Source organism: Curtobacterium sp. LFS079, from assembly GCF_047977865.1.
Classification (GTDB): Bacteria; Actinomycetota; Actinomycetes; order Actinomycetales; family Micrococcaceae; genus Arthrobacter.
In genome coordinates, this window is record NZ_JBFPFO010000014.1 from 1 (window position 1) to 108,290 (window position 108,290).

Annotated in this window: 97 protein-coding genes, 8 tRNA genes, 1 pseudogene and 1 riboswitch; of the genes and pseudogenes, 39 read left to right on the top strand and 67 right to left on the bottom strand. The window is 67.2% G+C overall.

Annotation, left to right across the window (positions count from 1 at the left end):
* The first annotated feature begins 175 nt into the window (after positions 1 to 175).
* Entirely contained in the window at positions 176 to 1,099 is a 924-nt protein-coding gene (locus ACNQPB_RS17535; protein ID WP_498753707.1) for a restriction endonuclease, read from the top strand.
* A gap of 440 nt (positions 1,100 to 1,539) precedes the next feature.
* Here ACNQPB_RS17535 and ACNQPB_RS17540 read toward each other — a convergent pair whose 3' ends face one another.
* Positions 1,540 to 2,334 carry a MerR family transcriptional regulator gene (locus tag ACNQPB_RS17540; RefSeq protein WP_498753708.1) on the bottom strand — a complete coding sequence of 265 codons (795 nt, stop codon included), beginning with the start codon at positions 2,332 to 2,334 and terminating at the stop codon, positions 1,540 to 1,542.
* A gap of 766 nt (positions 2,335 to 3,100) precedes the next feature.
* Positions 3,101 to 3,182, bottom strand: a tRNA-Leu gene (locus ACNQPB_RS17545).
* Positions 3,183 to 3,359: 177 nt separating this feature from the next.
* Between ACNQPB_RS17545 and ACNQPB_RS17550 the strand changes: the two genes are divergently transcribed.
* Positions 3,360 to 3,965: an ANTAR domain-containing response regulator gene (locus ACNQPB_RS17550; protein WP_498753709.1), complete on the top strand. Its 606-nt coding sequence runs from the start codon at positions 3,360 to 3,362 to the stop codon at positions 3,963 to 3,965.
* Between the two features lie 151 nt (positions 3,966 to 4,116).
* On the opposite strand, the gene pyk is transcribed toward ACNQPB_RS17550, so the two are convergent.
* From pyk to hisI, 11 genes are all read right to left on the bottom strand, one after another.
* Complete coding sequence (gene pyk, locus ACNQPB_RS17555; protein WP_498753710.1) at positions 4,117 to 5,613, bottom strand: pyruvate kinase; 1,497 nt, start codon at positions 5,611 to 5,613, stop codon at positions 4,117 to 4,119.
* Between the two features lie 52 nt (positions 5,614 to 5,665).
* Positions 5,666 to 7,123, bottom strand: a complete 1,458-nt coding sequence (locus ACNQPB_RS17560; RefSeq protein WP_498753711.1) for a glutamate synthase subunit beta — start codon at positions 7,121 to 7,123, stop codon at positions 5,666 to 5,668.
* Positions 7,116 to 11,729, bottom strand: coding sequence for a glutamate synthase large subunit (gene gltB, locus ACNQPB_RS17565; protein WP_498753712.1), 4,614 nt, complete (start codon positions 11,727 to 11,729; stop codon positions 7,116 to 7,118). The genes ACNQPB_RS17560 and gltB overlap by 8 nt, the downstream gene beginning before the upstream one ends.
* A 260-nt stretch (positions 11,730 to 11,989) precedes the next feature.
* Positions 11,990 to 13,123, bottom strand: a complete 1,134-nt coding sequence (gene lgt / locus ACNQPB_RS17570) for a prolipoprotein diacylglyceryl transferase (RefSeq protein ID WP_498753713.1) — start codon at positions 13,121 to 13,123, stop codon at positions 11,990 to 11,992.
* 80 nt (positions 13,124 to 13,203) lie between these two features.
* Positions 13,204 to 14,016: a tryptophan synthase subunit alpha gene (gene trpA / locus ACNQPB_RS17575; RefSeq protein ID WP_498753714.1), complete on the bottom strand. Its 813-nt coding sequence runs from the start codon at positions 14,014 to 14,016 to the stop codon at positions 13,204 to 13,206.
* On the bottom strand, positions 14,016 to 15,389 hold the full coding sequence (trpB, locus tag ACNQPB_RS17580; RefSeq protein WP_498753715.1) for a tryptophan synthase subunit beta: 1,374 nt from the start codon (positions 15,387 to 15,389) through the stop codon (positions 14,016 to 14,018). The genes trpA and trpB overlap by 1 nt, the downstream gene beginning before the upstream one ends.
* 72 nt (positions 15,390 to 15,461) lie before the next feature.
* Positions 15,462 to 16,280 carry an indole-3-glycerol phosphate synthase TrpC gene (gene trpC / locus ACNQPB_RS17585; RefSeq protein ID WP_498753716.1) on the bottom strand — a complete coding sequence of 273 codons (819 nt, stop codon included), beginning with the start codon at positions 16,278 to 16,280 and terminating at the stop codon, positions 15,462 to 15,464.
* A gap of 2 nt (positions 16,281 to 16,282) precedes the next feature.
* Entirely contained in the window at positions 16,283 to 16,555 is a 273-nt protein-coding gene (locus tag ACNQPB_RS17590; protein ID WP_498753717.1) for an HGxxPAAW family protein, read from the bottom strand.
* Positions 16,556 to 16,644: 89 nt separating this feature from the next.
* Positions 16,645 to 17,220, bottom strand: a complete 576-nt coding sequence (locus tag ACNQPB_RS17595; protein WP_498753718.1) for a Trp biosynthesis-associated membrane protein — start codon at positions 17,218 to 17,220, stop codon at positions 16,645 to 16,647.
* A 38-nt stretch (positions 17,221 to 17,258) separates the two neighbouring features.
* Positions 17,259 to 18,854 carry an anthranilate synthase component I gene (locus ACNQPB_RS17600; RefSeq protein ID WP_498753719.1) on the bottom strand — a complete coding sequence of 532 codons (1,596 nt, stop codon included), beginning with the start codon at positions 18,852 to 18,854 and terminating at the stop codon, positions 17,259 to 17,261.
* 47 nt (positions 18,855 to 18,901) lie between these two features.
* Positions 18,902 to 19,297, bottom strand: coding sequence for a phosphoribosyl-AMP cyclohydrolase (gene hisI / locus ACNQPB_RS17605; protein WP_498753720.1), 396 nt, complete (start codon positions 19,295 to 19,297; stop codon positions 18,902 to 18,904).
* An 89-nt stretch (positions 19,298 to 19,386) separates the two neighbouring features.
* Between hisI and ACNQPB_RS17610 the strand changes: the two genes are divergently transcribed.
* On the top strand, positions 19,387 to 20,031 hold the full coding sequence (locus ACNQPB_RS17610) for a TIGR03085 family metal-binding protein (RefSeq protein WP_498753721.1): 645 nt from the start codon (positions 19,387 to 19,389) through the stop codon (positions 20,029 to 20,031).
* Positions 20,032 to 20,106: 75 nt separating this feature from the next.
* On the opposite strand, the gene hisF is transcribed toward ACNQPB_RS17610, so the two are convergent.
* From hisF to ACNQPB_RS17685, 15 genes are all read right to left on the bottom strand, one after another.
* The gene (gene hisF / locus ACNQPB_RS17615; RefSeq protein ID WP_498753722.1) at positions 20,107 to 20,883 is read right to left on the bottom strand and encodes an imidazole glycerol phosphate synthase subunit HisF; all 777 of its coding nucleotides are present in this window, start codon (positions 20,881 to 20,883) and stop codon (positions 20,107 to 20,109) included.
* A gap of 56 nt (positions 20,884 to 20,939) precedes the next feature.
* A complete protein-coding gene (gene hisG / locus ACNQPB_RS17620; RefSeq protein WP_426303118.1) occupies positions 20,940 to 21,800 on the bottom strand; it encodes an ATP phosphoribosyltransferase in 861 nt (286 codons plus the stop codon).
* A 64-nt stretch (positions 21,801 to 21,864) separates the two neighbouring features.
* The gene (locus ACNQPB_RS17625; RefSeq protein ID WP_074587631.1) at positions 21,865 to 22,128 is read right to left on the bottom strand and encodes a phosphoribosyl-ATP diphosphatase; all 264 of its coding nucleotides are present in this window, start codon (positions 22,126 to 22,128) and stop codon (positions 21,865 to 21,867) included.
* Between the two features lie 111 nt (positions 22,129 to 22,239).
* Positions 22,240 to 22,725, bottom strand: a complete 486-nt coding sequence (ribH, locus tag ACNQPB_RS17630; RefSeq protein ID WP_498753723.1) for a 6,7-dimethyl-8-ribityllumazine synthase — start codon at positions 22,723 to 22,725, stop codon at positions 22,240 to 22,242.
* A 34-nt stretch (positions 22,726 to 22,759) separates the two neighbouring features.
* Positions 22,760 to 23,467, bottom strand: a complete 708-nt coding sequence (gene ribA / locus ACNQPB_RS17635; protein WP_498753724.1) for a GTP cyclohydrolase II — start codon at positions 23,465 to 23,467, stop codon at positions 22,760 to 22,762.
* Positions 23,464 to 24,069, bottom strand: a complete 606-nt coding sequence (ribB, locus tag ACNQPB_RS17640) for a 3,4-dihydroxy-2-butanone-4-phosphate synthase (protein WP_498753799.1) — start codon at positions 24,067 to 24,069, stop codon at positions 23,464 to 23,466. Before ribB ends, ribA begins: the two co-directional genes overlap by 4 nt.
* Before the next feature lie 71 nt (positions 24,070 to 24,140).
* Positions 24,141 to 24,824, bottom strand: a complete 684-nt coding sequence (locus ACNQPB_RS17645) for a riboflavin synthase (protein WP_498753725.1) — start codon at positions 24,822 to 24,824, stop codon at positions 24,141 to 24,143.
* The gene (gene ribD, locus ACNQPB_RS17650) at positions 24,825 to 25,961 is read right to left on the bottom strand and encodes a bifunctional diaminohydroxyphosphoribosylaminopyrimidine deaminase/5-amino-6-(5-phosphoribosylamino)uracil reductase RibD (protein ID WP_498753726.1); all 1,137 of its coding nucleotides are present in this window, start codon (positions 25,959 to 25,961) and stop codon (positions 24,825 to 24,827) included.
* Positions 25,958 to 26,650 (bottom strand): nicotinamide riboside transporter PnuC, encoded by a 693-nt coding sequence (gene pnuC / locus ACNQPB_RS17655; RefSeq protein ID WP_498753727.1) that lies wholly within the window; start codon positions 26,648 to 26,650, stop codon positions 25,958 to 25,960. Before pnuC ends, ribD begins: the two co-directional genes overlap by 4 nt.
* A 90-nt stretch (positions 26,651 to 26,740) precedes the next feature.
* A riboswitch (FMN riboswitch) is annotated at positions 26,741 to 26,890 on the bottom strand.
* Positions 26,891 to 27,001: 111 nt separating this feature from the next.
* Complete coding sequence (rpe, locus tag ACNQPB_RS17660; protein ID WP_498753728.1) at positions 27,002 to 27,673, bottom strand: ribulose-phosphate 3-epimerase; 672 nt, start codon at positions 27,671 to 27,673, stop codon at positions 27,002 to 27,004.
* Between the two features lie 44 nt (positions 27,674 to 27,717).
* A complete protein-coding gene (locus ACNQPB_RS17665; protein WP_498753729.1) occupies positions 27,718 to 29,295 on the bottom strand; it encodes an RsmB/NOP family class I SAM-dependent RNA methyltransferase in 1,578 nt (525 codons plus the stop codon).
* A complete protein-coding gene (fmt, locus tag ACNQPB_RS17670; RefSeq protein ID WP_498753730.1) occupies positions 29,292 to 30,209 on the bottom strand; it encodes a methionyl-tRNA formyltransferase in 918 nt (305 codons plus the stop codon). The genes ACNQPB_RS17665 and fmt overlap by 4 nt, the downstream gene beginning before the upstream one ends.
* A complete protein-coding gene (gene def / locus ACNQPB_RS17675; RefSeq protein WP_498753731.1) occupies positions 30,206 to 30,772 on the bottom strand; it encodes a peptide deformylase in 567 nt (188 codons plus the stop codon). Before def ends, fmt begins: the two co-directional genes overlap by 4 nt.
* 50 nt (positions 30,773 to 30,822) lie before the next feature.
* Entirely contained in the window at positions 30,823 to 31,704 is an 882-nt protein-coding gene (locus tag ACNQPB_RS17680) for a cytochrome (protein WP_498753732.1), read from the bottom strand.
* Positions 31,705 to 31,815: 111 nt separating this feature from the next.
* Positions 31,816 to 31,887: transfer RNA gene (locus tag ACNQPB_RS17685), tRNA-Val, on the bottom strand.
* Between the two features lie 295 nt (positions 31,888 to 32,182).
* Here ACNQPB_RS17685 and ACNQPB_RS17690 point away from each other — a divergent pair.
* From ACNQPB_RS17690 to ACNQPB_RS17730, 9 genes are all read left to right on the top strand, one after another.
* Positions 32,183 to 32,255 (top strand) — tRNA-Gly (locus tag ACNQPB_RS17690).
* A 54-nt stretch (positions 32,256 to 32,309) separates the two neighbouring features.
* Positions 32,310 to 32,380 (top strand) — tRNA-Cys (locus ACNQPB_RS17695).
* A 40-nt stretch (positions 32,381 to 32,420) separates the two neighbouring features.
* Positions 32,421 to 32,492 (top strand) — tRNA-Val (locus ACNQPB_RS17700).
* Between the two features lie 60 nt (positions 32,493 to 32,552).
* Positions 32,553 to 32,625, top strand: a tRNA-Gly gene (locus ACNQPB_RS17705).
* A gap of 53 nt (positions 32,626 to 32,678) precedes the next feature.
* Positions 32,679 to 32,753: transfer RNA gene (locus tag ACNQPB_RS17710), tRNA-Val, on the top strand.
* Between the two features lie 43 nt (positions 32,754 to 32,796).
* Positions 32,797 to 32,869 (top strand) — tRNA-Gly (locus ACNQPB_RS17715).
* A 213-nt stretch (positions 32,870 to 33,082) separates the two neighbouring features.
* Positions 33,083 to 34,543, top strand: coding sequence for an amino acid permease (locus ACNQPB_RS17720; RefSeq protein WP_498753733.1), 1,461 nt, complete (start codon positions 33,083 to 33,085; stop codon positions 34,541 to 34,543).
* Between the two features lie 89 nt (positions 34,544 to 34,632).
* Positions 34,633 to 34,851, top strand: coding sequence for an antitoxin (locus ACNQPB_RS17725; RefSeq protein ID WP_498753734.1), 219 nt, complete (start codon positions 34,633 to 34,635; stop codon positions 34,849 to 34,851).
* A 147-nt stretch (positions 34,852 to 34,998) separates the two neighbouring features.
* The gene (locus ACNQPB_RS17730; RefSeq protein ID WP_498753735.1) at positions 34,999 to 36,237 is read left to right on the top strand and encodes a benzoate/H(+) symporter BenE family transporter; all 1,239 of its coding nucleotides are present in this window, start codon (positions 34,999 to 35,001) and stop codon (positions 36,235 to 36,237) included.
* Between the two features lie 9 nt (positions 36,238 to 36,246).
* Here ACNQPB_RS17730 and ACNQPB_RS17735 read toward each other — a convergent pair whose 3' ends face one another.
* From ACNQPB_RS17735 to ACNQPB_RS17780, 10 genes are read right to left on the bottom strand one after another with little or no spacing between them, the layout of a single operon-like run.
* Complete coding sequence (locus tag ACNQPB_RS17735) at positions 36,247 to 37,488, bottom strand: M24 family metallopeptidase (RefSeq protein ID WP_498753736.1); 1,242 nt, start codon at positions 37,486 to 37,488, stop codon at positions 36,247 to 36,249.
* The gene (locus tag ACNQPB_RS17740) at positions 37,481 to 38,557 is read right to left on the bottom strand and encodes a sugar phosphate isomerase/epimerase family protein (RefSeq protein WP_498753737.1); all 1,077 of its coding nucleotides are present in this window, start codon (positions 38,555 to 38,557) and stop codon (positions 37,481 to 37,483) included. The genes ACNQPB_RS17735 and ACNQPB_RS17740 overlap by 8 nt, the downstream gene beginning before the upstream one ends.
* A gap of 5 nt (positions 38,558 to 38,562) precedes the next feature.
* Positions 38,563 to 40,005: an FAD-binding oxidoreductase gene (locus ACNQPB_RS17745; RefSeq protein WP_498753738.1), complete on the bottom strand. Its 1,443-nt coding sequence runs from the start codon at positions 40,003 to 40,005 to the stop codon at positions 38,563 to 38,565.
* Positions 40,006 to 40,019: 14 nt separating this feature from the next.
* Complete coding sequence (locus ACNQPB_RS17750; protein ID WP_498753739.1) at positions 40,020 to 41,087, bottom strand: sugar phosphate isomerase/epimerase family protein; 1,068 nt, start codon at positions 41,085 to 41,087, stop codon at positions 40,020 to 40,022.
* Positions 41,084 to 41,914, bottom strand: a complete 831-nt coding sequence (locus ACNQPB_RS17755; RefSeq protein ID WP_498753740.1) for an ATP-binding cassette domain-containing protein — start codon at positions 41,912 to 41,914, stop codon at positions 41,084 to 41,086. The genes ACNQPB_RS17750 and ACNQPB_RS17755 overlap by 4 nt, the downstream gene beginning before the upstream one ends.
* Positions 41,907 to 42,779: an ABC transporter ATP-binding protein gene (locus tag ACNQPB_RS17760; protein ID WP_498753741.1), complete on the bottom strand. Its 873-nt coding sequence runs from the start codon at positions 42,777 to 42,779 to the stop codon at positions 41,907 to 41,909. Before ACNQPB_RS17760 ends, ACNQPB_RS17755 begins: the two co-directional genes overlap by 8 nt.
* Entirely contained in the window at positions 42,779 to 43,681 is a 903-nt protein-coding gene (locus ACNQPB_RS17765; protein WP_498753742.1) for an ABC transporter permease, read from the bottom strand. Before ACNQPB_RS17765 ends, ACNQPB_RS17760 begins: the two co-directional genes overlap by 1 nt.
* Positions 43,678 to 44,697, bottom strand: coding sequence for an ABC transporter permease (locus ACNQPB_RS17770; RefSeq protein WP_498753743.1), 1,020 nt, complete (start codon positions 44,695 to 44,697; stop codon positions 43,678 to 43,680). The genes ACNQPB_RS17765 and ACNQPB_RS17770 overlap by 4 nt, the downstream gene beginning before the upstream one ends.
* 49 nt (positions 44,698 to 44,746) lie before the next feature.
* A complete protein-coding gene (locus tag ACNQPB_RS17775; protein ID WP_498753744.1) occupies positions 44,747 to 46,315 on the bottom strand; it encodes an ABC transporter substrate-binding protein in 1,569 nt (522 codons plus the stop codon).
* Positions 46,312 to 46,662, bottom strand: a complete 351-nt coding sequence (locus ACNQPB_RS17780; RefSeq protein ID WP_498753745.1) for a hypothetical protein — start codon at positions 46,660 to 46,662, stop codon at positions 46,312 to 46,314. The genes ACNQPB_RS17775 and ACNQPB_RS17780 overlap by 4 nt, the downstream gene beginning before the upstream one ends.
* Positions 46,663 to 46,669: 7 nt before the next feature.
* Between ACNQPB_RS17780 and ACNQPB_RS17785 the strand changes: the two are divergent.
* The 4 genes and pseudogenes from ACNQPB_RS17785 to ACNQPB_RS17800 all read left to right on the top strand — a co-directional run.
* Positions 46,670 to 47,629, top strand: a pseudogene (locus ACNQPB_RS17785) (MFS transporter); the annotation flags it as partial.
* 3 nt (positions 47,630 to 47,632) lie between these two features.
* The gene (lasR, locus tag ACNQPB_RS17790; RefSeq protein ID WP_347032980.1) at positions 47,633 to 48,352 is read left to right on the top strand and encodes a transcriptional regulator LasR; all 720 of its coding nucleotides are present in this window, start codon (positions 47,633 to 47,635) and stop codon (positions 48,350 to 48,352) included.
* Entirely contained in the window at positions 48,353 to 48,700 is a 348-nt protein-coding gene (locus ACNQPB_RS17795; protein ID WP_498753746.1) for a hypothetical protein, read from the top strand.
* Positions 48,697 to 49,380 (top strand): GntR family transcriptional regulator, encoded by a 684-nt coding sequence (locus ACNQPB_RS17800; protein WP_498753747.1) that lies wholly within the window; start codon positions 48,697 to 48,699, stop codon positions 49,378 to 49,380. Before ACNQPB_RS17795 ends, ACNQPB_RS17800 begins: the two co-directional genes overlap by 4 nt.
* Before the next feature lie 18 nt (positions 49,381 to 49,398).
* Here the strand turns inward: ACNQPB_RS17800 and zapE are convergent, their stop codons facing one another.
* Entirely contained in the window at positions 49,399 to 50,436 is a 1,038-nt protein-coding gene (gene zapE / locus ACNQPB_RS17805) for a cell division protein ZapE (protein WP_498753748.1), read from the bottom strand.
* A 216-nt stretch (positions 50,437 to 50,652) separates the two neighbouring features.
* Here zapE and ACNQPB_RS17810 point away from each other — a divergent pair, with 216 nt between their 5' ends.
* From ACNQPB_RS17810 to ybaK, 3 genes are all read left to right on the top strand, one after another.
* A complete protein-coding gene (locus tag ACNQPB_RS17810; RefSeq protein ID WP_498753749.1) occupies positions 50,653 to 51,573 on the top strand; it encodes a sulfurtransferase in 921 nt (306 codons plus the stop codon).
* 69 nt (positions 51,574 to 51,642) lie between these two features.
* Entirely contained in the window at positions 51,643 to 52,104 is a 462-nt protein-coding gene (locus ACNQPB_RS17815; protein ID WP_498753750.1) for a SufE family protein, read from the top strand.
* A 7-nt stretch (positions 52,105 to 52,111) separates the two neighbouring features.
* Positions 52,112 to 52,603: a Cys-tRNA(Pro) deacylase gene (ybaK, locus tag ACNQPB_RS17820; RefSeq protein ID WP_498753751.1), complete on the top strand. Its 492-nt coding sequence runs from the start codon at positions 52,112 to 52,114 to the stop codon at positions 52,601 to 52,603.
* An 18-nt stretch (positions 52,604 to 52,621) separates the two neighbouring features.
* Here ybaK and ACNQPB_RS17825 read toward each other — a convergent pair whose 3' ends face one another.
* Positions 52,622 to 53,911: an alpha/beta hydrolase family protein gene (locus ACNQPB_RS17825; RefSeq protein WP_498753752.1), complete on the bottom strand. Its 1,290-nt coding sequence runs from the start codon at positions 53,909 to 53,911 to the stop codon at positions 52,622 to 52,624.
* Positions 53,912 to 54,020: 109 nt separating this feature from the next.
* On the opposite strand from ACNQPB_RS17825, the gene ACNQPB_RS17830 reads away from it, so the two are divergent.
* From ACNQPB_RS17830 to ACNQPB_RS17875, 10 genes are all read left to right on the top strand, one after another.
* Entirely contained in the window at positions 54,021 to 54,512 is a 492-nt protein-coding gene (locus ACNQPB_RS17830; RefSeq protein ID WP_498753753.1) for a hypothetical protein, read from the top strand.
* A 14-nt stretch (positions 54,513 to 54,526) separates the two neighbouring features.
* On the top strand, positions 54,527 to 55,018 hold the full coding sequence (gene msrB, locus ACNQPB_RS17835; protein ID WP_498753754.1) for a peptide-methionine (R)-S-oxide reductase MsrB: 492 nt from the start codon (positions 54,527 to 54,529) through the stop codon (positions 55,016 to 55,018).
* Positions 55,019 to 55,187: 169 nt separating this feature from the next.
* A complete protein-coding gene (locus tag ACNQPB_RS17840; RefSeq protein WP_498753755.1) occupies positions 55,188 to 56,555 on the top strand; it encodes a DUF6421 family protein in 1,368 nt (455 codons plus the stop codon).
* Positions 56,555 to 57,280 (top strand): SDR family oxidoreductase, encoded by a 726-nt coding sequence (locus ACNQPB_RS17845; protein ID WP_498753756.1) that lies wholly within the window; start codon positions 56,555 to 56,557, stop codon positions 57,278 to 57,280. Before ACNQPB_RS17840 ends, ACNQPB_RS17845 begins: the two co-directional genes overlap by 1 nt.
* A gap of 132 nt (positions 57,281 to 57,412) precedes the next feature.
* Entirely contained in the window at positions 57,413 to 58,501 is a 1,089-nt protein-coding gene (locus ACNQPB_RS17850; RefSeq protein WP_498753800.1) for a threonine aldolase family protein, read from the top strand.
* A gap of 77 nt (positions 58,502 to 58,578) precedes the next feature.
* Complete coding sequence (locus tag ACNQPB_RS17855; RefSeq protein WP_498753757.1) at positions 58,579 to 59,235, top strand: DUF3000 domain-containing protein; 657 nt, start codon at positions 58,579 to 58,581, stop codon at positions 59,233 to 59,235.
* Positions 59,236 to 59,262: 27 nt separating this feature from the next.
* The gene (locus ACNQPB_RS17860; RefSeq protein WP_498753758.1) at positions 59,263 to 60,588 is read left to right on the top strand and encodes an HRDC domain-containing protein; all 1,326 of its coding nucleotides are present in this window, start codon (positions 59,263 to 59,265) and stop codon (positions 60,586 to 60,588) included.
* Between the two features lie 148 nt (positions 60,589 to 60,736).
* Positions 60,737 to 62,017, top strand: a complete 1,281-nt coding sequence (locus tag ACNQPB_RS17865; protein WP_498753759.1) for a thiolase family protein — start codon at positions 60,737 to 60,739, stop codon at positions 62,015 to 62,017.
* Positions 62,014 to 64,152: a 3-hydroxyacyl-CoA dehydrogenase NAD-binding domain-containing protein gene (locus tag ACNQPB_RS17870; protein ID WP_498753760.1), complete on the top strand. Its 2,139-nt coding sequence runs from the start codon at positions 62,014 to 62,016 to the stop codon at positions 64,150 to 64,152. The genes ACNQPB_RS17865 and ACNQPB_RS17870 overlap by 4 nt, the downstream gene beginning before the upstream one ends.
* 88 nt (positions 64,153 to 64,240) lie before the next feature.
* Positions 64,241 to 64,753, top strand: a complete 513-nt coding sequence (locus ACNQPB_RS17875) for a DUF2127 domain-containing protein (RefSeq protein WP_498753761.1) — start codon at positions 64,241 to 64,243, stop codon at positions 64,751 to 64,753.
* 8 nt (positions 64,754 to 64,761) lie between these two features.
* On the opposite strand, the gene ACNQPB_RS17880 is transcribed toward ACNQPB_RS17875, so the two are convergent.
* From ACNQPB_RS17880 to ACNQPB_RS17935, 12 genes are all read right to left on the bottom strand, one after another.
* Positions 64,762 to 66,315: an ABC transporter ATP-binding protein gene (locus ACNQPB_RS17880; RefSeq protein ID WP_498753762.1), complete on the bottom strand. Its 1,554-nt coding sequence runs from the start codon at positions 66,313 to 66,315 to the stop codon at positions 64,762 to 64,764.
* Positions 66,312 to 67,085 carry an energy-coupling factor transporter transmembrane component T gene (locus ACNQPB_RS17885; protein WP_498753763.1) on the bottom strand — a complete coding sequence of 258 codons (774 nt, stop codon included), beginning with the start codon at positions 67,083 to 67,085 and terminating at the stop codon, positions 66,312 to 66,314. Before ACNQPB_RS17885 ends, ACNQPB_RS17880 begins: the two co-directional genes overlap by 4 nt.
* Positions 67,082 to 67,918 (bottom strand): ECF transporter S component, encoded by an 837-nt coding sequence (locus tag ACNQPB_RS17890; RefSeq protein ID WP_498753764.1) that lies wholly within the window; start codon positions 67,916 to 67,918, stop codon positions 67,082 to 67,084. Before ACNQPB_RS17890 ends, ACNQPB_RS17885 begins: the two co-directional genes overlap by 4 nt.
* A gap of 74 nt (positions 67,919 to 67,992) precedes the next feature.
* On the bottom strand, positions 67,993 to 69,054 hold the full coding sequence (locus tag ACNQPB_RS17895) for a nucleoside hydrolase (RefSeq protein ID WP_498753765.1): 1,062 nt from the start codon (positions 69,052 to 69,054) through the stop codon (positions 67,993 to 67,995).
* Positions 69,054 to 70,031: an aldo/keto reductase gene (locus ACNQPB_RS17900; protein WP_498753766.1), complete on the bottom strand. Its 978-nt coding sequence runs from the start codon at positions 70,029 to 70,031 to the stop codon at positions 69,054 to 69,056. The genes ACNQPB_RS17895 and ACNQPB_RS17900 overlap by 1 nt, the downstream gene beginning before the upstream one ends.
* 19 nt (positions 70,032 to 70,050) lie before the next feature.
* A complete protein-coding gene (locus tag ACNQPB_RS17905) occupies positions 70,051 to 70,266 on the bottom strand; it encodes a helix-hairpin-helix domain-containing protein (RefSeq protein ID WP_498753767.1) in 216 nt (71 codons plus the stop codon).
* A gap of 33 nt (positions 70,267 to 70,299) precedes the next feature.
* Positions 70,300 to 70,860 carry a hypothetical protein gene (locus tag ACNQPB_RS17910; RefSeq protein ID WP_498753768.1) on the bottom strand — a complete coding sequence of 187 codons (561 nt, stop codon included), beginning with the start codon at positions 70,858 to 70,860 and terminating at the stop codon, positions 70,300 to 70,302.
* Complete coding sequence (locus tag ACNQPB_RS17915; RefSeq protein WP_498753769.1) at positions 70,857 to 71,420, bottom strand: DUF402 domain-containing protein; 564 nt, start codon at positions 71,418 to 71,420, stop codon at positions 70,857 to 70,859. The genes ACNQPB_RS17910 and ACNQPB_RS17915 overlap by 4 nt, the downstream gene beginning before the upstream one ends.
* Positions 71,420 to 73,393 carry a 1-deoxy-D-xylulose-5-phosphate synthase gene (gene dxs, locus ACNQPB_RS17920; protein ID WP_498753770.1) on the bottom strand — a complete coding sequence of 658 codons (1,974 nt, stop codon included), beginning with the start codon at positions 73,391 to 73,393 and terminating at the stop codon, positions 71,420 to 71,422. Before dxs ends, ACNQPB_RS17915 begins: the two co-directional genes overlap by 1 nt.
* 170 nt (positions 73,394 to 73,563) lie before the next feature.
* Positions 73,564 to 76,374, bottom strand: coding sequence for an aconitate hydratase AcnA (gene acnA / locus ACNQPB_RS17925; RefSeq protein ID WP_498753771.1), 2,811 nt, complete (start codon positions 76,372 to 76,374; stop codon positions 73,564 to 73,566).
* A gap of 147 nt (positions 76,375 to 76,521) precedes the next feature.
* Positions 76,522 to 77,898, bottom strand: coding sequence for a class I SAM-dependent RNA methyltransferase (locus ACNQPB_RS17930; protein ID WP_498753772.1), 1,377 nt, complete (start codon positions 77,896 to 77,898; stop codon positions 76,522 to 76,524).
* Positions 77,895 to 79,871 carry an APC family permease gene (locus tag ACNQPB_RS17935; RefSeq protein ID WP_498753773.1) on the bottom strand — a complete coding sequence of 659 codons (1,977 nt, stop codon included), beginning with the start codon at positions 79,869 to 79,871 and terminating at the stop codon, positions 77,895 to 77,897. The genes ACNQPB_RS17930 and ACNQPB_RS17935 overlap by 4 nt, the downstream gene beginning before the upstream one ends.
* A gap of 99 nt (positions 79,872 to 79,970) precedes the next feature.
* Here ACNQPB_RS17935 and ACNQPB_RS17940 point away from each other — a divergent pair, with 99 nt between their 5' ends.
* Both ACNQPB_RS17940 and ACNQPB_RS17945 read left to right on the top strand, forming a co-directional pair.
* Positions 79,971 to 80,645 (top strand): potassium channel family protein, encoded by a 675-nt coding sequence (locus tag ACNQPB_RS17940; protein WP_498753774.1) that lies wholly within the window; start codon positions 79,971 to 79,973, stop codon positions 80,643 to 80,645.
* Complete coding sequence (locus ACNQPB_RS17945; RefSeq protein ID WP_498753775.1) at positions 80,642 to 81,364, top strand: potassium channel family protein; 723 nt, start codon at positions 80,642 to 80,644, stop codon at positions 81,362 to 81,364. The genes ACNQPB_RS17940 and ACNQPB_RS17945 overlap by 4 nt, the downstream gene beginning before the upstream one ends.
* Positions 81,365 to 81,374: 10 nt before the next feature.
* Here the strand turns inward: ACNQPB_RS17945 and ACNQPB_RS17950 are convergent, their stop codons facing one another.
* The 4 genes from ACNQPB_RS17950 to dut all read right to left on the bottom strand — a co-directional run bounded on the left by ACNQPB_RS17950 (position 81,375) and on the right by dut (position 83,870).
* Positions 81,375 to 82,145: a DUF3159 domain-containing protein gene (locus tag ACNQPB_RS17950; protein WP_498753776.1), complete on the bottom strand. Its 771-nt coding sequence runs from the start codon at positions 82,143 to 82,145 to the stop codon at positions 81,375 to 81,377.
* The gene (locus ACNQPB_RS17955; RefSeq protein WP_498753777.1) at positions 82,145 to 82,486 is read right to left on the bottom strand and encodes a hypothetical protein; all 342 of its coding nucleotides are present in this window, start codon (positions 82,484 to 82,486) and stop codon (positions 82,145 to 82,147) included. The genes ACNQPB_RS17950 and ACNQPB_RS17955 overlap by 1 nt, the downstream gene beginning before the upstream one ends.
* A complete protein-coding gene (locus ACNQPB_RS17960) occupies positions 82,479 to 83,231 on the bottom strand; it encodes a DUF3710 domain-containing protein (RefSeq protein ID WP_498753778.1) in 753 nt (250 codons plus the stop codon). The genes ACNQPB_RS17955 and ACNQPB_RS17960 overlap by 8 nt, the downstream gene beginning before the upstream one ends.
* Before the next feature lie 126 nt (positions 83,232 to 83,357).
* Positions 83,358 to 83,870 (bottom strand): dUTP diphosphatase, encoded by a 513-nt coding sequence (gene dut / locus ACNQPB_RS17965; RefSeq protein WP_498753779.1) that lies wholly within the window; start codon positions 83,868 to 83,870, stop codon positions 83,358 to 83,360.
* An 80-nt stretch (positions 83,871 to 83,950) separates the two neighbouring features.
* On the opposite strand from dut, the gene ACNQPB_RS17970 reads away from it, so the two are divergent.
* Positions 83,951 to 84,436 (top strand): DUF3093 domain-containing protein, encoded by a 486-nt coding sequence (locus ACNQPB_RS17970; RefSeq protein WP_498753780.1) that lies wholly within the window; start codon positions 83,951 to 83,953, stop codon positions 84,434 to 84,436.
* 10 nt (positions 84,437 to 84,446) lie between these two features.
* Here the strand turns inward: ACNQPB_RS17970 and ACNQPB_RS17975 are convergent, their stop codons facing one another.
* Entirely contained in the window at positions 84,447 to 84,746 is a 300-nt protein-coding gene (locus ACNQPB_RS17975) for a DUF4193 domain-containing protein (protein WP_498753781.1), read from the bottom strand.
* Positions 84,747 to 84,938: 192 nt separating this feature from the next.
* Between ACNQPB_RS17975 and sepH the strand changes: the two genes are divergently transcribed.
* Positions 84,939 to 86,381, top strand: coding sequence for a septation protein SepH (sepH, locus tag ACNQPB_RS17980; protein WP_498753782.1), 1,443 nt, complete (start codon positions 84,939 to 84,941; stop codon positions 86,379 to 86,381).
* Position 86,382: 1 nt separating this feature from the next.
* Here sepH and ACNQPB_RS17985 read toward each other — a convergent pair whose 3' ends face one another.
* From ACNQPB_RS17985 to ACNQPB_RS18000, 4 genes are all read right to left on the bottom strand, one after another.
* The gene (locus tag ACNQPB_RS17985) at positions 86,383 to 87,162 is read right to left on the bottom strand and encodes a thymidine kinase (protein WP_498753783.1); all 780 of its coding nucleotides are present in this window, start codon (positions 87,160 to 87,162) and stop codon (positions 86,383 to 86,385) included.
* Positions 87,155 to 88,384, bottom strand: coding sequence for an alkaline phosphatase family protein (locus tag ACNQPB_RS17990; RefSeq protein ID WP_498753784.1), 1,230 nt, complete (start codon positions 88,382 to 88,384; stop codon positions 87,155 to 87,157). Before ACNQPB_RS17990 ends, ACNQPB_RS17985 begins: the two co-directional genes overlap by 8 nt.
* Positions 88,385 to 88,410: 26 nt before the next feature.
* Positions 88,411 to 89,136, bottom strand: coding sequence for a DUF5998 family protein (locus ACNQPB_RS17995; protein WP_498753785.1), 726 nt, complete (start codon positions 89,134 to 89,136; stop codon positions 88,411 to 88,413).
* A 104-nt stretch (positions 89,137 to 89,240) separates the two neighbouring features.
* Positions 89,241 to 91,946, bottom strand: coding sequence for a bifunctional acetate--CoA ligase family protein/GNAT family N-acetyltransferase (locus ACNQPB_RS18000; protein ID WP_498753786.1), 2,706 nt, complete (start codon positions 91,944 to 91,946; stop codon positions 89,241 to 89,243).
* Positions 91,947 to 92,000: 54 nt separating this feature from the next.
* On the opposite strand from ACNQPB_RS18000, the gene ACNQPB_RS18005 reads away from it, so the two are divergent.
* Positions 92,001 to 94,535 (top strand): DNA gyrase/topoisomerase IV subunit A, encoded by a 2,535-nt coding sequence (locus tag ACNQPB_RS18005; protein ID WP_498753787.1) that lies wholly within the window; start codon positions 92,001 to 92,003, stop codon positions 94,533 to 94,535.
* 23 nt (positions 94,536 to 94,558) lie between these two features.
* On the opposite strand, the gene ACNQPB_RS18010 is transcribed toward ACNQPB_RS18005, so the two are convergent.
* Positions 94,559 to 94,939, bottom strand: coding sequence for a VOC family protein (locus ACNQPB_RS18010; RefSeq protein ID WP_498753788.1), 381 nt, complete (start codon positions 94,937 to 94,939; stop codon positions 94,559 to 94,561).
* 148 nt (positions 94,940 to 95,087) lie between these two features.
* On the opposite strand from ACNQPB_RS18010, the gene ACNQPB_RS18015 reads away from it, so the two are divergent.
* Together ACNQPB_RS18015 and ACNQPB_RS18020 are read left to right on the top strand one after the other, a co-directional pair.
* Positions 95,088 to 95,606, top strand: a complete 519-nt coding sequence (locus ACNQPB_RS18015) for a DinB family protein (RefSeq protein ID WP_498753789.1) — start codon at positions 95,088 to 95,090, stop codon at positions 95,604 to 95,606.
* A 5-nt stretch (positions 95,607 to 95,611) separates the two neighbouring features.
* A complete protein-coding gene (locus tag ACNQPB_RS18020) occupies positions 95,612 to 96,718 on the top strand; it encodes an NAD(P)H-dependent flavin oxidoreductase (RefSeq protein WP_498753790.1) in 1,107 nt (368 codons plus the stop codon).
* A gap of 3 nt (positions 96,719 to 96,721) precedes the next feature.
* On the opposite strand, the gene ACNQPB_RS18025 is transcribed toward ACNQPB_RS18020, so the two are convergent.
* The 4 genes from ACNQPB_RS18025 to ACNQPB_RS18040 are packed head-to-tail and all read right to left on the bottom strand — an operon-like array spanning position 96,722 to position 103,835.
* The gene (locus tag ACNQPB_RS18025; RefSeq protein WP_498753791.1) at positions 96,722 to 97,726 is read right to left on the bottom strand and encodes a GNAT family N-acetyltransferase; all 1,005 of its coding nucleotides are present in this window, start codon (positions 97,724 to 97,726) and stop codon (positions 96,722 to 96,724) included.
* Positions 97,727 to 97,735: 9 nt separating this feature from the next.
* On the bottom strand, positions 97,736 to 101,119 hold the full coding sequence (gene cydD, locus ACNQPB_RS18030; RefSeq protein WP_498753792.1) for a thiol reductant ABC exporter subunit CydD: 3,384 nt from the start codon (positions 101,117 to 101,119) through the stop codon (positions 97,736 to 97,738).
* Positions 101,120 to 101,122: 3 nt separating this feature from the next.
* Positions 101,123 to 102,208 carry a cytochrome d ubiquinol oxidase subunit II gene (gene cydB, locus ACNQPB_RS18035; protein WP_498753793.1) on the bottom strand — a complete coding sequence of 362 codons (1,086 nt, stop codon included), beginning with the start codon at positions 102,206 to 102,208 and terminating at the stop codon, positions 101,123 to 101,125.
* A 22-nt stretch (positions 102,209 to 102,230) separates the two neighbouring features.
* Entirely contained in the window at positions 102,231 to 103,835 is a 1,605-nt protein-coding gene (locus tag ACNQPB_RS18040) for a cytochrome ubiquinol oxidase subunit I (protein ID WP_498753794.1), read from the bottom strand.
* Positions 103,836 to 104,106: 271 nt separating this feature from the next.
* On the opposite strand from ACNQPB_RS18040, the gene ACNQPB_RS18045 reads away from it, so the two are divergent.
* Positions 104,107 to 104,493 carry a BlaI/MecI/CopY family transcriptional regulator gene (locus ACNQPB_RS18045; protein WP_498753795.1) on the top strand — a complete coding sequence of 129 codons (387 nt, stop codon included), beginning with the start codon at positions 104,107 to 104,109 and terminating at the stop codon, positions 104,491 to 104,493.
* Between the two features lie 5 nt (positions 104,494 to 104,498).
* Complete coding sequence (locus tag ACNQPB_RS18050; RefSeq protein WP_498753796.1) at positions 104,499 to 105,521, top strand: M56 family metallopeptidase; 1,023 nt, start codon at positions 104,499 to 104,501, stop codon at positions 105,519 to 105,521.
* A 40-nt stretch (positions 105,522 to 105,561) separates the two neighbouring features.
* Here ACNQPB_RS18050 and ACNQPB_RS18055 read toward each other — a convergent pair whose 3' ends face one another.
* Entirely contained in the window at positions 105,562 to 107,670 is a 2,109-nt protein-coding gene (locus ACNQPB_RS18055; protein ID WP_498753797.1) for a DNA gyrase/topoisomerase IV subunit B, read from the bottom strand.
* A gap of 220 nt (positions 107,671 to 107,890) precedes the next feature.
* On the opposite strand from ACNQPB_RS18055, the gene ACNQPB_RS18060 reads away from it, so the two are divergent.
* On the top strand, positions 107,891 to 108,112 hold the full coding sequence (locus ACNQPB_RS18060; RefSeq protein WP_498753798.1) for a DUF7455 domain-containing protein: 222 nt from the start codon (positions 107,891 to 107,893) through the stop codon (positions 108,110 to 108,112).
* Positions 108,113 to 108,290 lie beyond the last annotated feature (178 nt).

A 108,290-nucleotide genomic window follows, 5' to 3' on the forward strand; every position in this document is an offset into this window, starting at 1 on the left:
TCAATAACATCCTGGCGGAACTCCGCCCCATAAGCCGTGGGCATGGTCAACATCCTTCCACGAGCACCAGCTCGCTAGGTTAAGGAGTCAACAAAACCGGGGGCAGTCCCCGTCCTGACTCAGTACAGCTAGGTCACGACCGCCACCAGCAACCACTGGTCGATAAGATCGATCCATGACCGTGAAGCAAGTCGCCCCATCCATCATCAAGCCGCTCGTCGACGCGCTTTCCGCGGTCTATTGGTACAAGAAAGATCTGCGTGAATTCCTTCTTAGCGCCCTCCCGAACAACGCAGAAGTACGGTCTCGGTCTCTCGATCAAAGCCTGACCAAGAGAGACATGGTGTCCGGGCTCGTCAACGCTCTCTTTCGAAATCAAGGAAGGCACTTCGACGATCTAGTTCAGCTCATTCTTGCGGTCGACGACATCAAGGATCCCGGCTGGCTCAGGCAGTTGACCGATGGTCCGGAGCGTTACTTCGCGGCAAAGGCAGCCCTCAAGACATTCCACTCACACGTTGCGCCGTATCGGGAGCTACGGAGTGAAGTTGACCAAGTTCGTGATCGTCAAGCTCAAGCAAAAGCGCGGGAGAAAAGGCGGCGAACACACGTGGAGGGCCTAAGCGAGCTTCAGCAGCAGTTCAAGATCGTCACAAATCTGGCACCCCAGACCCGCGGCTATGAACTTGAGAAGCTACTCACATCCACCTTCCGGTTCTTCGAAATCGACGCACGCGGATCATTCCGCATCTTGGGCGAGCAGATCGACGGAGCCTTTACGTTTGATGGAACCGAGTTTCTTCTCGAAGCCAAGTGGCAGGGCGAACTGATTGGGCTGGCTGACGTCAATGCATTCGTCGGCAAGGTGGACGGCAAACTCGACAACACGCTCGGACTCTTCGTCTCCATCAATGGGTTCCAGCCGACCGCGATCGAACGCCTCAATGGCGCCGGACGTTCTCGAGTAATTCTCATGGACGGCGCCGATCTAGCAGCCGTGCTCGACGACCGCATCGGTCTCCATACGCTGCTGGCACGCAAGAAACAGCATGCCGCCCAAACGGGTGAAGTAATGCTCGCCGCTTGGTCGATCGGCTAGGTACCTCCACTCCCCCGAAAACATCCCCAATCCGGTCCAGTCCGACCGATGTACGGCCCGGTCCGTCGGGCAAGGTGTGCACATTGTGCACAGGCCGTTTTCGAGGGGTTCAGATCAGGCTAGCGGGGCACCAGATGTTTCGAAATCAGGGCGGCCGAATCCCGCAGTTCAATGTTGCCCGCAGCGACACCAACCACCAGGTCGAAACCCTCATCAGTGGTGAAGTCATGACGGTAGCCATGACGGTTGTCGCGGGCCGAGCCAAAGCCGAGGCCAGCAAACCAGTCGGAGACGCCCGCCCGCCTCGACGACTGCTGGAATGGCCCGATGGAGGTACCGGTGGTCGGCCAATCCCAAGAGCTCGTCGACGGGCCCCTAATCAGGCTCGCACCAAGGTGTTGCGTCCACCTTTCTCACACGAAACAACGTCCACCGGCCGTTCAATTCCTCGCATGAGCGAGGTCTTTTTGTCCTTCGGCGAGACGCCTCCGCACGTCACCAATTACAGGTTTCAGGGGGAAATACGCACTAGGAATTGCAGAATCAAATCCAACCAGGGAGTTGGAGAGCGTTGTAAACAGAGCCTCTCCGTCCGGCTCGAAGACCACGACCGTTTCTTCCAACTCGGACAATGAAAGCCCGGCGAACTTCGCGATCGCAACACGGATGTTCTGCAAACTTAGCCCCACATCCAGCAGCCGCTTCGTGGCCGCCAGCGAAATGACCTCTCGCAAAGTAAACCCTTGCTGTCCTCCGCTTGGATTTACGAGGCCAGTCCTAACCCAGTAATCGAGTTGTCGATAGGTTGTCGCCGAAAGCTTGCACGCCGAGGGCCCCGGGAATAAAGTCTTCTCCCAATCCCTGAGATCAACCTCTTCCAGCGCATCGTTTTCGTCATCGGAGGCTTCCTCTTCCTCTTCATTCCCAGCTGGAATATCCAAGGCCGACTCGCGACCAGCCTGGAACACTGAATCTGAATAGAAAGTTGCATCGAACCGTGTGTTTCCGACTTCAACGGCCAAAGGAAGCCTGCCGCTTATACCAAGAAAAAGAAGCACTCCTCCAAAAGCGATAAGAGCTGTTGTACCCGCTTGATTGTCGCTGACAAAGGTGGCCAGGCCACCAACAGCGATCGACGCCCCACCCAGAATCCAACAGCCGATCAAGCCAGCTTTCGGCAGGGAGATAGACGTAATGCGACGCTTTGTATTTGCGGCCTCTGTTTGCTCGTTCATTGTGAGCACTATATCCGCGAATGGCTCAGGGTTGCCCCGGCCATCCAGCGTGTCAGCACGCTCAAGAGCCGGCCACTCCACACTGTCATCTGCTTGCGGCAGCCACTACGACGCTCATGAGATGGTGATTAGCCGGCTGGACTAAATGTCACTGTCGCTGATTGCGTGGGGTCCGCCCCGCTGGGTTGAAAGCCACGCTGGGACAATTCGCATCGCGGCCAGCAAAGGAAACCCGTGTGTCCCTCACGCATGGCGTAGCGCCAATGGCCCATCTCCTCCGGTCATGGAAGCGTTCTGCCTTATCCCCAACAACTGCTAGTGATCCAAGTAAGCGAGGACTTCTACGCCTCGTCGCGTCCAGACCTGTGCTCTTGATGGGCTGTCCAGCTCAAGGTGAGGCTCGTCCTCCCGAACGAGCCTAGGCACCATGTGGGCAAGAATATGAGTCATGATCACGGAGGCCGCGCTGAATCCAACAAACGCCCCCACGGTCGGTGCACGACACAGGAGCGGCTCTGGACGAATATCGCGAGAACGCCAACGAACGGTGCGGCCACCGAGGCATACTCATTGACTGCGAGGCAGGGATTGTTTGAAATCATGTCGTTCGACCACCGCCCCACCATGGATAAGCAAGATCACAGAACCTGCATCCCCGAGGAAGGCGAGGCCACCCGCCAACAAAAAAGGGCCCCCGAAGGGGGCCCTTCCGTGAACACTCTGTCCACACTCAGCAGCCAACCGGCCCCTGAACAGGGAAACACTGTGCCCGAGGTGGGACTCGAACCCACACACCTTTCGATACCGCATTTTGAGTGCGGCGCGTCTGCCAATTCCGCCACTCGGGCGCGGAACACCCAACAAACAACGACTGGAACGTCATCGCCCTGTTGGAGTGCGCGAAACCACTCTACATGCAGATAGTCTGATTCTCAGAACCGACCCGGTCGAGCAATAAATCATACGCAAGAACCGGGGCCAACTAAGATGGTGGTGAACCCGCCGTACCCCTCCAAGGAGATCCTGTGTCAGAACAGCTGGAATCCAACCCCGCTTCCCAGCCGGCCCGCCGTGTTGTTGTCGCAGAAGATGAAACCCTCATCCGCCTCGACATCATCGAAATCCTGAAGGGCGAAGGCTACGACGTCGTCGGGGAAGCGGACAACGGCGAGAAGGCCGTGCAACTGGCCGAGGAACTCACTCCCGACCTCGTTCTCATGGACGTCAAGATGCCCGTCATGGACGGCATTTCCGCAGCCGAGAAGATCGTCAAGGCCCGCATTGCCCCTGTAGTGCTGCTGACCGCCTTCAGCCAGAAGGAACTGGTCGAGCGCGCCCGCGACGCCGGCGCCATGGCCTACGTGGTCAAGCCCTTCACCCCGGCGGACCTCATCCCCGCGATCGAGATCGCCCTCTCCCGCCACGAGGAAATCAAGGCACTGGAAAGCGAAGTCTCCGACCTCCAGGAACAGTTCGCCACCCGCAAGCTGGTGGAGCGCGCCAAGAGCCTGCTGACCACCAAGATGGGCCTCACCGAGCCGGAAGCTTTCCGCTGGATCCAGAAGACCTCCATGGACCGCCGCCTGAGCATGCGCGAGGTAGCGGAAACCATCATCAACCAGGTCAACTAAGCACCACCCCGCAAAGGGGCGTCCGGACTGCCCGACGGCGGCCGGGCGCCCTTTCGTGTACCCGCACCGGCCAGCCGGAAGTGCTGACACGGAGACAGCAAAGGAGGCTCCCGCCAATGGCGGGAGCCTCCTTTGCTGTCGAATGGGAAGATCAGGCCTTGGCCGGCTTCTTCTTCTTCTTTTCCGGCCACGGACCGAGCTTTTCCTTGCGCTCTGCACTTGCCTTGGAGGTATCGGCAAGGTCGCCGACCTTGTGCACCTTCAGGGAGTTGGTGGAGCCGGCCTGTCCGGGAGGCGAACCGGCAGCGATGACCACGAGGTCGCCGTTCTCGACGAGCTTCATGTCCAGCAGGCTGCGGTCAACCTGGGCAGTCATGGCGTCCGTGTGGTCCACGCTTGAGACGAGTACCGGCTGGATGCCCCAGGTGAGGGCCAGCTGGTTCCAGACGTGCTCCACCGGGGTGAAGGCGAAGACCGGTTTGATCGGGCGCAGGCGGGACAGGCGGCGGGCGGAGTCACCGGACTGGGTGAAGGTACAGATGTACTTCGCTTCCAGCTGGTCGGCGATTTCGACGGCGGCCCGGGTGATCGCGCCACCACGGGTCTTGGGCTTGGTGCCCAGCGGAGGAACGCGCTCCAGGCCGTGCTCCTCGGTGGACTCGATGATGCGCGCCATGGTCTTGACGGTCTCGATCGGGTACTTGCCCACGCTGGTCTCACCGGAAAGCATGACGGCGTCGGCACCGTCGAGCACAGCGTTGGCGCAGTCGGAAGCCTCGGCGCGGGTGGGGCGCGGGTTGTCGATCATGGATTCGAGGACCTGGGTGGCCACGATGACCGGCTTGGCCCAGCGGCGGGCCAGTTCGATCGCGCGCTTCTGGACGATCGGCACCTCTTCGAGCGGCAGCTCGACGCCGAGGTCGCCACGGGCCACCATGATCGCGTCGAACGCGTCAATGATCTCGTGCAGCTGCTCCACGGCCTGCGGCTTTTCGATCTTGGCGATCACCGGGACGCGGCGGCCTTCTTCGTCCATGATCTCGTGCACGCGCTTGATGTCGCCGGCGTCGCGGACGAAGGACAGCGCCACGAGGTCGACGCCGCGCTTGATGGCCCAGCGCAGGTCGTCCTCGTCCTTTTCGCTCAGTGCGGGGACGTTGACGGCGACGCCGGGCAGGTTGATGCCCTTGTTGTTGGACACCATGCCGCCCACGGTGACGGTGGCAACGACCTTGACGTCGTCAACCGCGGTCGCACGCAGGGAGACCTTGCCGTCGTCGATCAGGAGGGTGTCTCCGACGTTGACGTCTTCGGTGAGGCTCTTCAGCGTGGTGGAGCAGATGTCCTTGGTGCCGGGGACGTCCTCGGTGGTGATGGTGAAGGTGTCACCCACCTCAAGGGCGTACGGGCCGTCAACAAAACGGCCCAGGCGGATCTTCGGTCCCTGCAGGTCGGCCATGATGGCAACCGGCTTGTGCAACTGGGCGGAGGCCTTGCGGACGTTCTCGTAAGTGTTGTCGTGAACGGAGTAGTCGCCGTGGCTCATGTTCATGCGGGCGACATCGACGCCGGCTTCGAGCACCGCGAGGGTGTTGTCGAAGCTGGAGATGGCCGGGCCGAAGGTTGCCACGATTTTCGCGCGTCTCATATACCTACCCTAGTAATTGTGCTGCTGGATGTGGATGGGGAACTTGCGTTGCCTACAGGACGGAGATTGCCCGGTCAGTAGGAGCGACAGGTGCCGGGAGGATGGTGCTTCCCATAAGGTGCTTGTCGACGGCGGCCGCACAGGCGCGTCCCTCGGCGATGGCCCAGACGATGAGGGACTGTCCCCGACCGGCGTCGCCGGCAACGAAGACACCGTCGGTGTTCGTCATGTAATAGCCGTCCCGGGCCACGTTTCCGCGGCCGTCGAACTCGGCGTGCACCTGCTCGGTGATCCCGGCCGGCTCTGCTCCGGTGAAGCCCAGGCTGAGGAAGACCAGGTCCGCCGGGATGACGCGCTCGGTGCCGGCCTTGGGCAGGCGCTTGCCGTCCACGAACTCGGTCTCAGCGACCTTGACGCCGGTGAGCCTGCCGTTCTCGCCGACAAAACCGACCGTGGAGGCCAGGTACGTGCGTTCGCCGCCTTCTTCGTGGGCGCTGGCCACTTCGAAGAGCGTCGGGAAGGTCGGCCAGGGCTGGTGCGCGGCGCGTTCCAGCGGCGGCTGCTTGCCGATCGCCAGCGTGGTCACCGAAGCGGCGCCGTGGCGGTGCGCGGTGCCGAGGCAGTCGGCACCGGTGTCGCCACCGCCCAGGATCACCACGTGCTTGCCGCGGGCGTTGATCTGGTGTTCCACGGTTTCGCCGGCAACGGCGCGGTTGGCCGGAACCAGGTAGTCCATGGCGAAGTGGATGCCTTCGAGCTCGCGGCCCGGGATGGGCAGGTCGCGCGGCACGGTGGCCCCGGTGGCAATGACGACGGCGTCGTAGCGGCGGCGCAGCTGCTCCCAGGTGACGTCGGTGCCGACGTTCACCCCGGTGCGGAAGCGCGTGCCCTCGGCCTTCATCTGCTCGATGCGGCGGTCGACCTGTTCCTTCTCCATCTTGAAGTCGGGAATGCCGTAGCGCAGCAGGCCGCCGATCTTGTCGTCGCGCTCATAGACGGCGACGGTGTGGCCCACCCGGGTCAGCTGCTGGGCAGCGGCGAGGCCGGCGGGGCCGGACCCGACGACGGCAACGGTCTTGCCGGAAAGGCGGGTGGGTGGCAGCGGCTGGACCCAGCCGTTTTCGAAGGCCTCGTCGATGATCGAAACTTCCACCTGCTTGATGGTGACCGCGGGCTGGTTGATGCCCAGCACGCAGGACGCTTCGCAGGGGGCCGGGCACAGGCGGCCGGTCCACTCCGGGAAGTTGTTCGTGGCGTGCAGGCGCTCGATGGCTTCCTCGCCCTTGCCGCGCCACGTGAGGTCGTTCCATTCGGGGATCAGGTTCCCGAGCGGACAGCCCTGATGGCAGAACGGCACGCCGCAGTCCATGCAGCGGCCGGCCTGGCTCTTCAGCACGCCCTTGTCCTGGGCTTCGTACACTTCCTTCCAGTCCATGATGCGGACCGGAACGGGGCGGCGTGGCTGCGTTTCGCGCTGCCGGACTTTCAAGAATCCGCGTGGATCAGCCACCGGTTACCTCCAGAATTCGGGACCAGACTTCTTCGCCGTCGGGGTCGAGGCCCTCTTCGATGGCGGAGAGACGGGTCTGCAGGACTGCTGCGTAGTCGCGCGGCAGCACCTTGGTGATGCGGGCGGCCGTGTCGTCGAAGTTTTCGAGCAGGCGGCCGGCCAGGACAGATTCGGTTTCCTCGAGGTGCTTGACCAGCAGGCCGTGCACGATGTCACGGTCCTCGGCGTCGAGTTCAAGGAGCTGGAGCTCGCCGGCGTCCAGCGCTTCCTTGTTGACGCGTGCGGGCTGCAGGTCCAGCACGTAGGCGGTGCCGCCGGACATGCCGGCGCCGAAGTTGCGGCCGGTGCGGCCGATGATCAGGGTCTGGCCACCGGTCATGTACTCACAGCCGTGGTCGCCGATGCCTTCGACGACGGCGGTGGCACCGGAGTTGCGGACCAGGAAGCGTTCGCCCACCTGGCCGCGCAGGAACATTTCACCGCTCGTGGCGCCGTAGCCGATCACGTTGCCGGCGATGACGTTGCGCTCGGCCTGGAACACGTTGTTGCGGTCCGGACGGACGATGATGCGGCCGCCGGAGAGGCCCTTGCCGACGTAGTCGTTGGAGTCGCCGAACATACGCAGGGTGATGCCTGCGGGCAGGAAGGCGCCCAGGGACTGGCCGGCGGTGCCGTTCAGCGTGATGTCGATGGTGTCCGTGGCCAGCACATCGGTGCTGAAGGTCTTGGTCACCACGTGTCCGAGCATCGTGCCGACGGAGCGGTCCGTGTTGATGACATCGAGGGAGATCTTCACCGGCGAACGGTCGCTGAGCGCCTCGGCGGCCATCGTGATAAGCCGCTGGTCGAAGTGCTTGTCCAGCTCGTGGTTCTGGCCGGTGAGGTTCCGCAGCGGAACGTCGTCGTCGAACTCGAGGCCGTGCAGGATCGGGTCGAGATCCAGCCCGTCGGCCTTCCAGTGGTCGATCGCCTCGCGGGAGTCGAGCACCTCGGCGTGGCCGATGGCCTCCTCCAGGCTGCGGAAACCCAGTTCGGCCAGCAGTTCGCGCACTTCCTCGGCAAGGAACTCGAAGAAGTTGACCACGAATTCGGGCTTGCCGGTGAAGCGGGACCGCAGCTCGGGGTTCTGCGTGGCGACGCCCACGGGGCAGGTGTCCAAGTGGCAGACGCGCATCATGATGCAGCCGGAAACAACCAGCGGGGCGGTGGCGAAACCGTACTCTTCGGCACCCAGCAGGGCGGCGATGACGACGTCGCGGCCGGTCTTCAGCTGGCCGTCCACCTGCACCACCACGCGGTCGCGCAGGCCGTTGAGCATCAGCGTCTGCTGGGTCTCGGCGAGGCCGAGCTCCCACGGGATGCCTGCGTGCTTGAGCGAGTTCAGCGGTGAGGCGCCGGTTCCGCCGTCGTGCCCGGAAACCAGCACGACGTCGGCCTTCGCCTTGGTCACGCCGGAAGCCACCGTGCCGATGCCGACCTCGGACACCAGCTTGACGTGCACCCTCGCCGAGGGATTCGCGCGCTTGGCATCATAGATGAGCTGCGCGAGGTCCTCGATCGAGTAGATGTCGTGGTGCGGGGGCGGGGAAATGAGCCCGACGCCGGGGGTCGAGTGGCGGGTGCGGGCAACCCAGGGGTACACCTTCTGGGCCATGAGCTGGCCGCCTTCGCCGGGCTTGGCACCCTGGGCCATCTTGATCTGGATGTCCTCGGCGTTGCTCAGGTACAGGCTGGTCACACCGAAGCGGCCGGAGGCGATCTGCTTGATGGCGGAGCGGCGCTCCGGGTCCAGCAGGCGGTCCACGTCCTCGCCGCCTTCACCGGTGTTGGACTTGGCGCCCAGTCGGTTCATGGCAATGGCAAGGGTTTCGTGGGCTTCCTTGGAGATGGAGCCATAACTCATCGCACCGGTGGAGAAGCGCTTGACGATGCTGGAGACCGGCTCGACTTCCTCAAGCGGCACCGGCTGGCGCAGGCCGTCCTTGAACTTGAGCAGGCCGCGCAGGGTCATCAGGTTCTTGGACTGGTCGTCGATGCCCTGGGTGTAGGACTTGAAGATGTCGTAGCGGCGCTCACGGGTGGCGTGCTGCAGGCGGAACACCGTCTCCGGGTTGAAGAGGTGCGGCTCGCCGTCGCGGCGCCACTGGTACTCGCCGCCGCCAAGCAGGGGGCGGTGCGGCTGCTCGATGCCACCCTCCGGGTACGCCATCTGGTGGCGTGCCGACACCTCGGCGGCGATGACGTCCAGACCCACGCCGCCCAGCTGGGAGTGCGTGCCGGAGAAGAATTCGTCCACGAGTTCCTGGGACAGCCCCAAGGCCTCGAAGGTCTGGGCACCCGTGTAGGAGGCCACGGTGGAGATGCCCATCTTGGACATGATCTTCAGGACGCCCTTGCCGAGGCCCTTGATCAGGTTGTAGACACCGTCTTCGGGAGTAACTCCCACGACCTCGCCGGTGCTGATCAACTGCTCCACCGACTCCATGGCCAGGTACGGGTTCACCGCGGCGGCACCGTAGCCGACCAGGACGGCGACATGGTGCGTTTCGCGGACATCGCCGGCCTCGACCACGAGGGCGGTCTTGGTGCGGTTGGCGCTGCGCAGCAGGTGGTGGTGGACCGCGCTGACCAGCAGCAGGGACGGGATCGGGGCCCACTGTGCGTTGGAGTCACGGTCCGAGAGCACGATGTACTGCACGCCGCGGTTGATCGCGCCGGAAACCTGTTCGCAGATTTCGGTGAGGCGGGCACGCAGGGCCGATTCGCCGCCTTCGGGGCGGTAAAGGCCGCGGACCTTCATGGCAATCTTGTCGCCGTCGGCGTTCTCGATGTTCGCGATCTTGGCGAGCTGGTCGTTGTTGATCACGGGGAACGACAGGGACACCTGCGGCTGGCGGACCTGTCCGACGTCGAGCAGGTTGCCGTTCGGGCCGATGGCGCATTTGAGGGAGGTGACGAGTTCCTCGCGGATGGCGTCCAGCGGCGGGTTGGTGACCTGCGCGAAGGACTGCACGAAGTAGTCGAACAGCAGCCGCGGGCGCTTGGACAGCACGGCCACGGGGGTGTCCGAGCCCATGGCACCGAGCGGTTCGGCGCCGGTGCGGGCCATCGGGCCGAGCAGGATCTTCAGCTCTTCGGTGGTGTAGCCGAAGGTGCGCTGGCGGATGTTCACGGACGCCGCGGTGTGCAGCACGTGCTCGCGCTCGGGGAGGTCATTGAGGTCGATCAGGTTGTCCTTGAGCCACTCGGCCCACGGGTTGGCGGCGGCCACCTCGGCCTTGACCTCGGCGTCGTCGATGATCCGCCCGGCCTCGGTGTCCACGAGGAACATCTTGCCCGGGGAGACGCGGCCCTTCTTGACCACATTGGACGGTTCGACGTCGATCACGCCGACCTCGGAGGCGAAGACGATCAGGCCGTCCTCGGTGATCCAGTAGCGTCCCGGGCGCAGGCCGTTGCGGTCCAGGGTGGCGCCCACGAGGTTGCCGTCGGTGAAGGACACGGCGGCGGGGCCGTCCCACGGCTCCATGAGGAGCGAGTGGTACTCGTAGAAGGCACGGCGGGCCGGATCCATGGTGGCGTGGTTCTCCCAGGCCTCCGGGATCATCATCATGATCGAGTGCGTGATGGGGCGGCCGGAGAGCCACAGGAGCTCGGCCACCTCGTCGAAGGACGCGGAGTCGGAAGCACCCGGAGTGCAGATGGGGTACAACTCTTCCGGGGAGTCGCCGAGCAGCGGGCTGGCCAGCTGCGACTGGCGGGCACGCATCCAGTTCCGGTTGCCCTTGACGGTGTTGATCTCACCGTTGTGCGCGATGGTGCGGAAGGGCTGGGCCAAGGGCCAGGACGGGAAGGTGTTGGTGGAGAAGCGCGAGTGGACGATCGCCAGCTTCGTCTTGAAGCGCTTGTCGGACAGGTCCGGGTAGAAGGGCTCCAACTGGGCGGTGGTCAGCATGCCCTTGTACACGATGGTGCGGGAGGACAGGGACGGGAAGTACACGCCGAACTTGTTCTGGGCGCGCTTGCGGATACGCCAGGCGCGGGAGTCCAGCTCGTTGCGGTCAAGGGTTTCGCCGGAGGCAGAGGCGAAGAACGGCTGGGCGAAGTACGGCATGCAGGCCCGGGCCATGGCGCCGACGAGGTCGGCCACGACGGGCACCTCACGCCAGCCGAGGACAACCAGACCCTCGTCGGCGGCGAGTCCTTCGATGCCGGCCTTGGCGGTCTCAGCCTCGCGGCCTTCGGCCGGCAGGAAGGCGGTGCCCACCACGTACTGGCCGGGGGCGGGCAGCTCGAATTCGGTGACGGCGCGGAAGAATTCGTCCGGAATCTGCATCAGCAGGCCGGCGCCGTCGCCGGTCCCTTCGTCAGCGCCGACGGCGCCGCGGTGTTCGAGGGCACGCAGTGCGGTCAGGGCCGCATCCACGATGTCGTAGCCGGGTTCTCCACGCAGCGTGGCGATGATTGCCAGGCCGCAGGCGTCCTTCTCCTGCTCCGGGTTGTACAGCCCGCGGGCCTCCGGGAGCGCAGCGAAACGCTTGAAGGGAGAAATGGCTCCCTGCGGCTCAACCGTTCCGGTCTGGCTTGGGCGATGAAGACGGGTCATGAAGACGTCCTTCCTCGAGATCGTGCGAATGGAAGGGACAACGCTGGCCCCACCTTGTTGTCCCTGTGACGGGCACAACAAAGCGCTGAATTACTGAAATTGTAGGCCAGCCACCAACGCGCAGCGAAGAGTTACGCATGGGCTCCAGCCCGTCTTGACCCTGGCGGCGATCGTATGCTGCCCGGTTGTCACGAGGGTGCCACGACGCTGTGGCGGGGGTTCTTGGCGGTAGCCCGATGCCCCGGCGGCCGGGACGGCGGCTAGGTGGCCCTGCCTGCGTCCGGCCCGGATTCGGACCCATCCTCCCCCGCGCCTCCGGCGGCCTGCGGTGCAGCTTCCGGGGCGGTGTCCGCGGGGGTATTCCCTTCTGCGTCCGAAGGCGCTGCGGGGTGGGTCAGATCACTGTTCTTCTCCGCGAGATTACCACGCGAACCACTATCTGAGACAGAACTGTCCGGATCATGACCGGTGAGAGCGGTCATGTCACGGTCCGGTCCATGGCCTTCCAGGTACACCGAATCCTGGGTCCTGGCGGCCCTGATTCCGAGGAGGACGAAGACGATGAGCGCTGCGAGGAAAACGAAAATGCTGGTCCATACGTTCAGGCGGGTGCTGATGCCGAACAGTGCGATCTGCTCGGCGTCGTCAATCCGCAACGCCTCGATCCAGACCCGGCCGAGCGTGTAGTACATCGCGTACAGCCAGAACAGCCGGCTGCGGCGGAAGTGGAAACGGCGGTCCAGGAGCAGCAGGATCCCGACGCCGGCCAGGTTCCAGAGCGATTCGTACAGGAACGTCGGGTGGAACAGTGTGTCTGCGGGCATGCCAGCCGGGAAATTCGGACTGGCGGGATCGATCTGCAGCCCCCAGGGCAGAGTGGTGGGACCCCCGAAGAGCTCCTGGTTGAACCAGTTGCCCCAACGCCCGATGGCCTGGGCCAGCAGCAGCCCCGGGGCCGCCGCGTCCAGGAAGGCGGTCAGCCTGAGGCCGAGCCGGCGGCAGCCGATCCAGGCACCGACGGCGCCCAGCACCACCGCGCCCCAGATGCCCAGGCCGCCGCGCCACACCTGAGGGATCAGGCTGAGGTCACCCGTGCCGTCGAAGCCGGGGCCGAAGTACGCATCAGGGGAGGAAAACACGTGGTAGAGCCGGCCGCCGATGATCCCGAAGGGGATGGCCCAGATGGCGATGTCCCACAGGCTGCCCGCGGGTGCGCCGCGGCGCTTCCAACGGACTGAGGTCAGCCAGAGGCCCACGACGATGCCGAGCAGGATGCACAGCGCGTAGGCGTGGATGCGCAAAGTCCCCCACGGCAGCGGGATGTCGAATCCGGACCAGCCCGGACTGGGAATGCTCAGTGGGGCCGCTGCTGCTGCGTGGAGGAGACTCTGCATGTGCTTAAGTTGTTCCTTTTCCTGTGGCTGCGCTGAGTTTCCAGCGGAATAGGTACTGGCGGGCCTGGGTACCCGGAGGGCTAGGCCTGCGCGGTTTCCCGGCGGAGGCCGGCGCTGAGGTCTTTGGTCAGCTTCCCGACGGCGTCCACGCCGCGGTCGCGCACGGCCGCAACCAGTGCGCTGCCGACGATCACCCCGTCGGCATAGGCTGCGATCTCGCGGACGTGCTCCGGGGTGGAGACGCCCAGGCCGACGCAGACGCGCTCCGCGCCCGCGGCGTGGGTGTCGGCCACGAGCTTCTCGGCGCTGCCGCTGACTGCCTGCCGGGTGCCGGTGATGCCCATGATGGACACCGCGTAGACGAAGCCGCGGCTTGCCTTGACGGTCATTTCCAGGCGCTCGGGAGTGGAAGACGGCGCCACGAGGAAGACACGGTCCAAGCCGTACTTGTCCGAGGCATCGAACCATTCGGCGGCCTCGTCCGGGATCAGGTCAGGCGTGATGAGGCCCGCTCCCCCCGCTTCGGCAAGGCGCCGGGAGAATTCGTCGACGCCCATGCGCATGACCGGGTTCCAGTAGGTCATGACCAGCACGGCGGCATCGGTGGCGGCGGTGATGCCGGCAACGACGTCGAAGACGCTGGCCACGCGGAAGCCGTGGGCGATCGCCTCGGTGGTGGCTGCCTGGATGACGGGGCCGTCCATGACGGGGTCGGAGTACGGGATGCCGATCTCAATGAGATCGGCGCCGTTGCGGGCCAGGGCGATGCCGGCGTCGATGCTGGCCTGCACGTCCGGGTAGCCGGCGGGAAGATACCCGATGAGGGCGGCGCGGCCCTCTGCCTTGGCCCGGTCGATCGCAGCCGCGGACTTACTGGTGGTGTTCCCGTTCATCAGTTCTGTTCCTCCGTGCTGCGCTGTTCTTCCGTGCCCCGTTCCGCGGGGCCCTTGTGTGCGCGGGTGGAAAGCGTGGTGCCCTTGACGTTGCCGTCTTCGTCAAGCATGTCGAACCAGGCGGCGGCCGTCTCGACGTCCTTGTCGCCGCGCCCGGAGAGGTTCACGATGATCGAGACTTCGGACGGATCTGCCTTGCCTTCGGTGAGCCGCTGGCCCACCTTGATGGCGCCGGCCAGCGCGTGGGCGGACTCGATCGCGGGCAGGATGCCTTCGGTGCGGCACAGGAGCCGGAAGGCGTCCATGGCTTCGGTGTCCGTGATGGGTTCGTAGCTGACGCGCCCGATGTCGGCAAGGTACGAGTGCTCCGGGCCGACGCTCGGGTAGTCCAGGCCGGCCGAGATCGAGTGCGATTCGACGGTCTGGCCGTCCTCGTCCTGCATGAGGTAGGAGCGGGCGCCGTGCAGCACGCCGGGGCGGCCCAGGGTGATGGCCGCCGCGTGCCGGCCGGTCTCGACGCCGTCGCCGCCGGCCTCGAAGCCGTAGATCTTCACGGAGGAGTCGTCCAGGAAGGCGTGGAAGAGGCCGATCGCGTTGGATCCGCCGCCGATGCAGGCGCAGACGGCGTCGGGCAGTCTGCCGGTCTGCTCCAGGATCTGGGCGCGGGCTTCCTCGCCGATGACCTCATGGAAGAAGCGCACCATGGCCGGGAAGGGGTGGGCGCCGGCTGCGGTGCCCAGCAGGTAGTGGGTGTTGTCGACGTTGCTGACCCAGTCGCGCAGTGCGTCGTTGATGGCGTCCTTGAGGGTCTGGGAGCCGTTGGTCACGGGCACCACCGTGGCGCCGAGCAGCTGCATGCGGGCCACGTTCAGGGACTGCCGGCGGCAGTCCTCAGCGCCCATGTACACCACGCACTCAAGGCCGAGCAGGGCTGCTGCGGTAGCACTGGCAACACCGTGCTGGCCGGCGCCGGTTTCGGCGATCACGCGGGTCTTGCCCATGCGCTTGGCCAGCAGGGCCTGGCCCAGGACGTTGTTGATCTTGTGCGAACCGGTGTGGTTGAGGTCCTCGCGCTTGAGGAAGATCCGTGCGCCACCGGCGTGCTCGGAGAAGCGCTTGGCCTCGGTGAGCAGGGAAGGACGGCCCGAGTAGTTCTTGTTCAGGTCCTTGAGCCGGGCAATGAACTCGGGATCGGCTTTGGCCTTCTCGAAGGTGTCCTGCACCTCGTCCAAGGCCGCGATGAGCGACTCCGGCATCCAGCGTCCGCCGTAGGAACCGAAGTACGGCCCGCTCGCATTGCGCAGCGAAGCTCCGCCCTGCAGGAATGCGTCGGCTGCATTCTGCTCCGGCTTGGATGTTGGTGCGTCCACCAAAGGTCTCACCGTCCTGTTCAGTTGATGGTTCGGGTTCCTCCCGGGCGGCGCAGCGCCGCCCGGGAGCTGGCGTCAGCGGCTGACAGCCATGGCGGCCGCGCCGGCCGCCTTGAATTCGGCAATGCGTTCCCGTGGCGTCGAGTCGCTGACCAGCGCCTCCCCCACGAGGATCGCGTGGGCGCCGTTGCCCGCGTAATGGGCGACGTCGTCGGCGTTCCGTACGCCCGACTCCGCCACAACGACGGCACCCGCCGGAATGTTCCCGGCAAGTGAGCCGAAAAGGGAACGGTCGACGTCGAGCGTCTTGAGGTTGCGCACGTTCACGCCGATGATGCGCGCCTGGGCCGCGGCGGCGCGCTCGATTTCCTCGGGCGTGTGGGTTTCCACCAGCACGCTCATGCCCAGTTCATGGCTCAGGGCGCTGAACTCCTGCAGCTGGGCGTCGGACAGGGCCGCGACGATCAGCAGGATCAGGTCCGCGCCGTGGGCACGGGCTTCCCAGATCTGGTACTCGTCCACCGTGAAGTCCTTGCGCAGCAGCGGGATGTCGACGGCGGCCCGTACGGTGTCCAGGTCGGCGAGCGAACCGTTGAAGCGGCGTTCTTCGGTGAGGACGCTGATCACGGAGGCACCGCCGTCGGCGTACTGCATTGCGAGGGCCGCGGGGTCGGTGATCGAGGCGAGGTCGCCCTTGGAGGGGCTGCGTCGCTTAATCTCGGCGATGACCTTCAGTTCCTCGCGCCGCGCCGCGGGGCCGCCGAGGGCGGTCCAGGCGTCAAGGGCCGGAGCGGCGGCCGCGGCGCGTTCCTTGACTTCGGCGAGGCTGCTCAGGCGCTGGCGCGCAGCCATGTCCTCCCTGACACCGGCGATGATGTCATCAAGAACGGTCACAGTCAGTGGCCGGCGTTCTTCAGCTTGCTGCCGCCGACGCCGTAACCGGCCTTGCGCATGGCCCAGCCGGCGACCAGGCCGAGGAGCATGACGACAATTCCGGCGACGAACACGGGGGTGTTGGCGATGACGAAAGCGATGGAGGACACGAGCGCCCCGACGAGCATGACAATCACACAGGTCCACGCAGCCGGGCTGTTGCCGTGGCCGATGGCGTCGCTGTGGCTGGCGGCGGTTTCGGGGGCTTTGCTGGCGGACACGGTGGTTTTGCTCATGGTGAAATCTCCTCAGGATGGATACTGCTTATCATTCTGCCATTTATTGGCAGGCCCCGGGACACGGCGGCGGCCGTGGCCCGCACACGTTACGTCGGGTCTTCTCCGCGGGACAGGCTGTCCCAGCTGTCGATCTCGTCGACAGGGCCGCTGCCCCCGCGGGCGGCCTGGCCGCCACGGTCATACTTGGTCCGCGCCTTCCAGTGCCGGCCGGCCGCCGGCAGCACGACGGCGCACAAGGCCAGGAGCGCGGCGGCCACGACGGCGAGGACCGGAAACGGCGTGGCGAAGACGGCGGCGTCGCCGCCGGAAATGCCCGTGCTGGCGGCAATGGTGCCTTGCGCAGCGCCGAGCGGATCGGCCAGGACGGTTGCCGCCGCGACGATGATTCCGGCCGAAGCCAGGAGGACCAGCAGGGCGATGATCCAGCGCGCGACCCGGCCCGCGATCGAGGCCGCCAGTCCCCCGGCGAGGGCAACCAGGGCCAGCGCGGTCACCGCGGTGGCTGCCTTGCTGCCCTGGACGTGGAGGTCCGCGTTGGCAGCGGCCGTGGGGTCGAGCCGGACATCGATCCAGCTCTGGGTCGTGGTGCCGAACACCGCCAGGGCGAACACGGCCGTGGCCAGGACAAGGTTGGCCTTGCGTGCCCAGAACGGTGGCTTCACGGGCCGCTCCGTTCCGGCGCCGCGGGCATCTGCGGGCTTCACAGGGCGTTTGCCCCGCTGCTGCCGGTTCCAGCGGTGCCGCTGCCGCCGTCGACGGATTCGGCCGAGATGTTGCGCAAGGAACCGGCGATGTGCGCGGCCCGCAGCGGCGCTGCCGCCTTGTTCACGGACTCCAGGGCCTCAGTCGGCTTGTGCGAATCGGCGACGATGCCGCCGCCGGCCTGGACGTAGGCCCGGCCTTCGCGCAGCAGGGCCGAGCGGATCGCGATGGCCATGTCCATGTCTCCGGCGAAGTCCAGGTACCCGACCACGCCGCCGTAGATCCCGCGGCGGTGCGGCTCGAGTTCGTCCAGCAGGCGCAGGGCGCGCGGCTTGGGGGCACCGGAGAGCGTGCCGGCGGGGAAGGTCGCCTTGAGGACGTCGTACGCGGTGGCGCCGGGTGCGAGGTCGCCGACAACGGTGGAGACCAGGTGCATGATGTGGCTGAAGCGCTCGACCTCCATGAACTGGGTGACATCCACGGTGCCTGCGACGCAGACCTTGGAGAGGTCGTTGCGGGACAGGTCCACCAGCATGAGGTGTTCGGCACGCTCCTTCTGGTCCGCGAGAAGCTCGGTGGCCAGCGCCTTGTCAGCCTCCACCGTCTTGCCCCGGGGGCGTGAACCGGCGATCGGGTGGGTGATGACCTCCCCGTCCTTGACGGTGACGAGGGCTTCCGGGGAGGATCCGACGATCGTGTACGCCCGGCCGTCGGCGTCCTCGAGGCTGAAGAGGTACATGTAGGGGCTCGGATTGGTGTTGCGCAGCACCCGGTACACGTCCAGCGGGTCCGCCGCGCACTCCAGCTCGAAGCGGCGCGAAATGACCACCTGGAAAACCTCGCCGTCCACGATCGCTTCCTTGCCGCGGTCGATGGCGTTCAGGTATTCCTGTTCGTCCCAGCGTTCCTGCACGCTGGAAGCGAAGTCGAGGGCTTCGGTGGCGAGCACCGAGACAGGCTGCGCCACGGGTGTGCTGATCCGTTCGAGCAGGGCCTTCACCCGGGCGACGGCGTCATGCCAGGCTTCGTCCACCCGCTCCGAGCTGTTGTCGAAGTTGATGGCGTTGGCGATCAGCAGGACGGTGCCGTCCATGTTGTCGTGCACGGCCATGTCCGTGACGAGGTTCAGCGCCATTTCCGGCAGCTGGAGGTCGTCTTCGGGCGGGCTCGTCAGTTTTTCCCAGTGGCGCACGGTCTCCCAGCCGAGGAAGCCCACCAGCCCCGAGGTGAACGGCGGCAGTCCCGGGAAGCGTTCGGTCTGGAGCGCGGCCACGGTGTCGCGGACGGCGTCGACGGGGCTGCCGTCAACGGGCACGCCAACGGGCGGTTCGCCGATCCAGTGCGCCTGGCCGTCCTTGCTGGTCAGGGTGGCGCGGGAACGGGCGCCGATGAAGGAGTAGCGGGACCAGGCGCCGCCCACGGCGGCCGATTCCATCAGGAACGTGCCCGGCTGGCCCTGCGCCAGCTTGCGGTAGAGGCCGATCGGGGTTTCGGCGTCCGCCAGCACTTTCAGGCGGACCGGAATGACCCTGCTGTGTGCGGCGAGTTCGCGGAACTCCTCCAGGCCCGGGCTGATGATTCCAAGGTCCTGCATGGCTATTGTTCTCCGCCTCTTCTTGTGTGGGGTGGGTGGTGGGTAGCTCAGTCCCGGGCGCCGGTCACAGCGCCGAGGTCCCGGCCGTCAAAGCAGGTCCGGGTTCCGGTGTGGCATGCTGCGCCCACTTGGTCGACGCGGACCAGCAGGGCGTCGCCGTCGCAGTCCAGGGCGACGGACTTCACGAACTGGAGGTGCCCTGAGGTGTCTCCCTTGCGCCAGTACTCCTGGCGGGAACGGGAGTAGAACGTCACGCGACCACTCGTCAGGGTGCGGTGCAGGGCTTCGTCATCCATCCAGCCGAGCATCAGGACTTCTCCGCTGTCATGCTGCTGGACGATGGCGGCCACCAGGCCGGCAGGATCGCGTTTCAGGGCAGCGGCAATTTCCTCCGGGAGGGGGCCTGCGGCAGGGGCGGTGCTGGGTACTGGCTGATCAGACATCGGATCAAGTCTAGTGCCTCCGTGACACCCGGAATCCAACGGCGGTTCCGCTGCGCATCCGGGCTGCTCTCGTGCTAATTTCACAAGTGATGCATTTCGTCGATCCCTCCCGTGAAGTACTGGCCGAAACTCTCCTGGCGGCCGGTCCTGACTCGCCCACGCTCTGCGAAGGGTGGCAGACCCGGGACCTGGCCGCACACCTGTATTTGCGCGAGCGGAAGGCCGCCGTGGGAATCGGCCTGTTGGTGAAAGGCTTGGCGAAGGCGTCGGACAAGGCCACCGCCAAGCTTGCGGCCAAACTGGATTCGCCGGCGGCGTACGCCGATCTCGTCAACATCTTCCGGGCCGGCCCCCCGCCGCTCTCACCACTGAAGATCAAGGCCCTGGACGAGTCCTCAAACCTGATCGAATATTTCGTGCACACCGAGGACATCCGCCGCGCCGGCGACCGCTGGGCGCCGCGGGCCCTGGATGAAGCCTATTCGGACGCCCTCTGGGACGAGCTGATCAAGCGGGCCGCCATCCTCTACCGCGGCGTCGACCTCGGCATCGTGCTGGTCCGGCCCACCGGTCCGCGCCATGTGGCCAAGCGGGCGCCCGTTTCGGTTGCGATCGTCGGCGAACCGGGCGAACTGCTCATGCACGCCCACGGCCGGACCCGGCACGCGCTGGTCACCTTCGAAGGCCAGCCGGACGCCGTCGCGCTCCTGCAGTCAGCCGAAGTCGGTCTCTGACCGCATCCCACGCTTAACGACGACGGCGGGCCACCGGAAATCCGGTGGCCCGCCGTTCGCTTGAGCGGGTGGGGACTAGCGGACTTCGAAGCCCGCCTCGCGGATCGCCGTCTTGACCTGCGCGATCATGTCGTCGGGGCCGAAGTGGAAGACGGAGGCGGCCAGGACGGCGTCGGCCCCGGCTTCCACGGCCGGCGGAAAGTGCGCGGGCTCCCCGGCGCCGCCCGAGGCGATGATCGGGATGTTCACGGCCGCACGGACCAGCCGGATGAGCTCGAGGTCGAAGCCGTCCTTGGTGCCGTCGGCGTCGATCGAATTCAGCAGGATCTCCCCCACGCCGCGGTCCGCGGCTTCCTTGGCCCAGGCGATGGCGTCGATCCCGGTGCCCTGACGTCCGCCGTGCGTGGTCACCTCGAAGCCGGAGGCCGTGGGCCCGGAACCCGGGCGGGTGCGGCGCGCATCCACCGAGAGGACCAGTACCTGGGAGCCGAAGTGCCGGGTGATCTCGTCAATCACGTCCGGGCGGGCCACAGCGGCCGTGTTGATGGAGGCCTTGTCCGCGCCGTAGCGCAGCAGCTTGTCCACCTCGGCGACGCCGCGCACGCCGCCGCCGACCGTCAGCGGGATGAAGACCTCTTCGGCCGTGCGGCGCACGACGTCGAAGGTGGTTTCGCGGTTGCCGGAGGAGGCGGTGACATCGAGGAAGGTCAGTTCGTCGGCCCCGGCGTTGTCGTAGCGGTGGGCAAGCTCCACCGGGTCGCCGGCGTCGCGGAGGCCCTCAAAGTTGACCCCCTTGACCACCCGCCCGGCGTCAACGTCCAGACACGGGATGACACGTACGGCTACAGCCATGGTTGCTCCTGGATTACTACTGTGGGGTTCGTGCGGGCCTGGTCAGCTGAAGCAGCTCAGATGCGGCAGGCGTGGATGCTGCTGACCAGGATGGCGCGGGCGCCGAGGTCGTACAGCTCGTCCATGATCCGGTTGGTCTCCTTCTTCGGAACCATGGAGCGCACGGCCACCCAGTCGGAGTCGCGCAACGGGGAGACCGTGGGCGATTCCAGGCCCGGGGTGAGCGCGGCCGCGTCCTCCACCAGGTCCTTGCGGATGTCGTAGTCCATGAGCACGTACTGGCGTGCGACCAGCACGCCCTGCAGGCGGCGGATCAGCACCTCGATTTCCTTGACGGTGCCGTTGGCAGCGCCGCCCTCGCCGGTGCGGCGGATCAGGACCGCTTCGGACTTCAGGATCGGCTCGCCGAAGATTTCCATGCCGGCGGCCTTGAGCGTGTTGCCGGTCTCCACGACGTCGGCAATGGCGTCCGCGACGCCGAGCCGCACCGAGGACTCCACGGCGCCGTCGAGGCGGACCACCTTGGCGTTGACCCCGCGCTCGGCGAGGTAGTCCCGCAGGAGGCCGTCGTAGCTGGTGGCGAGGCGCTTTCCTTCAAGCTGCTCGACGCCGGAGAAGTTGCCTACCGGGCCGGCGAACCGGAAGGTCGAGGCGGCGAAGCCCAGCGGCAGCAGTTCCTCGGCCTCCACCTGCGCGTCCAGGAGCAGGTCGCGGCCGGTGATTCCGACGTCGAGGGTTCCCTGGCCGACGTAGACGGCGATGTCGCGGGGGCGCAGGAAGAAGAACTCGATCTCGTTGTCGGGATCGACCATGACCAGTTCGCGGGAGTCGCGGCGCTGGCGGTATCCCGCCTCGCTGAGCATCGCGGAGGCGGCTTCAGACAGGGATCCCTTGTTGGGGACGGCTACTCGCAGCATGGGGAGTCTTTCTGGGGGATTTTGCGGAAGGGTTTGTTTTCAAGCATGGGCCACGCGTGCGCGGCTACAGATGCTTGTAAACGTCCTCCAGGTTCAGTCCCTTTGCCAGCATGAGGACCTGCAGGTGGTACAGCAGCTGGGAGATTTCCTCGGCCGCGGCCTCGTCGGATTCGTATTCTGCAGCCATCCAGACTTCGGCGGCTTCTTCGACGACCTTCTTGCCGATGCCGTGGATTCCGGAGTCCAGTTCGGCGACGGTACGGGACCCTGCCGGGCGGCTCGCTGCCTTTTCGCTCAGTTCGGCGAACAGCGTCTCGAAATTCTTCACGCCCTACAGCCTACTTGTTCGGCGGCCGGAGCCGCTTCCCGGGGCCTTGCATGACGAAGGGGATGTGAGCGAACACACAGCAGGGTAGCGCCCCATCCCCTTCGTCGCTGCTCAGCTGTACTGCTTGAGGGTCAGGGCAGTGGCCAGGGCGGCCGTGACGGCCTCGTGGCCCTTGTCTTCGGAGGAACCGGGAAGCCCGGCCCGGTCCAGGCCCTGCTGCTCGGTGTCGCAGGTGAGCACGCCGAAGCCGACCGGCACGCCGGTGCGGACGCTGACGTCGGTGAGTCCCGACGTCGCGGCCTGGCAGACGTAGTCGAAGTGCGGCGTTCCGCCGCGGATGACCACTCCGAGGGCAACCACGGCATCGAAATGCGGTGCCAGGCGGGCGGCAGCGACGGGCAGTTCGAAGGAGCCCGGCACGCGCAGCACGGCGGGTTCGGCGATGCCGGCTTCCTTGGCCGCGCGGAGGGCACCGTCAAGGAGCCCGTCCATGATCTGGGTGTGCCAGCTGGCCGCCACGATGGCGAGCTTCAACTGGGAGCTTTCCTCGGGGTTGAGGGTGGTGAGGTCGATGGTGGGGGCGCCGTGTCCGCTCATGGGTGTGGTGTTTTCCGTTCAGTCTTGTTCGTGGTCAGTCTTGTTCGTGGTCAAAGGAGCCGGCACCCGCAGCAGCAGGGTCGGCGAGTGTCAGCCGGTGGTCCATGCGGTCCTTCTTGGTCTGCAGGTAGCGCAGGTTTTCTTCCCGCGAGGGGACTTCCGTCGGGACCATTTCGACAACCTTCACGCCGGCCTGGGCCAGGCGGTTCTGCTTGTCCGGGTTGTTGCTGAGCAGCCGGATCTCGTGCAGGCCCATCTCCGCGAGGATCTGGGCGGCGGCCTTGTAGCAGCGGGCATCCACCGGCAGGCCAAGCTGTTCGTTGGCTTCCACGGTGTCGAAGCCCGCTTCCTGGAGGGCGTACGCCTTGATCTTGTTGGCCAGGCCGATCCCCCGGCCTTCCTGGCCGCGCAGGTAGAGCAGGGTGCCGCCCTCGTCGCGGATCAGTTCCAGGGCGTAGGCCAGCTGTTCGCCGCAATCGCAGCGGTAGGAGCCGAAGACGTCGCCGGTGAGGCATTCGGAGTGCAGGCGGACCAAGGGCAGGGTGCCGTTGCGGGGCGGGTTCGGGGAGCTCACCGCCAGGTGCTCCGCCCCGGTGGCCTCGTCGATCCATGCCTGGGCAATGAATTCGCCGAAGGCGGTGGGCAACTGGACCACCGGGCCGCCGCTGACCGGGTGCTTCCTGTGTGCCGTGCCGCCGTTGCCGTTGCCGTTGCCGCCGTCGCCATGACGCTGTGCGGTCATCGTGTCTCCTCTTCTCCTGCCTGGTCGCCGGCTTCCGCCGCGATGTATGCCACAAGATCCTCGATCGAGATCAGCGGGCACCCATGTTCCGCGGCGAAGTCCCGGAGACTGTCCAGGCGCATCATCTCACCATCGTCGTGAACCACTTCGGCGATCACTCCGACCGGGGCGAGCCCGGCCAGGCGGCACAGGTCCACCGCGGCCTCGGTGTGCCCGGGGCGTTCACGCACTCCACCGTTAACGGCGCGGAGCGGGAAAATATGCCCCGGGCGGGTGATCGACGACGGCGTGCTGGCCGGGTCCGCGAGGATCCGTGCGGTCAGCGCCCTGTCGCCGGCCGAGATTCCGGTGCTCACGCCAATGGCCGCATCGCAGGACACGGTGTACGCCGTCCCCTTGGAGTCCTCGTTGATTTCGACCATCGGCGGCAGCTGGAGGGCGTCAGCACGGGAGCCTTCCAGGGGAACGCAGATCACTCCGGAGCTGTAGCGGATGGTCCAGCCCATGAGCGCCGGGGTTGCGTGTTCGGCGGCGAAGATGATGTCGCCTTCGTTTTCGCGGTCTTCGTTGTCGACCACCACGACGGCACGGCCGGCGGCCATGGCTGCGATGGCGTCCTCCACGGGGTCCAGCCCGTGGCGCACGGCGGTGCTGCTTTTCTCGGGAACGGTGCTCACTGGGCGTCCCCTCCGTCCGCGGCCTGTCCGGCGTGGTCCTGTCCGGCGGCGTGGTTGCCGGCCCCGGGGCGGGCTGCGAAGGACAGCAGCCGTTCGGTGTACTTCGCCAGCACGTCCACTTCGAGGTTGACGCGTCCGCCTATCGCTTTGGCGCCGAGGCCGGTTTCCTCCAAGGTGGTGGGGATCAGTCCGACTTCGAACCAGGGCTCGCTTTCCTGGGCGGGGCTCACGGCAGTCACGGTGAGGGAGACGCCGTCGACGGCGATGGAGCCCTTTTCGGCGATGTACCGGGCCAGCGGCACCGGCACGCCGAAACGCAGCCGGTCCCAGTTGCCCTGCGGCTCGCGCTCCAGAAGCTGCCCGACGCCGTCGACGTGGCCCTGGACTACATGGCCGTCGAGGCGGCCGCCCGCAGGAACGCAGCGTTCGAGGTTCACCGGATCACCCGCGGCGAGCTCGCCGATCGTCGTGCGGACGAGGGTCTCCCCCATGACGTCCACGCTGAATTCCTGTCCGTTGATCTCAGTTGCCGTGAGGCATACACCGTTGACGGCGATCGAGCCGCCCAGTTCGAGTCCGCCGGTGGTGCTGGGTGCGGACAGGCGCAGCGTGGCGCTCTCCGTGCCCTGGTGGTCGATCGCCAGGACCTTGCCCTGTTCGGCAACGATTCCGGTAAACATTCAGTATTCTCCTTCGATGGCTTCCACGGCGTCCTTGCCGGGTGTGTGGACTTCGGTGGCTTCGGCCAGTGGTAACAGGCGCAGGGGTTTGAGGTGCAAGCGCAGGTCGCGTCCGAGCATTTGGACCGCACCTCCGCCGGCGTCGTCCCAGGTCCATTGCTGGGCGTCGGCGAGCGTGCTGATCCCCAGTTCCCGCAAGGCAGGCGTGCCGCTGCCGAGCAGGGTGGGCGCCAGGTACACGATCAGTTCGTCCACCAGTCCGGCTGCCAGGAAGGCACTGAGGATCCGGGAGCCGCCTTCGACCATGACGTGGCGGATGTCGCGGTCGTAAAGCATGGCCAGGGCTTCAGCGGGATCCCGGGTGGGCAGGTGGACGAAGTTGCCGTCGGCCCCCCGGATGGCGGCGTCCTCCGGGATGCCCCGCAGGCCCATGGCGGCCCGCAGCGGCTGCTTGCCGGATTCTTCACCTGCGGCGTTGCGTGCCGTGAGGCGCGGGTTGTCCACCAGCACGGTCTCGGTTCCCACCAGGATCGCGTCGATCAGGCCGCGCAGGCTGTGGTTGTCCTGCAGCGATTCGGGGCTGGAGATCCACTGGCTGGTGCCGTCGCTGGCCGCGATCCGGCTGTCCAGGGTCTGGGCGATGTGCAGGGTCACGAAGGGACGGCGGTGCCGGACGGTGTCGAACCATTCGCGGTTCAGCGCGGTGGCCTGTTCCCCGCCGAGCCCGGACGCGACGTCCACCCCGGCCCTGCGCATCGTCAAGGCGCCGCCTGCCGCGTGGTGGTGCGGGTCGTCCACGGCGTACACCACCCGGGAGATGCCGGCCTCGATGATCGCCTGCGCACAGGGGCCGGTGCGGCCGGAATGGTTGCACGGTTCCAGGGTGACCACCATGGTGGTGCCTTTGAGGTCGATGCCGGCAGCCCGGGCCCCGGCGATGGCGTCGGCCTCCGCGTGGGCGGTCCCTGCTCCCCGGTGATAGCCGGTGACGAGCTCGGCACCGTCCGGGCCCAGAACCACGGCCCCGACCAGCGGATTCGCTCCGCGCGGGCCGCCGAGGGCCGCCGCAAGCGCGGTGTCCATGGCAGCTTTCTCAGCTTCCGTGAAGACTGTTTCTGTGTTCAGGACCGTGCTCATGTTGCCGCTCCGGCCGGGACGGCATCTGGCCGTGCCTCCAAGGTCTCCTGCCGCCCGGCACGCCACCAGACGAAGAAGCCGGCCAGGGTGAAGAAGCCATAGAACAGGTACATGAAGGCACTGGCAAAGTAGCCCGCGCTGAACAGCAGCGGCACACCGACGATGTCAACGGCCACCCAGATCAGCCAGAACTCGGTCCAGCCACGCGCCATGCCGTACGTGGCAAGCAGCGAGCCGGTGAAGGTCCACGCGTCAGCCCAGACCGGCGGGTAGGAGCCGAGCGAATCGAACAGCGGGGTGAGTGCGGCGGTGCCGGCGAACAGCGCGGCGACCAGCGCGATGCGGACCTTCGCCGATGCCCAGGACGGCACCACGGCACGGCCCTGGGTGGCTGAGTTGCGGCGTTCGCGCCAGCGGTACCAGCCGTAGGCGGCGACGACGATGAACATCGCCTGCCGTCCGGCCTGGCCCCAAAGAGTCGCCGGAGTCGCGGCACCGAAGACGTTGCCGAGGAAGACCGTGAGGAGGAGCAGATTGCCCGCGATACCCACAGGCCATGCCCAGACTTTGCGGCGCATTCCGCCGAGGGCACTGGCCAGCCCGAAAATGTTTCCCAGCACTTCGCGTAGAACAAGCGCAGACCCGCCGATCGGGATCTGTGCTTCGAAGAGCCATCGCAGAAAATCCATGCCGTTCCTTCCCTGAAAGCCGCGATGACTCCGGGGGTGTACGACAGCGCAATGCCGGGGCGTCCCCAAAAGGGACGCCACAGCATGACTGTACGTGCTTCTCCCATCCAGACTTTGACTGTCGGTACTGGAATTCCACCAGTTCAACCGTTCGCCGCCGCTTCCTTGCTGGAAACGATGGCTCACGGGTCGCGGACTATGACCGCCGGTTCGGAATTACACCGACCCCGGAGCACGTAATGTGTGTTGCTATTCTGACACAACTTCGACGGCGGCCCGGCTATTCCCCGGGCCGCGCGGTCAACAGTTCGTCACGGTTGGTGCCCGGCGCCGTCAACTGGCGCCGTCAGCCTAGCGCCGTGCGGCGGCTCCAATGCCCGCCTCGCGGAGTCGCTCGATGGCCGCGGCGGGGTCGTCCTGGCCGTACACGGCAGAACCGGCCACGAACACATTGGCCCCGGCTTCGGCGGCGCGCAGGATGGTTTCCTCCGTGATGCCGCCGTCCACCTGGAGGGCCACTCCGATCCCGGAACCGTCGATGGCGGCGCGCGCCCGGCGGATCTTGGGCAGGGTCACATCAAGGAAGGACTGACCCCCGAAACCGGGTTCCACTGTCATGATCAGAAGCATGTCGAGTTCGCTGAGCATGTCCAGGTACGGCTCCACCGGCGTTACCGGGCGGAGAGCCATGCCGGCCTTGGCGCCGCGGGCACGCAGCTCGCGCGCGAGTTTGACCGGCGCGGTGGCGGCCTCGGCGTGGAAAGTCACCGAAGCGACGCCGGCGTCAGCGTAGGCGGGGGCCCAGCGGTCGGCGTCGGCGATCATCAGGTGGACGTCCAGCGGGACCGGGCTGACCGCCTGGATGCGCTGCACTACCGGCAGCCCGAGGGTCAGGTTCGGCACGAAGTGGTTGTCCATGACGTCGACGTGCACGGCGTCGGCATTGCTGATCCGCTTCAGCTCCGCCTCCAGGTTCACGAAATCGGCGGACAGGATGCTCGGGTTGATGCAGCACGTGGACAAGTTCGTTCCCCTTGGCGTTGGCGGTGTTCGGGTGCGGGTGGAGCTTAGGACTTCTTCCGGATGAGGGCCATGAACATGGCGTCCGTCCGGTGCAAGTGCGGCCAGAGCTGCGCGGTGAGTTCGTTTCCGGCGCCGAGGTTCCCTTCGAGGCTGACGGCATCCAGCGCGGCGCCGGCGTCGAGCAGTTCCAGGTCCTCCCGCTTGGCCAGCGCGTCGCTGACGACGGCGGTGGTCTCGGCAGGGTGCGGGGAACAGGTTACGTACGCCACGACTCCGCCAGGCCTGACGGCGTCGATGGCGGATTCGAGCAGCTCGCGTTGCAGCGGGCCGAGTTCGGCCAGGTCTTTGGGGGTGCGGCGCCAGCGGGATTCGGGGCGACGGCGCAGGGCGCCGAGGCCGGTGCAGGGCACATCGACGAGGACCCGGTCGAAGGCCCCGGGCTGTTCCCTGCCGAGGTCCCGGCCATCGCCGGTGCGCACCGACCAGGAGGAGCCGGGCACAGCGGCCAATGCCTGGCCGACCAGTTTCGCCCGGTGCGGAGCAGGTTCATTGGCGAGCAGGCTGGCGCCGGACTGGTTGGCGAGGGCGGCGAGCAGCGCCGCTTTTCCGCCGGGTCCCGCACAGAGGTCCAGCCACTTTTCGCCGGTTTTGGTTCCGGTGCCGCTGCTTTCGCCCAGGTCGACGGCGGCGACGGCGCGGGCTACCAGCTGCGAACCGACATCCTGGACGCGGGTGGTGCCGGCCCGGACCGAGGACAGCCGTCCGAGGTCGCCGCCGCTGGACAGCGCCGAACCGGCGACGAGCGGGCCCGGGGTTGCGCCGTTCTCCAAGGCCTCGTCAAGGCTGCCGAGGCCGGGCAGCGCTACGAGGTTCACCACGGGGGCCTCGTTGTCGGCCTCGAGGAGCGCGGTGATTTCCCCGGCCGGGCGCCCGTGGGCCACGAGGGACTGGCGGAGGGCGCGCACGATCCATTCGGGATGGGCGTGGCGCACGGCGTCGATCCTGATGGAGTCAGTCTCTTCGGCCAGGAGGTGGTCGAGCCACTCGGGAAGCGAGCGGGCAGCGACCTTCCGGAGGACCGCATTGATGAGGGATGAGGGACCTGCACCGATGACGGCGCGGGCCAGTCCGACGGTCTGGTCCAATGCGGCATGCGCCGGGACACGCATGGCCAGGAGCTGGTGCACGCCGAGCCGCAGCGCGTCCAGCACCGCCGGGTCCAGCTGCGCGAGCGGCCGGTCCACGCAGGCAGCGAGGATGGCGTCATACGTGCCCTGGCCGCGCAGCGCTCCGTAGCTCAGTTCGGTGGCGAACCCGGCGTCGCGCTTGTCGAGGTGATGGTGGCGGATCCTTGCCGGCAGGACGAGGTTGGCGTAGGCGTCCTCGGAGGCCACGGCCCGGAGCACCTCGAAGGCCACCAGGCGCGCGGGATCCGCACGGCGGGTGCGCTGCGAGGGTGCGCTGGCCGTAGAGCCACGCTGCGGCCCGCGGTTGCGTTCACGGCCCTTGGCATCGCGCCGCACTGCGCCGTTTCCGCCGCCCTGGCCCCGCTCGCCCCGGCCGCGGTTGCCGCCGTCACGCCCGCCATGGTTTGCCGGGTTCCGTCGTCCGGACTCGCTCATTCGAATTCCACGCTTTCTACTGCTACGCCGCGGGCCCAGTCGGCCGCCGCCATCATCTTCTTACCGGCGGGCTGGATCCGGCCAAGCCGCACTGCGTGTGAAGCGGTGCCAACCAGCACGCTCTTGCCGTCGAAACGAAGGCGCCCCGGCTCCAGGTCACGGACATCGGGCCGCAACTGCAGCGGTTCAAGCTTGACCCGCAGGCCGTCCAGCATGGTCCAGGCGCCGGGCTCCGGGGTGACGCCGCGGGCCCTGCGGTTGATTGCCAGGGCAGGCTGCCGCCAGTCGATCCGGCCGTCCTCGAGGGTGAGCTTGGGAGCGAGCGAAACCTCACCGCTCTGCGGCTCCGGGGCCGCCCTGCCGGCGTCGACGGCGGACAGGGTCTGGCTGAGCAGGACCGCGCCGCTGCGCGAAAGCCGTTCCAACAGGTCGCCGGCCGTGTCTTCCGGCCGGACGGTTTCGGTGACTGTTCCGAAGACCGGTCCGGTGTCGAGTCCTTCCTCCAACTGGAAGGTGGCGGCGCCCGTGATGTCGTCGCCGGCGATCACGGCCCGCTGCACCGGCGCGGCGCCGCGCCAGGCGGGAAGGAGGGAGAAGTGCAGGTTGATCCAGCCGTGCCGCGGGATGGCCAGCGCGGCCTTGGGGACGATCCCGCCGTAGGCGACGATCGCTGCGACATCGGGCTCGAAGGAGGCGATCCGGGCGGTGGTTTCAGCGTCCACCTTGCTGGCATGGATGAGCTCAATGCCGAGCTCCGCCGCGCGGGAGGCAACCGGCGACGGCGTCAGGATCCTCTTGCGCCCGGTGGGCGCATCCGGGCGGGTCAACACGGCGACAACGTCGAATCCGGCGTCGACCAGCCCGTCGAGTGAAGGAACTGCGACCGCCGGAGTGCCGGCGAAAAGGACCCTCATTCAGCAGTACCGAAGCTGCCGAAGCTGGAGCCGACCGACGTGGCCCGCTTGCTGGTGGTTTGTTCAGTCACAGCGTGGTAGTTCGCGGCGCGGATGGCCCGGAGGGCGGACTTCCGGTCTTCGCCTTCGAGCCGGTCGGTGAAGAGGATGCCGTCGAGGTGGTCGGTTTCGTGCTGGAAGCAGCGCGCGAGCATGCCCTCGGCCTCTACGCTGACCTGGTTTCCATCGAGGTCGACGCCGGTGGCACGGGTGGTGCGGCGGCGGCGGACCGGGTAGGCAAGTCCGGGGATGGAGAGGCAGCCTTCGATCTGGTCATCCTGGAAGTCCTCGCTGTTTTCCAGCACGGGGTTGATGATGTGCCCCTCGACCCCGTCGATCCGGTAGGTGAAGACGCGCTGGCTCACGCCGACCTGCGGAGCCGCGAGGCCGGCGCCGTCCACGTCTTCCATGGTCTCGGTCATATCGGCAACCAGTTTGGCAAGCTCGGGACCGAAATCCGTGACGGGATCGGCCACCGTGCGCAGCACGGGGTCCCCGATAATCCGGATGCTCAAAATGGCCATGCGCTGTCAGTCCTCACGATCGCGTTTGTTGGCTTCCCATATAAAGGGAGCTAAGCCAGTTTAGTGGAGCCTGCCACGGCCGGGGCGGCCGGGTACGCCGGAGGCGCCACAGGAAGCAGCGCGGTGCCGGCCACAGCGACGTCCGCGGTCATGTCCCAGACCCGTTTCAGGGCGCAGAATTTCCACCAGTGGTGTTTCAGGACGTCCGGGTTGGCGCGCTGCGGGCGGACTTCGGTCTCGCCGATGGCCACGGCCAGGAGCACCGGGTCTTCACCGTACTTCCAGGGCTCCCATTCCCCCGCTACCGGATCCACCAGGCTTTCCTCCGCCTTCATGCCCGCCACCAGCTGCATCACGACCTTGTCATCCAACGCCTTGACTGTGCCGTCGCGGTTGGTGCCCTTGGTCTTGTAGTCGATCAGGCAGACCCGGCCGTTGATCCGCGCCACCAGGTCAAGGGTTCCGGCGTAGCCTACGCTCGTATTCCAGACGGTGATCTCCGGGGCGAGCGGCTCCACGCGGTACAGTTCCCACCATTCATCGAAGCGTGCAGCAAAGGCTTCTTCGCCGTGCGAGGCAAGCAGCGCCCTGGATTCCTCCACCCGGTGCGGCCTGCCGAGCGCGCGAAGGGCCACCTGTTCGCAGTAGCCGTGCACCCGGTCCCCGCGCTGTGCGGCGTCGTCCCTGTATACCTCGGCAGCCTTGGCCGCCTTGTTGACCGCCTGCCGGAGCCCGGCGGGGCTGCCCAGGAGCCGCGGCAGTTCGGGATCGTTCGCCAGGCTGTTCGCCCCCATGTATCCGAACCAGCCATCCAGCGAGTGCGCCTGCTGGCCGATGACCGTGGTGATGGACGGCACGGAAAAGGCTTCCGTCGTGGAACGGGCGTACATCCGGCCGTATTCAGTGGCGTGGGCAAGCAGTGGATCTGTCATAGGAAAACTCTTTCACAGACCACCGACAGGATCCGAGCCCGGGACTCATCCACAAGACGAAAAAGGCCCCTGCCGCTCCTTGCGGAGCAACAGGGGCCTTCAACCCACGGGTGGGCGATACTGGGTTCGAACCAGTGACCTCTTCGGTGTGAACGAAGCGCGCTACCACTGCGCCAATCGCCCGTGCACCAAAAACACTAACCGACTCCGGCCGGAAATCAAAAACCATCCGAACGGGCGCCGAATTCACCCTTTGGATGGCCGCCGGCGCCACCGCCGCGTGCACGCCGGCACGCGCGGGAACCGCTGCTAATCACAAGCGTGTAACTCGAAAGTTCCGCGCCAATTCAAGGAAGCGGCGGCGTAGGCGGGCCTGGCGGGCGCAACGATTTGGAGTTTCCCCGAACCTCCTATAGAGTTCTTACTCGTCGGAAAGCGACGGTCTGCCCACCAGGACAGGCCGCGGAAATCCGGCAATGCGGACGTAGCTCAGCTGGTAGAGCACCACCTTGCCAAGGTGGATGTCGCGAGTTCGAATCTCGTCGTCCGCTCGCAGGACACTGTCACGGCAAAGAGTCCCGGGAAACCGGAATCCTTGCTTACACGGTGGGTTGGCCGAGAGGCGAGGCAGCGGCCTGCAAAGCCGTATACACGGGTTCGAATCCCGTACCCACCTCGGTGAAAACCCTGGATCCCGGTTCCGGCCGGATCAGTAAGGGCGATTGGCGCAGCGGTAGCGCGCTTCCCTGACACGGAAGAGGTCACTGGTTCGATCCCAGTATCGCCCACGGGAGCAAGGAAACTTGCTTGACGTTGAGCGGATGGCTCCGGCCATCCGCTCAACATTTGCGGACGTAGCTCAGCTGGTAGAGCACCACCTTGCCAAGGTGGATGTCGCGAGTTCGAATCTCGTCGTCCGCTCTCCTGTTTTTAAGGATCCGGCAACGGACAACCCCTCGGCATGTGCCGGAAACGGGCGATTGGCGCAGCGGTAGCGCGCTTCCCTGACACGGAAGAGGTCACTGGTTCGATCCCAGTATCGCCCACCAGAGCAAGGAAACTTGCTCGTTGTTGAACCTTGGTTCAGCATGCGCGGACGTAGCTCAGCTGGTAGAGCACCACCTTGCCAAGGTGGATGTCGCGAGTTCGAATCTCGTCGTCCGCTCTCCGGGCCCGCGCCCACATGAAGCAGCTCTGCGGAGCTGCTTTTTTTGTGCCTCGAACCGTGCAGATCCGGGAGACCGGAATTCAAAACATCGGAATATCCCATGAATAAAGCTAAGGAAAAATCGCTTTATCTGATGTGATTCGACTCGCATACTATTCCTCGGACCTTTTTGGCTTTCAGCCACTACGCCTACAGGCAGGAGCACCACCGGTGAACCAACAAACGCTCACGAGTTCGATCCTGAGGAAAAAACCCATCGACACCATCGAGGAGGAGAACAAGCACAGCGGGCTCTTCAAGAGCCTCGGCCTCTGGCAGCTGACCGCCATCGGCGTGGGCGGCATCATCGGCGTCGGCATCTTTTCCCTTGCCGGCCTGGTGGCCCATGGCAACGGCAGCAACCCCGGAGTCGGCCCCGCGGTGCTGATCTCCTTCCTCGTGGCCGGCCTCGCCTCGGCGGCGGCGGCGCTTTCCTACGCCGAGTTCGCCGGCATGATCCCCCGCGCCGGCTCGGCTTACACCTACGGCTACGTCGCCCTGGGCGAGATCATCGGCTGGTTCATCGGCTGGGACCTGCTGCTTGAGTACATCGCGATCGTCGCCGTCGTCGCGATCGGCATCTCCGGATACTTCGACGCCTTCCTCTCCGGAATCGGCATCCACATGCCGGCCTGGATGACGTCCACCGCGGACGAAGGCAAGGGCGGCCTCATCAACCTTCCCGCCATCCTGATCTGCCTGCTCGTGACCTGGATCCTGAGCCGGGGCACCAAAACCTTCGGCCGCTTCGAACTGATCGCCGTCGGGATCAAGGTGGTGCTGATCGTGTTCATCATCGGGCTGGGCATCTTCTACATCAACACCGAGAACTACAACCCGTTCATGCCCAGCGGCTTCGGCCCGGTGCTGGCCGGATCCGCCACGGTGTTCTTCGCAGTGTTCGGCTATGACGCCATGAGCACCGCGGCCGAAGAAGCCAAGGACGGCAAGAAGCACATGCCCAAGGCAATCGTGCTGTCACTTGTGATCGCCATGCTCCTGTACGTGGCCGCGACCCTGGTGCTGACCGGCATGCAGAACTACAAGGACATCAACCCCACCGCAGGATTCGCCTCGGCGTTCACCGGCGTCGGGCTTCCGGTCATCGCGACGATCATCTCGGTCTTCGCCGTGCTCTCCATCCTGACCGTCATGCTCACCTTTCTGCTGGGTGTCACCCGCGTCTGGTTCACCATGAGCCGCGACGGGCTCCTGCCGTCCTGGTTCGCCAAGACGGACCGGAACGGCACCCCGCAGCGCGTCACCTGGATCGCAGGCATCACGTCGGCATTCCTTGCTGGAATCTTCCCCATCAAGGCAGTGGCCGACCTGACCAACATCGGCATCCTTGCCGCCTTCGTGGTGGTATGCGTGGCCGTGATCGTCTTCCGCTACACGAAGCCCGGCGCCCCGCGCACCTTCCGACTGCCGCTCATGCCGTTGGTGCCCGCCTTCGGCGTCCTGGCCTCGGGCTTCCTGATGACGCAGCTGCCCTGGGACACCTGGGTCCGGTTTGTCGTCTGGCTGGTCATCGGCCTGGCGATCTACTTCGGCTACGGCCGCAGGCATTCGCTGATGAACCCGGAGAGCCCCAGGCACCAACAGCGCGTCAGCCTGGACAGCAATCCCTGAGGGGCCGGCCAAATTCATGCTTGGCAGGGCCGGGATGCCGGGTTAAGCTCGGGAACGGAGGAGCGAACTGGCTCCGCGACGGAAGGGAGGTGCCCGTGGGACTAATTGACGATCTGAAGGGCAAAGCTCAAGAGCTCATTGGTGGCAACGAGGAAGCCATCAAGGACGGCATCGAGAAGGCCGGTGATTTCATCGACGACAAGACCGGTGGAAAGTTCGCCGAGCAGGTTGATGCAGTCCAGGACGCCGCTTCCGGATTCGTGGAGAACGCCGGCGGCGGGGCTCCCGCCACGGATGAGGCTCAGTAAAGAGCTGCCATAACAGTTACGTCAACGGGGCATCGGTCCCGCCGGGAGGCGGCACCGATGCCCTTGGCGTTTAACGGGCGCCCGCGGAGTGAATAGGCCGGCCGGCCGGCGCAGACCCGCCACCCACCTCGGGTACCGTTGAAGATCATGCCCTCCCCCGATTCCAGCGCCGCGCCTGCCGAAGCCCCCGCCCCTCCGCTCCCCTCCCGGCAGTTGTCCATGCCCGTGACCGCCGGCGTCGTGACGGCCCTCGTCGGCTTCACCTCCTCTTTCGCAGTGGTCCTCGCCGGGCTGCGTGCCGTCGGGGCCAGCGATGCGCAGGCTGCCAGCGGCCTGCTGGCGCTCACCCTGTGCTTCGGCGTCGGGGTCCTCTGGCTCTCCTGGCGGTCGAGGGTGCCGGTGACGCTCGCCTGGTCCACCCCGGGGGCGGCACTTCTCGCGGGAGCCGGAACGCCCGACGGCGGCTGGCCGGCCGCCGTCGGTGCCTTCCTGATCGCAGGGGTGCTTATCGCACTGACCGGACTGCTTCCACCCCTGGGGCGCCTGATGACGCGGATACCCACGGCGCTTGCCCAAGCGATGCTCGCCGGGGTCCTCCTGCCGCTGTGTGTGGCACCGTTCAAGGCCGTGGGCTCCGCGCCCCTGCTGGTGGCGCCGGTCATTCTGTGCTGGCTGCTCATGATGAAGCTGGCGCCGCGCTGGTCGGTTCCGGCATCCCTCGGGGTCGCCTTGGCCGTCATCGGCATCCACATCGCATTCAATGGTGGAACCGTCCCGGCGGACCGCCTGCTGCCCGAACTGCATTGGACCACTCCGGCGTTCAGCCTGCAGGCCGTGGCCGGCCTGGCCCTGCCGCTGTTCATCGTGACCATGGCGTCCCAAAACATTCCAGGCGTGGCAGTGCTGAAGTCCTTCGGCTACAGCACGCCGTGGCGGCCGTCGATGCTGGTGACCGGCGCGGGGACGGTGCTCGGCGCCCCGTTCGGCGGTCACGCCATCAACCTGGCCGCCCTCAGCGCAGCGCTGGCAGCCGGAGAGGAAGCAGGCACGGACCGCGGCCGGCGGTGGATAGCCGCCTTCACCTCGGGCCTTGCCTATCTTGTGCTCGCCGCCTCCTCGGCGGCCTTGGTGACGGTGGTGGCCGCGGCGCCGCAGGGCCTGCTCGAGGCCGTGGCGGGCCTGGCCCTGCTGGGCACCATGGCGTCGGCGATCGCCTCGGCACTGGCGGTGGCGGAAGAACGGATCGGAGCCTCGGTGACGTTCCTGCTGGCCGCTTCCGGGTTGAGCGTTGCCGGAATCGGAGCGGCGTTCTGGGCCCTGCTGGCGGGGGTGGTGGTCCGCTGGGTCCTCATGGACCACAACCCCCGGCCGCGCATTTCCCCGTAGGCTCTCCCGTCAGATGACGTTCAGCCGGTTCGGGATCGAGTTGAGCTCCTCCGGGCCGTTTTCGCCCAGCAGGATGGTGCCGCCGATGCACACCCGTTGCCCGTCGCGCAAAGCGTTCGGCTCGAAGGCGAAGGCGTGGCCTTCCTGGATCACGAAGTCACCGTCGATCCCGACCCCGGACGGCAGCTTCGGGAGGTGCGCGAGGGCCCCGTCGACGTCCGGGTGGAGGCGGGTGGCGCTGTTGTAGATGGGCGAGACCGTCTGGACCATCGGGCCGGTGTTCCAGGTACGCGAGCGGTGCAAAGGTTCCTCCATGATGCGCGCCAGTTCGGAGAACAGCATCCCCGGTTTCAAGGCAGCCAGGCCCGCCTGGTAGGAATCGATGCACACCGCTTCCAGGTCACGGAGCAGCGGGCTGGGCTCCCCGACCGAGACGTCGATCTGCTGCTGTGACTCGATTCCCCCGTAGAAGGCGAAAATCTCAGCCGCGATCGTGTCGCCCGGAGCGAGTACGCGCGGCGCTCCGCCGCTTTCGAACCACTCCGGAACCGACCAGGCGAACATGCTCGCGCCCGCACGTTCCAGCATGAAGGGCCAGCGGACCCACCCGCCGCCGGCAATGATCGCCTGGAACGACGCGGCGGCGATCTCGTGTTCGTTGCCCCCTGCCCGGGCCGTCTCCACAAAGGCCCGGCAGGCATCCTCGCCGAGCTCTGCCGCCTTGCGCAGGAGCACCCGCTCCTCCGCGCTTTTGATGATCGCAATCGACTCGTACGCGTCGGCGATGTCGACCCATTGGACCTTCGGAAGGGCTCCCAGGACCCTGGTCCAGGTGGTGTGGGAGATTGTTCCCGCCCACTCCCCGACCATCCTGCTCGTCAGGCCCACCACGCCGAGCCGGGCGTGGTCGAGCCCGCGTTCCCGGATTCCACTGAAGAGCTCCTCGAGGGGGTCCCCGCTGACCCAGTTGTCCACCCAGCGCTCCCAGCGGTGCGCCTGGGCATCGAAGCGGTTGAGCGGAACATCCCCGACATACAGCACCGGGTCCTCTTCGGGCGTCAGGAGGACGAGTGCACCCTTTGCCTCATTCGTCAGGTAGGCGTCCGCGTTGTCCCGACCGCTTCCGAAGACAACAACGCCGTCCAGTCCTTCCTTGGCCAGCAGCGCCCGGATGGCGGCCCAGCGGCGGTCCCGCTCCTTCAGGCTCAGGGTGGGGTAGTCGCGGACGGTGCTTGCTCGTGTTTCAGTCATCGTTGCTTCCTGTCTTGTCCATGTTTCGTGTGTGCGCAAGGCGCGCGATGGTGCTGCGGAGATGCGCGGCGCTGCGCTGGATGAATTCGAGTGATTCGTCTTCTCCCAGGGGCTCATGCATGTCGTTCCAGCCGGGCAGCTTGCCCAGGGCCGCACGTGCCTCGTACTCGTTCGTGAGCCGGACCACTTCGAAGGCTTCTGCGAGGGACAGATCGGGGTGGCCCTGCTGCCAGCGTTCGTCATGGATCTGCAGGGTCATTTCGCCGCGCGTGCTTTCCACGATCCCTTCGATGGAGAGCATCAAATCGTGGTCCAGCAGCGGGGCGAGGAAGAGGTCCCAGTCGATGACGCCTTCGCCCACCGGGCTCAGGAGACGCGCGATCCCCTCCGGCCGGAAGAAGAGCGCTACGTCCCTGATGTGGCTCGATCGGATGTAGGGAGCCGCCCTGTTGACGGCCGCCACCGGGTCTTCACAGCGAACCAGGACGTTGGCCGAGTCGAAGGTGATGCCCAGGACGTCCGGTCCTACCTCCTCCACGAGCCGGACAACCTCGAAGGTGGTGATTTCCTCGTGGGTTTCCAGGTTGAGGTGGGCTCCCGCGTCGCGGAGCACCGGCGCCAGTTTGTGCAGGAATTTTCCGGTGGCGGCGAGCTGAGCGCCCCAGTCCACATCGGTCCGGAAACGGTCGCAGGAGTACAGCCCGGAGATCCTGAACTGGTAGTTGGCGGTCGCCGTCCAGAGTTCACGGATACCCTCGGACGCCGCGGCTTCGATCATTTTCCGCATTCCGAGCAGGTAGTCGCCGTCACCCAGGGCCCGCACCCCGGGCGCTTCCGGCGTAGCGAAGGGATTCACCTTCCCCACCCCGGCTTCGATCCGCTGGCCCAGGTCATGGGCTGCCTGCATCGTCCCGCGGATCTCGCCGCGGTCCAGCGTCGGGCTAAGCTCCAGGATCGAGCGGAAGAAGACGCCGTCGAGGCCGAGCTCCGCGGAACGTTCAACGATCCGGACCGCCGAGCCGGCATGCGAATCGGCGAACTTGGTGCTGTCCACTCCGATGTGAAGCATGCCCGCTACTCCCCTGCCCAGTCCCCGCCGGCCGCGGCGGGCTGCAGGTCGACCAGGCCGTGGTCGAACACGTTCGTGGGATCGTAGCTGGCCTTGATTGCCGCAAGCCGTTCGTACTTCTCCCCGTAAATCTCCCGGGCGCTTTGGGCGTCACCGTGTTCGGACGTGAAGTTGATGTAGCTGCCGTGTTCCCATTCGCTGACCGCGGCCGTGAATTTCCTGACCCAGGCCACGAGCTCTTCCCGCTCGTCCGCAAACTCCCAGTCGGCCCCGATGTTTCCTGCCCAGCGCGAGTGGATGTCGGTGGTGGAGTCGTTGCTGTGGTCACGGGGAACAAGCTTTCCGGCGATGAGTTCGAAGGGGCACATCACCTGATGGCTGATGAAGGAACTTGAGTTCAGTGAGCGTCCCGGGTACGCGTCGGCGTGCTCGATGGCGATGTCGATCAGCTCGTCGGGCAGCTCCCGGAACGCCACGTGGCGCCAGTAGTGGGAAATGCCGTAGCGGAACTCGTCGTCGGTGGCGTGCTGCAGGGTCAGGTGCGGAATGGTGCGCACGCTCCGGTAGACGGGCGTGCCGCCCTGAAACATCGCTGCGCTCAGCTCATGTTCCAGCGAGGGATCCCCGTAGGTCACCGTCGCCACGGAAATGATGGGCTTGCCGCGGTATTCCCTGGGCACCTGAGACCAATACTCCGGGCAGCGGTAGAGCCGCACATAGCTGCCGACATTGTCCGGCATGCCCGGTCCCAGGTCCCTGAAGCGCTGGAGGATTTCCTTGCGGTCCGCTGCCGGGTAAAGGGCCAGGCGCACCGTGGCGAGGCCAGGGAGGTCGACGTAGTCGAAAACGAACTCGGTGGCGATGCCAAAGTTGTGCCCGGCCCCCTTGAGTGCCCAGAAAAGCTCCGGTTCATTCTCCGCGTTCACGCGCCGGATAACGCCGTCGGCCGTGACGATTTCCACTTCGCGGAGGAAATCGACCGTGGAGCCGAACATGCGCGAAAGGTAGCCCATGCCCCCGCCGAGGGTGAGGCCGGCGACGCCGGTGTGGGAAACGACTCCGGCGGGGAGGGCGATGTCGTAGGGCTCGGCGGCACGGTCCACGTCACCCCACCGGCACCCGGCGCCGATGGTGAGGGTGCGGTTTGATGTGTCCACGGTGACGCTCCGCATGAGCCCCGTGTCGATGAGCACGCTTCCGTCGGCGACGGAAGTGCCGGCCAGGTTGTGCCCCCCGCCCCGGACCGTCAGCGGGGCATGGTTCTCCACGCACCAACGGAGGGCGCGCGCTGCGTCGTCCGCACCGGTGCAGCGGACGATCGCCGCGGGGTGTTGGTCGATGTCCGCGTTCCAGACATGCCGGAGCGTCTCATACGAGGGGGCACCGGGGAAAACGACGTCGCAGTCGACGGCGGTCGCAAGCCCGGTGAGGTCGTTTGGCTGCTGCATTCTTGCTTTTCTCCTTAGTCGGCAAAGGCGGGCGTGGCCCGGCGTTTGAGGCCCGCGAGCAGTGCTTCGCGGGACTTTGTGAGGAAGTTCCGGTAATCGGTTTGTTCGGGTCGGGAAGCACGCAGCTCCTCCACCCCCGGTGCGTTCCCGGCGGCGGACCGGGCCGCAAACCGGGCGGCAAGTTCCCGGAGCGCTTCGGCGTCGGCGTCTGCCATGTCGGGATGCAGGCTCCGCCAGAGGGGATCATCGGGCTGCATCTCCATCTCCGCGCGGGAGCCGCCGATCCCCTCGATGACGAGGTCGAGGTCGGGGTGCGCGCCGAGCACCTCATCGAGTAGCTGGGCCCAGTCGATGACTCCTTCGCCGATCGGCATGAGGAACCGGGAAAGGCCGTTCGCCGCCGGGACGATGACCGCGTCCCGGAGATGGGTCAGGCGGGTATGCGGTGCCACCCGGCGCACGGCGTCGCCGACGGGTTCTCCGCGGACCATGAGGTTCGCCGGGTCAAGGCAGACACCCAGCACGTCGCTGCCGGTCTCTTCGATCAGCCGGAGGAGCTCGAAGCTCGTGATTTCCTCGTGGGTCTCCAGGTTCAGGCGCACACCGTGTTCCCGGAGCGTTGGGGCGAGCTTCCGCAGGAAATCCGCCGTCGCCGCCAGTTGATCGGACCAGTCCACGTCGGTGCGGAAACGGTCGAAGCAGTACGGTGCGGGGAGGCCGTGTTTGTAGCCGCCCGTGGCTGTCCAGGCTTCGGTCCACCCGAATTCGGCGCAGATCCGGATCATCCGCTCCATGCCGGCGAGGTAGCTTCCCTGGCCAAGGTCGCGCACCCGTGGAAGTTCGGACACCATGTAGGGGTTGACCTTGCCGAGCCCGAGCTGGACGAACATCTCCCGGGCGTTCGCCTCTACCGCGAATTCGGCGATTGCCCGGTGTTCGAGGGTTGGAAAGGCCTCATCCAGGGTCCGGACCAGGATGCCCTCGAAGCCAAGCTCCTGGGCGGCCGCGAGCGTCCCGAGCGGGCTGGGTCCCAGCAAAGAAGCACCGTTGTCGAACTTGACGTCGACGCCGATGCGGTTCACCGCGCCACCGCCAAGGTCCGGCGGCGCTGTGTACGCCGCTCGCGCTCCAGTGCCGGGTCCGGCACCGGTACCGCCTCCAGCAGGGATTTGGTGTAGCTGTCCTGCGGGTTGCCGTAGATCTGCGCAATACTCCCCGTCTCGGCGACCTTGCCGCGGTTCAGGACCACGAGGCTCGAGCAGAGGTACTTCACCACTGCAAGGTCATGCGAGACAAAGAGCACCGTCAGCTTGAGCTGCTTTTGCATGTCCTTGAGCAGATTCAGGACCTGCGCCTGGACAGACACGTCGAGCGCCGAGACGGGTTCGTCGCACAGCAGGACCTTGGGGTCCACGGCGAGCGCCCGGACGATGGCGATCCGCTGGCGCTGGCCGCCCGAGAAATGCTTCGGGTAGCGGTCAAGGTGCTCGGCCCGGAGGCCCACGAGGTGCATGAGCTCCTCGATCCGGCTCCGCCGCTGCCGTTCGGAGAAACCCCCGATCACCAGCATTGGCTCCTCGACAATCCGCCGGACCGTCATGCGCGGATCAAGGCTCGAATACGGGTCCTGGAAGACCATCTGGATTTCCCGGCGGTAGCGGAGCAGTCCGCCCCTTCCGGGCGCCGCCGGGTTGATCCCGTCGTAGGTGATGGTGCCGCCGTCTTCCTTCTCCAAACCCACGATGCAGCGGATGATGGTGGATTTCCCCGAACCGGATTCTCCGACCAGGCCCAGGATCTCCCCTTCCCGGACCTCGAACGAGACATTCTCCAGTGCCTGGTGCGCCCGGCTCCCGGAGCCGAATCGCTTCGATAAACCGTCAACCCGGAGCAGAACATCGTCATGCATGCGGTACACCTCCTTCGAGGACGAGATAGTCCTCCACGGTCCTAAGCCGGACGTCAGGGTCGGCATCGAGCCTGGGCACCGACGCGATCAGTCCACAGGTATAGGGATGTTCGGGATCCGCAAAAAGATCGTCGACGGACTTTTCTTCCACCAGCCGGCCCGAGTACATCACTGCGACCCGGTGAGCCAGACCGGCGACGATGGCCAGGTCATGGGTGATGAACAAGACGGCCAGGTTCATCTCCCGCGATTGTTCTTCCAGGAGGTCCAGGACCTGTTCCTGGACCCGGACATCCAGCGCCGTCGTCGGCTCATCGGCAATGACGAGCCGGGGCTCGGCAACAAGGGCCGCGGCCATGACCACCCGCTGCCGCATGCCGCCCGAAAACTGCCCGGGGTATGCGCCCAGCCGTTCCTTCGCCTTCGGCACTCCGAGCCGGTCGAGCATCGCCGCCGCGCGCCGGTACGCCTCCCGTTTGCGCACACCGCGGACGAGCAGCGGTTCTGCGACCTGCTCACCGATCGTCAGCACCGGGTTGAGTGCCGTCATCGGGTCCTGGAAGATCATGGAAATCTCCCCGCCGCGGATGTTCCGCAGCACCCGGCGGTTGGTACCGAGCAGTTCGCTGCCCTTCCATTGGATCGATCCGGTGAGGTCGAACTGCCGGTCGAGTTGCAGGACGGCCCGGGCGGTCAGGGACTTTCCCGAACCTGACTCGCCCACCAAGGCCAGCCGTTCGCCCGCGCGGATGCTGAGTGACAGCCCGTCGACGAGCGTGAGGCTGCCGGTGCCGCCGCCGATCCGTTCCTTCTCGGGAACAGACACCCGGAGGTTTTCAATCTTCAGCAGGGCGTCGTCATCCATCAGGACCTCCTTCCAGTCGGGTCGGCAAAGCTGCGGACGGCGTCTCCGACCAGGCCGAAGGCGATCGCACCAACTGTGATGGCCAGGCCGGGAAACAAGGAGATCCACCATGCACTGGTGATGTACTGCTGCCCCGCGGCGATCATCGACCCCCAGTCCGGGCTGGGCGGTGGCGCGCCGACACCCAGGAATGCGAGGCCGGAAATCATCACGATGGTTCCGGAGATCTCCATGCTGGCTTGCACGTAAATGGCATCCAGAGAGTTCGGGAGCGCGTGGCCAAGCATGAGGCGCAAGCGGGACATGCCCAGGATCTGTGCGGATTCGACGTACGAGGCCGACATTGTTTCCCGGAGGATGCCGCGGGTGAGCCGGGCCGTGCTGGGCCAGGATGCAGCCACCATGGCGACAATGATCGAAGCCATCGAAGGGCCAAGGGCAGCCGCGAGGCCCAGTGCCAGCACCAGGGACGGGATGGACATGAAGATGTCGCATGCCCGCATGACGAGCTCGTCCGCGCGCCTGGGCAGGAGCGCCGAAACGCTCGCGACGAGGACCCCGACGACCGCGGAGAGCGCCACGATCGCAACGGCGGAGAGCAGGGTGAGTCCCGCACCCGCCAGCAATCGGGAAAATACGTCCCTGCCGACGTCGTCCGTTCCGAGCAGGTGTTTGCCGCCCGGAGCGAGCAAGGCAGAAGGCGTGTCCACCGCGAACGGATCGTACGGGCTGAACAAGGGAGCCGCGACCGCACCGAGAATGAGGAGTGCGGCGAGGCCGAAGGCCACCCGGTCGACGACGGCGGTGCGGCGGCCGAAGACCCTGCGGCCGAACCGGCCGGCCGCGCCCCCGATTGCTGCGGCCGACAAAGCGGTGGAGACTCCTGCGGTATCGGATTTCATGCTGCTCCCAACTGGGCATGCCGTACCCGTGGGTCGATCACCATCTGGACGAGATCCACGATGAAAGACGTGGCAATGAAGACGAAGCCGATGACGAGGACCGACGCGAGGACGGAGAAGGTGTCCTGGTTGATGATCGCGCGGTACAGGTAGCTGCCAATGCCGGGTAACCCGAAGACCGCCTCGACCAGCACTGCGGCACTGATCATCCAACCGAACTGCATGCCGAACACCGTGAGTACCGAACCGAGCGCCGGGCGGAAGGCGTGCCTCAGGACCACCCTGTGCTCCGGAACCCCCTTGGACACCGCGAAGGTGATGTAGTCCGTCTTCAGCGCCGTCATCATGTTCGACCGGATGATGCGGGCCAGGGTTGACACGAACGGGGCGCTGAGCGCCAGCGCCGGCAGGAACAAATGGCCCAGCGAGTCGGCGAAGTTCGCAGCGTCGCCGAAGAGCAGGGAGTCCAGCAGGGTGAAGCCCGTGATATCCGGCGGGGCAGAACCCACGCTGTTCGTCCCCGAAATCGGGAACCAGCCAAGCAGGGAACCGAGTACCCAGCGCATCATGATCGCGAGCCAGAACACCGGGACACCGCCGCTGAGGACCAGGAAGAGCCTGGTTGCGATGTCGGTCCCTTTCCCTTCCCGCACGGCGGCAAGGATGCCCAGCGGGGCGGCTACGAGGACCGTGATGAGCATTCCGAGCAGGACGAGCTGGATAGTGGTCGGCAGGACCGTGCCCAGATCACCCGCGACGCTCTGCCGCGTGATGGTTGACGTGCCCAGGTTCCCTTGGAGGAGCCGCCGGATGTAGTCGGCGTACTGCAGGAACACCGGCTGGTTCAAACCGAGCACCTCCCGCATGTGGTCCACCTGCTCAGGGGTCGCGAGACGGCCGGCGGCAACCCTCGCGACGTCGCCCGGGATCAGCTTCGACATCACGAACACGATCGTGGCCACGCCTCCCAGGGAAAGGACAGCCAGTCCGATGCGGCGGAGGACGAACCTGATCATGGCTGCCCCGGTTCATGCTGCGGACGGGAGCAATGATTGAGCCGCATCCCTATTTCGCCATCCGGAGCGTACCGACGTTGAAGTCCTGCTGGGTGGGCGAGAACGGAATCGGGCCCACCTTCCTGTCCGAAAGCATGGTCACTGCCGGGTACGCGATGTACAGCAGGGCGTGGTCCGCGAGGACCTGCTTCTGGACGTCCTGGAACGCATCGCATGCCTCCTTCTGGTCCGCTGCCGTCAGGCCTTTCTTCAGAAGTTCGTCGACCTTCGGGTCGGAGTAGCGGGTGAAGTTGGTCTGTCCTGCGAAGGCGGAATTCCATTCGCGGTTGAGCATCGGCCCGGCGGCCGGGAATGCGGCGAAGTCCCAGGCGAGCGCGACGTCGGGCATCGTCTCGGGCTTCGAAACGAGCGCCGAGTACTGGGGAAACGTGACTGCCTTCAGTTCCGCATTGAGGCCGATCTTCTTCAGGGAATCCTGGAGGATGGTCCCCGCCGCGTTGAATTCCCGCACTGTGGGCTGGTAGGCGACGGTGACCGTGGTTCCTGCGACCCCGGCTTCGTTGATCAGCTGCTTGGCCCGGGCCAGGTCCTGCCGGGGCTTACCGGCGTCCACCCGGCAGGAGATGCCCTCGGGGAGGATCGAATTGGCGATGCTGCCCTGTCCGCCCAAGGCGCTTGTCAGGTGACCGTCATAGTCGTAGGCGAGCTGGATCGCTTCCCGTACCCGGGCGTCGCCAGTGATCTTGCCCTTGGTGTTGAGCCAGGCGTACGTCTGCCGCGGGGCCGGAATGTTGACGACCTCGTACTTGCTGTCTTTCGAGATGTTCTGGACGTCGACGGCGGCCAGGCCCATCGTGATGTCCAGGTTCCCTGCGAGGAACTCGTCACGGTTGGCGCTGGAGTCGTTGATCATGCGCAGGATGATGGTGGCCGGCCGCTTCTCGTCAAACTCCCAGTAGTCCTTGTACCGCGCAAGGTTGAGCTCCTGGTTCGGCTTGTAGCTGCCCATCGCGAAAGGCCCTGAACCGGCCTCGTGGGTGCCCAGCCATGCCTGGGCATTGTCGGACCCCTCGTTGGGCTTCACAAGCTTCGAATCAAGGATGTAGATCTGGCTCAGCGCTCCGACAAAGTCGAGGTCCGTCTTGGCGAGGGTGATTTCCACGTGGAGCTCATCCACGGACCTGGCTGAGACGTAGTTCGAGAGGAACGACGCGGCCCCGGACCCGATCTTCCTGGCCCGGTCCAGGCTGTACACGACGTCGTCCGCTGTCAACGCGTTGCCCGAATGGAACGTGACGCCCTGGCGGAGGGCCAGGGTTACCTTCGTCGCGTCTGCGTTGAACTTCCATTCGGCGGCAAGCTTCGGGACCTTCTCGCCTTTTGCGTCGAAGTCCAGGAGGCGGTCGTACATCGGCGCCAGGTTGAAGTCATTGTGGGCGTCCGAAGACTGCAGGGGGTCGAGGGTCTCCGCCGTGTTTGAACTGCCTACCACGATGGTGCTCTGCTTGGCCCCGTTGCCGCCTGATGCGTTCCCTGACGGCAATTGGCAGGAAGACAGCCCCATTGCTGCCACCGCTGCAAGCGTCGTAAACACGAGTTCCCGCTTGTGTCGAATCATTTCTGTTCCTTCCAGGAGCCGAATCGTTCAAATGACGTTCTTCCGGGAGCAAGAGTTGATTTCGCACAGGGCTGGCCGGCAGCTGCATTCGCCTGTAGCCCCGGGCTTCTCAACGAGCCACGGAAAACTGACGAACGAAGTTGATCGAGCGAGTAAAGATTGCGGACGCGGAAAGAAGAAGGGAACCCACCTGGGCCGTAATCCTGCCCTGTCTGATATCCCGGAGATCGCGTCCACCCAAGCATCTCTTCGTTGTTGGTATGCAGAATCACACAAATGCCCGGATATGTCACCCCTTTGACAGAAATCATCAGCATGTGGCATACCAGATGAATCAGAGTGTCCATCCAGGAAATGAGGCTTGCGGTGCCGCCACCGGAATCGACGGACGTCGCCGGGCCCCCGGGAAAGGCCGCGCCCCGGGGTCAGAGGCGCATCCGTGCCGCCGGCCCGTTCCAGGCAAATCCCGGCTTCCGGCTGCTCTGGATCTCGAATCTCTTCTTTTTCGGTGGAATCTGGACCCAGACCCTGATCCTCGGATGGATGGTCTTCGACAGCACCCGCTCGGAGTTCCTCCTGGCTGTGTTCACGGCCCTTCGCCTTGCGCCCCTGCTTCTTGGCCCCCTGGCCGGTGCCCTCTCGGACCGCTTCGACCGCAAGCTCGTGCTGGTGGTCGCCTCCACCTGGGCTTTCCTTGCGGTCGCTGCGGTGGCAGTCCTCGCATTCCTAGGCCTGGCCCACTTCTGGGTGCTCGCCGCCGGCGGCTTCGTCATAGGGCTTGCGCAATCCCCGTCACAGCCGGCCCGGAGCTCCTATGTCCTGGACCTCGTGGGGCACAGGCAGCTTGGTAACGCGAACGCCCTGAACGCGGTGGCAACGAACGTAACCCAAATGATCGGTCCGGCCGTCGGCGGAGCATCGATCGCCCTTTTCGGTGCCCCGGCCGCGCTGGCCGCCTCGGCTCTCTGGTATGTCGTGTCCCTGCTGGCGCTGCTGCCCCTCAAGCGCACCCGATCAGGCATTACGGCTGGCCACGGCTCCGTGTGGCGGATGCTTGCCGACGGCTCCAGGGCGGTTTGCGGCAACCGCCTCAGCCTCGCGGTACTCCTCATCACGCTCTCGGCCAACGTCTTCGTCTGGCCGATCCATCAGTCGTTCATGCCGGTCTTCGCCGATGAAAACCTGGGCTTGGACGCCGCCGGGCTGGGAGCCCTCCTCGGATCGTGCGGCGCGGGCAGCGTCCTTGGTTCCCTGGTCATCGCGCTGCTCGGCGACTTCAGGCGCAAAGGTGCCGCCTTCCTGATCGGCACAGGCATCATGGCCTTGGTTGACGGTTTTCTTGAGCTGGAACGCTCAAGTGGAAAATTGGAGTGGAGCGCCATCCTGCAGAAGATGGCGAGCGACCTTGGATTCTCGAAGATCCTGTTCGGCCTGTTGCCTAAGGACAGCCAGGACTACGAGAACGCCTTCATCGTCGGCAACTACCCGGCCGCCTGGCGCGAGCATTACGACCGGGCTGGCTACGCGCGGGTCGACCCGACGGTCAGTCACTGTACCCAGAGCGTACTGCCGATTTTCTGGGAACCGTCCATCTACCAGACGCGAAAGCAGCACGAGTTCTTCGAGGAAGCCTCGGCCGCCGGCCTGGTGTATGGGCTGACCATGCCGCTGCATGGTGCTCGCGGCGAACTCGGCGCGCTGAGCCTCAGCGTGGAAGCGGAAAACCGGGCCGAGGCCAACCGTTTCATAGAGTCGGTCCTGCCGACCCTGTGGATGCTCAAGGACTACGCACTGCAGAGCGGTGCCGGACTGGCCTTCGAACATCCGGTCAGCAAACCGGTGGTTCTGACCAGCCGGGAGAAGGAAGTGTTGCAGTGGTGCGCCATCGGCAAGACCAGTTGGGAGATATCGGTTATCTGCAACTGCTCGGAAGCCAATGTGAACTTCCATATGGGAAATATTCGGCGGAAGTTCGGTGTGACCTCCCGCCGCGTAGCGGCCATTATGGCCGTTAATTTGGGTCTTATTACTCTCTGAATGGGGCTCCTTTGGGCCCTTTTCACCATCAGCCATGCCAGGCCCGCGGCGTTCACGCTCATGGTCCTGATCGGACTCGTCGCAGCCTTGTTCTCGGTGCTCCAGACAACGCTTCTCCAATTGACCACCGCACCCGAGCACCAGGGAACCGCCCTCGGCCTGCAGGAGTTCGCCATCGGGGCAATTCCCGTTGCGTCGATCGGGCTCGGCGCAGCAGCGCAACTCGTGGGCATGAGCAATGCCGCGTTTGTGAGTTCCTTCCTGCTGACGGCGTGCATGGCCGTGCTCGGAATCTGTTTCCCCGGGCTCCTCAGATATCACGGAACCCCTTGGAAGGACCAGCCTTGATCGAACTCCTTGACGAATCGACTGCGGGGTCGCGCCTGCTCGCCACCACGGTCTACGAGTGGCTGCGCGAACGCATCATCGACGGAACCCTTCAGCCCGGAGAGCGGATCCGCGAACGGGAGGTCGCCGAGAGGCTGCAGGTTTCCCGGGTCCCGGTCCGCGAGGCACTCCCGCAGCTGGAAAGCGAAGGCTACATAGAAACCCTGCCCCGCCGGGGCGCGGTGATCACCCACATGACGGCACAACGGGCCGAGGAGCTCTTCGATGTGCGGGCGAGCCTGGAGGTCCTTGCCGCGCGGCTCGCGGCAGCCGCCTGCGCCCGGGGCAGTTCCCCGTCCCGGCTCCTGGACCTCCTCGAGGAGGCGGGCGGGGCGATCGACGCCGACGACGGCAGGCGGATCGCCGATGTGAATTCACGCATCCACGAGGAGATCCTCGCTCTGAGCAGCAACCGTCTCCTGCAGAAGCTCATGGCCCCGGTCAACGGCCACGTGAACCGGCTTTTCCACATCGCCAAGGACCGCGACCAGCAGGAACTGCACCGCGAGCATTTCGAGATCGTGGACGCGATCCTTCGGGGTCAGCCGGAGCTGGCCGCGGCGCTCTCCTTCTCCCACGTCGAGCGGAGCCGCAACGAGTGCCTGCCGATCGTGGAACGGTACCTTGCGGAGCGGCGGTGAACCGGCGGCCGGAAGGCCTTAGGACGGTTCGTGGTTCTGGCCTTCACGGGCCAGTGCGGTGAGGCGGGAGACGGCGCGGTAGTACTTCTTCATGTACCCGCCGCCCATCATTTCCTCGGTGAAGAGCTTGTCGAACGGCACGCCGCTGGCCAGGATCGGGACGTCTTTGTCGTACAGCCGGTCGGCGAGGACCACGAAACGCAGGGCGACGGCCTGCTCGGTGATGGTCTCGACGTCGCGCCACACCACGCCGTCGATCCCTGCGATCAGCTGGCGGTAGCGGCTGGGATGGACACCGGCCAGGTGGTCCACCAGCTGGCGGAAGTCGTCGACGGCGACGGTCTGGCCGTCGAATTCGGCGTGCATCTGCCGCTTGAGGTCCTCGGTCTTCAGCGGGGCCGGAGCCGCCGGCAGGCCGCGGTGGCGGTAATCCTCGCCGTCGATCCTGATGACCTCGAACTGGTCCGCCAGGACCTGGATTTCACGCTGGAAGTCGACGGCGGCGAAGCGCCCCTCGCCGAGGGAACCCGGCAGGGTGTTGGAGGTCGCCGCGAGCCGCACGCCGGCGTCGGCCAGTTCCCGCATGAGGCGGGACATCAGCACGGTATCGCCGGGATCGTCCAGTTCGAATTCATCGATACAGACCAGCTTGTAGTTGCTGAGCGCCTCCACGGTCTTGCGGAAGGACAGCGCCCCCACAAGGTTCGTGTATTCGACGAAGGTGCCGAAGGCCTTCGGCCCGGGCGCCGAGTGCCAGAGGGAGGCCAGCAGGTGCGTCTTGCCGACGCCGAAGCCGCCGTCGAGGTAGATGCCGGCGCGTCCGGTCTCCTTCTTGGCGAAGATCTTCGAGAAGAGCCCGCCGCCGGTGCCGTTGCCGACGCCTGCGGCGAAGGTTTCCAGGGCCTTGACGGCGGCCGCCTGGCTCGGCTGGGCGGGATCGGGACGGTAGCTCGCGAAGGAGACCTCCCCGAACCGCGGGGAAGGATGGAACCCCTGCAGGATCTCGTCCACCGAGACCGCGGGGGTGCGTGCGGCGAGCTGTTCGATCTGTACCAAAACGGTCCGTTCTTCCGGGGTAAGTCCTCAGCAAGAATACCGGGAATGCGCCGTCCACCCGGACACAGGCGGGTCCCTGCGGATGAGACATGTTTCACCATGTGACCGCACAGGAGCAATCCCGGAGGAGCGTGGCTAGTGTTGGTTCCAAGCCGGGCAGAGGAATGCCCCGCCGTCCGGTCCGGCACCGTCCATCATCAGTGAAAGGCCATGCCCATGTCCTACCCGGTTGAACAGAACGAAAAGTTCGCGAAGTACGCTCACCCCGAGCGCCTCGTGTCCACCGAATGGCTCGCCGCAGCCCTCGAAGGCGGAGCGCTCAACGACGGCAAGCTCGTTGTTGTCGAATCCGACGAAGACGTCCTTCTCTACGAGACCGGCCACATCCCCGGCGCCGTGAAGATCGACTGGCACACCGACCTGAACGATGAGGTCACCCGCGATTACGTGGACGGCGCAGGCTTCGCCGCCTTGGCCGCAGCCAAGGGCATTTCCCGCGACAGCACCGTGGTCATCTACGGCGACAAGTCCAACTGGTGGGCATCCTACGCCCTGTGGGTCTTTACCCTCTTCGGCCACGAGGACGTCCGCCTCCTGGATGGCGGCCGCGACAAGTGGATCGCCGAAGGCCGCGAACTGACCACCGACGTCCCGCAGCCGGCTCCGTCGGAGTACCCGGTGGTCGAGCGCAATGACGCACCGATCCGCGCCTTCAAGGAGGATGTCCTGGCGCACTTCGGCAAGCCGCTGATCGACGTCCGCTCCCCCGAAGAATACACCGGCCAGCGCACCCACATGCCTGCCTACCCCGAGGAAGGCGCGCTGCGCGGCGGCCACATCCCCACTGCCGCCTCCATCCCGTGGGCCCGCGCCGCAGCCGAAGACGGCAGCTACCGCACCCGCGAAGAACTCGAAGCCCTGTACCTCGGTGAAGCCGGCCTGCAGGAAGGCGATGAGGTGGTGGCCTACTGCCGCATCGGCGAGCGTTCCAGCCACACCTGGTTCGCCCTGAAGTACCTGCTGGGCTTCCAGAACGTGCGCAACTACGACGGTTCCTGGACCGAATGGGGTAACGCCGTGCGCGTCCCCATCGTCAAGGGTGCCGAGCGCGGTTCCGTTCCGGCGTTGGTCCACTAGCCGGCATTTTCCCTGAACCAACAGTCCGGACGGGGCGAAACCCCGTCCGGACTGCGTAAGCTGGACGTGATGAGTACCAATACCCTGCCCGCCGCACTGGCGGAAATTGTCGATGATTTCCAGGCCCTGAGCGAGCCCGAACGCCTGCAGCTGCTGCTCGAATTCTCCCGCGGCCTGCCGGAGCTGCCGCCGCGCCTGCTTGACCACCCGGAACTGCTGGAGCAGGTGGTGGAGTGCCAGTCGCCGCTGTTCCTGACCATTGAGCAGGAACGGAAGGACGACGGCGGCGCGCTCGGCTACCGCCTGTTCTTCAAGGCCCCGCCGGAAGCCCCCACCACGCGCGGCTTCGCAGGCGTCCTGCACGAGGGGCTCGACGGCCTGACGGCGTCCGAAATCCTCGCGGTGCCCGATGACATGCCGGAGCTCCTGGGGCTCACCCGTGCCATTACTCCCCTGCGTATGCGCGGCATGACCGCCATGCTGGGCCGCATCAAGCGCAAGGTGGCCGCCGCCGACCGGCTGCAGTCCTAGCGCGCCCATGGCGAAAAAACCAGCGTCGACCGGAACGCCGGCCACAGCCGTCCTGGCTGCGGCCGGCGTTCCGTTCACCCTGCACCCGTACGTACACGACCCCGCCGCCGAAAGCTACGGGCTGGAGGCGGCGGAAGTCCTCGGCGTTGACCCTTCGCGGGTCTTCAAGACGCTCATGGTGGACATCGAAGGCAAGCTCGCCGTAGGGATCGTCCCGGTCAGCGGAACACTGGACCTCAAGGCCATTGCGGCCGCAATGGGTTCGAAGAAGGCGGCCATGGCCGATCCGAAGACGGCGGAACGGCGCACCGGTTACGTCCTGGGCGGCATCTCTCCCTTGGGCCAGCGCCAGCCCGCGCCCACCGTCCTGGACGAATCGGCGATGGAATTCCCCACGGTCCTTGTTTCGGGCGGGCGGCGCGGCCTGGATATCGAACTGGCTCCCGCAGACCTCGTCCGGCTCACCGGCGCGCGGCTCGCGCCGATCGCCGGCGGTTGAGGACAGCTTTCCCGGGCCTCAGCGGCCACCCGTGAGCTGGGGCGCCAACGGCCTCAGCCGCGGTTCCAGCCAGGAACGCACCAGGCGCTCCCATTTTTCCGGATCCGCGTTCCACTCCTTGGTGTGTCTGGCCGCGCGGAACGGTTCGAAAGTCACCATCTCCGGATTCCGCTCGGCGAGGCTTGCCGACGGCCCGTAAGGCACGTACTCGTCATCGACGCTGTGGATCACCAGGGTGGGGGTACGCAGCTCCACAGCCCGGGTGTCCCAGTCCATGGCCCGCAAGTCCACCGGCGCGGCCAGGCCCGTCAGCCTGCGGCCCAGTGAGTGCCCGAGCATCAGCTGGCCGTACCGTCCCACCGCGTAAGGGATCCTGTTCAGCCGGGCATGGTGCGCCAGGACATTCACCCAGTCGATGACCGGTGCGTCCAGCACCAGTGCCCTGATGAGGTGCCGGTAACGGGAGAGGTCGGCGGTCTGCAGGCAGATCGCGCCGCCCATCGACCAGCCGAACAGCACCACTTCCTCGGCGCCCTGCTCCAAGGCAAAAGCGATGGCGCCTTCGACGTCGCGCCATTCGGTCGACCCCAGGCCGTATCGGCCGTCCGAGGCGGACGGCGCAAGACCGTCATTGCGGTAGGAAATGAGCAGGCTGTCCAGGCCAAGGCTCCGGACCAGCGGCAAGGCGCGCAGGCCTTCGAGCCGGCTGGCGCCGCGGCCATGCACCATGACGGCCCACACCCGCGCGGCGGAACCGCGCTCCTCGGAACCCTGCTCGGTGGAACCGTGCTTCTCCGCGCGGACCAGCCACGCAGGTGCCCGGCCGCCGTCGACCTCTATCTCCACGTCCTCCGCTTCCAAGCCCAGCGACGCCGGCGAGGCGTATACCGCACCGCTCCACCACCCGCGGTGCGCCTTCGCGAGGTCGCCGCTGTAGACCTCCTGGACCTCCCGCTGCACGGTGCGTTCAGCGGGCGAATAGGAGACAATCCTGCCGATCCGGGCGTGCCCGGCGCCGCCGTCGAAGAAGAGGCTGAAGGTGCCGTGGGCGGTGGTGTCCTCCGTGGCCGCCAGGATGATCTGCAATCCGTCATCACTGCGGACCAAGGCGAGGATCTCCTGGTCGGCCTCGCGGACCGAGGGGGTGATCACGCGCCTGGCGAAGTACGCCGCGAGGGCCGAGCTGCCGGCACCGAGGAGTGCGGCCAGACCGCCGCCGGCGGCGATTCCGACCAGCGCCCATTTGGCGCGGCCGGACATGCCCGCGGAGCCTGGGGCGAAAGGGGCCGGGCGCAAGAGGGAAGCCATAGGACCATTGTCCATGCCGATGACTGCCTGCCCGGAATCGGCCGCAACGCCCAGCCGGATTCGGCGGCAAACCCTGCCGCGGGGACAGGTCGAGGTCTACGCTGTAGCCATGAGCGATCCAATCGTCATTCTGAGCGAAGAGCCCCTCGGCCGCGACGACCGTGCCAACATCGCCAAGCTGGTGGACGGCGGCGACGCCCCCATCGTGGTGCTGGTGCCGGCCAATACCGAACGGCATTTGCTGGTCGATTTCCTGGAGAACCTCTCGCTGCTGGATATTGCGAAGGCCTTCCGGGAACTGCTCTCGCAGGCGCCGGACCCCGCGGTGGAACGCGCCAGCGCACAGAGCGCCCTGGCGGCATCGCTCGAGGCATTGGAAGGGCTGGGCTCCGGGGTGAGCGGTGAGATCGTCGACGGCGGCGCTGTCGCCGGCCTGGTAGCCAAGGTCAAGGCCCTGAACGCTTCCCAGGCAGTGGTGGTGACCCGCCCGCACGCCATCGCGGACACCTTCCACACGGACTGGGCAAACAAGGCCCAGGACCAGCTGGGCCTGCCCGTGCTGCATCTGTATGCCGGTTCGGGATTCATTGGCGACTCCTGAGCGTTGAGCACAACATGAACACCGCGGACAACAGCAAGTATTTCGACACCGCCGACCTCACCGCCGGGGTGCCGCACCAGGATGTTCCGGACAAGGGCGCCTGCGTGGAAAAGAGCGAAGCCGAATGGCGGCAGCAACTGACGCCGGAGGAATTCCGCGTGTTGCGCCAGGCAGGGACCGAACGTGCCTACACGGGCGAATACTGGGACACGCATACAGCCGGCGTCTACCAGTGCCGGGCCTGCGGCGCCGAGCTATTCACCAGCAAGGAAAAATTCGACTCGCATTGCGGCTGGCCGTCCTTCTGGGCGCCGCTGGCAGAGGGCACCGTCCGCTACCTGCACGACCGGACCATGGGCATGGAACGAGTGGAAGTCCGTTGCGCCAACTGCGATTCGCACTTGGGCCACGTGTTTGAAGGCGAGGGCTATGGCACTCCCACGGACCAGCGCTACTGCATCAACTCAGTCTCCCTGAAGCTGGTCGAGGCAGCGCCGGAAAGCTAGCTCGAGTGCCGGCCGGGTGGTCAAGCCTGTTCCACGGCTGGACCTCCCGGCCGCTTCGCAGCCTCCATGCAAAAGAGTTTCTTATGCTCGAAGCAGTTTTCACTTAGCAACACTGTTCGCTTGCTACGCTCGCCTCAGAATCAAAAACTACTGAGGAAAGGCGTCAACGATGACCACCACCGCCACGGCGACCCGCGCACGCATCACCGCAGAGAACCCCGCATGGGGCTCCCTGAAGGCCGCTGCAACCGCGCTCCAGGCCCTGCAGGTCAAGGACGGTTCCGTCCCCGAAGCCACCGACCACGAGGCCGCCCTCGGACATGTCGCCGCCATCATCCGCTCCATCGAGGAGCTCGCCCCCGCCTTCCCCCACGACGCCCTCTACCTTGAACTGCTGGTCAAGGACTTCGTCCGCTGGAGCGAGGCCGGCTTCGGCGTGCCGGACTTCCTGGACTCCCTGATGGCGTTCCAGCCCCAGGAGCAGCGCGTGGACGGACTGCAGCACCTGGTCGTCTTCCCGATGTACACCCAGAACGGCAGCACGAGCCGCCTGGTCGAGGCCGTGCTGATCGAGGTCATCTGGCCCGAATTCATCGGCGGCCTGGAGGCCGGCGACTACTCCAACAAGCTGTTCGTCCCGATCCGCTTCATCGACTTCACCCCGGGCTACGACACCAACTCCGCTGTGCTGTTCCCGGAGACCGTCGCCGTGCGAGAAACCCCCACCTTTACCTGGGGCGCCATCTTCGCCGACCGCGAGGCCGCGCGCTTCCGCCGGGTCCTGAAGGCCGCCGCCGCGACCACCTCCCTGGAACTGCCGGCAGATGCCGCCGAACTGCTTGACAACCAGGACCTCACCCAGCGCGCCTTCGTCATGTGGGACCTGATCCACGACCGCACCCACATGCGCGGCGACCTGCCCTTCGACCCGTTCATGATCAAGCAGCGCATGCCGTTCTTCCTGTACTCCCTGGAGGAACTGCGCTGCGACCTGACCGCGTTCCGCGAGTCCGTGAAAATCGAAAAGGACGAGGAAGCCTCCGAGGACGCCCGCAAGCACGCCAAGCTGGTCCAGTACGCCGTCATCTTCGACCGCATCTTCCGCTTCGCGATCACCGGCAGCCGCGTCCGCAACTACGACGGCCTCGGCGGCCAGCTGCTGTTCGCCTGGATGCACCAGCACCGCGTGCTGCACTGGACCGACAGCAAGCTCAGCATCGACTGGGAAGAGGTTGCCGACGTCGTCGTCGAACTCGGCGAGCGGATCGAGGAACTGTACTGGCGCTCCATCGACCGCCCGAAGACCGCACACTGGCTGGCCGCTTACCAGCTGATTTCCGGTACCGTTACCCCCAACCCCGCTTCGGTCTGGGCCAAGGGCCCCGACGCGCTGCCGCTGACCGGCGCACCGCGTGAACTGACCGATCAGGTCATGGACGACGAATTCCCGCTGTCCATGTTCTACGAGGCATTGGAGAAGAAGATGCGCCCTGTCATCGAATCCACCACCGGCATCACGGGATCGACGGCGGCCTGATGGCATCCCTGAATGTCCTGGTCACGGGCGGCAGCAGCGCTTCCGGCGTTGCTGCCGCCCGTGCCCTTGCCCTTGCCGGCCACCGGGTGTTCACCGTCGGTTCGGATCAGGGCCGCATCACGGCGGCCGCGGAAGAAGCCGGCGACGGCGTCACGCCTCTGGTCTGCGACCTCACCGATCCGGACGCCGTGCGGGAGCTCGCCTCCGTGATCCGCACTTCCGCGGGTCCGGTGGACGGTGTCATCCACCTGGTGGGCGGCTGGCGCGGGGCCAAAGGCATCGAGGACCAGAGCGACGAGGACTGGGACGTCCTGTCCGCAGGCGCCGTGACTACCCTGAGGAACGTCTCGCGGGCCTTCTACCGGGACCTGGCGGACTCCCCCGCCGGGCGGCTCGCCGTCGTCAGCTCGACGGCGGTCTCCGCGCCGACAGCAGCCGCAGCTACTTACGCCGCGACAAAGGCCGCCGCCGAGGCCTGGACATTCGCCGTCGCCGACGGCTTCCGTCGGGAGCAGTCCGGCGCGAAATCCGACCCCGTCGAACAGCACAGCGCCGCCGTCGTCTTCGTCGTCAAGGCACTCGTTGACGCCGGCATGCGCCAGGCCCACCCGGAACGCAAGTTCCCCGGGTACACGGATGTCGAGGAACTGGCTGCCGCCGCCGTCGGGCTGTTCAAGCAGCCGGCAGCCGAAGTGAACGGGCAGCGGATCGGCCTCGTCCCCTGACGTGCGGCTCCCCTGACGTGCGGCTTCCCGGACAGGGCTTCCTGGACCCGGCCCCGGCGCTGCTCCGGCCGGCGCCCTTGGGCGCGGCCCGCGGCGGCAACCCCTCCTTAGACTGAAAGAGTGAACGAACCCATGACAACTGCCCTGCAGCAGTCCGCGGAAACCCTGGCCGGACGGATCCACGATCCGGAAGTCCGGGGCTTCGCGTCCGACAACTACTCCGGCGTGCATCCGGAAGTCCTGGCAGCGCTGGCCGCCGCCAACGGCGGGCACCAGGTTGCCTACGGCGACGACGAGTACACCCACAAGTTGGAGGGCCTCATCCAGGAACTCTTCGGCGAGGGCGCCGAATGCTACCCGGTGTTCAACGGCACCGGGGCAAACGTCGTCGCACTGCAGTCCCTGCTGCCGCGCTGGGGCGCGGTGGTCTGCGCCAGTACGGCCCACATCAACGTGGACGAGAACGGCGCGCCGGAACGGATCGGCGGCATGAAGCTGCTGCAGGTCCCCGCAACGGACGGCAAGCTGACGCCGGAACTGATCGACCGCGAAGCCTGGGGCTGGGGCGACGAGCACCGCGCGCAGCCGCTGGCCGTGTCGATCACGCAGACCACCGAACTGGGCACCTGCTACACGCCCGAGGAAGTCAAGGCCATCGCGGACCACGCGCATGCCCGCGGCATGAAGTTGCACATGGACGGCGCCCGGCTGGCCAACGCTGCCGCCCACCTTGGCGTTCCGCTGCGCACCTTCACGCGCGATGCCGGCGTGGACATCCTCTCCTTCGGTGGTACCAAGAACGGCCTGCTCTTCGGCGAACTCGTGGTGGCGCTGAACCCCGAGGCTGCCCACGGGTTGAAGTACCTGCGCAAGATGGACATGCAGCTGGCCTCGAAGATGCGCTTCATTTCCGCCCAGTTCATCGCGCTCCTGGAAGGCGGCCTGTGGCTGCGCTCGGCGGGACACGCGAATGACATGGCCACCCGGCTGCGCGCTGCGGTGGACCAGATCGACGGCGTCGAGCCGACCCAGGCGACGCAATCGAACGGCGTGTTCGCGGTGCTGCCGCCCGGCGTGGCAGACCGGCTCCGGAACTCGTTCAAGTTCTATGACTGGAACGAAGCCGCGCGGGAAGTGCGCTGGATGTGTTCCTTCGACACCAGTGAAGCAGACATCGACGCGTTCGTGGCCGCGATCAAACGGGAACTGGCTGCCCGATAGCCCCTTGGGTCACAGCACCATGGGCCGGGGCGGCGTGCCTGCGGGATTTCGCCGCCCCGGCCACATAACCTGCCAAGGTGAACGCTCTATCACAGCTCCCTGAGGATTTTCTTCACGCCCTGGGGACACTCCGAAAGGCCCAGTGCCGGCGCGAGCTGAAGCTGGGCGAAATTCCGGCCCCCACCCGCCTTGCCCCGTACGCCGTCGCCATGGGCGCGGAGGTGTTCAGCCACGCGCCGGTGCACCGCCAGCTTCCGGTCCATGGCCCGGCAGCGCTGGCCTTCGCCGCACACAATCCGGCTGCCACGGACGACGACGAGGACAACGAACTCGCCACGGGCCGTTTCATCCTGCTGCACGATCCGGACGGCTCCGCCGTCTGGGATGGCGAATTCCGGATCGTAACCTACATCCGGGCCCAGCTGGAGGCGGACATGGGCAACGACGAGATGCTGGGTTCGGTGGCCTGGACATGGCTGGTCGAAGCGCTGGAAAACCATGGCGCGAAGTACCGCGCCGCAGGCGGCACGGCAACCCGGATCCTCTCGGAGAGCTTCGGCACCCTCGCCGACCGGCCGGACACCATCGACATCGAACTGCGGGCATCATGGACACCCGCCACGTCCGACGCCCAGGCCCACCTCGAAGCCTGGTCCGACATGGTCTGTACCTTCGCGGGCCTTCCGCCCCTTCCGCCCGGAGTGACCCCGCTCCCGTCCCGGCGCCTGAATTAGCGCAGAATCGCTAGACTGTAAGGCACCATGATTCCTGAAAACCCGGAACCCAACACAGCCGGCGGCCCGGCTGCTGAACCCGCCCCACACATCACCGTGGAAGGTTTCGACCACCCCGTCCCCGAGATCATCGACCTCGATGCCCCGCGCGAAGGCGTGCCGCTGGTCATCGACACCCTCGCCGGCTTGGAACGCTGCGCCGCGGCGATTGCCGGCGGATCCGGTCCGGCCGGCGTGGACGCCGAACGCGCCTCCGGTTTCCGCTACGGCCAGCGGGCGTTCCTGGTGCAGATCAGGCGCGAGGGCGCAGGCACCTGGCTGATCGATCCAGAGCCGTTCGACGACCTGAAGATCGTCAATGAAGCGCTGTCCGGCGTCGAATGGATCCTGCATGCGTCCACGCAGGACCTGCCGTGCCTCGCCGAACTGGGCATGTGGCCGGACAAGCTCTTTGACACCGAGCTCGCCGCACGCCTGGCCGGGCTGCCCCGGGTGGGCCTGGCCGCCGTCATCGAACAGCTCCTGGGCTTCGGACTGGCGAAGGAACACTCGGCGGCGGACTGGTCCACCCGGCCCCTCCCTGAGCCCTGGCTGCGCTACGCCGCCCTCGATGTCGAGGTCTTGGCCGAACTGCGCGAGGAACTGATCGAGCTGCTCGAGGCGGACGGGAAGCTGGAGTTTGCGGAACAGGAGTTCGTCGGAATCCTGGCGAACGGCGTCCCCGCACCGCGGGTGGACCCGTGGCGCAAGACCTCCGGGCTGCACCAGATCCGGGACCGGCGCCAGCTTGCCGCCGTCCGGGAACTGTGGCTGGAACGGGACCAACTCGCGCGCAAGCGGGACGTCGCACCGGGCAGGCTCATTCCGGACTCCGCGCTCGTGGCGGCCGCGAAATCGCTGCCCTCAACCGTTCCGCAACTGCTGGCCACCAAGGGCTTCCACGGCCGCGCAGCCCAGCGCGAAGCGCCGCGCTGGCTGCGCTGCATTTCCATCGCCCGGGACCTTGAGGACCTCCCGCCGCTGCACCTGCCTACCAACGCCCCGCCCCCGCCGCGCGTCTGGGCGGACCGGGATCCCGACGCTGCCGCCCGCCTGGCGACCGCGCGTCCGCGCCTGCAGTCGGCCGCCGAGGAACTGAAGCTGCCCGTGGAGAACCTCCTCACGCCGGACTACCTGCGCCGCGTGCTGTGGCGGCCACCGTCGGACATCACCAGGGAGACGGTTGCGGCGGAACTGCGCGAACTGGGCGCCCGCGAGTGGCAGATCGCAATCACGGCGCCGATCCTGGCCGAGGCCAGCCTGAACCCGCAGCCGTTGCCGCCAAAGGAAGCCAAGGAGAAGCCCGCCGGCTAGCCGCCGACGCGTAAATCCAGGGGATTTCCTCATCTCGCCCCGCAGCCTTGCCCCGCAAGTTACTCACGAGTAACATTGAGGCGACGGCGGCCGTCCCTTGCCGGACGTGCCCGCCACGCCTCCATCCCTGTCTCGAAGAGGAGTACACATGAGCCCCAGCGGGAACACACAGCAACGCACGGTCCGCGACGTCGTCTTCGTCGATGGAGTCCGCACGCCGTTCGGCAAGGCCGGGGAGAAAGGCATCTACGCGGGCACCCGTGCCGACGACCTCGTGGTCAAGTGCATCCGCGAACTGCTGCGGCGTAACCCGTCCCTGCCCGCGGAACGCGTCGACGAGGTGGCCATTGCCGCCACCACACAGACCGGCGACCAGGGCCTGACCATCGGCCGCACCGCGGCGCTGCTGGCCGGGCTCCCCCGCACGGTTCCCGGCTTCGCGGTCGACCGCATGTGCGCGGGCGCCATGACAGCCGTGACGACGACGGCGAGCGGCATCGGTTTCGGTGCCTACGACGTCGTAATCGCCGGCGGAGTGGAGCACATGGGCAACCACCCGATGGGCGCCGGGACCGACCCGAACCCGCGCTTCATGTCCGAGCGGCTGGTGGATCCGGCCGCCCTGAACATGGGCAACACCGCCGAAAACCTGCACGACCGCTTCCCCGCCATCACCAAGGAACGCACGGACGCCTATGCCGCTGCGTCCCAGGCCAAGCTGGCCGCTGCCTACGCTCAGGAGCAGATCCAGCCGGACCTCGTGCCCGTGGCCGCGAAGAAGCCGGGCGCAGGCTGGGCCTTCCACACCGCGGACGAGCCGCCCCGGCCCGGCACCACCGTGGCTGACCTCGCGGAGCTGCGCACGCCGTTCCGCCCGCACGGCCGCGTCACCGCGGGCAATGCCGCCGGTTTGAACGACGGCGCGACGGCGGCGCTCCTCGCCTCCTCCGACGCCGCCGAGGAACTGGGCCTGAATGTCAAGATGCGCCTGGTCGCCTACGCCTTCGCCGGCGTCGAGCCCGAGGTCATGGGCATCGGACCGGTGCCTGCCACCGAAAAGGCGCTGCGGAACGCGGGCCTGTCGATCGAAGGCATCGGCCTGTTCGAAATCAACGAGGCCTTCGCCGTGCAGGTGCTCAGCTTCCTGGACCACTTCGGAATCGCCGACGATGACCCCCGGGTCAACCGCTACGGCGGGGCGATCGCCGTCGGGCACCCGCTGGCGTCCTCGGGCGTGCGCCTCATGAACCAGCTGGCCCGCCAGTTCGAGGAGGATCCCTCGGTGCGGTACGGCATCACCACCATGTGCGTCGGCCTGGGCATGGGTGCCACCGTCATCTGGGAGAACCCGCGTCACGCCAGCTACGTCGGCTACATCGCCGCCACAACCGACACCAGCAGCACCAACAGCGAGGGAGCCGCCGCATGAGCGCCGCAGATTTCCGGAAACTGGCCGGGCTCTTCCCGGACGAAACAATCACCCACTCTTACGTCCAGGACATTGCACTCCCGGCCGTCGGCGGCAGGAAGAGCGCCGGCACCTTCGTCCTCATCACCCTCGACAACGACCTCGACCACAGCAAGCCCACCACCCTGGGCCCCAACACCCTGGTGGAGCTCGGCACCGTCCTTGAAGGACTCAAGGAACGGGCCGCCCGCGGCGAAATCGTGGGCGTCGGGGTGACCGGCAAGCCGTACTTCCTGGTGGCGGGCGCCGACCTTTCCGCGGTCAATTCCCTGCGTGAACGCGAACACGGCCTCCTGATGGCGCAGCTGGGCCACGACGTCTACGGAACCCTGGCTTCGTTGGGCGTGCCGAGCTTCGCCTTCATCAACGGCTTGGCGCTGGGCGGCGGCCTGGAGATCGCCCTCCAGTCCGACTACCGCACGGTGTCCACCGGCGCCGGTGCCTTGGCCCTGCCGGAGGCTTTCCTCGGCTTGGTTCCGGGCTGGGGCGGGGTGTACCTGCTGCCTCGGCTCATCGGGCCGGAGAACGCCGTCAAGGTGATGATCGAAAACCCGTTGAGCAACAACCGCACCCTCAGCGGGCCGCAGGCCTTCGAGCTCGGCATCGCCGATGCCCTGTTCGAACCCGCCGATTTCCTGGAACAGTCCATCGCCTGGGCGGCGCGGGTCATTGCCGGTGACACAGCCCCGGAACGCCGCAACGCCGTCGATCCCGCCGATCCGGCTGTCGCGGAACGCTGGGCGGCCGCCGTGGCAGGCGGCCGGGCCTTCGTGGAGGCCAAGACCTCCAACGCCTCCCCCGCACCGGCCAAGGTGCTGGACATCATGGAAGCCAACCGCACCATGAGCCAGTCGGAATCCGCGGCGCTCGAGTGCGACACCCTGGCTGACCTGATGCAGACGGACGAGTTCCGTTCCACTGTGTATGCCTTCCTGGACCTCGTGCAGAGGCGCTCCAAGCGGCCTGCCGGCGCGCCGGACCGCAAGCTCGCCCGCCCGGTGACCAAGGTCGGCGTCGTCGGTGCCGGCCTGATGGCGGGCCAGCTGGCGCTGCTGTTCGCCCGGCAGCTCAAGGTTCCCGTGGTGATGACGGACATCGACCAGGAGCGCGTGGACAAGGGCGTCGCCTACGTCCATGCCGAGGTGGACAAGCTGCTCGCCAAGAAGCGCATCAGCCAGGACGCGGCCAACCGCACCAAGGCGCTGGTCAGCGGCTCGGTGTCCAAGGAGGCCTTTGCCGACGCGGACTTCGTGATCGAGGCCGTCTTCGAGGAGCTCAGCGTCAAGAAGCAGGTCTTCGCCGAGGTGGAGGAAATCGTCTCCGCCGAGTGCATCCTGGCCACTAACACCTCGTCCCTTTCGGTGACGGCCATGGCGGAAGGCCTCAAGCATCCGGAACGCCTGGTAGGGTTCCATTTCTTCAACCCGGTGGCTGTGATGCCGCTGCTGGAAATCGTCCGGGCGCCACAGACCGACGACGCCGTGCTCGCCACCGCCTTCGAGCTGGCCAAGGGCCTGAAGAAGACGGCGGTGCTGGTCAAGGACGCTGCCGCCTTCGTGGTGAACCGCATCCTGCTGCGCCTCATGGGCGAAGTGATCGCCGCCTTCGACGAAGGCACTCCCGCCGAGGTCGCGGACGACGCCCTGCGGCCGATGGGCCTGCCGATGTCCCCGTTCACGCTGAGCGCGATGGTGGGCCTGCCGGTGGCCCAGCATGTGCAGGAATCCCTGCACGCCGCGTTCGGCGAGCGTTTCGCGGTGTCGCGCAACCTGCAGAAGCTGATCGACAATGGAGTGAAAACCCTCTGGGTCGACGGGCCGGACGGCTCCCGGGTGATCCCCGAGGAGACCCTGTCCCTGATGTCCTTCGGCAGCTCTCCCTCCACTGCGGAAGAGGTGCTCCGCCGGACCCAGGATGCCCTGGCCGAAGAGATCGGCCTCATGCTCCAGGAGGGTGTAGTGGCCGGGCCGGAGGACATTGACCTCTGCGTCATCCTCGGTGCGGGTTGGCCGATGTTCCTGGGCGGGATCACTCCGTACCTGGACCGCACCGGCGCCTCGGAGCGGGTCAACGGCAAGCGCTTCCACGCCGCCTGACAGGTACGTCGCCGGGTGAACGGCAAGGGGGGTGGCACAGTACGGTGCCACCCCCTTCGTCATCCGTTCACGCCGTACGCTGGGATCCATGACCCCGCATACGGCCCCCGCCGCTCCCTCGGGACGGCGATTCCTGGACCGCTTCTTCGTAGTCAGCGTCAGCCTCAAGGGCCTGGACGGTGTCCTGGAGCTGCTGGGTGGCGCACTGCTGCTGTTCGTCACACCGGCCCGGATCGTCGACTGGGTCCGGGTGCTGACCCAGCATGAACTTGCCGAGGACTCGCACGACCTGCTCGCCAACGCGCTGGTGCATGCCGCCGGATCCCTCAACGCGGCTGGGGCGCTGTTCGCCGCCGTCTACCTTCTGGCGCACGGCGCGGTGAAGGTGGTGCTGGTGGCCGCGGTGCTGCGGAACCGGGTCTGGGCCTATCCGTGGATGATCGCCTTCATGGTCCTCTTCGTGATCTACCAGGTCGTGGAGATGGTCCGCCGCTTCACCTGGGGCATGTTCGGCCTGACCGTGTTCGATGCGGTGATCATCGCCCTGACCATACGGGAATACCGGCATCATCGAACGCGCCGGGCCACGCAGACGGCGTGAACGCCTGATCAGCGGGACCCCGAAAGGACCCCGCCTTCCAGGCTAAGGATCCGGTGCGCCCGCGCCCGGGCGTAGCCGAGGTCGTGTGTGACCATCACGACGGCGGCGCCGCGCGCGGTGGCTTCCGCCATCGCGGTGTCCAGGACAGCCAGACCGTGCCGGTCCAGGCCGACGGTCGGTTCGTCCAGTGCCAGCACCGCCGGCTCGCGGGCGATGACGGTGGCAAGGGCGAGGAGCCGCCGGGACGAGGCAGGCAGCTCCAGAGGGTGGGCGCCGGCGTGTGCTTCGAGGCCGACGGCGGCCAGCGCGGCGAGGGCGCGTTCCCGCACCCGGGCATTATCGGCGTTCCGGCGGAACAGCCCGCGCTTCGTGCCCAGCCCGAAGGCGACTTCCCGCAGCGCCGTCCGTTCGAAGAGTTGAAAGCGGGGGTCCTGGAACAGCAGCCCGACGTCGGCGGCGAGCACTCCGGCGGGAGTTCCGTCCGTGGCACGTCCGTTGAGCAGCACGGTTCCGGACCCGGGGCGGAGCAGCCCGTTCAGCTGGCGCAACAGGGTCGACTTCCCGCTGCCGTTCGGTCCTGTAACGGCCAGGACTTCCCCGGCCCGGACCGCCAGTTCCACCCCGCGCAGGGTGTCCCCGTCGGGCGCCCCCGGTCCGTCGTAGCGGAAGCGGACGTCCCTCAATTCGAGGACGGGAGCGGCGCTCCCGCCGTCAGCCCGTTTTGGCCCGGCAGGCGGCATCGGCTCCGGAACGACGACGCCGGAACGCGTCAGCGCCTCCCCGCCCGGCCGGGCTCCCTGGGCCAGCAGGCTGTCGGGTGCGCCGGCGGCAAGCTGCCGTCCGCCGTCGTCGTCTCCGCTGCCCAGCACGGTCCAGTGCGACGCGGCCCGGCTCAGGGGATCCACCGCCGAGCTGAACACCACCACAGCTGTTCCTTCGGCGGACAGCCGCCGCAGCAGGTCTTCCATTGTCCGTGCGCCCGCCGCATCCAGGGACGCAAACGGTTCGTCGAGCAGCAGCACGGAGGGCCGGCCGATCACGGCGCAGGCGATAGCCAGGCGGCGGAGTTCACCGCCGGAAAGGGTGGCCGGATCGCGTTCCAGCAGGTCCTGGAGCCCGGCAAGTCCGGCGGTGTCGGCGATCCGGTGCCGCATTTCCGCCACCGGGACCCCCAGGTTTTCCAGCCCGAACGCCAGCTCGCCGGCCACGGTATCCCTCACGGTCGAGAGCATGGCGGGGGCGTCCTGGGGCACGTAGGCCACGTGTGCCGCCCAGGCCGCGGGATCGATCCGGGGGTCATTGCTGCCGCCGTCGAAATCGATGGCAGTGCCTGTACCGGAGGCACCGAGTTCCAGCCGGCCCCGGAGCTCTCCGCCATGGTTCCCGGGCAGCCAGGCCGCGAGGATCCTGGCGAGGGTGCTCTTGCCGCTGCCGGAGCCGCCGAGGACCGCCGTCAGGCTCCCGGCATCCACGCTGAGCCGCACGTCCTGGAGCGCCGGGGTGTCCGCTCCGTGGAAGCTGAAGGACTCCACATGCGCCGCGAGGAGCGTCCCGCCGTTCATGACCGCCCGCCAAGCAGTACCAGGGCCACGCGGCCGGCCACCGCGGCGAGGCACAGCACGAGCAGCACCCGGCGGGCCAGCCGCTGGCGGGCCGGGTCCGGCACGGTCTGGAGGCTGGTGTGCGGTTGCCGGCCGGAGAAGCCCCGGGCGTCGAGGGCCTGGGCCCGTTCCCCGGATTCATGGACCAGGGAAAGCACCAGCGGAACGGCCTGCAGGCGGGCTGCAACAAGACGGGAGGCGATGCTCCGCCCGATCACGAGCCCGCGGGCTTCCTGCGCGGCCCGGATGCGCCGGATCCGGTGCGCTGCCGCCGGCAGCAGGGTCAGGGCCGAAACGACGACGAATCCGAGCCGGGGCGGCAGGCCGCGGGCGGAAAGGACCGTGAGCAGCTCCGGGACGCGGACGGTGAAGGAAAACAGCAGGAAAGCCAGGACGAACACACCTGTGCGCAGGCCGGCGTCGAGGGCGAAGAGCAGCCCTTCCCGGGTGACGGCGGCCGGGCCGAAGCCTGCCAGCACCGTCCGTCCTTCGGGGAAGAACAGCCCATGCACCAACAGCAGGGCCGCCCAGAACGGCAGCAGGATAGCCGCTGCGGCGCGCAGGACGGCGCCCGCCCGGGCCTGCCGCAGGGTGAGGACAAGGAGCCCGGCGAGGGCGGCGAGCGAAAACGCCCAGTGCCCTGCCGCCGTCGTAATGACCGCGACGGCGGCGGCGCCGGTGAGGGTGGTCAGGGGGTTCAGGCGCTCCAGCGACAGCTTGCCGCGGCTCATGCCTTGGCTGCGGGCTCCCCGCCCTCGGGCACCCGGCCCGCGAGCACCCGGAAGCGGCGGACGAAGGGGAACTGGAAGGTGGTGCGGCGCGGCAGGGCGTACACCAGGAGCGCTGCCACCGTGAAGACGATCGCCTTGTCAGCGGGGTCGGAAATCAGCGCCTGCTTGGTGATGGCGGCGAGCAAGGAGTCGCCCATTGCCCGGAACGCGGACACGATGGCTCCGGTGGCCAGTCCGGACGTTCCGCCGAACACGAACGCGGCGATCGGGGCGGATACCACGCCGCCCAGCACGCCGGCGAGGAAGCCTGCGAACGGCACCAGGTAGAAGCGGCGGAAGACACCGGCACGCGCGGCGAGCCCGGCAAGCCAGCCGATCAGGGCGGCACCGGCGGCGAACGGCAGCACCGTGGGGTTGAACAGGGACCAGACGATGGAGCTCAGGGCTCCTGTCGCCGCGCCGGCCGCAGGCCCGGCGAGGACCGCCACCAGCACCGTGCCGATCGCGTCCAGGTAGAACGGCACCAGGGTGCTGCCCACGAACTGGCCCAGCACGATGTTCAGGACCATGGCGATCGGGATGAGGACCACGGTGGAGGTAGGCAGGGTGGGCAGGACCGCGACCACCAGGAGCACGGCGCCGAGAAGGAAGCCGCCCAGCGCGGCGAGGGCAGCCAGGCTGCCGGGACCGGCGGCGATATCGGCGGGCTGCGTGAGCACCAGCACCACGTAGGTCACGATGATCGAGGCGGCGCCGAGGATCTCGAGGAGGCGCCGGCGTTTGGGGGCTTCGGGCAGGAGGAGGGAGTGCTGCTGCGGTGACGGGGAGGCCATGGTGGTTCCTTGCTGCTTCCTTGCTGTGGGCTGTGCACGCGTTCCGCCTATGTCACCTCGGCGCAGACACCATCCTAGCCGTCCCCGGCGGCGCCGGTACCGACTTTCCGGGCCAATGCCAATGCACCCACAGAGCGGATCAGCTCGGCGAAGGCCTCCTCAGGGTAGTTCCCGGACACGATCCGGGCGTTCGGCGCCTCACCCCACAGGCCGCGGTAGTCGGCCACGGTGGTGCCGAACAGCCGCGGAGCCGCGGTCTCCACGTGCACGGTGGCCGTACGGGTGCCGTAGCGGACGGTGCCCGCTGCCACGGCCGCCGCGAAGTAGTCGTGCACGTGGGCGATGTAGCCCTGGTCGTAGGCACGGTGGAACTCGAAATAGAAGCGCAGCATGTCGCTGAGGTACCGGACCAAGGGGTTCGACGCCGTGCTGCGCTGCCCTTCCGGCTGGCCGGGCAAGACATGCTCAGGCACGGCGCATCCGCCTTCCCGGGCCAGCGCCGCCACATGCTCCGGGCGCATTTCGATCCGCTCCGTGGTTTCCAGCGCACACACCACGGGCAGCCGGTCTTCGGGCAGCCCCGAGAACGCGGCGAACACCTCCGCGGCGGCGTGCGGGTCCACATGGGTGTTCCATTCGGCGGTGGGCGTGGTGTTGCCCTGGTAGTAGTAGCTGCCACCCATGATCACCACGCCGCGCAATAGCTCGGGCAGCCGGGGTTCCGCGCGCAGGGCGAGGGCGAAGTTGGTCAACGGAGCCGTCAGGAGTGCGGTCAGCTCCCCCGGACGTGCCCGGGCCGCTTCGATCCAGAGCTCGACGGCGTCCCCCGGGTGCACACGGCCCCGCGGTTCCGGCAGCTCTGCGTAGCCGATGCCCTGCGGCCCGTGGGTTTCCGGCGTGGTCACCAGGGGGATCCGCAGCGGCGCCTTGGCCCCGATGGCCACGGGGACATCCGGCCGTCCGCACAGTTCCAGCAGGGCGAGGTTGTTGCGCGCCACCTGCTCCGCATCGACGTTGCCCGGGGTGCTGCTCACCGCCACGAGTTCCACGTGCGGCTGGCTGCACAGGTAAGCCAGGGCGAGGGCGTCGTCGATTCCCGTATCGCAGTCCAGCAGCAGGCTGACCGGCTCCGGCATCAGAAGAGCGCGACCTTCGGCTGCGTCGGGAAGATGTCGTCCAGCTCGGCGCGTTCGTCCGCAGTGGGCACCCAGCGCACAGCGGCGGCGTTCTCGACGACCTGTTCCGGCCGGGTGGCGCCGGCGATCACGCTGCTGACGGCCGGCTGCGCGGCAAGCCAGGAGAAGGCCAGCTGCACTTCGTTCAGGCCGCGTTCCTGGGCGAAGCGGCTGAAACGGCCCAGCTGCTCCCAGTCGGCGTCGTTCACCAGGTTGGTGCGGGTGTGGCTGAGGCGCGAGCCCTTCGGGGCCTGGCCGGGGGCGTACTTGCCGGTCAGCAGTCCGTTGGCCAGCGGGAAGTACGGCAACACGCCCAGGCCGAAGGCCTCTGCCGCAGGCAGGACTTCCAGTTCGGCGCGGCGGTCCAGCAGGTTGTAGTGGTTCTGGGTGGAGATGAAACGGGCGCCGCCGCTCATGCGGGCCACGTACTCGGCCTCTGCGATCTGCCAGCCCGCGCGGTTGGAATGGCCGATGTAGCGGACCTTGCCGCTGCGGACGAGGTCATCCAGTGCAGAGAGGGTTTCCCCGATCGGAGTCTGCGGGTCCGGGGTGTGGTACTGGTAGAGGTCGATCCAGTCGGTGTTCAGGCGGCGCAGCGACGCTTCGACCGACTGGATGATGTACCGGCGGGAACCCCGGGCACCGAAGTCCTTGCCGTTGGCGCCCTTCATGTCCATGCCGAACTTTGTCGCCACGATCGCATCGTCCCGGCGGCCCTTGAGCGCCTTGCCGAGCATGGTCTCGCTGAGCCCGGGCTCCTTGCCGTAGGTGTCTGCGACGTCGAACAGCGTCACCCCGGCGTCGAGGGCCGCGTGGACGACGGCGTCCGTGCCCTTCTGCGATTCGGTGGCGGTGTTGGCGCGGCCCAGGTTGTTGCAGCCGAGCCCGACCACGGAGACGGTCAAACCGGAATGTCCAAGACGGCGGTATTCAGTCATGGGCACCAGCCTACGGCCTTCAGGAAGCGAAGCGGATTCCGGCTTCTTCCATGGCCTCGTGGAGCTGGGCCATGGTCTTCGGGCCCATGCCGTGCAGGCCGGCAATCCGTTCTTCGCCCAATTCGGCAAGCTGTTCCAGGGTTTCCAGGCCTTCGTGGGCCAGCGCCCGGCGGGCCGGAGCCGAGATCCCCTTGGGCAAAGGCGTATGTCCTGGCCAGTTGCTCTTGGATGTCACAGGGGCTTCCCTTCCCGGCGTGGAACGTGGTCCTTAGAGGGTAAAGCCCGTAACGTTTTTGGGCGAGTGTTTGAGCTTGAACGCCTCCGGGTCCCCGTGCGGCGCGGCGGCAATGCTGAGCTTGGTGAAGTCCAGGTCCTCGCCGCGGATGCATACCTTGATGGCGTTGACCGCCTTGGTCACGTCGGGGCAGAGGCAGAAGATGTTAAGCCGGGAGTTCCCGATTTCCGAACGCTCCACAGTGCCGAGGCCTCGCCAGGCGAGGGCGCTGCGCAGGGCCGCACTTGCCTTGCGTTCCAGGTAGCGGTCCCGTTCGGTGCCGTCCTTGCTCTTCAGGGCAAACTGCGCCACCAGCCAGAACTGCCCGGATTCGGGCAGCTCCGCGTAGCCGTCTTCGTCGCACTGTGCAGCGAAGGCGGCCAGGAGCCCGTCCGCGGCGCCTTCGTCGTCGACGTCGGTGGCGTCAGTACTGCTTTGGTGGCCGACGGTGCCGTGGTTGATGACGAACTGGCCGAAGTCTTCGTCGAACCAGGCCTCACGGAACAGCAGTACGCCGTCGTCGTCACGCTTGTAGCTGCGGATGATCCCGCTCATGACCGTCCTTTTCCGAACCATGCGGCGCACGTGCTGGTGGGCCCGGTGCCGTCGAAGGGTTCCTGTTGAGTGAGTACTTCCTGGTACAGCCGCCCGGCCTCGGCACGGATGGCGGCCACAGTGTCTTCCGGGTAGCCCATGGAGAGCCGGTGTTCCTCGAACTCATCTTCGTCGTCGATGAACACACCGTGCTTCGTGGAACGGATGACGTCCAGGTCCATGTCGATCATGTGGAACTCCGCTACGCCGTCCCGGATGGTTTTCCAGCCGTGGTCCAGGGCCAGGTCGATGTAGATCCGGAAGTCCCCGGGGTAGCTGTCGTCGTAGAAGGTGGCCACGTGGTCGCCGCTGCGCGGGACCAGCAGCACGGCATCGGAGGCGGTGTAGAAGGCAGCTCCGGGGCGGGAGCAGAATTCGTTCCTGCCCTGGAACACCCACCAGCCGTGGATGTCTTCGCCGAGGAAGCGGCCCGGGACCACCCAATGGGCTGTGCCGTCCCATTTGCGGTTGCGGGCGATCACGAGGTCGCCGGGCTGGAGGCCTTCGGGGTGCCTGGCCATCACAGGGTGGGCAGGCTGCCGGTGGTCGGGTGTGCCTGGCCCGGCAGCGGCCGCGCGAAGGGCACCTTCGTCCCGAGGACCTGGGCGACGACGTCGTGCGTGATCTGCTGCGCCGTCAGACCGACCCGTTCGAGCACCTGGCTGCGGGTGCCGTGCGAGAGGAACTCCACGGGCAGGCCCACCTCGTTCAGGGCCGTGTCCACGCCGGCCGCCCGCATCTCCTGGCGGATCCGCGAGCCGACGCCGCCGGCCCGTACGCCGTCTTCGATGCAGATGACCAGGCGGTGGCGTGCCGCGAGGGCAATGATGGATTTGCGCACGGGCAGCACCCAGCGGGGGTCCACCACGGTGGAGCTGATCCCCTGCGAGCCCAGCCGGGCCGCGACGTCGAGCGCGAGTTCGGACATTGCGCCGACGCTGACGATCAGGACGTCGTTTTCGGTGGAGCCTTCGGGGCGCCTGGCCAGAACGTCGACGCCGTCGGCCAGCCGCTCGATGGCCTCGACCTCCTTGCCGACACTGCCCCGGGAGAAGCGCACCACGCTGGGCGCGTCGCCGATCGCCACGGCCTCGCGCAGTTCTTCACGCAGGCGGGTGGCGTCGCGCGGTGCCGCAAGGTGCAGCCCCGGCACGATCTGCACCATGGCCATGTCCCACATGCCGTGGTGGCTGGCGCCGTCGGGCCCGGTGACCCCGGCCCGGTCCAGGACGATCGTGACGCCCGCCTTGTGCAGGGCGACGTCCATCAGGAGCTGGTCGAAGGCCCGGTTCAGGAAGGTCGCGTAGACGGCAACCACAGGGTGCAGGCCGCCGAACGCCATGCCCGCGGCGGAGGTGAGGGCGTGCTGTTCGGCGATGCCGACATCGAACACCCGCTCCGGGTGCCGGGCCGCGAACTTGTGCAGGCCCACCGGGATCAGCATCGCGCCGGTGATTCCGACGATGTCCTGGCGCTCGTCCGCGATGTCCGCGATTTCCTCGGCGAACACGGAGGTCCAGGACTGCGCGCCGGGCGATGCTGTGGGCTCGCCGGTTTCGGGGTCGATGACGCCGACGGCGTGAAACTGGTCGTCCTCATGGGCGCGGGCCGGTGCGTAGCCGTGACCCTTCTCCGTCATGGCGTGTACGATCACGGGTCCGCCGTAGTGGCGGGCCGTGGTGAGGGCGTTTTCGAGCGCCTGCAGGTTGTGGCCGTCCACGGGCCCGATGTACTTCATGCCCAGGTCCTCGAACATGCCCTGGGGGGCCCACCAGTCCTTGATGCCCTTCTTCATGGCATGCAGGCTCCGGTAGGTGAACTGGCCCAACGGGCCGCCGTCCTGCAGCCGCTTCTTCCACCTGTCCAAAGCGACCTCGTAGGCCGGGGCGGCGCGGAAGGAATCAATGGTGGGACGCAGGGACGCCAAATAGTCGGCCAGGCCGCCGACCGTGGGGGCGTAGGAGCGGCCGTTGTCATTGACCACGATCACCACGCGGCGGCGCTTGTCCGCGGCGATGTTGTTGATGGCTTCCCAGGCCATGCCGCCGGTCAGTGCCCCGTCGCCAACGACGGCCACCACGTAGCGGTCACCGTCACCGGTCAGCAGCCGGGCGCGGGAGATGCCGTCCGCCCAGGACAGCGAGGAGGAGGCGTGTGAGCTCTCGACAATGTCGTGTTCGGACTCGCCGCGGTCCGGGTAACCGGAAAGGCCGCCCTCCTGGCGGAGGGTGCTGAAGTCCTGGCGTCCCGTGAGGAGCTTGTGCACATAGGACTGGTGTCCGGTGTCGAAGACGATGCTGTCGCGGGGAGAGTCGAAGATCCGGTGGATCGCCATCGTCAGCTCCACGACGCCGAGGTTCGGGCCGAGGTGGCCGCCGGTCTGGGCGACGTTGGTGATCAGGAAGGACCTGATTTCGCCTGCGAGCTGTTCCAGTTCAGTGGTGCCCAGCGTGGCCAGGTCCTGCGGAGTCCGGATTGTCTCCAAGAGTCCCAACGGCCCCTCCTTAGGTGATTGACGTGCCCGTTAACTCTACCGCCTTGCCCGGCATGGAATTCCGGCAACGCGAAGGCCCCCGCTGGAAAACCAGCGGGGGCTTGGGCAACTGACTGGCGGTTGTTGTCGTTCTGAAGCCTCAAAACGACAACAACCGCGGGTTGCTTGGATTAGTTCGCCGAGATCTGCCGCAGCACGTACTGCAGGATACCGCCGTTGCGGTAGTAGTCCGCTTCACCGGGGGTGTCGATGCGCAGCACGGCGTCGAAGGACTTGGAGCTGCCGTCCTCGGCCGTAGCGGTGACCTTGAGCGTCTTGGGCGTGGTGCCGTTGTTCAGCTCGGTGACGCCTGCCACGGAGAAGGTTTCGGTGCCGCTCAGACCCAGGGTCGCGGCCGATTCGCCGGCCGGGAACTGCAGCGGCAGGACGCCCATGCCGATCAGGTTGGAGCGGTGGATGCGCTCGTAGCTCTCGGCGATGACGGCCTTGACGCCCAGCAGCGCGGTGCCCTTGGCTGCCCAGTCACGGGAGGACCCGGAGCCGTATTCCTTGCCTGCCAGGACGACCAGGGGGGTGCCGGCCTTCTGGTAGTTCTGGGCGGCGTCGTAGACGTAAGCCTGCGGGGCGCCTTCCTGCGTGAAGTCCTTCGTGAAACCGCCCTCGACGCCGTCGAGCAGCTGGTTCTTGATGCGGATGTTCGCGAAGGTACCGCGGATCATGACTTCGTGGTTGCCACGGCGGGAACCGTAGGAGTTGAAGTCCTTGCGCTCCACGCCGTTGGCCAGCAGGTACTGGCCCGCCGGGGTGTCCGACTTGAAGGAGCCGGCCGGGGAGATGTGGTCGGTGGTGACCGAGTCGCCCAGCTTCAGCAGGACGCGGGCGCCCTCGATGTCCTGGACGGGGTCCGGCTGTGCCTTCATGCCCTCGAAGTACGGGGGCTTCCGGACGTAGGTGGAGTCCTCGGCCCAGGCGAAGGTGTCACCGGCGGGCGTGTCGAGTGCCTTCCAACGGTCGTCGCCGTCGAAGACGCCTTCGTAGCCCTTGGTGAACATGGCTTTGTCGATCGAGGAGTCGATGACTTGCTGGACCTCGACGGGGTTCGGCCAGATGTCCTTCAGGAAGACCTCGTTGCCTTCGGAATCGGTGCCCAGGGCATCGGTGTCGAAGTCGAAGTCCATGGTGCCGGCCAGGGCGTAGGCGATGACCAGCGGCGGGGAGGCCAGGTAGTTCATCTTGACGTCCGGGTTGATGCGGCCTTCGAAGTTGCGGTTGCCCGAGAGGACAGCCGTGACGGAGAGGTCGTTGGCCTGGATGGCCTCGGAGATTTCCGGCTCCAGCGGGCCGGAGTTGCCGATACAGGTGGCGCAGCCGTAGCCCACGATGTAGAAGCCGAGCTTCTCCAGGTAGGGCGTGAGGCCGGACTTCTCGTAGTAGTCGGTGACGACCTTCGAGCCCGGGGCCACGGAGGTCTTGACCCACGGCTTGGCGGTGAGGCCCTTGTCCACGGCGTTGCGGGCCAGCAGTGCGGCGGCAAGCATGACCGAAGGGTTGGAGGTGTTGGTGCAGGAGGTAATCGAGGCGATCGACACCGCACCATGGTCCAGTTCGAACTCGCGGCCGTCAGCGGTCTTGACGTGGACCGGAGAAGACGGGCGGCCGTGGGAGCCGTTCGCGGCGGACACGACGCGGGCGGTCTCGGTGGTGTGCGAGTCCGCGTGGGTGAAGGACGGCGAATCGGAGGCCGGGAAGGACTCGTCCAGGGACTCGTCCACGCTGCCGTCTTCGATGGAGACGTAGTTGTGGATGTCCTTGCGGAACTGCTCCTTGGCGTCCGTGAGCTCGATGCGGTCCTGGGGACGCTTCGGGCCGGAAATAGACGGAACCACGGTGGACAGATCCAGCTCGAGGTATTCGGAGAAGCGCAGCTCGCGGGACGGATCGTGCCAGAGGCCCTGTTCCTTGGTGTAGGCCTCGACCAGGGCGACGTTTTCCTCGGAGCGGCCGGTGAGGCGCAGGTAGTCCAGGGTGACGTCGTCGATCGGGAACATGGCGGCCGTGGAACCGAATTCCGGGCTCATGTTGCCGATGGTGGCGCGGTTTGCCAGCGGCACGGCGGCAACGCCTTCGCCGTAGAACTCGACGAACTTGCCCACCACGCCGTGCTTGCGCAGCATTTCGGTGATGGTCAGGACGACGTCGGTGGCAGTGGCGCCGGCCGGGATGTTGCCGTTGAGCTTGAAGCCCACGACGCGCGGGATGAGCATGGAGACCGGCTGGCCGAGCATGGCGGCTTCGGCTTCGATGCCGCCAACGCCCCAGCCCAGCACGCCCAGGCCATTGACCATGGTGGTGTGCGAGTCGGTGCCGACGCAGGTGTCCGGGTAGGCGCGCAGCACGCCGTTGACTTCACGGGTCATGATGGTGCGGGCCAGGTATTCGATGTTGACCTGGTGCACGATGCCGGTTCCCGGGGGGACAACCTTGAAGTCGTCGAACGCGGTCTGGCCCCAGCGCAGGAACTGGTAGCGCTCACCGTTGCGCTGGTATTCGATTTCCATGTTGCGCTCGAGGGCGCCGGAGTTGCCGAAGACGTCGATCTGGACGGAGTGGTCGATGACCATTTCGGCCGGTGCCAGCGGGTTGACGCGCTTGGGATCGCCGCCGAGGTCCTTGACGGCTTCACGCATGGTGGCCAGGTCCACGACACAGGGGACGCCGGTGAAGTCCTGCATGATGACGCGGGCCGGGGTGAATTGGATCTCGGTGTCGGGCTCGGCATTCGGGTCCCAGCCGGCCAGGGCGCGGACGTGGTCGGCCGTAATATTGGCGCCATCCTCGGTCCGCAGGAGGTTTTCAAGCAATACCTTGAGGCTGAACGGAAGGCTGTCTGCGCCCTCAACGGAGTTCAACCGGAAAATTTCATAATCGGTGCCGGCTACATTAAGTACGCCTTTGGAACCGAAGCTGTCCACAGTGCTCATGGCAGGACTCCTCTCGCAACAGCTTTCATCTTTGTCGCGCGGGTCAGCGCTATCTAGTTAGGTAAACCTAATTCAAGCGCCGGGATTCGAGGCCTGCCCTGGCCAGGGACGCGACATGGGACGACTATGGCCCCATCGTAATGTCGGCTAGGCGCCCGGCACCAGCAATGCCACAGTTTCCAGGTGGTGGGTGTGCGGGTACAGATCGAAAGCCCGCAGCCCCTCGAGTTTCCAGCCGCCCGTCCGGAAATAGCCGAGGTCCCGGGCGAAGGAGGCCGGATCGCAGGACACGTAGGCGATGGCCCGCGGACCCGAGTCCATGAGTTGCCGGACCACAGCCTTGCCTGCACCGGCCCGCGGCGGGTCGATGACGAGCGAATCGAAACGGCGGGGACGGTTCCGCAGCACCCGTTCCACCCGCCCCTGGACGATCTCTACGTGCCCTTCGCCGTGCAGGTTCTTGCGCGCGTCCCTGCTGGTGCCCGGGGAACCTTCCACGGACAGCACCGATCCGGTGATGCCGACGGCGTCCGCCAGCGGGGCCGTGAACAGCCCGGCTCCTGCGTAAAGATCGGCGACGGCCGAGCCCGGAAGGAGGTAGCCGCCGTCGTGCAGGAATCCGGTGACGGCGCCCACGAGGGTTTCCGGGGCGTCCTTGTGGATCTGCCAGAAGCCTTCGCCGGTCACCCGGTATTCGTGTCCTGCAGCCGATTCCTGGACCCAGGTGCGGCCGCGCAGCTGCAGCACGTCCCCCTTGGCCGGGTCGAAGCGCGCCACGGAGATTTCGTGCGGCAACCGGGCCAGGATCCTGCCCAGCCGTTTCGGATCGGCGTCTTCTTCGGGCGCCAGCAGCACCAAGGGCCGTGAGCCGTTTGCCGGCGCGGCGACTTCGACGCGGGCGATGCCGTGCAGATCGAGTTCCCAGAGCTTCAGATCGTTGATCGCCTGCAGGGCGAGCGGCATCTCGCGGACCGGAATCACGACGTCGGAGCGGTGCGCGTGCATGCCGAGCCGGCCGTCGGGGGTCACGGCAAAGCCTGTCCGGGTGCGCCAAGCCAGCCCGCCGCCGTCGTCCTCCGCCGCTTCGGGCCCCGCGGCCTCGACGTCCACCTGCAGCTCCAGCCCGGCGAGTCGCTTCAGCTGCTCGGACAGGACCTCTGATTTCAGCTGCCGCTGCCGCTCCAGGCCGATGTGCCCGAATTCGGCACCGCCCACCGGCGGACCGCCCTTGCGCCACGCGGCGGCCGAGTCTGCCAGTTGCCAGAAATGCCGCCTGCGGTCATCCGAGGCCTCCAGGACCTCGACAACGTCGCCGCGCCAGAACCGCGAATCGTCTTCGGCGTCGGTGAGCCGAACCCGGACCTTCTCCCCGGGAATGCCGTGCCGGACGAAGACCACCCGGCCTTCGTGGCGGGCGACGAAATGCCCGCCGTGGGCGACGGGGCCGACGTCGAGCACCAGTTCGCGCGGGGCCGCGTCACCGATGGTGTGCCGGCCGGGACGGGAAAGCTGGTGGTGCGTCATAGGGTGTCCTGCAGTGCCTTTGCTTCTTCGGAGGATTTGAGCTGCCACGGCACGCTGGCCACCATGACGCCTGGTTCAAAGTGGAGGCGCGCCTTGATCCGCAGGGCAGTCTGGTTGTGCACCAGCTGCTCCCACCATTTGCCCACCACGTATTCGGGAATGTAGACCACGATCAGGTCCCGCGGGGAATCGCGGCGCATGTTCTTCACATAGGACAGGATCGGCGTCACAGTTTCGCGGTACGGGCTGGCAAGCACTGTCAGCGGCACCGGAATGTCCAGCTTGTCCCAGTCCGCGACGGTGTGCGCCGTTTCCTCGGAGTCGATGTCCACGATGATGGCGTCGAGCCGTGACGGCCGGGAGGCCCGGGCGTAAGCCAGTGCCCGCAGCACCGGCTTACGGACGTGCGAGACCAGCAGGATAGCGTGCACCCGGGTGGGAAGGGCACGCGGGGAGGAGTCCTCGTCCACAGCCAGTTCCTTGGCCACGTTGTCGTAGTGGGCGCGGATGCTCCACATGATCAGGAACAGGACGAACATGGCCAGCAGGGCCAGCCAGGCGCCTTGTTCGAACTTAGTGATGAGCACGATCGTCAGCACGAGCGCCGTCATGCCGAAACCGACCATGTTGATGGTGCGGGACTTGAGCACGCGGCGCCGCACGGCCTTGTCGCGGGCCAGCTTCAACTCACGGCCCCAGTGCCGGATCATGCCCAGCTGGCTCATCGTGAACGAGATGAACACGCCCACGATGTAGAGCTGGATCAGCCGGGTGACATCGGCGTTGAAGGCCAGGATCAGGATCAGGGCACCGGCCGCGAGGGCGAGCACGCCGTTGCTGTACGCCAGGCGGTCTCCCCTGGTGCGGAGCTGGCGGGGCAGGTAGCCGTCCTGGGCGAGAATGGAGCCGAGCACGGGGAAGCCGTTGAACGCCGTGTTGGAGGCGAACACAAGGATGATGCCGGTGGCCGCCACCACGACGTAGAAGGGAATGGAGCCCGGACCGAAGATGGTCTGGGCGATCTGGCTGATCGCGGGGTTCTGGATGTAGTCGCCCGGGAGTGGCTGGCCATTCAGGAGGAACTCCGTGGCCGGGTCCAGCACGATGTGCACCTTGGTGGCATTGGCCAGGTAGATGATGCCGGCGAGCATGGCGGAAGCGATCACTCCGAGCAGCAGGAGCGTGGTGGCTGCGTTCTTGCTCTTGGGCTTCTTGAAGTTCGGCACGCCGTTGCTGATGGCCTCGACACCGGTCAGGGCCGCGGCACCCGAGGAGAAAGCGCGCAGCAGCAGGAAGGCGCCCGCCAGTCCCACGAGGCCGGAGTCGAAGCCTTGTTCCGGGACGATCTCGAACGCCGCGGACGGCGCCTGCCCCAGCTGCCCCGTGGCGGCCTGGAAGATGCCGACGGCGGTCATCCCGAGGATGGAGAACATGAAGATGTAGGTGGGGACGGCGAAGACCGTCCCGGCTTCCTTGATGCCGCGCAGGTTGACCAACGCCAGGATGACGACGCCGACGGTCGCGATGAGAGCCTGTTGACCGTGCAGGGACGGCACCGCCGTCGTCAGGTACGTCGCCGCGGAGGACATCGACACCGCCACGGTGAGGACATAATCCACCAGGAGCGCGGAGGCGACGGTAAGGCCGGCGTACTTGCCGAGGTTGACGTTGGCGATCTCGTAGTCGCCGCCGCCGGACGGATAGGCGTGGACGTTCTGCCGGTAGGAGGCCACGACCGTGAGCAACACCACCATGACGGCCAGGCCCACGAGCGGCGAGATGGAGACTGCACTCACGCCGGCCAGCGCCAGCGTGAGGAGGATTTCGTCCGGCGCATACGCCACGGAGGACAGTGCGTCGGAGGCGAAGATCGGCAGCGCGATGCGTTTCGGAAGCAGGGTGTGGGACAAGCGGTCGTTCCGGAAGGGCCGCCCCACCAGCACCCGTTTGACCGCATTGAAAATAGTCAGCACCCGGCCACGTTACTCGTAAACACAGACGATGTCATGGCGCACTACATCTGCCCCGGTAGAGTCTTACGCAGCGACAAGCACAAGTTTGAAGGAGAGACGGTGGCTCACTTCGTGATCATGGGTTGCGGAAGGGTCGGCGCTACGCTGGCCCACACCCTTGAGGACTCCGGCCATTCGGTGGCCATCATCGACCAGGACGACCGGGCCTTCCGCCGGCTCCGCAGCGGTTTCACGGGCCGGAAGGTCACCGGCGTCGGTTTCGACCGGGACACGCTGAAGCAGGCCGGATGCGATGAGGCCTATGCCTTCGCCGCCGTCTCCAGCGGCGACAACTCCAATATCCTGGCCACCCGCGTGGCCCGCGAAACCTTCCATGTGGCCCACGTCGTTGCCCGCATCTACGATCCCGGGCGGGCCGAAATCTACCAGCGCCTGGGTATTCCCACGGTCGCTGCGGTGCGCTGGAGCGCCGACCAGGTGCTGCGCCGCATCCTGCCCGAACAGCACCTCGCCGGGGACTACCGGGAACCCTCGGGACGCCTCGTCCTGGCCGAAGTCGACCTGAACGAGAAATGGATCGGGCACGCTGTGAGCGCCATCGAGGCCGCTGCCGGCACCCGCGTTGCCTTCCTGACCCGCTTCGGCGAAGGTATCCTGCCCTCCCCCGGCACTTCCTACCAGGAAGGTGACACGGTGCACATGATGCTGGAAATCGAGCGAAGCGACGAAGTGCAGCGCATCCTGGCCAGCGTTCCCGCGAAGGAGTCCGAGTGAAAGTCGTCATCGTCGGCGCAGGCAGCGTGGGCTCCTCGATCGCCCGCGAACTCCTGGCCCACAAGCACGAGATCCTGCTGATCGACCTCAAGCCCGAGGTCATCGGCCGCAGCGGGCTGCGCGGTGCGCGCTGGCTGGTGGGCGACGCCTGCGAGCTGAGCACCCTGCAGGAAGCGAAACTGGAGGATGCCGACGTCGTGGTGTCCGCCAGCGGCGACGACAAGGTCAACCTCGTGGTGTCCTTGCTCGCGAAGACGGAGTTCGGCGTCGGCCGCACCGTGGGCCGGGTGAACAACCCGAAGAATGACTGGATGTTCAATGATTCCTGGGGCGTCGACGTCGCCGTGAATACGCCTCAGCTGATGACGGCGCTCGTGGAAGAGGCCGTGGAAATCGGCGACCTGGTGCGCCTGCTGACGCTCCAGACCGGGGTGTCTTCGCTCGTCGAGTTCACGGTGCCGCATGATTCGCACATCATCGGCAGCACCGTGGGTGGCATCGACTGGCCGGAGGACTCCACGCTGGTGGCGATCCTGCGCGACCACGCTCCCATCACCCCGAGCCGGGACGACGTGATCGACGGCGGTGACGAGCTCTTCTTCGTCACCACGATCGCTGCCGAGGACGGACTGCGGGCCCTGCTGTCCCCGTCCGCGCCCGGTGAGGAGGCGGAAGACGAGCTTCCGGAGCAGGCCGACGACGACGGTTTCGACGGCTGAGCCGGCTGGCTTATTGAGCCGGCCGGCTTCCGGCGGGCCGGCTCAGCAGCCAGGCCACCCACAGACCCAGGATGTACAGCGGTGCGCCCATGATCAGGCGCATCGTGGCCAGGGCGGCCAGGCCGGCCTCGCCCTGCAGGTAGAGCGGCACCTGGACCACCAGGCGGAGCACCAGCACGCCGATGACCACCCAGGTGGCGATGCTGTAGGAGCGCAGCCGTTCGGGGTCCTTGCGCCATTCCAGGCCCTCGTTCCGCACCAGGCCGAACAGCAGCCCTGCGATGGGCCACTTGAGCACGACCGACAGCAGCATGCCGGCGATGTAGGCGGCGTTGGTGTAGAAACCCAGGACGTAGAAGTCTTCGGCCTTGCCTGTGGTGTTGGCGAGCCAGGCGGAAATCGCGACGCCGGCGATTCCGGCCAGTGCCTGGGTCAGGGGACGCTTCTTCAGGAGGCGGGCCACGGTAAAGACGGCCGCCGTGGCGAGGGCGGCGACCAAGGACACCGTGAGTTCGCGGGTGATGGTGAAAGCGACGAGGAAGACCAGCCCGGGCAGGATGCTTTCGGCGATTCCCTGGATGCCGCCGGCGGACTTGAGGATGTCGACGTGGCCATGCTTGTTCCGCTGCAGGCCGGCTTTCTCCGCATAGCCTGCGGCCAGTGCGGCGATGCCTGGCTCGGATTCCTTTGCGGCCCCTGTTTCCCTGGGCTCTGCTTCGCCTCCGGGCCGGGGTTCCGCGGAACCGCTGTTGTCCGGATCTGTTCCGTGGGCGGCGGTCATCAGCGCTCCTGCCGGTTGAGGATTTCGTAGCGGGGGTTGAACATGGTGGGCAGGCCTTCGCGCACAGTGACCATTCCGTCAAACCGAAGCCTGGCGCCTGCTTCCACCCCGGGCACCCTGCGGCGCCCGAGCCAGACAACCCGAAGGCGGGGCGGCGAGACTGCAACCGCGCCGTGGATGATGTTTTCGACCACGATCGCGGCGAACTGAGCCCGTTCGCTGGCGGGCGGGTATGTCACCGACTCGATGAATCCGGTACAGCTGACCCGCCCGCGGTGCGGAAGGTCGCTGATTTCGTGCGGCTCCCCGGCAAGGCTCCCCCGAAGCTGTCCGTCAGCCAATCTCGGTGATCTCCGGGCCGCGTTCGGGCTGCGCCAGGCCGGGAGCCGGAGCGCCGTCCGGTCCCGCGACGGCGGCGTCCTTGGGCAGGCGGAGCTGGAGCAGTTCGCGCGGCGGCATCGGATTCTCGCCACGGACCACGACCACGCGCCTGAACAACTCTTCGAGCCCGGCTGCGGTTTCGCGTTCCAGTGCGGCCGGCCCCCCGATGACGCCGCGGAGGAACCAACGGGGCCCGTCCACACCCATGAAGCGGGCGGCGCGGTAGCCCTGCGGGCCCTGAGCGGTCTCGCTCGGCAGCTTCGCCACGAGCTCGGGGCCGAACGTCCCGGAAATCTCCTCGGTCTCGCCGCCCTGGCTCGCCACGGATTCGTTGATCTGTTCACGGATCTCGTCCCACAGGCCCTCCGAGCGCGGGGCGGCAAACGCCTGCAGCTGCAGGCTGGAACCATCCAGGTCCATGGTCACGGCGACCACCCGCTGGCTCGCCTCTTCGACCTCCAGCCGAAGCTGGAGACCCTCGACGGGCTGGATCAGTAGGGCACCGAGATCGAGGTAGCCGTCCTGGCTGTCGATCTCGGAGACGTCCCAAGGCCCCTTGGCCACCCGGAAATCGCCCTTCGCCTTTGCGGCTTCCGCTGACTGGCCTTGCGCGGCATCGCCGTCGGCCGGCCCGGCGTCAACCGTGTCCTGGTCCGCAGCCTCCGGCTGGACGGTCTTGGACTTCTTACCGCGCCCAAAAAGCATGGGGTTCTCTCCTTAGTTGTGGTCTATCCCCCGGTAAACCCCGGCCCGCCCGGATGATTGCGGGAAGTCCGGCCCCGGAATGACCGGAGCGGCCGGATGCGGCGGAAGGTGCCAGGCTTGCAGGTATCAGGCGTTCGGGGCCGGGAAACCGCCGGTGGAACCGAAACCGCCCTCGCCGCGTACGGTCTCGGACAACTCCTCCACCCGGACGAAGCCGGCGTATTCGACGCGCTGGATCACCATCTGGGCGATCCGGTCGCCGCGTTTGAGTTCGATCGGATGCACCAGGTCAGTGTTCAGCAGGGTCACGGCGATTTCGCCGCGATATCCGGCGTCGACGGTTCCGGGCGCATTAACCACCGTGAGTCCGTGCTTGGTGGCCAGGCCCGAACGCGGGTGGATGAGGGCCACAAAGCCGTTGGGCAGCCCGATCGACACTCCCGTGGGCACCAGCTTCCTCTGTCCGGGAGCAAGCGTGACGTCCTCGCGGGCCCGCAGGTCCGCCCCGGCATCGCCCGGATGCGCGTACGACGGCGCTTCCAGTCCGGCGTCGAGCATTTTCAGCTCGACCCGGAGGGTCGGGGCGCCGTATTCGGCGGAGGCTTCTGCTGGGCTGATGACTGCTGACTCCTGGCTCACAATGCCTCATTCTAGCGTCCACGGGAAGCGTCCCGCGCCCCGCGTCAGGCACCGTGTGGACGGAACGATAAGCTGGAGCCATGCCTGAAGCGACTGCGTCCTCCCCCGTGCCCGGCCAGCCCCAGAACGGAGCGGACGTCCTGTTCACGGAGAAGCTGTGGCCCTCACCGTGGATCTGGCTGATAGTTCTCGGCCTGTCCGGCGCCGGCATCCTGGTCCTCGCACCGATCAGCATCCTGGCCGGCATCATCGCGGCAGTCGTGCTCGCCGCGATCATGGTGGTCCTGCTGCTCCTGTCCACACCGAGCATCGTGGTCCGCAAGGACACCCTCCAGGTTGGCCGGGCAAGCATCCCCCGCAGCCTGCTGGGCCAGGCGGAAGCGTTCCGCAAGGACGAAGCCACGGCGGAGCGCGGCACCCGGCTCAACGGCCTGGCCTTCCTGTGCATCCGCGGCTGGATCGATCCCGTGGTGCGGATTCCTGTCACCGACCCCCAGGACCGTACCCCCTACTGGCTCACCTCGACCCGCCGCCCGGAGGAACTCCTGAAGGCCCTGGCTTCCTGATCCGGCACCGCTAGCCTTCGCACTCCACGCAGTACAGCTTTCCGTCTTTTTCCCGGGCAATCTGGGAACGGTGCTTCACCAGGAAACAGTTGGCGCAGGTGAACTCGTCGGCCTGGGCGGGGAGGACCTGGACCTGCAGTTCCTCGTTCGACAGATCGGCGCCGGGTAGTTCGAAAGCGTCGGCAAGATCGCTTTCGTCAAGGTCGACCGCCGCGGACGATTTCTCCGTCCGACGGGTCTTGAGCTCTTCAATGGAGTCCTCGCCCGCTTCGTCGTCGACCTTCCGAGGGGCATCGTAGTCCGTTGCCATGGTCCCTTCTTTGCTGCCTAGCGCGTCCGGCCAGGGACTTCTCCCCTGGCCTACGTATGTAACGCCGCGGCATGTGCTTTTGTGCCCGCTCTCCTCTCACGGCGCGGAATTCACGGAAAATCGCGGCACGCCCTTTGTCCTAGTAGGAATTGCCCCTTGCCGGTGGCAGAGTTTCGACTGTCGGAAAAGGCCATGGTGGAGGATTTGATGCGGGAACTACGGCTTGTTGGCGTCCATGACGATGGCGGACATCTCGTGCTGAGCGGAAGCGGCGGCGAAATGTTCCAGTTGCCGATCGACGAAGCGCTGCGCGTGGCAACGAGCCGGACCCCCGCCCAGGTAGCAGCCCGCGCAGCAATCGCGCCGGTGGCCATGTCCCCGCGGGACATCCAGGCCCGCATTCGTTCCGGATCCAGTGCCGCGGAAGTCGCCGAACTCTCCGGGCTCCCCTTGGCCAACGTCCAGCGCTATGAAGGACCCGTGCTCGCCGAGCGCGAATACGTCGCGCAGCAGGCCCGCAAGGTGGAAGTCGCCTCGCCGTCCCCTGGCCACGACCCCTATCGCGCCGCATTCGGCGACGCCCCAGCCAGCCTTGACGACATGGTGAATCACCGGCTCTCCGCCCACGGCATCGACCCGTCAACCGTGGAGTGGGATTCCTGGCGACGCAACGACGGCACCTGGACGGTGGTGGCCCGTTTCGAGCCCAGCGCGGGCGCACCTGCCAGCATCGGCGAAGAGCCCCCGGCCATGTGGACCTTCACACCGGGCCGCAAGACCCTGCAGAACGCCAACCGCTGGGCCCAGCAGCTCAGCGAACTCGAACCCCTGGACGGCCCGTTGCCTGCCCGCCGGCTCTCCGCGGTCGCGGACCGGCCCTTCGACTTCGAGGCGGAAGGTGAGGACACTTCTTCCTCCGGTCCGGATGCCGACGGGCTGCTGGACATGCTCCGCCTGCGCCGGGGCCAGCGCCTGGGCATCGACGAGGACGGCGACGACGCCCTGGCCCTGCTGCTGAGCGGGGGCGTTCCGGCCGCCCACCCGCGCACGGAAGACCAGGACGGTCCCGAAACGGATGACGAACCATCCGGCGAGGAAGGCGAGAGCCGCCCGGCAGCCCGGCTTAGCCTTGCCTCGCTGAATCCAGGCCACGTGCGCAGGCCCTCGGAACACGCGGACGACGACGATTCCCTCGAGTTGCGCGATCCCCTCCACCTGCACGACGGCGTCAGCACCGACACCCGCGAGATCACCGTGGTGCCCGTGCCCCTGCGCGCCCTTGGCGGGACCCCGGCCGACGTTGACCACGCAGCCGAAACTCCCGACGACGCAGAAGATGCCAATGAGGCAGCGGATGAGGAAAGCGGCGAAAGCACCCACCGTGCGGGACTCGACGAACTCCTTGGCGGTGCATCCCGCCGCCAGAGCGAGGAACCGCGGCGCCGCCGGACCCCGCTGAGCCCGTGGAACCGGCATGCCTCCCCCGACGCCGGCAACGCCAGACCTGACACGGCGGCCCCGGCGGCGAAGAACGAGGAAAAGGACGCCGCCCCTGCCGAGCGCCAGACCTCACGGCCGAAGCGCTCAAGCGTGCCAAGCTGGGACGATATCGTCTTCGGCACCCGCGGAGACTGAGCTACTTACCCTGCCTGTTGTTGGACTCGCGCTGCCTGTTGGACCCGCGCTGCCCGCCCGCCCCCTGCCAGAGGCAAGCATCCAGCTCGAACGGCAGTGATTCCTCGCGCCCGGCCATGAGGTCCGCAGCGTGTGCGGTAACCCGGCGCATGTAATGACGCCGGCACAGCGTTTCATAGCCGGTCACCGGCCCGCCATGTTCGGCCGGCCCTCCGTGTTCTGCCGGCCCGCCGTCGTCGAGGGAGACGTCGGTGGCGACGTCGCCAACCACCACCTGCTCGCCGGTGACCACCATGATGCCGTCCACCGTCCGTGCATTGTGCGTCGCACGCCGGCCGCACCAGCACAGGGCCTGGACCTGCAGGACCTCGATCCTGTCCGCCAGTTCCACGAGGCGCTGCGAGCCCGGGAACAGCCGGGCCCGGAAGTCCGTAGTGATGCCGAAAGCAAACACGTCCACGTCCATTTCGTCCACCAGCCGGGCAAGCTGCTCCACCTGCCCGGGCGAGTAGAACTGTGCTTCATCGCAGATCAGGTAGTCGACGCGCAGGCCACCGGTCCGGCGTCGCGCGGTCTCCTCCCAGAAGTCCGTGCCGTCGGTGACCTCGACGGCGTCGCTGCGCAGGCCAAGGCGGCTGGAGATGACGGAGTCCCCCGCACGGTCGTTGCGGCTGAAGCGGATGCCGCCGCGGCCGCGGGCCCTGTGGTTGTGGTCCATCTGCAGGGCGAGGGTGGACTTGCCGCAGTCCATGGTTCCGGAGAAAAAGACCAGTTCAGCCACGCCGGCGCTTCGATCCCGCAGCCGGGAAGCAGAGCAGCGGCACTTCGCGTTCGGGCTTGGTCAGGGAGCCATGCTGGCCCACTACTTCCATGGCCTGCGGGCGGACCCGGCGGGTGTCGTAGAGGGCGAGCGTGTCGCGGGCGGCGATCATGACATCGCCGATCCGTGGCCCCACCTCGGGGCGAAGGTTCCCGAACAGCCCGGCGGCGAGTCCCTGTTCGCGGGTGAACGCCCAGATGCGTTCGCCGAAGCGGCGGCGCCAGGCATCCAGGAGTGCGTCCCGGGCGGCTTCGCCGGCGTCGGGTTCGAGGTAGAGGTGCACCATGCGGGGCTCGCCTGCGGTGTGCCGGACACCGGCCACCAGCGCGGGTTCCGTTGAATAGTCGAGGCGCTGGGATTCGGGCACATCCAGCATGCCGTGATCGCCGGTGAGGATGATGGTGGTGCCGGCAGGCAGCGTGGCAGAGAGCCGCCGCACTGTGGAGTCGAGCTCCTCGAGCTGGTGCTCCCACCGTTCGGAGGCACAACCGTAGCGGTGGCCTGCCTTGTCCAGTTCGTTCGCGTAGAAGTACATGAGGGAGCGGTTTCCCGCGGCCATTTCCTCTGCGGCGAGCGCTGTGCGTGCGTGCAGCGAGGTGCCGCCGACGAAGCGGCTGCCGCGCAAGGCCGCACGGGTCATGGGCGACTGTCCGAACTGCGGGAGGCTGACGGTGACGACGTCCAGTTCTTCGGCTGCCCGTTCGAACACGGAAGGAAACGGCTGCCACTCGAGCGGATCGACTTTGGAGTCCCAATTGCCCAGCAGGTTCACCACTTTGTCCTGCGCGGGGTCCAGGACGTCGTAGCCGACCATGCCGTGTTCGCCGGGGGTGCGGCCCGTGCCGAGGCTGGCCAGGGAGGACGCCGTGGTAGACGGGAACGCGGCGTCGAGCCACACAGGCACCCGGCCCTGGCCCGCCGCGGCCACGGAGCGCAGGAACGGGGTGTGGGCTGCCTTCTTCTTCAGCAGGTTGCGGCCCAGGCCATCGGCGAGGACCACGCAGACGCGCTGCGCCGGGGGCAGCTGCAGGGCGTTCTCGAAGCCGGGCAGGCCCAGGCTCGCGGCGGCGCTGGTGAAGACCTCGGCGATGGACTGCCTGCCGTACAGCGGCGCTGCCGGGAGATCTTCCGGGGAAAAGGCTGCTCCGAAGGGCGCGGGAGGCGCGGCGGAATGCCCGGGCATGGCCGGCTGCTCTGACAGCTCCATGCTCAGCGCTGGTGTCCGCGGCTCAGACGGTTTCCGAACACACCTGAGCGGGTCCGGGGCGCCGGGATGGAGGCGTGGGCGGGAGCTGCGGGGGTTCCGGTGTTGACGGCACGCAGCGCCCGGGCGAAGACCTTGGCGTCCTGCACGGCGCGGGGGCCATCGGCTTCGGAGCTGATCCGCAAGACAATGTCCTCCTGGCTGATGGTGCCGGTGTAGCCGTGGTCCGCTTCGCACTGCGGGTCGCCGCAACTGGCCGGACCGACATCGAGCCGCTGTCCGCCGGACCAGGCGATGGACAGGGTGAGCTCCCGCACGGGATCGCTGGGCTTGTAGTTCTGCGGCTGCGCGTACATGTAGCTCAGCACCACCGAACGGATCTGCGCCACGGGAACGGATTCGGTGGAGATCTGGGCGACGATCTGTTCGCCGGCTTCGTCAAGCTGCTGGTCGTCCACATGGGTGATGACCAGCATGTCCTCGGTCAGGACCAGGACGGTGATGTGGCGGCGGACTTCGGCCCGCTCGAAATGGGTTTCCAGGTGCACCAGGTGGGCCAGGCAGTCGCGGCCGTCCAGGGCGTCATCGACGACGTCGGCCACCAGTACCGGGTAGAAACCGGCCCGTTGGAGGGCCTGCTCCAGGCTCTGCCCCTGCGTGCTGTGATTGTGTGCCGCATTGTGCCCGGCCGCGGCCGGGCCGGAAGAGGACATCGGGGACTTGGAGCTCATTCCCCCATTTTCACAGATCCCCGGCGGGACTTCCTAACCGTGCTGCGACCGCCCGGTCGCCTTCGGTCCGGTGCACGGCCCCCTCCCCGGGCTGTTTGCCCGGCTCAGCCGCGCATTGCCCGGCGGGCACTGTCTGTGCGCTGTGCGGCGTTGCCGATCCATACCTCCGCCGCCAGGATGCGGGCGCCCTCCGGGCCGGCAAGGACCGGGTTGAATTCCACGAGGGCGATCTCCGGGTGTTCGTCCTTCAGCCGGGCCAGCCGCGCGGCCAGGTCCTCCAAGGCGGCGACGTCGACGGCGGGAAGGCCTTGGTAGCCGAACAGCTTCAGTGAGGCGCGGGGCGAGCGGATGAAGTCGCGCACATCCGTGGCGGAGAGCGGCGGCACCCGGTATGCCCAGTCGTCGAGGAGGTTCACGGCGTCGCCGGCCAGGCCGAAGGACACCACCGGGCCAAGCAGCGGGTCCTCGATGGCCCGGAAGGTGCAGGCCTGGCCCACCGGGGCCATGGCCTGGACTTCCAAGGCCGGCGAACCGGGGGGTCCGGAGGCAAAAGGTTCAAGGGCCCGGCGCATCTGGGCGATGTTGCGGCGCAGCGATTCGGCGTCCTCGATGTCCAGCCGGACCCCGCCGAGGTCGATGCGGTGGCGCAGGGCGGGGTCGGTGGTCTTGAGCGCCACGGGCCAGCCCAACCGCCCGGCGGCAGCGACGGCGTCGTCGTCGTGCTCGAAGACGGCGGATGGTTCCACCGCCATGCCGTAGCGGGCCAGCAGCGAGGCGGCGTCCTGCGGTTCCAGGCGCAGCAGCTGCTCGCCGTGCACGGTGGCCAGGAGGCGTTCCAGTATTTCGCGCGTACCCTCCGGATCGCAGCCTTCCGGTTCGACGAAAAGGCCCTGTTCGCGGCCCAGCCAGGCGGAATAGCCGACGACGGCGGACAGTGCGGCCACCGCGTTGCCCGGGCTGGAGTAGCACGGGACGCCGGAATCGGCCGCATCGGCGGGCAGCAGGCCGTCGAGCCGGGCCGCCGGGTCCAGCACCCCGCCGAACGAGGCCACGACAGCTTTGCCCGTCCCTGCGGAGCATTCGGACAGCACCTTCGCGATGTCTACCATGGACACGCTGCGGGCCGGAATCATTGCCGCGACGACGGAGTGGACTTCCGTCCCGGCGAGGGTTTCCTGGAGCTGCCGGCGCAGGCGGTCCAGCGAGACGGATGCCCCGGAATCCAGGTCGAGGCCGGTCAGCAGCCGTTCCACACGGAGCCCGTGGTGCCCGGCGGAATCGGCCACCACCTTGCCCAGTGCGGCGGAGTTGCTGACCACCGCCACTCCGGGGCCTTGCGGGAGGGGCTGGCTGGAGACGATCTGGGCGACGTCCATGAGCTGTTCGACGGTCTCCACTGAGATCACCCCGGATTGCCGCATCATGGCATCGAGTGCTGACGGAGGGGCCATGGCGGTCCTGCCGACGTGCCCCGGCGGCAGGCTGAGGCCGGTGAGGTCCGATTTGGCAACGATCACCGCCTTGCTGCGGGCCAGGCGCCGCGCCAGGCGGGAGAACTTGCGCGGGTTGCCCATGGACTCCAGGTACAGGCCGACGGCGGCGGTGTCCGGATCGTCCTCCCAGAACTGCATGACGTCGTTGCCCGAGATGTCCGCGCGGTTGCCGGCGGAGAGGAACGAGGACAGGCCCAGGCCGCGGCGGACGGCTGCCGCGTAGACCGAAACCCCGATCGCCGCCGACTGGGTGAACAGGCCGAGCCGCCCGGGCCGCGGCATCACCGGTGCCATCGAGGCGTTCAGCGAAACCTCCGGATGCGTGTTGATGATGCCCAGCGATTCCGGACCGACCACCCGCATCCCGTGCGAACGGGCCTGGCGCACGAGAGCCTGCTGGCGCAGCAGGCCGCGTTCGCCGTCGTCGGCATATCCGGCCGTGGCCACCACGAGCCCCGTGACTCCGGCGGCGGCGCATTCGTCCACCACCTTCGGCACTTCCTCGCCCGGCACCGCGATGACGGCGAGCGCCACGGAACCCGGGAGGTCCGCGATCCGGGCGTAGGACTTCATGCCGGACAGTTCGAAGGCTTCAGGGTTCACCGCGTACACGGGCCCGCCGAACCCGCCTTCGATGATGTGCTCGAGCAGCTGGTAGCCGACGCTCCCCCACTTGCGGCTCGCCCCGATGACCGCGACCGACGGAGGCGCCAGCAGGTCCCGCACGCTGCGCGCCTCGGCGCGGTGCTCGCGTGACTCCATCACGGCGAGGGACTTGCGCGTGGGGTCGATGTTGAACCCGACGCTCACGACGCCGTCGTCGAAACGGCGGGAAAGCTCGTACCCGGCGTCGGCGAAGACGCGCAGCATCTTGCTGTTCTCCGGCAGGACCTCGGCGGTAAAGCGGTGGATCCCGTTCTCGCGGGCCGCCGCGGCGAGGTGTTCGAGCAGGATGGAGCCGATGCCCCTGCCCTGCTGGGAGTCCGAGATGTTGAAGGCGACCTCCGCCTCAGCGGGATCATCGAGCCGGTCGTAGCGGCCGATGCCGACGATCGCGCCGCCAATGGTGATCACGAAGGCCACGCGGTCCACGTGGTCCACCTCGGTGAAGCGGCGCAGTTCCTTGCTGGAGAGCCTGGCCTTGTAGCTGAAGAAGCGCAGGTAGATGGAGGCCTGCGACTGGCCGGTGTGGAAGGCCTGGACGGCGTCCGCATCGGCGGGCGAGATGGGCCTCAGGTGCGCGATGCCGCCGTCGCGCAAGACGACATCGGCCTCCCAATATTCCGGATATACGCCGGTGCCGGGCTCATCCACCATAGGCTTAGCGTAGCTAATCTCCCGCAGTACACCCTTTAAGGATCCGCCGTCTCCATGGCACGCAGCCAAAGTCCTTCCCGCGCCAAAGCAGCATCAGCTGCGGACAGCGGTGACTACACCGAAAACATCATCGACATCGACGTCACGTCCGAAATGGAAGGCTCCTTCCTGGAGTACGCCTATTCGGTGATCTATTCGCGGGCCCTGCCCGATGCACGTGACGGCCTCAAGCCCGTCCAGCGCCGCATCCTCTACATGATGAGCGACATGGGGCTCCGCCCGGACCGCGGCCACGTCAAGAGCGCCCGCGTGGTGGGCGAGGTGATGGGTAAGCTGCACCCGCACGGCGATGCCGCCATCTACGACGCCATGGTGCGCATGGCCCAGGACTTCTCGCTCCGGCTGCCGCTGATCGACGGACACGGCAACTTCGGCTCGCTCGACGACGGTCCGGCGGCACCGCGGTACACCGAAGCCAGGCTCGCCGCGGCGGCCCTGACCATGACGGACCACCTCGACGAAGACGTGGTGGACTTCATCCCCAACTACGACAACCAGCTGACCCAGCCGGATGTCCTGCCGGCTGCGTTCCCCAACCTGCTGGTCAACGGCACCACGGGCATCGCCGTCGGCATGGCCACCAACATGGCCCCGCACAACCTGGTGGAAGTGATCGCCGCCGCCCGGCACCTGATCGCCAACCCGGAGGCCACGCTCGAGGACATCATGCAGTTCGTCCCCGGCCCGGACCTGCCCACCGGCGGGCGGATCGTGGGCCTGGACGGCATCCGTGACGCCTACGCCACGGGCCGCGGTTCCTTCAAGACCCGTGCCAAGGTGGAGATCGAGCAGCTGACCGCCCGCCGCACCGGCCTGGTGGTGACCGAGCTGCCGTACATGGTGGGCCCGGAAAAGGTCATCGAGAAGATCAAGGACGCCGTCAACGGCAAGAAGCTCACCGGCATCAGCGACGTCGTGGACCTCACCGACCGCCAGCACGGCCTGCGCCTGGTCATCGAGCTCAAGAACGGCTTCAACCCGAACGCCGTCCTCCAGCAGCTGTACCGCTTCACCCCGATGGAAGACTCCTTCGGCATCAACAACGTGGCACTGGTGGAGGGCCAGCCGCAGACCCTCGGCCTGCTCCCGCTGCTGCACGTCTACGTGGACCACCGGCTCTCCGTGGTGCGGCGCCGCACCGCCTTCAGGCTCGCCAAGAAGAAGGACCGCCTGCATCTGGTGGAGGGCCTCCTCATCGCGATCGTGGACATCGACGAGGTCATCCAGATCATCCGCTCCTCGGACGAGGCCTCCGCTGCCCGCGACCGCCTGATGTCCATCTACGACCTCTCCGAGATCCAGGCGAACTACATCCTGGAGTTGCGCCTGCGCCAGCTCACCAAGTACTCCCGGATCGAACTGGAAAAGGAGCAGGAGGAGCTGTTGCGGGACATCGCCGAACTGGAGGCCATCCTCGGATCGGACACCCTGCTGCGCGAGCTCGTCTCCGGCGAACTCGCCGGGATCGCCGAAAAGTACGGCACCCCGCGCCGCACCGTGCTGCTCGAATCCGAGGCCGTCTCCCCGACGGTCGCCGCAGCCCTTGCCGCCGCGGCCCCGGGGCCGAAGGGCAAAGCCGCAGCCCTGCCGCTGGAAATCGCGGACGACCCCTGCTGGGCGATCCTGACGGCGTCCGGGCAGATCGCCCGCACCGCGAACCAGGAAGCCCTGGCCGAAGCCGGACCGCGCAACAAGCACGACGTGTTCCGTTCCGTGGTGAAGACCACGGCCCGCGGGGAGATCGGCGCGGTCACCTCCCAGGGGCGCATGCTGCGCGTACAGGTCATGGACATGCCGGTGCTGCCGCCGGTAGCCGGGCTGCCGAACCTGGCCGGCGGTGTGCCGGCCAAAGACTTCATCACCCTGCTGAAGGGCGAAACCCTGGTTGCCTTCGTCCCGCTGGACGCCGTGCTGGCCCTCGGCACCGCGCAGGGCATCGTGAAGCGCGTCCAACCGGATTACCCGCTGAACCGGGAGGACTTCGAAATCATCGCGCTGAAGGACAAGGACCGCGTGGTCGCGGCCGAAGCCGCAGCCGAAGACACCACCGAGCTGGTCTTCCTGACGCGGCAGGCCCAGTTGCTGCGCTTCGCCGCTTCCGCCGTGCGCCCGCAGGGCCGCACGGCCGGCGGCATGGCCGGCATCAAGCTCGCCGCCGGCGACGAGGTGATCCACTTCGGCACGGTCCGCGCGGACGATCCCGCCGCCGTCGTCGTCACGATCGCCGGAAGCAACGACGCACTGCCGGGCACAGCACCGGGCACCGCGAAGGTGACCGCCTTCGAGGAATACCCGGCGAAGGGCCGGGCCACCGGCGGCGTGCGTGCCCACCGTTTCCTCAAGGGCGAAGACACCCTCCTGCTTGCTTGGGCAGGCCACGGACCGGCCAAGGCATCGTCCTCGGCCGGTGTGGCCCGGGCCCTGCCGCAGGAACACGGCCGGCGCGACGGCTCCGGTGTACCCCTGTCCCAGCCCGTCGACGCAATCGGCGCCAGCATGGCGTGGGCAGAGGATAACGGGGCTGGCTGACAGGGGTACCGGAGCGGTACCGGCTACATCTCGTTGATGCTGAGGATGTTCCCTTCCGTATCGAGGAACCAGGCGCCGCGTTCGCCGTCCGGCATCGTGGCTACGCCGTTCTCGGTTTTCAGGCCCGGGAAGTCGTAGTCTTCGAAGACCACGCCGCGCGAGCGCAGATCGGCCATTTCGCCGTCGAGATCGTCCGTGGCCCAGCCCATCTGGGTGTTCTTCGCCGAGCCGGCGTTGGGTGTCTGGTACAGCAGGAAGGCGGTGCCGTTGCCGCACTTGTACATGAGGTTGTCTTCGGCATCCGGGTTGTCCGGTTCGAGCCCGAGCTTGTCGCGGTAGAACTCACGGGCCCGGCTGATGTCGCTGGCGGGAAGCACGGCCGCGACGCTGAGATTCTTTAGCATGGCAATTCCTTTCCAAGCCCACCCCCGGGGCCACTCTACTCCTGGCGCAGCCGGATGGAAGGGGCTCCGTGGCGTCCTTCCGGTCGGGATCCGGCGGGGTCCGGGCGGGATTTCCCGAGGTTCCGGCAGCGGGCTTTAGACTGGCCGGATGCCGATCATTCCCGATGACAAAGACTGGACCTGGGTCCTTCACAAGCCCTGCCCGGAGTGCGGGTTCGAGCCCGCCACGGTCAACCCCGCATCGGTTTCCGGCGCAGTCCTGGACATGCTGCCGCGCTGGCGGAGCGTCCTGGAGCGCCCCGGCGCGGCGCTCCGCCCGGACAGCAGCACCTGGTCCCCGCTGGAATATGCATGCCACGTGCGGGACGTCTTCAGTCTCTTCGACCAGCGGCTGCACCTCATGCTGGACGAACACGACGCCCGCTTCGCCAACTGGGATCAGGACCAGGCAGCCATCGACGGCGGCTATGCCACCTCTGATCCAGCCGCCGTGGCCGCGGAACTGGAGTCGGAGGGCCGTCGCGTGGCGGCGTCCTTCGCCAGCGTCATGGAAGGCCAGTGGCCCCGCACCGGCACCCGGAGCAACGGCTCGGAGTTCACGGTGCTCACCTTTTCGCGCTACTTCATGCACGACGTCGCCCACCACCTGCACGACGTGAACGGCTGAGCGGCATGGAGACCCCTGCCACCCGGCTGTTCGGCACCCGGCTGCCGATCGTCCTTGGACCGTTCGGCGGCGTCTCCTCGGTGGAGCTCGCCGCTGCCGTCAGCAACGCCGGCGGGCTGGGCTCCTTCGGCCTGTACGGCTATGAACCGGCCCTCATCAGCGCAACGGCCGCGGCACTCAAGGTGGCCACCGCCGCGCCCTTCGCCCTGAATCTCTGGCTGCCCATCCCCGGCGAAGAGGAGCCGCGGCCGGACGCCGCACAGTTCGAGGCCTGGCGCGAGGTGCTGCGTCCTTACTTCGAAGAGCTCGGACTTGAGCTTCCGGAACAGCCCGATGCCTGGCTGCCCGATCCGGACGAACAGATCGCCGCGGCCATCGAGGCGCGGCCTGCCGTGCTCAGCTTCGTCTTCGGCGTGCCCTCGCCAGCGGTGGTGGAGGCCGCCCGCCGGAACGGAATCGCCGTCGTCGGGACTGCCACCACGGTGGAGGAAGCTGTGGCGCTGGCCGACGGCGGGGTGGACGCGGTGGTGGCCACCGGTATGGAAGCGGGCGGGCACCGGGTGTCCTTCCTGCGTCCCGCCGAGGAGTCCCTGGTCGGGACGATGGCCCTGGTTCCGCAGGTGGCCGACGCCGTGTCCGTTCCGGTCGTCGCGGCGGGCGGCATCGCCGACGGCCGCGGCCTTGCTGCCGCGCTGGCCCTCGGCGCCGATGCGGTGCAGATCGGCTCGGCGTTCCTCGCCACGGAACAGTCCGCCGCCGTCCCCGCCTACCGCGAGGTGCTCCGCGGCCCGGCCACATCGCACACCGTCCTCACCCGGGCCCTGAGCGGCAGACTCGCCCGCGGCATCCCCAACCGGATCATCCGGGAGCTGCCGGACCCGTCTCTCCATGCGCCGTTCCCGGTGCAGAACTGGCTGACCGGGAAATTCCGGCCGGAGGCCGGGAAGCGCGGCAACACCGGGCTGATGTCCCTGTGGGCAGGCCAGGCGAGCCCCCTGATCGGTGCCTCCGGAAAGCGTGCTGCCGGGGAGTACGACGCCGGGCGCCTGGTGGAGCGGATCATTGCGGAGGCCGATGAGGTGCTCGGGCGGCTCAGCCGCGGCCCGCAATAAGCCCTAAAGCACCTTGTCCCAGGCCATCCGGCGATCGACCGCGGTGTAGCCCATTTTCAGGTACAGAGCCAAGGCACCGGTCGGGTTCTCCGAGTCCACATCGAGTGACGCCACGTCCATGCCTGCGGCCAGGAAGCGGTGCATCGCGTCGGCCAGGAGGCTGCTCGCCACCCCGCGGCCGCGGTACTGCCGCCGCACGCCCAAAAGTTCGGTGTAGCCCTCCTTGTAACCGCGGGCAGTTGCGGCATCGGGGTCGAAGGTGGCGATCTGGTAGCCGGCGATGTCCCCGGTGGCGGCGTCCCGCACGACGGTGCTGAGGTCCTGCCGGTGGAGCGGATCCTCCGTGACGAAGCGCCAGGCTTCCTCGTCCCGCGGCTCACTCCCCCAGTGGTCCCGGAAGGCGTCGTTGTGGGCGAGCCGCACGGCTTCGTGCAGCCCTGGCTCCAGGGTGAGCAGTTCCAGTCCGGGTGCCAGCGAAACCTCCGGCAGGACGCCGTCCAACGGCCGGTGCATCTCGTTGTACCAGCGCACCACGTCGAAGCCCCGGGCGCGGAACAGGGTGGACTGGTGCAGCATCTTCTCTTCCATGAACAGGCGCAGCCGGGGCTCGCCACCCTCGGCAGCGAAACGGCGACGGGTGCGCCCCTCCTGCCACGCTAGGATGGCGGAGCCGATTCCCCTGCGCTGCCACCCGGGGTCCACGCAGGCAAAACCGATCGCCTTGTCGCCGTCGGGATTCTTGGCGATTCTGCCGTAGGCGCGGGGCACGGCGCCGACGTCAATGCCCAGCACGGTATCCACCGCGGGGTCGTTCTTGCTCGAATCCAGGATCTGTTCCAGGTCAGGGACCCTTTCGTACCAGACTGGCTGCTCCACCGCCGCGGTGCGGGCTATGAGGGCGGCCCAGGCTTCGACGTCGGCGGTTCCCGCAGCACGCCACTGGAGGCCGGTAACCTGCGGGTCGGGAAGCGGAACAGGATCGGGAAGATGCACGGAAGGCTCGATCATTCCCCTAGGCTACTGAGCGGTAGCAGGCTTCGCCAGCGTCCTTCCGGCCGCGAGCTCCAGGCGTTCGTCGCCGGGGCGGATGTCTGCGGGGTTGTGGGTCACCAGCACCACAGTGTGGTCCCGCAGCCCGGCGCGCAGTTCGGCCATCATGACGGCGGCGGTGCCGGCGTCGAGATGCGCTGTGGGCTCGTCGAGCAGCAGGACGTCCGCACCGCTGAGAAGGGTGCGCGCCATGGCCAGGCGCGTGCGTTCGCCCCCGCTCAGGAAGGAGCCGGAAGGCCCGATCCTGCTGTCCAGCCCGTCAGGCAGGGCCGCCACAAGGGTGGACAGCCCGACGGCGGCCAGCGCCTGGCGCATCTGTGTTTCGTCCGGTTTCTCCCCGGCCGGGCGGGCCAGGAGAAGGTTGCCGCGGATCGTCGAGTCGAAGAGGTGGGCCTCCTGCGGGCACCAGGCCGCCTTGCCGCCCAGCTTGGCCGTGCCCGCCGACGGCGGCAGGAAGCCCAGCAACACGGACAGGAGGGTGGACTTGCCTGCGCCGGACGGCCCGGTGACGGCGAGCCAACGGCCGGGTCCGGCGTCGGCGTCGATCCCGCTGAACACCGGCTCGCCGCCCGGCCAGCGGGCTTCCAGGCCGCGCAGTTCGAGGCCGGCACTGTTCCCCGGCAGCCCCGGAACGGCGATGAGGCCTGTTTCCGCAACCTCGTCCAGTCCGCCCGTTGCGGCAATCCGCCGCAACACCGCGGCTAGCGCCGGCGCCTGGCGGACCGCGGGAACCACAGCGCCGAAAGGCTCGGCCAATGCCAGCTGCATCAGCACGATCACGGCCAGCACAGCAGCAGCGGAGCTTCCGGCCTGTACCTGCCCGGCACCTGCCAGGCCGGCGGCGAGGGCGCCCAAGGTGCATGCCAGGACGCCGATCCCTTGCCCGAGGCCCTCGGCCCAGGCAGCACGGCGGGCGGCCCCGGTGGCGGCGCGGTCCCGGGCCGCGAGGGAACCCCGCACGGTTCCCGCCACCCCGTTGGCGCCCAGTTCGGCGCGCGCATCCAGCGCCGCGGCGACGTCGCGCAGCACGAGGGAGCGCAGCTGCTGTTCGGCGCGGGCCGCGTTGCGGTCCGCGACAAGTGCCGCCAGCGGGGCGAGCAGCAGGGCCGCCAACGCGGTCACGACGACGGCGGGCAGGGCCGCCGGGAGCAACATCGCAGTGGCGGTAATCGCCGCGGCTGCCACGGCGAGCGCTGAAAGCGGCGGAAGGACGACGCGCGGGATGAGGTCGCGGAGGGTGTCGACGTCGTCCACCACCGTCCCCAGGACGTTGCCTCCGCTCAGGAGCCGGCGCAGGGACAGGGCACGATGGCTGAGCGAGGCCCAGAGCGCACCCCGCAGGCGGGTCATGGCTTCGAAGACCAGGTCGTGGACCACGAGCCGTTCGCAATAGCGCAGCACGGCACGGCCGATGCCGAAGAACCTGACCCCGACGATCGCGCCCAGCAGGTAGAGGATGGGCGGCTGTTCGCTGGCGCGGATGATCAGCCAGCCGGACAGGCCGGAGAGCGCGACCGCGAAAAGCGCTGCCAGCGCAGCCAGCAGCACGGCCCCGGTAAAGCGGAACCCCAGCGGCGCGAGGATCCGTGCCAGCCCCCGCACCGGGCCGGGGCCGCCGGGTCCGCTTGGCTCCCCCGGTACGGGGTCCGCCGCCGGTGCAGCGGCGTGTGCCGCTTCCATCGCAGGTGCCACCGTTGCAGGTGCCTCCGTTGCGGGTGCCTCCGGTGTGCCGGAGCCCGCGCCCGAAGGTGCCAGCTCCACCACATGGTCCGCGAGGCCGCGGGTCGCGGCGTCGTGGGCCACGAGGATCACCGTTGCCTTGCCGCGCAGGCCGGCGATCGCAGCGCGTACGGCATCGGCCGTGACGCAGTCCAGGTGCGCGGTGGGTTCATCGAGCAGCAGCACCGTGGCGCCCGCCTCGAGCCGGGCCAGGCCTCGGGCCACCGCCACGCGCCGCAGCTCGCCCGGACTGAGTTCGGCGGGGTGCTTGCGCGCCAGATGCGCGGCAGCTACCCGCTCCAGGCAGTCCAGTGCCGTCGTATCGGCGGCCCCCTCCCCAAGGTACAGCCGCACCTCGGCCAGCACTGTGTCAGCCACCATCGCCGGGTGCTGCGGCACCCACGCCAGCTTGGCGGCGTCGGGCCCGCTGAGTGTCCCCCGCACCGCCGTCCCGCTATCGCCGGCGGCCGAGCCGTCCCTGACCGTCCCGGCCAGCACGCCGAGTACGGTGCTCTTCCCGCTTCCGCTGGGGCGGGAGAGCGCGGTGACAAGCCCGGCGGGTGCTTCGAAGTCGAGGGGCCCGACGGCGTCGTGCAGGCGCCCGGCATAACGCACCGTGAGGTTGCGGACAGCGAGCGCAGCTGCGGTTCCGTCCGGGATGCTCCCGCCCGTTTCAGCGCCGAAGCGGCGCCCCGCCGGGATGTCCAGGGCGGCGCCGGTCGTGGCGAGCGCTTCGCGTCCTTCTTCGCTGGCGTGGTGCGCGGTGCCGAGTTCGCGCAGCGGCAGGTAGCAATCGGGGGCAAGGATGAGGGCGAGCAGGCCAGCTTCCAGGCCCATGTCGCCCGCGACCAGCCGGACTCCGATGAACACCGCCACCACGGCGACCGAAATCGTGGCGATCAGTTCCAAGGCCAGCGCGGACAGGAACGCCGTACGCAACGTCCCCATGGTGCGGGACCGGTATTCCGTGGAAAGGTCTTCGAGGGCAGCACGCTGTTCGGCGGCGCGGCCCAGGCCCACCAGCACGGGCAGGCCTTTGGCCAATTCCAGGATGTGGTTGGACAGGCGCCGGAGGGTCGCCTGCGCATCGCGGACGTGCTCTTCCGTGTGCTTGCCGATCAGCACCATGAACAGGGGGACCAAGGGCAGGGTCAGGATGATCACCACGGCGCTTACCCAGTCCGCGAACAGGATCCGGGCACCGAGCAGCAACGGGATGGCCGCGCAGTTGACCAAGGCCGGCAGGAACTGGGTGTAGTAGTTGTCCAGGGCGTTCAGGCCGCGCGTGGCCAGGACCGCCAGGCCTCCGTCAGTCAGTGACTTGCTGCCACCGGTTCCCGCGCCGCCAAGGGCGTGCTCCAGGAGCTTGGCCCGCAGTTCCTCCTTGACTCCGAGCGCAGCGCGCCGCGCGGCGACACCCTGGCCCCACGTGGTGGCGGCCCGCAGCACCGCGCCGGCGACGCCCCAAACCAGCTGTTCGCGCCAGTCCCCGCTTCCGCCGGCGAGGCCGGCCAGGAGCGAGGCGATGGCCTGGGCCAGCAGCACCAAGGACAACGCCTTGAGCGCCGCGAGCAGGCCCAGCAGATAGAGCGCGGAGCGGGTGGCCGGGCCGGAGGGCAGTGCGGGCTTCATCCCCTACCGGCCGCCCTTCCCGGCATGCCCCGCATCGGCGCCGTCCGCACCGGCGAGCACCTTGGAGGCGATGGCCGGCAGGAAGCCGTGGGCGGCCGGGATGTGGTCGACGCTGACCCGGCGGCGGAACACCCAGTAAGTCCATGCCTGGTAGGCAATCACCAGCGGCAGCCCGAAGGCAGCCACCATGCTCATCAGTCCCAGCGTGTAGTCCGAAGAGGAGGCGTTTGCCACGGTCAGGTTGAATGCCGGGTTCAGCGTGGACGGCAGCACCACCGGGTAGGCCGCCCCGAAGATCGAGGCCGCGGAAGCCGCGATGAACAGGGCGAGCGCCATGAACGGCCGGCCTTCGCGGCCCCTGGACGCCTGCCACCAGGCTGCGGCCGCAGCACCCACAGCCAGAGCGATGAGCGCCCAGGTCCACGGCTTGCCGGCGATCAGCTGCACGGCGAAGGACCAGGCGAGCATCGGCAGTGCGGCGAGCGGAACCCAGCGCACGAAGGTGCGGCGGGCGCGGTGCCGCACCTCGCCGTCGCTCTTCAGGGCAAGGAAGGCGAGTGCGTGCACCAGGGCGAAGGCGACGACGGCGAGACCGCCCAGCACCGCGTACCCGTTGAACCAGGCGAAAGGGCCGCCGTCGCGGTCGCCGTTGGCGTTCAGCGGCAGACCGGTGGTGGTCAGCGCCAGGGCGGCGCCGACGCCGAAGGCGGCGAAGAAGGAGCCGAGCGCGATGGCCCAGTCCCAGCCGGCCCGCCAGCGTTCGGAGTCCACCTTGCCGCGGTATTCGAAGGCCACGGCGCGGAAGATCAGGGCCACCAGGACCAGCAGCAAAGGCAGGTACAGGGCCGAGAACAAGGAGGCGTACCAGTGCGGGAAGGCCGCGAAGGTGGCGCCGCCGGCAGTGAGCAGCCAGACCTCGTTGCCGTCCCAGACCGGGCCGACCGTGTTGAGCAGTACCCGGCGTTCGGCGTCGTTGCGGGCAAACAGCTTCATGAGCATGCCGACGCCCAGGTCGAAGCCTTCCAGGAAGAGGTAGCCGGTCCACAGGACGGCGATCGCGATGAACCAGATGGTGGGCAACAGTTCCATGTCCGTAAGTCCTCTGCAATTCCTAGTAGGCGAAGGCCAGCACGTCGTCGCCGCCCGCAGACGGCGGGGTGCCGCCGTCGTCCTTCTTGTCCTTGTCCGCGCCGCCCAGCGCGGTGGCATGCGCGAGCTCCGGCATCGCCGAGGCAACACCGCCACGCACGTACTTGACCAGCAGCCGCACCTCGACCACCAGCAGCACCGCGTAGATGCCGGACAGGACCACAAGGGAGGTGATGAGCTCGCCGGCGGAAACTCCCGGAGACACGGCGGCAGCAGTGAACATGAATACCTGGTCGATGCCCGAGGGGTCCGGGTTCGGCGCCACCACGAAGGGCTGGCGGCCCATCTCGGTGAAGATCCAGCCGGCCGCGTTGGCTCCGAACGGGGCGAGGATGCCGAAGACGGCCAGGCGCATCAGCCAGCGGGACTGCGGCACGACGCCCTTGCGGGTGAACCAGAGGGCCAGCAGGGCGGCAAAGGCGGCAAGCCCGCCGAAACCGATCATCATCCGGAAGCCCCAGTAGGTCACTTCCATGACGGGTACGTACTGGATTTCCTTGCCGGCGCGGTCTCCGTAGAGCGGGTTGTCCGGCAGGTGCGTGCCGTACTTCTCCTGGTATTCGGGAAGGAGGCTGTTCACGCCCTTGACCTCGGTGGTGAAGTCGCCCTTGGCCAGGAAGGACAGGATGCCCGGCACCTCGATCACTGCCACCACATCGTCGCAGTTCCTGCCACCGATGTTGCCGACGCTGAGCACAGAGAAGCCGGTGCCGTCGTGGCAGGCGGCCTCGGCGGCGGCCATCTTCATGGGCTGCTGCTGGAACATGAGCTTGCCCTGCAGGTCACCGGTGAACGCGGTGCCGGCAAAGGAGATCATCGCGACGACGGCGCCGATCCGGAGCGAACGGATCCACACGGTGTAGTCGGCCTTGTCGCGGCCGGGGATGGCGGCGCTACCGGGAAGAAGCCGGCCGTCCTGGCCCACGGTGTCGATCCCGTCGTGGCGGCGGCGCCACAGGTGGTACCAGGCGATGCCCAGCAGGAAGGCACCGGCCACGCCGAGGGCGCCGAAGAGTGTGTGTGGAACGGCAACGAGGGCGGTGTTGTTGGTAAACACAGCCCAGGCGTCGGTCATGACGGGCCGGCCGTCGATCATCTCGACGCCCACCGGGTGCTGCATCCAGGAATTGGCCACGATGATGAAGTAGGCGGAGAACAGCGAGCCGATGACGGCGATCCACAGGCAGGCGAGGTGGACGCCGCGCTTGAGTTGCTTCCAGCCGAAGATCCAGAGGCCCAGGAAAGTGGACTCTACGAAGAACGCCAGCAGGGCTTCGAGCGCCAGCGGGGCGCCGAAGACGTCACCCACGAAGCGGCTGTACTCACTCCAGGCCATGCCGAACTGGAATTCCTGGACGATGCCGGTGGCCACGCCCATGATGAAGTTGATCAGGAAGAGCTTGCCCCAGAACTTGGTCATCCGCAGGTATTCGGGCTTGCCCGTGCGGTACCAGAGGGTCTGGATGATGGCCACGACCAGCCCGAGGCCGATCGTCAGCGGAACCATCATGAAGTGGTAGACGGTGGTGATCCCGAATTGCCAGCGTGCGATTTCCAAGGCGTCCATGGCTGTCCTTTGTCCGGCTGCCCGCAGAGCGGCCTGCTTCTTCTACGTTTCGTAGAAAACCATTTGTTCTACACAGTGTAGAACAAAATCGCCGCCCATTGCGCACCACTTTTCCAGCGGCACCGGAGCCCCGCAAGGGTCCGACACGCCGTGGGTTCTACCTCATGTAGAACGACGGCCCGAAAAGCGCTAGATTTGATACTGGAATGTTGGATCATCGCACCCCGCATGGCCCGATCGGCTGTTGGGTGCGGAAAGCAGGGATGTATCGATGGCAAGTCTTGGCGAACTCGAACGGGCAGTCATGGACCTGCTCTGGGCAGGCCAGGAGGCGGCAACCGCCAATACGCTCCGTGACCTGCTGGCCCGTGATTCGGAAGCCGGGGGCGGAAGCGCCGGCCACCAGGGCAAGGACCTCGCAGTCACCACCGTCCTGACCGTGCTGTCCCGACTGGAGAAGAAGGGCCTCGTCGAGCGCGAACGCGGCACCCGCCCGCACCGCTACCAGGCCATCTCCAGCAGGGAAGACCACACCGCTGAACTCATGCACGAAGTCCTGGGGTCTGCCCCGGACCGCGAAGCCGTGCTTGCCCGTTTCATCGGCTCCGTCACCGAAAGTGAAGCGGCCACGCTGCGCAAACTGCTCGGCGAACACTAGCTCCGATGTTCTGGACCTCATACTTTCTGGCGGTCCTTGCTCTGGTGCTGGCCTGGCCGGTACCGCTCTTCCTTTCCCGCGCCGTCTGGCCGGCCCGGGCGCCCTTCACTGCGATGGTCCTCTGGCAGGCCATCGCCCTTGCCGGTGGCCTCTCGATGATCGGCGCCATGCTGGTCTACGGACTCGAACCGGTCGGCGACAACTTGATCGCAGGCCTGCGCGCCCTGGCCGGCATGGTCCTGCGCAACGAGCCCACTACGGCGCTTGGCTTCTGGCACCTGTTCGCCCTCTCGGCCGCAGCCCTGCTCAGCGCCCACCTCGTCTTCACCCTGCTGCTGACCTACGTCAAGATCGAACGCCAGCGCAGGCGCCACCGCGAACTGCTGGCACTCCTGGCCTCGCCTTCCGCCGACGGGCCGGGCACGGTGGTCATCAACCATGATTCCCCCGTGGCGTACTGCCTTCCCGGCGGCGCCCGCTCCGTAACGGTCCTTTCGGACGGACTCATGGCGCGGCTTGAGCCGGCCGAACTGCGGGCTGTGCTGATCCACGAAAACGCCCATCTGAGCCAGCGCCACGACCTGCTGCTCTGGGCCTTCGCCGCCTGGCGCCAGGCGCTGCCCTGGTTCCCCACCACCCGCTACGCCCAGCTCGCCGTGAACTCGCTGATCGAAATGCTGGCCGACGACGTCGCACTGCGCAGCGAGAGCAAGGCGACACTGATCAAGGCCATCGCCCTGGTGGCCGGCGGCTCCGCGGGGCCCGCGGGCGCACGGCCGGCCCTCGCCGCGCCCGGACAGGCGGGCGGCGACGGCACCCTTGGCGGAACAGGCGGCTTCAGCGGAACGGGCAGCTTCAGCGGGACGGGCGGCGCCGATTCACCGCGTACGACGGCGTCCCGCGTCAGCCGCCTGCTCTCCCCCGAGCCGCCGCTCAAGCCCGCCTACCGCGCCCTGGTGCTGGCGGCGTCGGCCATCCTGCTGGCGGCCCCGACGGCGCTGCTCATCGTGCCGGGCCTGCTCGGCTGACGCCGGCCACCTCGCCCCCAGCGGAATGTCCGCAGGGAAATCAGGCGTCGATGCGTTCGCGATCCAGGCGGGCGGCGCCGTCGATGATGAACTCCTTGCGCGGGGCGACATCCGAGCCCATCAGCAGATCGAAGACGTGCTCGGCCTGTTCCAGATGCTCAATCCCCACCTTCCGCAGCGTGCGGTGCCGTGGGTCCATGGTGGTCTCCGCCAGCTGCTGGGCGTCCATTTCGCCAAGGCCCTTGTAACGCTGGATCGGCTCCTTGTAGCGCTTGCCTTCCTTGGCGAGCCTGGCCAGCAGCACGTGCAGTTCAGCCTCCGAGTAGGTGTAGATCATCTCGTTGGCCTTCTGGCCGGGGTTGATGACCTCCACGCGGTGCAGCGGCGGCACCGCGGCGAAGACGCGCCCGGCCTCGACCATGGGCCGCATGTACCGGAAGAACAGAGTGAGCAGCAGCGTTCGGATGTGGGCGCCGTCGACGTCGGCGTCGGTCATCAGGATCACCTTGCCGTACCGTGCCGCATCGATGTCGAAGCTGCGTCCGGAACCCGCGCCCACCACCTGGATGAGGGCGGCGCATTCAGCGTTCGAGAGCATGTCCCCCACCGAGGCCTTCTGGACGTTCAGGATCTTGCCGCGGATGGGCAGCAAGGCCTGGAAGTCCGAGGACCGGGCGAGCTTGGCGGTGCCGAGCGCCGAGTCGCCTTCCACGATGAACAGTTCGGAGCGTCCGACGTCGTCCGTGCGGCAGTCGGCCAGCTTGGTGGGCATCGAGGAAGTCTCCAGGGCGTTCTTGCGCCGCTGCGTCTCCTTGTGGACCCGCGCGGAAATGCGCGACTTCATCTCACTGACGATCTTTTCCAGCAGCAGCGTGGACTGGGCCTTGTCATTGCGGTTACTGGAGTTCAGGCGCGCCGTGATTTCCTGCTCCACCACCTTGGCCACGATGGCACGAACGGCCGAGGTGCCCAGGATTTCCTTGGTCTGCCCCTCGAACTGCGGCTCGGCCAGGCGCACGGTCAGCACGGCGGTGAGGCCGGCCAGGATGTCGTCCTTTTCGATCTTGTCGTTGCCGGCCTTGAGCTTGCGGGCGTTTGACTCGACGGCCTTCCGGAAGGTCTTCACGAGGGCCTGCTCGAAACCAGCCTGGTGGGTGCCGCCCTTGGGGGTGGAAATGATGTTCACGAAGCTGCGCATGGTCGTGTCATAGCCGATGCCCCAGCGCAAGGCGACGTCCACTTCGCAGTCGCGTTCGACCTCGGCGATGGTGCTGTGGCCCTTGTCGTCCAGGACCGGCACGGTCTCCTTGAACTTGCCCGCTCCGTGGAGGCGCCAGATGTCCGTGACGGCGGTGTCGGCGGCGAGGAAGTCAACGAACTCCGAGAGGCCGCCGTCGTGGTGGAAGACCTCCTCGTGCGGGCCGTCCTCGCCCGGCGTGCCGGCCAGGCGCCGCTCGTCGCGCACCGTCAGCTTGAGTCCCGGGATCAGGAAGGAGGTCTGGCGGGCACGGGCGGCAAGATCCTCGTAGGAGAATTTGGCGTCCGGGGTGAAGATCTGGCGGTCGGCCCAGTAGCGGATGCGGGTGCCGGTAACGCCGCGCTTGGCCTTGCCGACGACGTCGAGCACCGAGTTGTCGACGAACGGCTCGAATGTGGCGGCCGGGTTCGGCTTGGAGCCGCTGTCCTTGAAGCGTCCCGGCTCGCCGCGGCGGAAGGACATCTGGTAGGTCTTGCCGCCGCGGTCCACCTGGACGTCCAGGCGGCTGGAAAGGGCGTTGACCACGGACGCGCCCACACCGTGCAGGCCGCCGGAGGCCGTGTAGGAGCCTCCGCCGAACTTGCCGCCGGCGTGCAGCTTGGTGAAGACGACCTCGACCCCGCTCAGGCCCGTCTTGGGTTCGACGTCCACCGGGATGCCGCGGCCGTCATCGTGGATTTCCACCGAGTTGTCCGCGTGCAAGATGACCCTGATGTCGTGGCCGAAACCGGCAAGGGCTTCATCGACCGAGTTGTCGATGATTTCCCACAGGCAGTGCATGAGGCCGCGCGAGTCCGTGGAGCCGATGTACATACCCGGGCGCTTGCGGACAGCTTCGAGTCCTTCAAGGACCGAGAGGTGCCGGGCGGTGTATTCAGAGCTCGGGGCCACGGGCGGAGCGCTCCTTCGGTTGGACTGGCGGCAAAAAGGGCTTCTCCTAGGCTAGCCGCACCAGCCCGCCAAGGCTGTTTTGCCACACCCGCGGAGCGTGGCCTCACGGGTGGTGTTACGCACATGTGATACGCGCACAGCGAACGTGACCCTTCCTTGCCGGGTTTTGGCCTGTCCGGCTGCTTATATGGATCTACAGAACTATCTAAGGAGGCCGACCATGACAACAGCTGTTGCAGACCGCACGCTCACTGCTGCTGACCGGTGCGATCGTTGCGGAGCCCAGGCGTATGTCCGCGTTGTACTCGAGACCTCCGGTGGCGAGCTGCTTTTCTGCGGGCACCACGCGCGCGCAGTGGAAGCGACTCTCCGTCCCAAGACCTCTGAATGGCACGACGAGACGTCCCGCCTGCACGAGAAGGAAGCCGTTCCGGCCGACTAAGCTGCAGGACTCCGGCCCCCTGAACGGGGGCCGCACGGGACAAGCAAACACAAAACGGGCGTGGGGGGGGGGGGGGGGGGGGGGGGGCGGCCGGGGGGGGGGGGGGGGGGGGGGGGGGGGGGGGGGGGGGGGGGCGGGGGGGGGGGGGGGGGTGGTGGGGGGGACGCCCCCCGGGGCG

Coding starts and splice junctions, on each gene's coding strand:
- ACNQPB_RS17535 (WP_498753707.1), top strand. CDS start 176: ATGACCGTGAAGCAAGTCGCCCCATCCATCATCAAGCCGCTCGTCGAC.
- ACNQPB_RS17540 (WP_498753708.1), bottom strand. CDS start 2,334: ATGAACGAGCAAACAGAGGCCGCAAATACAAAGCGTCGCATTACGTCT.
- pyk (WP_498753710.1), bottom strand. CDS start 5,613: ATGAGACGCGCGAAAATCGTGGCAACCTTCGGCCCGGCCATCTCCAGC.
- gltB (WP_498753712.1), bottom strand. CDS start 11,729: ATGACCCGTCTTCATCGCCCAAGCCAGACCGGAACGGTTGAGCCGCAG.
- lgt (WP_498753713.1), bottom strand. CDS start 13,123: ATGCAGAGTCTCCTCCACGCAGCAGCAGCGGCCCCACTGAGCATTCCC.
- trpA (WP_498753714.1), bottom strand. CDS start 14,016: ATGAACGGGAACACCACCAGTAAGTCCGCGGCTGCGATCGACCGGGCC.
- ACNQPB_RS17590 (WP_498753717.1), bottom strand. CDS start 16,555: ATGAGCAAAACCACCGTGTCCGCCAGCAAAGCCCCCGAAACCGCCGCC.
- ACNQPB_RS17600 (WP_498753719.1), bottom strand. CDS start 18,854: ATGCAGGACCTTGGAATCATCAGCCCGGGCCTGGAGGAGTTCCGCGAA.
- hisI (WP_498753720.1), bottom strand. CDS start 19,297: ATGTCTGATCAGCCAGTACCCAGCACCGCCCCTGCCGCAGGCCCCCTC.
- ACNQPB_RS17610 (WP_498753721.1), top strand. CDS start 19,387: ATGCATTTCGTCGATCCCTCCCGTGAAGTACTGGCCGAAACTCTCCTG.
- hisF (WP_498753722.1), bottom strand. CDS start 20,883: ATGGCTGTAGCCGTACGTGTCATCCCGTGTCTGGACGTTGACGCCGGG.
- hisG (WP_426303118.1), bottom strand. CDS start 21,800: ATGCTGCGAGTAGCCGTCCCCAACAAGGGATCCCTGTCTGAAGCCGCC.
- ribH (WP_498753723.1), bottom strand. CDS start 22,725: ATGAGCGGACACGGCGCCCCCACCATCGACCTCACCACCCTCAACCCC.
- ribA (WP_498753724.1), bottom strand. CDS start 23,467: ATGACCGCACAGCGTCATGGCGACGGCGGCAACGGCAACGGCAACGGC.
- ribB (WP_498753799.1), bottom strand. CDS start 24,069: ATGGCCGCCGGCCGTGCCGTCGTGGTGGTCGACAACGAAGACCGCGAA.
- ACNQPB_RS17645 (WP_498753725.1), bottom strand. CDS start 24,824: ATGTTTACCGGAATCGTTGCCGAACAGGGCAAGGTCCTGGCGATCGAC.
- ribD (WP_498753726.1), bottom strand. CDS start 25,961: ATGAGCACGGTCCTGAACACAGAAACAGTCTTCACGGAAGCTGAGAAA.
- pnuC (WP_498753727.1), bottom strand. CDS start 26,650: ATGGATTTTCTGCGATGGCTCTTCGAAGCACAGATCCCGATCGGCGGG.
- ACNQPB_RS17665 (WP_498753729.1), bottom strand. CDS start 29,295: ATGAGCGAGTCCGGACGACGGAACCCGGCAAACCATGGCGGGCGTGAC.
- fmt (WP_498753730.1), bottom strand. CDS start 30,209: ATGAGGGTCCTTTTCGCCGGCACTCCGGCGGTCGCAGTTCCTTCACTC.
- def (WP_498753731.1), bottom strand. CDS start 30,772: ATGGCCATTTTGAGCATCCGGATTATCGGGGACCCCGTGCTGCGCACG.
- ACNQPB_RS17680 (WP_498753732.1), bottom strand. CDS start 31,704: ATGACAGATCCACTGCTTGCCCACGCCACTGAATACGGCCGGATGTAC.
- ACNQPB_RS17730 (WP_498753735.1), top strand. CDS start 34,999: ATGCCCTCCCCCGATTCCAGCGCCGCGCCTGCCGAAGCCCCCGCCCCT.
- ACNQPB_RS17735 (WP_498753736.1), bottom strand. CDS start 37,488: ATGACTGAAACACGAGCAAGCACCGTCCGCGACTACCCCACCCTGAGC.
- ACNQPB_RS17740 (WP_498753737.1), bottom strand. CDS start 38,557: ATGCTTCACATCGGAGTGGACAGCACCAAGTTCGCCGATTCGCATGCC.
- ACNQPB_RS17745 (WP_498753738.1), bottom strand. CDS start 40,005: ATGCAGCAGCCAAACGACCTCACCGGGCTTGCGACCGCCGTCGACTGC.
- ACNQPB_RS17755 (WP_498753740.1), bottom strand. CDS start 41,914: ATGCATGACGATGTTCTGCTCCGGGTTGACGGTTTATCGAAGCGATTC.
- ACNQPB_RS17760 (WP_498753741.1), bottom strand. CDS start 42,779: ATGGATGACGACGCCCTGCTGAAGATTGAAAACCTCCGGGTGTCTGTT.
- ACNQPB_RS17765 (WP_498753742.1), bottom strand. CDS start 43,681: ATGAAATCCGATACCGCAGGAGTCTCCACCGCTTTGTCGGCCGCAGCA.
- ACNQPB_RS17770 (WP_498753743.1), bottom strand. CDS start 44,697: ATGATCAGGTTCGTCCTCCGCCGCATCGGACTGGCTGTCCTTTCCCTG.
- ACNQPB_RS17775 (WP_498753744.1), bottom strand. CDS start 46,315: ATGATTCGACACAAGCGGGAACTCGTGTTTACGACGCTTGCAGCGGTG.
- ACNQPB_RS17780 (WP_498753745.1), bottom strand. CDS start 46,662: ATGGACACTCTGATTCATCTGGTATGCCACATGCTGATGATTTCTGTC.
- lasR (WP_347032980.1), top strand. CDS start 47,633: ATGGCCTTGGTTGACGGTTTTCTTGAGCTGGAACGCTCAAGTGGAAAA.
- ACNQPB_RS17795 (WP_498753746.1), top strand. CDS start 48,353: ATGGGGCTCCTTTGGGCCCTTTTCACCATCAGCCATGCCAGGCCCGCG.
- ACNQPB_RS17810 (WP_498753749.1), top strand. CDS start 50,653: ATGTCCTACCCGGTTGAACAGAACGAAAAGTTCGCGAAGTACGCTCAC.
- ACNQPB_RS17815 (WP_498753750.1), top strand. CDS start 51,643: ATGAGTACCAATACCCTGCCCGCCGCACTGGCGGAAATTGTCGATGAT.
- ybaK (WP_498753751.1), top strand. CDS start 52,112: ATGGCGAAAAAACCAGCGTCGACCGGAACGCCGGCCACAGCCGTCCTG.
- ACNQPB_RS17825 (WP_498753752.1), bottom strand. CDS start 53,911: ATGGCTTCCCTCTTGCGCCCGGCCCCTTTCGCCCCAGGCTCCGCGGGC.
- ACNQPB_RS17830 (WP_498753753.1), top strand. CDS start 54,021: ATGAGCGATCCAATCGTCATTCTGAGCGAAGAGCCCCTCGGCCGCGAC.
- msrB (WP_498753754.1), top strand. CDS start 54,527: ATGAACACCGCGGACAACAGCAAGTATTTCGACACCGCCGACCTCACC.
- ACNQPB_RS17840 (WP_498753755.1), top strand. CDS start 55,188: ATGACCACCACCGCCACGGCGACCCGCGCACGCATCACCGCAGAGAAC.
- ACNQPB_RS17845 (WP_498753756.1), top strand. CDS start 56,555: ATGGCATCCCTGAATGTCCTGGTCACGGGCGGCAGCAGCGCTTCCGGC.
- ACNQPB_RS17850 (WP_498753800.1), top strand. CDS start 57,413: ATGACAACTGCCCTGCAGCAGTCCGCGGAAACCCTGGCCGGACGGATC.
- ACNQPB_RS17860 (WP_498753758.1), top strand. CDS start 59,263: ATGATTCCTGAAAACCCGGAACCCAACACAGCCGGCGGCCCGGCTGCT.
- ACNQPB_RS17865 (WP_498753759.1), top strand. CDS start 60,737: ATGAGCCCCAGCGGGAACACACAGCAACGCACGGTCCGCGACGTCGTC.
- ACNQPB_RS17870 (WP_498753760.1), top strand. CDS start 62,014: ATGAGCGCCGCAGATTTCCGGAAACTGGCCGGGCTCTTCCCGGACGAA.
- ACNQPB_RS17875 (WP_498753761.1), top strand. CDS start 64,241: ATGACCCCGCATACGGCCCCCGCCGCTCCCTCGGGACGGCGATTCCTG.
- ACNQPB_RS17880 (WP_498753762.1), bottom strand. CDS start 66,315: ATGAACGGCGGGACGCTCCTCGCGGCGCATGTGGAGTCCTTCAGCTTC.
- ACNQPB_RS17885 (WP_498753763.1), bottom strand. CDS start 67,085: ATGAGCCGCGGCAAGCTGTCGCTGGAGCGCCTGAACCCCCTGACCACC.
- ACNQPB_RS17890 (WP_498753764.1), bottom strand. CDS start 67,918: ATGGCCTCCCCGTCACCGCAGCAGCACTCCCTCCTCCTGCCCGAAGCC.
- ACNQPB_RS17895 (WP_498753765.1), bottom strand. CDS start 69,054: ATGCCGGAGCCGGTCAGCCTGCTGCTGGACTGCGATACGGGAATCGAC.
- ACNQPB_RS17900 (WP_498753766.1), bottom strand. CDS start 70,031: ATGACTGAATACCGCCGTCTTGGACATTCCGGTTTGACCGTCTCCGTG.
- ACNQPB_RS17910 (WP_498753768.1), bottom strand. CDS start 70,860: ATGAGCGGGATCATCCGCAGCTACAAGCGTGACGACGACGGCGTACTG.
- ACNQPB_RS17915 (WP_498753769.1), bottom strand. CDS start 71,420: ATGGCCAGGCACCCCGAAGGCCTCCAGCCCGGCGACCTCGTGATCGCC.
- acnA (WP_498753771.1), bottom strand. CDS start 76,374: ATGAGCACTGTGGACAGCTTCGGTTCCAAAGGCGTACTTAATGTAGCC.
- ACNQPB_RS17930 (WP_498753772.1), bottom strand. CDS start 77,898: ATGACGCACCACCAGCTTTCCCGTCCCGGCCGGCACACCATCGGTGAC.
- ACNQPB_RS17950 (WP_498753776.1), bottom strand. CDS start 82,145: ATGACCGCCGCCCACGGAACAGATCCGGACAACAGCGGTTCCGCGGAA.
- ACNQPB_RS17960 (WP_498753778.1), bottom strand. CDS start 83,231: ATGCTTTTTGGGCGCGGTAAGAAGTCCAAGACCGTCCAGCCGGAGGCT.
- ACNQPB_RS17970 (WP_498753780.1), top strand. CDS start 83,951: ATGCCTGAAGCGACTGCGTCCTCCCCCGTGCCCGGCCAGCCCCAGAAC.
- ACNQPB_RS17975 (WP_498753781.1), bottom strand. CDS start 84,746: ATGGCAACGGACTACGATGCCCCTCGGAAGGTCGACGACGAAGCGGGC.
- sepH (WP_498753782.1), top strand. CDS start 84,939: ATGGTGGAGGATTTGATGCGGGAACTACGGCTTGTTGGCGTCCATGAC.
- ACNQPB_RS17990 (WP_498753784.1), bottom strand. CDS start 88,384: ATGCCCGGGCATTCCGCCGCGCCTCCCGCGCCCTTCGGAGCAGCCTTT.
- ACNQPB_RS17995 (WP_498753785.1), bottom strand. CDS start 89,136: ATGAGCTCCAAGTCCCCGATGTCCTCTTCCGGCCCGGCCGCGGCCGGG.
- ACNQPB_RS18000 (WP_498753786.1), bottom strand. CDS start 91,946: ATGGTGGATGAGCCCGGCACCGGCGTATATCCGGAATATTGGGAGGCC.
- ACNQPB_RS18005 (WP_498753787.1), top strand. CDS start 92,001: ATGGCACGCAGCCAAAGTCCTTCCCGCGCCAAAGCAGCATCAGCTGCG.
- ACNQPB_RS18010 (WP_498753788.1), bottom strand. CDS start 94,939: ATGCTAAAGAATCTCAGCGTCGCGGCCGTGCTTCCCGCCAGCGACATC.
- ACNQPB_RS18015 (WP_498753789.1), top strand. CDS start 95,088: ATGCCGATCATTCCCGATGACAAAGACTGGACCTGGGTCCTTCACAAG.
- ACNQPB_RS18020 (WP_498753790.1), top strand. CDS start 95,612: ATGGAGACCCCTGCCACCCGGCTGTTCGGCACCCGGCTGCCGATCGTC.
- ACNQPB_RS18025 (WP_498753791.1), bottom strand. CDS start 97,726: ATGATCGAGCCTTCCGTGCATCTTCCCGATCCTGTTCCGCTTCCCGAC.
- cydD (WP_498753792.1), bottom strand. CDS start 101,119: ATGAAGCCCGCACTGCCCTCCGGCCCGGCCACCCGCTCCGCGCTCTAT.
- cydB (WP_498753793.1), bottom strand. CDS start 102,208: ATGGAACTGTTGCCCACCATCTGGTTCATCGCGATCGCCGTCCTGTGG.
- ACNQPB_RS18040 (WP_498753794.1), bottom strand. CDS start 103,835: ATGGACGCCTTGGAAATCGCACGCTGGCAATTCGGGATCACCACCGTC.
- ACNQPB_RS18045 (WP_498753795.1), top strand. CDS start 104,107: ATGGCAAGTCTTGGCGAACTCGAACGGGCAGTCATGGACCTGCTCTGG.
- ACNQPB_RS18050 (WP_498753796.1), top strand. CDS start 104,499: ATGTTCTGGACCTCATACTTTCTGGCGGTCCTTGCTCTGGTGCTGGCC.
- ACNQPB_RS18060 (WP_498753798.1), top strand. CDS start 107,891: ATGACAACAGCTGTTGCAGACCGCACGCTCACTGCTGCTGACCGGTGC.